General features: G+C 36.1%; 108 protein-coding genes (2 of these 108 cut by a window edge). 42 read left to right on the top strand and 66 right to left on the bottom strand.

All coding sequences use genetic code 11. The features are described 5' to 3' along the window. A protein-coding gene (locus tag XM47_RS10070) for a DUF3025 domain-containing protein (protein ID WP_053084538.1) crosses the window boundary here: on the top strand, positions 1 to 650 show its 3' portion. 160 nt of this gene lie to the left of the window's left edge; the window shows 650 of its 810 coding nt (coding positions 161–810); its start codon lies off the left edge, out of view; its stop codon occupies positions 648 to 650. 637 nt (positions 651 to 1287) lie between these two features. Here the strand turns inward: XM47_RS10070 and XM47_RS10065 are convergent. The 3 genes from XM47_RS10065 to XM47_RS10055 all read right to left on the bottom strand — a co-directional run bounded on the left by XM47_RS10065 (position 1288) and on the right by XM47_RS10055 (position 4111). Further along, complete coding sequence (locus XM47_RS10065) at positions 1288 to 1749, bottom strand: YchJ family protein (protein ID WP_048692180.1); 462 nt, start codon at positions 1747 to 1749, stop codon at positions 1288 to 1290. A 257-nt stretch (positions 1750 to 2006) separates the two neighbouring features. Next, positions 2007 to 3422, bottom strand: a complete 1416-nt coding sequence (locus tag XM47_RS10060; RefSeq protein ID WP_048692178.1) for an ATP-binding protein — start codon at positions 3420 to 3422, stop codon at positions 2007 to 2009. After that, positions 3422 to 4111, bottom strand: a complete 690-nt coding sequence (locus XM47_RS10055; RefSeq protein WP_048692177.1) for a response regulator transcription factor — start codon at positions 4109 to 4111, stop codon at positions 3422 to 3424. The genes XM47_RS10060 and XM47_RS10055 overlap by 1 nt, the downstream gene beginning before the upstream one ends. A 299-nt stretch (positions 4112 to 4410) precedes the next feature. Between XM47_RS10055 and XM47_RS10050 the strand changes: the two genes are divergently transcribed. From XM47_RS10050 to XM47_RS10040, 3 genes are all read left to right on the top strand, one after another. After that, positions 4411 to 5334: a hydrogen peroxide-inducible genes activator gene (locus tag XM47_RS10050; RefSeq protein ID WP_048692175.1), complete on the top strand. Its 924-nt coding sequence runs from the start codon at positions 4411 to 4413 to the stop codon at positions 5332 to 5334. 39 nt (positions 5335 to 5373) lie between these two features. Then, positions 5374 to 6525 carry a hypothetical protein gene (locus XM47_RS10045; RefSeq protein ID WP_048692173.1) on the top strand — a complete coding sequence of 384 codons (1152 nt, stop codon included), beginning with the start codon at positions 5374 to 5376 and terminating at the stop codon, positions 6523 to 6525. Between the two features lie 70 nt (positions 6526 to 6595). After that, the gene (locus XM47_RS10040; RefSeq protein WP_048692171.1) at positions 6596 to 7237 is read left to right on the top strand and encodes a GNAT family N-acetyltransferase; all 642 of its coding nucleotides are present in this window, start codon (positions 6596 to 6598) and stop codon (positions 7235 to 7237) included. Between the two features lie 20 nt (positions 7238 to 7257). Here the strand turns inward: XM47_RS10040 and queC are convergent, their stop codons facing one another. After that, entirely contained in the window at positions 7258 to 7914 is a 657-nt protein-coding gene (queC, locus tag XM47_RS10035; RefSeq protein WP_048692169.1) for a 7-cyano-7-deazaguanine synthase QueC, read from the bottom strand. A gap of 69 nt (positions 7915 to 7983) precedes the next feature. Between queC and queE the strand changes: the two genes are divergently transcribed. Further along, positions 7984 to 8649, top strand: coding sequence for a 7-carboxy-7-deazaguanine synthase QueE (gene queE / locus XM47_RS10030; protein WP_048692168.1), 666 nt, complete (start codon positions 7984 to 7986; stop codon positions 8647 to 8649). 272 nt (positions 8650 to 8921) lie between these two features. Further along, a complete protein-coding gene (locus tag XM47_RS10025; protein ID WP_048692167.1) occupies positions 8922 to 9827 on the top strand; it encodes a PhzF family phenazine biosynthesis protein in 906 nt (301 codons plus the stop codon). An 80-nt stretch (positions 9828 to 9907) separates the two neighbouring features. Here XM47_RS10025 and XM47_RS10020 read toward each other — a convergent pair whose 3' ends face one another. The 3 genes from XM47_RS10020 to XM47_RS10010 form a co-directional block, all read right to left on the bottom strand. Then, positions 9908 to 12163, bottom strand: a complete 2256-nt coding sequence (locus XM47_RS10020; RefSeq protein WP_048692165.1) for a multiheme c-type cytochrome — start codon at positions 12161 to 12163, stop codon at positions 9908 to 9910. A gap of 137 nt (positions 12164 to 12300) precedes the next feature. Next, positions 12301 to 13581, bottom strand: a complete 1281-nt coding sequence (locus tag XM47_RS10015) for an HlyC/CorC family transporter (protein ID WP_048692164.1) — start codon at positions 13579 to 13581, stop codon at positions 12301 to 12303. A gap of 65 nt (positions 13582 to 13646) precedes the next feature. Next, positions 13647 to 14435: a cytochrome C assembly family protein gene (locus tag XM47_RS10010; protein WP_048692163.1), complete on the bottom strand. Its 789-nt coding sequence runs from the start codon at positions 14433 to 14435 to the stop codon at positions 13647 to 13649. 276 nt (positions 14436 to 14711) lie between these two features. Here XM47_RS10010 and ffh point away from each other — a divergent pair, with 276 nt between their 5' ends. The 7 genes from ffh to fadD all read left to right on the top strand — a co-directional run bounded on the left by ffh (position 14712) and on the right by fadD (position 20721). Next, a complete protein-coding gene (gene ffh, locus XM47_RS10005; RefSeq protein WP_048692161.1) occupies positions 14712 to 16121 on the top strand; it encodes a signal recognition particle protein in 1410 nt (469 codons plus the stop codon). A 219-nt stretch (positions 16122 to 16340) separates the two neighbouring features. Then, positions 16341 to 16589 carry a 30S ribosomal protein S16 gene (gene rpsP, locus XM47_RS10000; RefSeq protein WP_048692159.1) on the top strand — a complete coding sequence of 83 codons (249 nt, stop codon included), beginning with the start codon at positions 16341 to 16343 and terminating at the stop codon, positions 16587 to 16589. 28 nt (positions 16590 to 16617) lie between these two features. Continuing rightward, on the top strand, positions 16618 to 17148 hold the full coding sequence (rimM, locus tag XM47_RS09995; RefSeq protein ID WP_048692157.1) for a ribosome maturation factor RimM: 531 nt from the start codon (positions 16618 to 16620) through the stop codon (positions 17146 to 17148). Positions 17149 to 17151: 3 nt separating this feature from the next. Further along, on the top strand, positions 17152 to 17919 hold the full coding sequence (gene trmD, locus XM47_RS09990; protein WP_048692155.1) for a tRNA (guanosine(37)-N1)-methyltransferase TrmD: 768 nt from the start codon (positions 17152 to 17154) through the stop codon (positions 17917 to 17919). Positions 17920 to 17932: 13 nt separating this feature from the next. Then, positions 17933 to 18289 (top strand): 50S ribosomal protein L19, encoded by a 357-nt coding sequence (gene rplS / locus XM47_RS09985; protein ID WP_048692153.1) that lies wholly within the window; start codon positions 17933 to 17935, stop codon positions 18287 to 18289. Between the two features lie 45 nt (positions 18290 to 18334). Next, positions 18335 to 18934 (top strand): DNA-J related domain-containing protein, encoded by a 600-nt coding sequence (locus XM47_RS09980; protein ID WP_048692151.1) that lies wholly within the window; start codon positions 18335 to 18337, stop codon positions 18932 to 18934. A 131-nt stretch (positions 18935 to 19065) separates the two neighbouring features. Beyond that, the gene (gene fadD / locus XM47_RS09975; protein ID WP_048692149.1) at positions 19066 to 20721 is read left to right on the top strand and encodes a long-chain-fatty-acid--CoA ligase FadD; all 1656 of its coding nucleotides are present in this window, start codon (positions 19066 to 19068) and stop codon (positions 20719 to 20721) included. Positions 20722 to 20787: 66 nt separating this feature from the next. Here fadD and XM47_RS09970 read toward each other — a convergent pair whose 3' ends face one another. The 10 genes from XM47_RS09970 to XM47_RS09925 form a co-directional block, all read right to left on the bottom strand. Next, positions 20788 to 21072, bottom strand: a complete 285-nt coding sequence (locus XM47_RS09970; RefSeq protein ID WP_048692147.1) for a hypothetical protein — start codon at positions 21070 to 21072, stop codon at positions 20788 to 20790. Between the two features lie 551 nt (positions 21073 to 21623). Then, the gene (locus tag XM47_RS09965; RefSeq protein WP_245623449.1) at positions 21624 to 22463 is read right to left on the bottom strand and encodes a cobalamin-binding protein; all 840 of its coding nucleotides are present in this window, start codon (positions 22461 to 22463) and stop codon (positions 21624 to 21626) included. Continuing rightward, complete coding sequence (gene cobO, locus XM47_RS09960) at positions 22460 to 23065, bottom strand: cob(I)yrinic acid a,c-diamide adenosyltransferase (protein ID WP_048692143.1); 606 nt, start codon at positions 23063 to 23065, stop codon at positions 22460 to 22462. Before cobO ends, XM47_RS09965 begins: the two co-directional genes overlap by 4 nt. 6 nt (positions 23066 to 23071) lie before the next feature. Continuing rightward, the gene (locus XM47_RS09955) at positions 23072 to 24547 is read right to left on the bottom strand and encodes a cobyric acid synthase (protein WP_048692142.1); all 1476 of its coding nucleotides are present in this window, start codon (positions 24545 to 24547) and stop codon (positions 23072 to 23074) included. After that, positions 24547 to 25200 (bottom strand): alpha-ribazole phosphatase family protein, encoded by a 654-nt coding sequence (gene cobC / locus XM47_RS09950; protein ID WP_048692141.1) that lies wholly within the window; start codon positions 25198 to 25200, stop codon positions 24547 to 24549. The genes XM47_RS09955 and cobC overlap by 1 nt, the downstream gene beginning before the upstream one ends. Then, on the bottom strand, positions 25193 to 25747 hold the full coding sequence (cobU, locus tag XM47_RS09945; protein WP_048692140.1) for a bifunctional adenosylcobinamide kinase/adenosylcobinamide-phosphate guanylyltransferase: 555 nt from the start codon (positions 25745 to 25747) through the stop codon (positions 25193 to 25195). The genes cobC and cobU overlap by 8 nt, the downstream gene beginning before the upstream one ends. Continuing rightward, the gene (locus XM47_RS09940) at positions 25744 to 26514 is read right to left on the bottom strand and encodes an adenosylcobinamide-GDP ribazoletransferase (RefSeq protein ID WP_048692211.1); all 771 of its coding nucleotides are present in this window, start codon (positions 26512 to 26514) and stop codon (positions 25744 to 25746) included. Before XM47_RS09940 ends, cobU begins: the two co-directional genes overlap by 4 nt. 4 nt (positions 26515 to 26518) lie before the next feature. Next, positions 26519 to 27592 carry a nicotinate-nucleotide--dimethylbenzimidazole phosphoribosyltransferase gene (gene cobT / locus XM47_RS09935; protein ID WP_048692210.1) on the bottom strand — a complete coding sequence of 358 codons (1074 nt, stop codon included), beginning with the start codon at positions 27590 to 27592 and terminating at the stop codon, positions 26519 to 26521. Positions 27593 to 27600: 8 nt separating this feature from the next. Next, positions 27601 to 28587: a FecCD family ABC transporter permease gene (locus XM47_RS09930; RefSeq protein WP_048692139.1), complete on the bottom strand. Its 987-nt coding sequence runs from the start codon at positions 28585 to 28587 to the stop codon at positions 27601 to 27603. Continuing rightward, the gene (locus XM47_RS09925; RefSeq protein ID WP_048692138.1) at positions 28580 to 29353 is read right to left on the bottom strand and encodes an ABC transporter ATP-binding protein; all 774 of its coding nucleotides are present in this window, start codon (positions 29351 to 29353) and stop codon (positions 28580 to 28582) included. Before XM47_RS09925 ends, XM47_RS09930 begins: the two co-directional genes overlap by 8 nt. Positions 29354 to 29672: 319 nt before the next feature. Between XM47_RS09925 and XM47_RS09920 the strand changes: the two genes are divergently transcribed. Together XM47_RS09920 and XM47_RS09915 are read left to right on the top strand one after the other, a co-directional pair. After that, positions 29673 to 31430 (top strand): sensor histidine kinase, encoded by a 1758-nt coding sequence (locus XM47_RS09920; RefSeq protein WP_048692137.1) that lies wholly within the window; start codon positions 29673 to 29675, stop codon positions 31428 to 31430. A gap of 15 nt (positions 31431 to 31445) precedes the next feature. Then, positions 31446 to 33119: a glycerol-3-phosphate dehydrogenase/oxidase gene (locus XM47_RS09915; RefSeq protein ID WP_048692136.1), complete on the top strand. Its 1674-nt coding sequence runs from the start codon at positions 31446 to 31448 to the stop codon at positions 33117 to 33119. A 41-nt stretch (positions 33120 to 33160) separates the two neighbouring features. On the opposite strand, the gene XM47_RS09910 is transcribed toward XM47_RS09915, so the two are convergent. Continuing rightward, on the bottom strand, positions 33161 to 33613 hold the full coding sequence (locus XM47_RS09910) for a hypothetical protein (protein WP_149865490.1): 453 nt from the start codon (positions 33611 to 33613) through the stop codon (positions 33161 to 33163). A gap of 149 nt (positions 33614 to 33762) precedes the next feature. On the opposite strand from XM47_RS09910, the gene XM47_RS09905 reads away from it, so the two are divergent. Continuing rightward, positions 33763 to 34434: a hypothetical protein gene (locus XM47_RS09905; RefSeq protein ID WP_048692133.1), complete on the top strand. Its 672-nt coding sequence runs from the start codon at positions 33763 to 33765 to the stop codon at positions 34432 to 34434. A gap of 12 nt (positions 34435 to 34446) precedes the next feature. Here the strand turns inward: XM47_RS09905 and XM47_RS09900 are convergent, their stop codons facing one another. Further along, positions 34447 to 35328, bottom strand: coding sequence for a LysR family transcriptional regulator (locus tag XM47_RS09900; protein ID WP_048692132.1), 882 nt, complete (start codon positions 35326 to 35328; stop codon positions 34447 to 34449). A 353-nt stretch (positions 35329 to 35681) separates the two neighbouring features. Between XM47_RS09900 and XM47_RS09895 the strand changes: the two genes are divergently transcribed. Both XM47_RS09895 and fghA read left to right on the top strand, forming a co-directional pair. After that, positions 35682 to 36806 (top strand): S-(hydroxymethyl)glutathione dehydrogenase/class III alcohol dehydrogenase, encoded by a 1125-nt coding sequence (locus XM47_RS09895; RefSeq protein ID WP_048692131.1) that lies wholly within the window; start codon positions 35682 to 35684, stop codon positions 36804 to 36806. Between the two features lie 55 nt (positions 36807 to 36861). Then, positions 36862 to 37719 (top strand): S-formylglutathione hydrolase, encoded by an 858-nt coding sequence (fghA, locus tag XM47_RS09890; RefSeq protein ID WP_048692130.1) that lies wholly within the window; start codon positions 36862 to 36864, stop codon positions 37717 to 37719. Between the two features lie 88 nt (positions 37720 to 37807). Here the strand turns inward: fghA and XM47_RS09885 are convergent, their stop codons facing one another. Together XM47_RS09885 and XM47_RS09880 are read right to left on the bottom strand one after the other, a co-directional pair. Beyond that, the gene (locus XM47_RS09885; protein ID WP_172656518.1) at positions 37808 to 40138 is read right to left on the bottom strand and encodes a glycosyl hydrolase 53 family protein; all 2331 of its coding nucleotides are present in this window, start codon (positions 40136 to 40138) and stop codon (positions 37808 to 37810) included. A 505-nt stretch (positions 40139 to 40643) separates the two neighbouring features. Next, positions 40644 to 41831 (bottom strand): BaiN/RdsA family NAD(P)/FAD-dependent oxidoreductase, encoded by a 1188-nt coding sequence (locus XM47_RS09880; RefSeq protein ID WP_281175809.1) that lies wholly within the window; start codon positions 41829 to 41831, stop codon positions 40644 to 40646. Positions 41832 to 41981: 150 nt separating this feature from the next. On the opposite strand from XM47_RS09880, the gene panB reads away from it, so the two are divergent. Further along, positions 41982 to 42737 carry a 3-methyl-2-oxobutanoate hydroxymethyltransferase gene (gene panB, locus XM47_RS09875; RefSeq protein WP_048692128.1) on the top strand — a complete coding sequence of 252 codons (756 nt, stop codon included), beginning with the start codon at positions 41982 to 41984 and terminating at the stop codon, positions 42735 to 42737. Positions 42738 to 42786: 49 nt separating this feature from the next. Here panB and sucD read toward each other — a convergent pair whose 3' ends face one another. The 8 genes from sucD to sdhC form a co-directional block, all read right to left on the bottom strand. Beyond that, complete coding sequence (gene sucD / locus XM47_RS09870) at positions 42787 to 43659, bottom strand: succinate--CoA ligase subunit alpha (protein WP_048692127.1); 873 nt, start codon at positions 43657 to 43659, stop codon at positions 42787 to 42789. Positions 43660 to 43661: 2 nt separating this feature from the next. Then, a complete protein-coding gene (sucC, locus tag XM47_RS09865) occupies positions 43662 to 44828 on the bottom strand; it encodes an ADP-forming succinate--CoA ligase subunit beta (RefSeq protein ID WP_048692126.1) in 1167 nt (388 codons plus the stop codon). Between the two features lie 339 nt (positions 44829 to 45167). Beyond that, positions 45168 to 46673, bottom strand: a complete 1506-nt coding sequence (gene odhB / locus XM47_RS09860) for a 2-oxoglutarate dehydrogenase complex dihydrolipoyllysine-residue succinyltransferase (RefSeq protein ID WP_048692125.1) — start codon at positions 46671 to 46673, stop codon at positions 45168 to 45170. A 4-nt stretch (positions 46674 to 46677) separates the two neighbouring features. After that, on the bottom strand, positions 46678 to 49503 hold the full coding sequence (locus XM47_RS09855; RefSeq protein ID WP_048692124.1) for a 2-oxoglutarate dehydrogenase E1 component: 2826 nt from the start codon (positions 49501 to 49503) through the stop codon (positions 46678 to 46680). A gap of 94 nt (positions 49504 to 49597) precedes the next feature. Beyond that, positions 49598 to 50308 (bottom strand): succinate dehydrogenase iron-sulfur subunit, encoded by a 711-nt coding sequence (locus tag XM47_RS09850; RefSeq protein WP_048692123.1) that lies wholly within the window; start codon positions 50306 to 50308, stop codon positions 49598 to 49600. 14 nt (positions 50309 to 50322) lie between these two features. After that, the gene (gene sdhA, locus XM47_RS09845; RefSeq protein ID WP_048692122.1) at positions 50323 to 52086 is read right to left on the bottom strand and encodes a succinate dehydrogenase flavoprotein subunit; all 1764 of its coding nucleotides are present in this window, start codon (positions 52084 to 52086) and stop codon (positions 50323 to 50325) included. Beyond that, the gene (gene sdhD / locus XM47_RS09840; protein ID WP_048692121.1) at positions 52087 to 52434 is read right to left on the bottom strand and encodes a succinate dehydrogenase, hydrophobic membrane anchor protein; all 348 of its coding nucleotides are present in this window, start codon (positions 52432 to 52434) and stop codon (positions 52087 to 52089) included. It lies immediately after the preceding gene. Next, the gene (gene sdhC, locus XM47_RS09835; protein WP_342669143.1) at positions 52428 to 52802 is read right to left on the bottom strand and encodes a succinate dehydrogenase, cytochrome b556 subunit; all 375 of its coding nucleotides are present in this window, start codon (positions 52800 to 52802) and stop codon (positions 52428 to 52430) included. Before sdhC ends, sdhD begins: the two co-directional genes overlap by 7 nt. 423 nt (positions 52803 to 53225) lie before the next feature. Here sdhC and gltA point away from each other — a divergent pair, with 423 nt between their 5' ends. The 3 genes from gltA (at position 53226) to XM47_RS09820 (ending at position 57325) form a co-directional block, all read left to right on the top strand. Continuing rightward, positions 53226 to 54506 (top strand): citrate synthase, encoded by a 1281-nt coding sequence (gltA, locus tag XM47_RS09830; RefSeq protein ID WP_048692119.1) that lies wholly within the window; start codon positions 53226 to 53228, stop codon positions 54504 to 54506. Positions 54507 to 54587: 81 nt separating this feature from the next. Then, positions 54588 to 55925 carry an MATE family efflux transporter gene (locus XM47_RS09825; RefSeq protein WP_048692117.1) on the top strand — a complete coding sequence of 446 codons (1338 nt, stop codon included), beginning with the start codon at positions 54588 to 54590 and terminating at the stop codon, positions 55923 to 55925. Between the two features lie 269 nt (positions 55926 to 56194). Then, entirely contained in the window at positions 56195 to 57325 is a 1131-nt protein-coding gene (locus XM47_RS09820; RefSeq protein WP_048692116.1) for a HupE/UreJ family protein, read from the top strand. A 2-nt stretch (positions 57326 to 57327) separates the two neighbouring features. On the opposite strand, the gene gpt is transcribed toward XM47_RS09820, so the two are convergent. Both gpt and grpE read right to left on the bottom strand, forming a co-directional pair. Then, positions 57328 to 57759 carry a xanthine phosphoribosyltransferase gene (gpt, locus tag XM47_RS09815; protein WP_048692114.1) on the bottom strand — a complete coding sequence of 144 codons (432 nt, stop codon included), beginning with the start codon at positions 57757 to 57759 and terminating at the stop codon, positions 57328 to 57330. A gap of 80 nt (positions 57760 to 57839) precedes the next feature. After that, positions 57840 to 58451: a nucleotide exchange factor GrpE gene (grpE, locus tag XM47_RS09810; RefSeq protein WP_048692113.1), complete on the bottom strand. Its 612-nt coding sequence runs from the start codon at positions 58449 to 58451 to the stop codon at positions 57840 to 57842. A 181-nt stretch (positions 58452 to 58632) separates the two neighbouring features. On the opposite strand from grpE, the gene nadK reads away from it, so the two are divergent. Beyond that, a complete protein-coding gene (gene nadK / locus XM47_RS09805) occupies positions 58633 to 59511 on the top strand; it encodes an NAD(+) kinase (protein WP_048692111.1) in 879 nt (292 codons plus the stop codon). Here the strand turns inward: nadK and XM47_RS09800 are convergent. The 4 genes from XM47_RS09800 to XM47_RS09785 all read right to left on the bottom strand — a co-directional run bounded on the left by XM47_RS09800 (position 59508) and on the right by XM47_RS09785 (position 66380). Beyond that, positions 59508 to 60332 carry a DUF2797 domain-containing protein gene (locus XM47_RS09800; RefSeq protein WP_048692110.1) on the bottom strand — a complete coding sequence of 275 codons (825 nt, stop codon included), beginning with the start codon at positions 60330 to 60332 and terminating at the stop codon, positions 59508 to 59510. The genes nadK and XM47_RS09800 overlap by 4 nt on opposite strands. A gap of 264 nt (positions 60333 to 60596) precedes the next feature. Further along, a complete protein-coding gene (locus XM47_RS09795) occupies positions 60597 to 63722 on the bottom strand; it encodes an efflux RND transporter permease subunit (protein ID WP_048692108.1) in 3126 nt (1041 codons plus the stop codon). Then, positions 63712 to 65034 (bottom strand): efflux RND transporter periplasmic adaptor subunit, encoded by a 1323-nt coding sequence (locus tag XM47_RS09790; RefSeq protein ID WP_077066528.1) that lies wholly within the window; start codon positions 65032 to 65034, stop codon positions 63712 to 63714. The genes XM47_RS09795 and XM47_RS09790 overlap by 11 nt, the downstream gene beginning before the upstream one ends. 2 nt (positions 65035 to 65036) lie before the next feature. Beyond that, positions 65037 to 66380, bottom strand: a complete 1344-nt coding sequence (locus XM47_RS09785; RefSeq protein WP_172656517.1) for a TolC family protein — start codon at positions 66378 to 66380, stop codon at positions 65037 to 65039. Positions 66381 to 66673: 293 nt separating this feature from the next. Here XM47_RS09785 and XM47_RS09780 point away from each other — a divergent pair, with 293 nt between their 5' ends. The 3 genes from XM47_RS09780 (at position 66674) to XM47_RS09770 (ending at position 68735) form a co-directional block, all read left to right on the top strand. Continuing rightward, on the top strand, positions 66674 to 67411 hold the full coding sequence (locus XM47_RS09780; RefSeq protein WP_048692105.1) for a YciK family oxidoreductase: 738 nt from the start codon (positions 66674 to 66676) through the stop codon (positions 67409 to 67411). Positions 67412 to 67530: 119 nt separating this feature from the next. Continuing rightward, the gene (locus tag XM47_RS09775) at positions 67531 to 68025 is read left to right on the top strand and encodes a DinB family protein (RefSeq protein WP_048692103.1); all 495 of its coding nucleotides are present in this window, start codon (positions 67531 to 67533) and stop codon (positions 68023 to 68025) included. Continuing rightward, positions 68025 to 68735, top strand: coding sequence for an NRDE family protein (locus XM47_RS09770; protein WP_048692101.1), 711 nt, complete (start codon positions 68025 to 68027; stop codon positions 68733 to 68735). The genes XM47_RS09775 and XM47_RS09770 overlap by 1 nt, the downstream gene beginning before the upstream one ends. A 2-nt stretch (positions 68736 to 68737) precedes the next feature. Here the strand turns inward: XM47_RS09770 and XM47_RS09765 are convergent, their stop codons facing one another. Continuing rightward, positions 68738 to 70498, bottom strand: coding sequence for a lysophospholipid acyltransferase family protein (locus XM47_RS09765; RefSeq protein ID WP_048692100.1), 1761 nt, complete (start codon positions 70496 to 70498; stop codon positions 68738 to 68740). 28 nt (positions 70499 to 70526) lie between these two features. Here XM47_RS09765 and nrtS point away from each other — a divergent pair, with 28 nt between their 5' ends. The 4 genes from nrtS to XM47_RS09745 all read left to right on the top strand — a co-directional run bounded on the left by nrtS (position 70527) and on the right by XM47_RS09745 (position 74547). Further along, complete coding sequence (gene nrtS, locus XM47_RS09760; protein WP_048692099.1) at positions 70527 to 70754, top strand: nitrate/nitrite transporter NrtS; 228 nt, start codon at positions 70527 to 70529, stop codon at positions 70752 to 70754. A gap of 142 nt (positions 70755 to 70896) precedes the next feature. Next, a complete protein-coding gene (locus XM47_RS09755) occupies positions 70897 to 72018 on the top strand; it encodes a glycoside hydrolase family protein (RefSeq protein ID WP_048692098.1) in 1122 nt (373 codons plus the stop codon). Between the two features lie 168 nt (positions 72019 to 72186). Continuing rightward, complete coding sequence (locus XM47_RS09750) at positions 72187 to 72759, top strand: MiaE family protein (RefSeq protein WP_048692097.1); 573 nt, start codon at positions 72187 to 72189, stop codon at positions 72757 to 72759. 6 nt (positions 72760 to 72765) lie between these two features. After that, positions 72766 to 74547: a DNA repair helicase RadD gene (locus XM47_RS09745; protein ID WP_048692095.1), complete on the top strand. Its 1782-nt coding sequence runs from the start codon at positions 72766 to 72768 to the stop codon at positions 74545 to 74547. A 43-nt stretch (positions 74548 to 74590) separates the two neighbouring features. On the opposite strand, the gene XM47_RS09740 is transcribed toward XM47_RS09745, so the two are convergent. Then, positions 74591 to 75688, bottom strand: coding sequence for a lactonase family protein (locus XM47_RS09740; RefSeq protein ID WP_048692093.1), 1098 nt, complete (start codon positions 75686 to 75688; stop codon positions 74591 to 74593). 149 nt (positions 75689 to 75837) lie between these two features. On the opposite strand from XM47_RS09740, the gene XM47_RS09735 reads away from it, so the two are divergent. The 3 genes from XM47_RS09735 to xylA all read left to right on the top strand — a co-directional run bounded on the left by XM47_RS09735 (position 75838) and on the right by xylA (position 80085). After that, complete coding sequence (locus XM47_RS09735; RefSeq protein WP_048692091.1) at positions 75838 to 77034, top strand: EAL domain-containing response regulator; 1197 nt, start codon at positions 75838 to 75840, stop codon at positions 77032 to 77034. A gap of 145 nt (positions 77035 to 77179) precedes the next feature. Next, a complete protein-coding gene (locus tag XM47_RS09730; RefSeq protein WP_048692089.1) occupies positions 77180 to 78664 on the top strand; it encodes a xylulokinase in 1485 nt (494 codons plus the stop codon). A gap of 89 nt (positions 78665 to 78753) precedes the next feature. Then, entirely contained in the window at positions 78754 to 80085 is a 1332-nt protein-coding gene (gene xylA, locus XM47_RS09725; protein ID WP_048692088.1) for a xylose isomerase, read from the top strand. An 81-nt stretch (positions 80086 to 80166) separates the two neighbouring features. Here the strand turns inward: xylA and XM47_RS09720 are convergent, their stop codons facing one another. The 7 genes from XM47_RS09720 to XM47_RS09690 all read right to left on the bottom strand — a co-directional run bounded on the left by XM47_RS09720 (position 80167) and on the right by XM47_RS09690 (position 87512). Beyond that, complete coding sequence (locus tag XM47_RS09720) at positions 80167 to 81042, bottom strand: hypothetical protein (RefSeq protein ID WP_048692086.1); 876 nt, start codon at positions 81040 to 81042, stop codon at positions 80167 to 80169. Between the two features lie 20 nt (positions 81043 to 81062). Next, positions 81063 to 81362 (bottom strand): PilZ domain-containing protein, encoded by a 300-nt coding sequence (locus XM47_RS09715; protein WP_048692084.1) that lies wholly within the window; start codon positions 81360 to 81362, stop codon positions 81063 to 81065. A gap of 104 nt (positions 81363 to 81466) precedes the next feature. Continuing rightward, entirely contained in the window at positions 81467 to 85360 is a 3894-nt protein-coding gene (gene hrpA, locus XM47_RS09710) for an ATP-dependent RNA helicase HrpA (RefSeq protein WP_048692081.1), read from the bottom strand. 63 nt (positions 85361 to 85423) lie between these two features. Beyond that, on the bottom strand, positions 85424 to 85843 hold the full coding sequence (locus XM47_RS09705) for a CBS domain-containing protein (RefSeq protein WP_048692080.1): 420 nt from the start codon (positions 85841 to 85843) through the stop codon (positions 85424 to 85426). A gap of 118 nt (positions 85844 to 85961) precedes the next feature. Further along, positions 85962 to 86423 (bottom strand): flavodoxin, encoded by a 462-nt coding sequence (locus tag XM47_RS09700; protein ID WP_048692079.1) that lies wholly within the window; start codon positions 86421 to 86423, stop codon positions 85962 to 85964. Positions 86424 to 86472: 49 nt separating this feature from the next. Further along, positions 86473 to 87195 carry a pseudouridine synthase gene (locus tag XM47_RS09695; protein WP_048692078.1) on the bottom strand — a complete coding sequence of 241 codons (723 nt, stop codon included), beginning with the start codon at positions 87193 to 87195 and terminating at the stop codon, positions 86473 to 86475. Further along, positions 87189 to 87512, bottom strand: a complete 324-nt coding sequence (locus XM47_RS09690) for a YqcC family protein (protein WP_048692076.1) — start codon at positions 87510 to 87512, stop codon at positions 87189 to 87191. The genes XM47_RS09695 and XM47_RS09690 overlap by 7 nt, the downstream gene beginning before the upstream one ends. A 144-nt stretch (positions 87513 to 87656) precedes the next feature. Between XM47_RS09690 and XM47_RS09685 the strand changes: the two genes are divergently transcribed. The 3 genes from XM47_RS09685 to XM47_RS09675 are packed head-to-tail and all read left to right on the top strand — an operon-like array spanning position 87657 to position 89544. Further along, a complete protein-coding gene (locus XM47_RS09685; protein ID WP_048692074.1) occupies positions 87657 to 88697 on the top strand; it encodes a DUF3549 family protein in 1041 nt (346 codons plus the stop codon). Continuing rightward, positions 88681 to 88992 (top strand): DUF3301 domain-containing protein, encoded by a 312-nt coding sequence (locus XM47_RS09680; RefSeq protein ID WP_048692072.1) that lies wholly within the window; start codon positions 88681 to 88683, stop codon positions 88990 to 88992. The genes XM47_RS09685 and XM47_RS09680 overlap by 17 nt, the downstream gene beginning before the upstream one ends. Positions 88993 to 89007: 15 nt before the next feature. After that, a complete protein-coding gene (locus XM47_RS09675; protein ID WP_048692070.1) occupies positions 89008 to 89544 on the top strand; it encodes an NUDIX hydrolase in 537 nt (178 codons plus the stop codon). 14 nt (positions 89545 to 89558) lie between these two features. On the opposite strand, the gene XM47_RS09670 is transcribed toward XM47_RS09675, so the two are convergent. Further along, a complete protein-coding gene (locus XM47_RS09670) occupies positions 89559 to 92270 on the bottom strand; it encodes an ATP-binding protein (RefSeq protein ID WP_077066533.1) in 2712 nt (903 codons plus the stop codon). A gap of 5 nt (positions 92271 to 92275) precedes the next feature. Next, positions 92276 to 93544 (bottom strand): ABC transporter substrate-binding protein, encoded by a 1269-nt coding sequence (locus XM47_RS09665; protein ID WP_048692066.1) that lies wholly within the window; start codon positions 93542 to 93544, stop codon positions 92276 to 92278. A 418-nt stretch (positions 93545 to 93962) separates the two neighbouring features. On the opposite strand from XM47_RS09665, the gene XM47_RS09660 reads away from it, so the two are divergent. The 3 genes from XM47_RS09660 to XM47_RS18845 all read left to right on the top strand — a co-directional run bounded on the left by XM47_RS09660 (position 93963) and on the right by XM47_RS18845 (position 94988). Continuing rightward, complete coding sequence (locus XM47_RS09660; protein WP_048692064.1) at positions 93963 to 94310, top strand: hypothetical protein; 348 nt, start codon at positions 93963 to 93965, stop codon at positions 94308 to 94310. 91 nt (positions 94311 to 94401) lie between these two features. Then, the gene (gene fliS / locus XM47_RS09655) at positions 94402 to 94710 is read left to right on the top strand and encodes a flagellar export chaperone FliS (protein ID WP_048692062.1); all 309 of its coding nucleotides are present in this window, start codon (positions 94402 to 94404) and stop codon (positions 94708 to 94710) included. 134 nt (positions 94711 to 94844) lie between these two features. Then, a complete protein-coding gene (locus tag XM47_RS18845; protein WP_077066527.1) occupies positions 94845 to 94988 on the top strand; it encodes a DUF3149 domain-containing protein in 144 nt (47 codons plus the stop codon). 161 nt (positions 94989 to 95149) lie between these two features. Here XM47_RS18845 and purB read toward each other — a convergent pair whose 3' ends face one another. From purB to XM47_RS09625, 6 genes are all read right to left on the bottom strand, one after another. Next, positions 95150 to 96517, bottom strand: coding sequence for an adenylosuccinate lyase (gene purB, locus XM47_RS09650; RefSeq protein ID WP_048692059.1), 1368 nt, complete (start codon positions 96515 to 96517; stop codon positions 95150 to 95152). 13 nt (positions 96518 to 96530) lie between these two features. After that, the gene (hflD, locus tag XM47_RS09645; RefSeq protein WP_048692057.1) at positions 96531 to 97163 is read right to left on the bottom strand and encodes a high frequency lysogenization protein HflD; all 633 of its coding nucleotides are present in this window, start codon (positions 97161 to 97163) and stop codon (positions 96531 to 96533) included. Positions 97164 to 97169: 6 nt separating this feature from the next. Beyond that, positions 97170 to 98285: a tRNA 2-thiouridine(34) synthase MnmA gene (gene mnmA, locus XM47_RS09640; protein WP_048692054.1), complete on the bottom strand. Its 1116-nt coding sequence runs from the start codon at positions 98283 to 98285 to the stop codon at positions 97170 to 97172. A 94-nt stretch (positions 98286 to 98379) separates the two neighbouring features. Continuing rightward, on the bottom strand, positions 98380 to 98826 hold the full coding sequence (locus XM47_RS09635; protein ID WP_048692052.1) for an NUDIX hydrolase: 447 nt from the start codon (positions 98824 to 98826) through the stop codon (positions 98380 to 98382). 11 nt (positions 98827 to 98837) lie between these two features. Then, positions 98838 to 99551, bottom strand: a complete 714-nt coding sequence (locus XM47_RS09630) for a pseudouridine synthase (RefSeq protein WP_048692050.1) — start codon at positions 99549 to 99551, stop codon at positions 98838 to 98840. A gap of 5 nt (positions 99552 to 99556) precedes the next feature. Further along, a complete protein-coding gene (locus tag XM47_RS09625; protein WP_048692048.1) occupies positions 99557 to 100651 on the bottom strand; it encodes an aldose epimerase family protein in 1095 nt (364 codons plus the stop codon). A gap of 111 nt (positions 100652 to 100762) precedes the next feature. Here XM47_RS09625 and XM47_RS09620 point away from each other — a divergent pair, with 111 nt between their 5' ends. Together XM47_RS09620 and XM47_RS09615 are read left to right on the top strand one after the other, a co-directional pair. Then, on the top strand, positions 100763 to 102550 hold the full coding sequence (locus tag XM47_RS09620) for a M61 family metallopeptidase (protein WP_048692045.1): 1788 nt from the start codon (positions 100763 to 100765) through the stop codon (positions 102548 to 102550). A gap of 514 nt (positions 102551 to 103064) precedes the next feature. Beyond that, positions 103065 to 104216, top strand: coding sequence for a family 43 glycosylhydrolase (locus XM47_RS09615; protein WP_048692042.1), 1152 nt, complete (start codon positions 103065 to 103067; stop codon positions 104214 to 104216). Positions 104217 to 104283: 67 nt separating this feature from the next. On the opposite strand, the gene XM47_RS09610 is transcribed toward XM47_RS09615, so the two are convergent. The 7 genes from XM47_RS09610 to XM47_RS09580 form a co-directional block, all read right to left on the bottom strand. Beyond that, positions 104284 to 104982 (bottom strand): SDR family NAD(P)-dependent oxidoreductase, encoded by a 699-nt coding sequence (locus tag XM47_RS09610; protein WP_048692040.1) that lies wholly within the window; start codon positions 104980 to 104982, stop codon positions 104284 to 104286. 313 nt (positions 104983 to 105295) lie between these two features. Beyond that, complete coding sequence (locus XM47_RS09605; RefSeq protein WP_048692037.1) at positions 105296 to 105715, bottom strand: cysteine-rich CWC family protein; 420 nt, start codon at positions 105713 to 105715, stop codon at positions 105296 to 105298. Next, complete coding sequence (gene dbpA, locus XM47_RS09600) at positions 105716 to 107104, bottom strand: ATP-dependent RNA helicase DbpA (protein ID WP_048692033.1); 1389 nt, start codon at positions 107102 to 107104, stop codon at positions 105716 to 105718. An 11-nt stretch (positions 107105 to 107115) separates the two neighbouring features. Continuing rightward, on the bottom strand, positions 107116 to 107358 hold the full coding sequence (locus XM47_RS09595; RefSeq protein ID WP_048692030.1) for a VF530 family protein: 243 nt from the start codon (positions 107356 to 107358) through the stop codon (positions 107116 to 107118). 66 nt (positions 107359 to 107424) lie between these two features. After that, a complete protein-coding gene (locus tag XM47_RS09590) occupies positions 107425 to 107709 on the bottom strand; it encodes a hypothetical protein (RefSeq protein ID WP_048692029.1) in 285 nt (94 codons plus the stop codon). A 14-nt stretch (positions 107710 to 107723) separates the two neighbouring features. Next, positions 107724 to 108116, bottom strand: a complete 393-nt coding sequence (locus XM47_RS09585; RefSeq protein WP_048692023.1) for an MAPEG family protein — start codon at positions 108114 to 108116, stop codon at positions 107724 to 107726. Between the two features lies 1 nt (position 108117). Continuing rightward, a complete protein-coding gene (locus XM47_RS09580; protein WP_053084537.1) occupies positions 108118 to 108642 on the bottom strand; it encodes a thioredoxin-like domain-containing protein in 525 nt (174 codons plus the stop codon). A 49-nt stretch (positions 108643 to 108691) separates the two neighbouring features. Between XM47_RS09580 and XM47_RS09575 the strand changes: the two genes are divergently transcribed. After that, the gene (locus tag XM47_RS09575) at positions 108692 to 109504 is read left to right on the top strand and encodes a DUF2989 domain-containing protein (RefSeq protein ID WP_245623447.1); all 813 of its coding nucleotides are present in this window, start codon (positions 108692 to 108694) and stop codon (positions 109502 to 109504) included. Between the two features lie 51 nt (positions 109505 to 109555). Here XM47_RS09575 and XM47_RS09570 read toward each other — a convergent pair whose 3' ends face one another. From XM47_RS09570 to XM47_RS09540, 7 genes are all read right to left on the bottom strand, one after another. Further along, on the bottom strand, positions 109556 to 110443 hold the full coding sequence (locus XM47_RS09570) for an alpha/beta fold hydrolase (RefSeq protein WP_048692017.1): 888 nt from the start codon (positions 110441 to 110443) through the stop codon (positions 109556 to 109558). After that, entirely contained in the window at positions 110443 to 111033 is a 591-nt protein-coding gene (locus tag XM47_RS09565; protein WP_048692016.1) for a Slp family lipoprotein, read from the bottom strand. Before XM47_RS09565 ends, XM47_RS09570 begins: the two co-directional genes overlap by 1 nt. Continuing rightward, a complete protein-coding gene (locus tag XM47_RS09560) occupies positions 111020 to 111673 on the bottom strand; it encodes a M50 family metallopeptidase (protein ID WP_077066526.1) in 654 nt (217 codons plus the stop codon). Before XM47_RS09560 ends, XM47_RS09565 begins: the two co-directional genes overlap by 14 nt. A 14-nt stretch (positions 111674 to 111687) precedes the next feature. Further along, the gene (ligA, locus tag XM47_RS09555; protein ID WP_048692013.1) at positions 111688 to 113721 is read right to left on the bottom strand and encodes an NAD-dependent DNA ligase LigA; all 2034 of its coding nucleotides are present in this window, start codon (positions 113719 to 113721) and stop codon (positions 111688 to 111690) included. Between the two features lie 9 nt (positions 113722 to 113730). After that, the gene (locus XM47_RS09550; protein ID WP_048692011.1) at positions 113731 to 114192 is read right to left on the bottom strand and encodes an EVE domain-containing protein; all 462 of its coding nucleotides are present in this window, start codon (positions 114190 to 114192) and stop codon (positions 113731 to 113733) included. Positions 114193 to 114349: 157 nt separating this feature from the next. Further along, positions 114350 to 115054, bottom strand: coding sequence for a DUF3334 family protein (locus tag XM47_RS09545; protein ID WP_048692008.1), 705 nt, complete (start codon positions 115052 to 115054; stop codon positions 114350 to 114352). Positions 115055 to 115221: 167 nt separating this feature from the next. Further along, a protein-coding gene (locus XM47_RS09540) for a diguanylate cyclase (RefSeq protein ID WP_048692007.1) crosses the window boundary here: on the bottom strand, positions 115222 to 115343 show its 3' end. Its footprint extends 823 nt past the window's final position; only the last 122 of its 945 coding nucleotides appear in the window; its start codon lies beyond the right edge, outside the window — the gene reads right to left on this strand; its stop codon occupies positions 115222 to 115224.

Below are 115343 nucleotides of genomic sequence, written 5' to 3'. Positions count from 1 at the left end.
TCAACCAAAATGAAAATTTTGATTGGGAAGGGCAATACTATGAAGAAATTATTTATACCAAGTCTCTAATCCCAACTCGTGAAGAAAATTGGCATGACTTTTTTAATGCTATGATCTGGGGACTATTCCCGAATACTAAAAAGTTGTTAAATAAACTTCATGCTGAGGATATTGAAGCCTTCGGTCAAAAGCAGAGAACAAAACAAAGAGATGCCATCACATTGTTCGATGAATGCGGCATTGTTTTAGCTTATGAATCAGAACAAGATAAAATCGCATTACAACAACATTTATGGCTGGATAGTTTTTGGCGACATAGAGATAGGTGGTTTAATCAAATTAGACCTTTTATTTTTGGCCATGCTTTATACGAGATGTCGTTATCACCATTTATTGGCCTGACTGCTAAAGCTTACTTTATTAAAGTATCCGATAAATTCTGGAATTTCTCTTTAGACAAAAAGTATCAAATTTTAGATGCTTTACTCGTAAAACAAATTTCGGAACAACAAAGCTTACAAGATAATTCGAATTTGTCGCCACTTCCATTATTAGGTGTTCCAGATTGGTATCCTGACAATAATCAGCAACACTTTTACGAAAATACGGATTATTTTAGGCCGAAACGTAAATCTACTAAGGCGGCTTAATAATAAATCTAATTGAGATGTTTTTATAAATTTAAAATCTTTTTGAGATATTTTATAAAATCAGCTGCACTCGATCAGATTAAGTTTAATGTTGCTCTGGTATATGTGTAAAATTATCTTTGCAAAACACAATAAAATATAACGGATAATGAATCTCTTGAGCTCATATTTTTAAGCTAACTACCAACCTAAGCCGATATAAATTTAAAGCAAACAAATGCGGAGTTACCGTTATGTTATCTGAAAATTATTATCGTTCTTTGGAAAAATCTCTTCATGATAAATCACATTTGATTAGCAGACTTAAAAGCAAAACTTTTTATTTAGAATTAATTGCACTAATGGGCTGGGGATTATTTTTGATTAGTCAGCTACAAAAAGTTTTATAGTTAAAGCGATAGAGTTACATAGGGCTAAATCAATAAAATTGCGAGTGTCAAAGCTATCATTGAAAGTTCAATTCAAGGTGTATCATCTTACGAATGTAGTAGGCACCTTTAAGATGATTCGACACAGAAATGTTCTGTCTGTGAAACGCCTAAAATCTGAGGGGATAATACAGCTAATAGTCATTTTAGCTGTATTAAATTTACTTGATTTAGAGCGAATATGCCTGCGTTAACTTATATTGATTTAGCTACACAATACAACAGCGTTTGTACTTCTTGCCTTTTCCACATGGACACACTGCATTTTTACTTAGTTTGGTTTCTTTACTGTTAAGTTGACCATCTAGGTAATACCAAAGGTTGTTTTCCATTGTAAAGTTAGATATTTCGCGCATAGTAAACAGAGTGTTTTCTATTATATAGCGTGCCTCAAACTCAACCCTTTGCTGCGCTAAAGATATGACTTCGTGTTTTATTACAGTTAATTTTATAAACTTAGCTTGGTCTGCAAAAGCTTGGATTTCTTCTGCTATATGTTCTGAATGAGTCGATTTATGTTGGGTATCGACTAAATAGCTTATATGTTTTTGATGGTATGCTGTGTATCTAGAACGCATTAAAACTTCCGCATTTTCTGCTTTAAGTTTATTGGTTAAATAGGGTTCACAGCAAACACTAAAAGGTTTTTCGGAGTTACAAGGGCATTTCATAATATATATTCAGTCACCTGTGTTGTTAGTTACATCATAACAGCGAAGGTGAATTAGTTAATTCTATTGGAAAATTTTGCCAGTAAAATGAATTATAACCTTCAAGTTATTTTAAATAGTACTAATTTTTACTTGAATCTAAATAATCTTAAGTTGGGATAAGCTTTTCAATCTCAACTTAGGATAACAACTTGCTTTCTTAAGAGTCTTTTTCCTGATGACTGCGTTGAATTTGCTAATTTCTTATCCCGTAAAGGTTATTCAGCTAAAGTATTTTCAGATTTCGGTAGTGTAATCATGACTTTTAAACCTGAACCTTGTTGGTTAGTCGCGGTAATAAAGCCTTGGTGTTTTTGGATCGCTTTCTGAGCTATTGCGAGCCCTAATCCAGTACCATCACTTCCCGTCGCTCTAGAGGTTTCTGTGCGATAAAAAGGCAGGAAAATTCGCTCTAGTTCTTCTTCATTTAGACCATTACCAGAATCGAGTATAGTAACCTTAAAAAACTCGTTACTTTGGCTTAACTCAACATCAATTTTGCTGTGAGGCGGAGTATATTTAATCGCATTTCTTAAAATATTTTCTATCGCACTATTTATTAAAATAACGTCCGCATAGCAGATGATTTCAGTTTCTATTTGTTGTTGTATCTTAATGGATTTGTCTTGCGCTTCTATCGAGGCACTGTAGCAAATATCTAATATCAGATTCGATAAATTAAATTCACTACGATCTAGCGACATGGCATCACTCTCTAATCTGGCCAGTTTTAACACATTACTCAACATATTATCTAATTTATGCAGTTCTACCTCAATTCTTTGCAGTTGCAGTGAGCAATCGGTTGGTTTTTTTAATGCGATAGCAAGGGATAACTCCAATCGCGTTAGAGGTGTTCTTAACTCATGTGATACATTGGCTAATAAACGTTTATGCAATTCTATTAAAGATTCTAACTTCTCTGCCATTATATTGAAATCATTGGCTAAATAACCTAATTCATCATTTCGATATTGATCAACTTCTAATCTATGGCTTAAATTACCAAGGGCAAATATTTGTGTTGATTTCCTGAGCTTTAAAATAGGTCTAGTGATCGTTCGTGCGATAAACCAGCAAGAAATACTTGTTAAAAATAAACAGATAGATATTTGTAACCAAACAGGCACTTGGGCGAGAGCATAGAAGAAACCAGCTCTTGGGCTGAGTTTAGTAACAAAAACCAGTTGATAAGCCTGATTGTTTCTTATCACTAGTTTAGGACCAACGATCAGATAGTTATTAACTCTAATTTTTAATGGTGAAGGCTCTAGCATTAAGAGGTTTAGATCATTTAAATCTAAACCTTCGGGAAGTTTTCTGTCATGGATAAACTCTCCCGTATTTAAGTCTTTTAAAATAATTTTATAAGCTTTAGTGGTTCTTTGTAATTGTTTGATTTGCCAAACTAAATTACTTTTTTTCATCCTTTCAAATTCAGAATGTAATGTTTCAAGTACAGTTAAGTTATTTTTATCTGGATTTTGTACTTTATTTAATTTGTTAAATTGGTAAGTAAATAAAATCGTAATGCCAATCAAGATTAAAACTGTCGCCCAAAAACCTAAAAATATTCGGCCAAATAAACTATTTAATGGGTTCACATTGATCAAAAATTGGCGATCTATTTTCATTAATTATCACCTACGATTAAACGATATCCGGCACCTCTGACTGTTTTTATCTGGATTTCAGGATCAACACGTAATTTTTTTCTTAAATTACTGATATGCATATCAATACTTCGATCAAATTGCATTAGTTTACGGCCCAAAATTTCTTCACTTATGGTTTCTTTACTTATTAAACTCCCTAGGTGTTTAACAAGATACACAAGGAATTGATATTCGGTTCCGGTCAATTCAATCTTTTCATTATCGAAAACCATACAATGGTTATTATGGTCTATCGTAATATTACCTACGTGGTTTGTTTGCGTTTCAGGTTTTTCTTGCGCGTATTCAAAACGTCTTAAAATCGCTTTGATTCTTGCGAGTAGCTCCCTGTGGTTAAAGGGTTTAGGTAAGTAATCATCAGCACCCAGCTCTAATCCGAGTATTCGGTCAAAATCGTCCCCTTTAGCAGTAAGCATAAGAACAGGTGTTTTGGTAAACTGCCTTAATCTTTTTAAAGTTTCAAACCCATCAATACCAGGCATCATCACATCGAGTAAAACCAGATCAAATTGTTTGGTTTTTAATAAATCAATACCAACTAATCCATTTTTAGCTCTTGTACAGTGCAATTGCTCACTTTCTAAATATTCAGATAATAGTTCAGATAAACTTTCATCATCATCAATTATTAGTACATGATATGACATATTTAACTCACTTAAATTGATACTTACCTCTTGTTTTATCGAGGTAATTTGTTTGAATTTTGGATGTTTTTTTTGCTATATATTAACAAGCAAAGTACATTTGGATATTGGAAATATTCAATTAATGTTTTTAAACAATTTTGTATATATCATTATATTAACCCCGAAGGTTTAATTCTGGTTTATTTTACATAACTTTTACATGTTTAAGCTGACTAAGTTGAATCCGATTCTAATTATTATTCGCAATTTATGCATAAAACATCTTACAATAAATCAAAGCCAATAATTCTAACTATATGAATAAATTACCTAGTTTAAGAAACCTGCAATATTTAATAAAATTGCATGAAATAAATAATTTCAATCGTGCAGCAGAAGCATGTTTTGTTAGCCAATCTACTTTAAGTAATGGTATTCAAAATTTAGAAGAGCAATTTAATGGCCAGTTGATTGAAAGAGATCACAAAGCTTTCGTGTTTACTGATTTAGGATTAGCAGTCGTAGATCAAGCCAAAAAAATATTACAACAAACGCACGAACTAACTGATATGACAGTTAATTTTAACCAACCTATGGTAGGTAAAATAAAAATTGGCTGTATACCCACTATTGCACCGTATATTCTAAAGCAATTCTATTCAACCGCGTTAGCCAAGTATCCCGAACTTAATATCTTATTTATTGAAGAAACGACAGAAAAGTTATTGAAAAAACTTGAAGCAGCAGAATTAGATTGCGTTATTTTAGCTTTACCGACAGAAATAAAAGCTTGTCATAGTAAAATACTAGGTCGAGATAAATTTTGGCTAGCAGTTCATGCAGAATTTGAAGTACAAGAAGCGTTCTCATATCAACAACTACCAGATGAGAGCGTATTTTTACTACCTCAGGAGCATTGTTTAACCGACCACGCTATCTCTGCTTGTAAGTTAGTAGATAAAACTAAAATTAGTCCACTGTCAGCGGCTAGTCTGAATACTTTAATCGAAATGGTTGACTGTTTTAAGGGGGCTACATTTTTGCCCCAACTGGCCGTTAAATCTGGTCTAATTAACAACCGTGATATTAAATTAATCGAGCCTATTTCAGGTAAAGATACAAGTCGTGATATTGCTTTAGTTTGGCGCCAAACCACACAAAAATCAGCTACATTCCAACAATTAGCTGACTTAATTAGCATGGTTTTAACCGATTTAAATTGTGATAAAGTAGGCGTTTAACCCTATAACAGCCCGAAATGTTAATCTACAGGTTTAGGTATGCAGCAAACTGATTTGAATTTAAAAGTAACGACCGAAGACTCTATTAAAATAGTTAAAGAAAAAAGAAGAGTAATTGCTTTTTTAATTCCTATTATTTGCTTAATCATTAGCTGCCAAATTGCGATTTGGGACCTTATTAAACCTAGTCATACCGGTTTGAGTTATAACCAATTTTATCAACTGAGCATAGTGTTAGATGAAAAGCTTAACTTGCTTGATAACCAAATTAAACATTATCAAGATTCTAACCCTGTAAAATTGCCCCAACATTTTGAACAAGTAGATCAGGTGTTAGTTGATATTTTACAGCAAGCGATTGGTCAATCTAATTTTACTGATAGCTATTTAGTTTTTACTGAGAATAAAGCTGAACTAGACAACTTAGTCAATCTTCTTGTCCTATACAGTGAAAATAGTGATAAACATGACAAATACATAGCCAATTTTAACCATTTAAAATCTGAGTATTTACTGAGTTTAAAACCAACAATATTAAGGTTAGAAAATTTCAAGCAAGGGAATAATTTCGAGAAGTTAACCGCAAATGCCAATAGTAGTGATTTGTTTAACGCCCTAAATCAAAGACAGGGCGAAGATAAATTCGAGCAGTTACAGAACGCTGGAGAATTATTATTAACGAGTTTGGAAAATATTTTATACAATAAAAAACTTAAAGTTAATGATCAGTTAATAGAGGCGTTTAAGTTAGCAAGAGACGACTTTGAAATACAAATCTTGAGTTTTGCTGATATACCAACCAAATTAGCACTCAAAAAATGGCTTAAAACCGCTAAACAAAATGATGTATTTGATCCTAATCTCTTAGCTAAATTTCAATTTACAAGATTAACCAATATTAATAATCTTGGTTTAAATCTAGATGTAATCACAAAAAACCTGAATCAACTGAGCTTGATTAATCTTAAATTAAGGGACTACATAATCACCAATGCTTTGACCGCAGAAAAGAGCTGGGGAATTGCTTTAATCCTAGTTGTAGTTAACTTTATCAGTTTATGTTTTGCGATGCTGTTATTTTTATGTTTTTTTCATAACAGTATCATTTTATGCAAGGTTAAATTACTCGTTAATTTGTCAGAGCTACTCAAAATAAAAAAAATTAATGCTTTGTTAGGATTTAAAGTCTAATGATTTGATCTTTAGTTTTTTTCAACCATTATTATCTTTAATACTTATCTTATTTTAAGAATAATAAATTATGGAAGATCTAACCTTAGATACCGAATTATCAGCAGCCTATCTTTCCGGAGACGAAATTAAACTAGCTTGTTCTTTGTTATATCAAGCTTATCATGACGACCCATTTTTCATGAGTTGCTTTAATGCGACTGCAGCGGATTATGAGCAAAAATTAAGGGCTGCAATTCGTGAAGAATTAATGATTTTTTGGGAACAACAACAGCCAATAATAGGTGTCTATCAGGCAGATACTTTAGTGGCGGTTGCCTGCATCACATTACCAGATAATAAATTAGAGCCTCAACGCTTTTGGCACTGGCGATTAAAGATGATGCTAACCGCGGGTTATGTATCAACGAAACAGATGATAGAAAAAGAGCAAAAAGTTAAAGATGTTCTTCAATATAATGCTTATCATTTATTGTCTTTTATTGCGGTACACCCCAATCATCAACACCACGGAATAGGGCACTATATCTTAGCCGCTATTGATTCGTTAGTGGCTGAAAATTCGCAAAGTAGTGGATTAGCAGTTTTAGTAACGCTTGATAAATACACAAGATTTTTTGAGAGTTTCGCATTTAACTTGGTCGATAAAATACAGGTTGGAAAAATAGAAGCTAACTTAATGTTTAAAGCAAAAAAGGAAACATCAAGTTAGCTAATTTGTATCAAGGCAATTTATTCGTAATCTAATGGGTCTGTTTGATTATTCAATTTGAAAGCTTCAAGCCTTTCTTGGCAGGCCCCACATTTCCCACAAGCTTTTTCACGGCCGTTATAACAGGTCCATGTTTTGCTGTAGTCTAAGCCCAACTCAAGCCCTTTTGCTAAAATTTCAATTTTACTTTGATGCAAAAAAGGCGTCACTATATCGGTAGCTTGATAATCAGCAATCGCACAAACCGCTTTCATCTTTTCGACAAATTCTGGGCGACAATCAGGGTAAATAGCGTGGTCACCAGAGTGAGCACCGTAAAACACTTTTGTCGCTTCAGATGAAATTGCATAGGCGACAGCCATAGACAATAAAATCATATTCCGGTTTGGCACAACCGTCGATTTCATTGAATCTTCTTCATAATGGCCTTCAGGAATTTCAATATCATCTGTTAATGATGAGCCTGCTAAAAGGCTATTTATTGCCGATATATCGACAATCTTATGCGGGATATTGAGTTCAGCACAGACAAATTTTGCATAATCTAATTCTTTAACATGCCTCTGACCATAATTAAAAGATAAGGCCAACACTTCATATCCTTGATTTATTGCTAAATTTAAGACTGTGAATGAATCCATTCCACCTGAATATATAACTACTGCTTTTTCAGACATGCTTTCCTCGTTAAATAGCTTATAATGCGGCAAGTTTACAGATTAGAATCAAGGTTACAAGCTTACTATATGAATTACCCAGTTAATGAAATATTTGAAACAATTCAAGGTGAGGGCTGCTATACAGGCGTTCCAGCCATATTCATTCGCTTGCAAGCTTGTCCTGTAGGTTGTGCTTGGTGCGATACTAAACATACATGGGAAAAAAGCGAATCAACACAAGTTAAACAAAGTTTAGTAATCGACATCTCAAATGAATCAGATTGTTGGGCCGACTTTACAGAAAACGATATATTAAATTTGCTGGCTAAGTACACTGCAAAGCATGTTGTGATTACAGGTGGTGAACCTTGTATCTATGATTTAATTCCACTTACTGAGCTACTTAATAACGCAGGTTATTCAACACAAATAGAAACAAGTGGCACATTTGAAATTAAAACGCACGCTAATACTTATGTAACTGTTTCACCAAAAGTAAATATGAAAGGTGGATATGAAGTTTTAAATTCAGCGTTAAATCGAGCCAATGAAATTAAACACCCGGTTGCGACCCAACAACACATAGATGATCTAGATGAATTGTTAGCTAAAATTGATGATTTAACTGATAAAACAGTTTGTTTACAGCCAATCAGCCAAAAGAAGCGTGCAACCGAATTAGTAATACAAACATGTATTAAACGAAACTGGCGTTTATCCGCACAAATGCATAAATATCTATTTATAGATTAATCTGTCGCTAATTTCACAAAGCGCGTCGGGTTATTAGCGACGCGCTTATATTAATTTATATAAACTCACGTTAACTAGAATCGGTTTTTGTTCAAACAATCTATGTGCCTGCCTTGTTTAAAACTCTAAAACTTATTTAATCACTTAATCATATCCATAAAATAATTAGTTTTCTGTTCGATAAATTTACTATTTCTTATCAGCAACTTGCAATTCAAAAACTATGTGCTGTTATTAATACTTAATCAGCAAATATTTTAAAAGGTAAGTTTATGGCGATTAAATATTACACGGTTGATGTATTTACCAAAAATCGATTTGAAGGTGCTCAAATCGCAGTTGTACCTGAAGCTGAGGGCCTGACTGAAGCGCAAATGCTACAAATTGCTGGCGAATTTAATTTATGGCGTACTGTCTTTGTTACTCAAGCAAATTTTGGGGTGCCTAAATTAAGGATTTTTAACCAAAGTAGAGAGTTTGAATTTGGTGGACATCCAACAATTGCAGCAATTTATTGTTTAGCTAAAACAGGCGTCATTAAACTTTCTGAAGGTCAAAATGATTTCTTACTAGAAGAAGCTCACGGTAAGGTACCTTGTAGCGTATTAGTAAAAGATGGCGAAGCTATATTTAATCAATTTGAAACATCAGCTCGTCCTGAATATGACAAATTTACCCCTAGCGCAGATGAGTTAGGTGAGATGTTGTCGATAGATAGCTACCATTTCAACGTGAATGGCTTTACGCCTATGCTAGTTGCGACTCAAATACCATATCTAATCGTGCCCGTAGACAGTTTCGAGTCATTGAAAGCAGCTCGTTTTAATTATGATGCTTGGGCTAGATCTACAGCACCAGCAACCTGTGCTAATGCAATTTTACTTTTTAGTGGAAAAAATGCGCTTTCTAATTCAGATTTTCATTGTCGATTAGTCGGGCCTGTTTTCGGCATACATGAAGATCCACCTGTTGGTGCAGCTATGCCTGCTTTCGCTGGTTATTTAAATCAATTCCCAGTCTATTCAGAACTCCCTGTTGGTTTTGTTGCAGAGCGTGGCGCGCATCAAGGCCGTAAAAGTTTTCTTCATATAGAAATGTTAGAAAGTTTAGATGGTGAAATAAAAGTTAAAATGGGTGGCCATGCGGTATTGGCAACAGAAGGTAAGTTGCTCACTTAGATTTATAAAATTGAATATAAAATGAAAAACCCTGTTTCTAATCAAACAGGGCTTTTTAAACCTTCAGTTAGCTAAAGCGCTTACTGCCTTGCGTACTTTTGCACCCATTGTTGCACTTGAGGAGAGCTAGGCGCTATCATAGATAATTTAGATAGTGGCCTTAATATGTCATTTGTTCGGCCCAATTTCTCTAAAAATAAGACTTGAGTGGCAAGTAATTCATATTGATTAGGCCACCTTTTATCTGCATTTTGTAACGCCTGAATAGCTCTGTGAGTTTGTTTAACGCTATCTAAGGCAACAGCATAAACATATGCGTATCTTGGCTGAGCGTCGGCTAATTCAGCTGCTTCTTTTAAGTAGGAAACCGCTTCATTATACTTTTGTTGTCTAATTAAATATAAACCATAGGTATGTTGAACCGCACTACTGTCAGGCATGACTTTTAATGCGTGTTGAATGTGTTTTAACTCTAGGTCGGTTTTATTTTGGCTTCTATAGTAATCCGCTAAATTTAAAATCGCTGGAATATAGTTTGGCGAAATTTTTAATGCAATTTTGTAATGCTGCTCTGCTTGTTTCCAGTCACCTTGACGACTCGCTAAATTAGCTAAAGCAACTTGAGATGATGGCGATTCTGCCGATAGTTCTAAGCCTTTTTTATAGATACCGATTAAAGGCTTAATTTGTTGTTGCGCTTGCGCTGGTAACTGAGTCATGACATCAGATAGCGCAGAAGCGACTTCAAACCTGACACTTGCATTTGTGTCTTTAAGCATAGGTTCTAATATTTGCCAGCGCATGTCTGCTGGTAAACTCGTTAATGAAGCAACAGCTGCGCGTCTAATCATAGGGCTCTTGTCTAACAACCCAAATTGTGCGCCTTGAACAGAAATACGAGAAGGGTAGTTAGATAATTGCTGATAAAGTGTCGCACGGATAATTGGTGGTAAAGTTTCATCACTCGCTGTTGCCGCAACTTTTGCATTTGCTAAAGCATCTAATGAGCGTGCTTTTTTATTTGCGGTTATCCATTTAGCTTCTGTCTGTTTAGGTTTGTTATGCGAGGTTAGCCAGTTATTTATATTCTTACTAGCCCAGCCATTATCTTTATCTTGATGGCAATTAGTACAAGCATTTGGTGTTTCTTTATCGCTTACATCTGGGTGAGGTACTTTAAAGCCATGGTCGCGTCTATCATCAACCCCCATATATGTTCTAGTTGGCATGTGGCAACTTACACATTGCGCTGCTTCTGATTCTTTCGCATGATTGTAATGTTTAGGTGTATCAAATTCAGTTGGTAAGTGGCATTGATTACATAAAGCATTACCTTCAGCGATTAATTTACTCGAGTGAGGTTCGTGACAATTTTGACAAGTTACACCGGCTTGATGCATCTTACTTTGTAAGAATGAGCCTAACACAAATACTTCATCTTGAATTTGACCATCTGGAAAATATAAATTCTCACCAAGTAGCTCTAATCGATATTGTTCATGATAAGGTTTACCCGTTTTTATATCGGATATAGGTAAGCGTCTTGAGTGGCAACCGCCACACATATCTATATGGGTTTCAGACTTTTCACCAATCGGATTAGCAATCGGATCATTTTCAACAAACTCCCAGCTTAGTTTAGGCTGTTTAACAAAAGCTAATGCAAGCTCACTTTTAGACGTTTTCCCGTCTTTCATATTAGTGATATGTTGCTTTCCTGGGCCATGACAGGCTTCACAACCGACATTGATTTCTGAAAACGTAGTGTGGTAGCTTAAGTCTTCGACCTTAAAATTCTTTTCAACATTGGTGCTGTGGCATTCAGCGCATCGAGTATTCCAGTTTTGGAAATAACCATCCCAGAAGAATGCATGATCAGGCGTGATATTTTCATCCGGTTGCAAGTGAAACCAACGCTGACCACCTTCTGATTTTTTTCTTGAATCCCATGCAATATTAAATGCCTGTATATTACCTTTCTCTGTTTTGAGTAAGTATTGCTGCAACGGATAATGACCAAATGTGTAATCGACTTTGTAGGTTTTTCTAATCCCTTTTTTACCTATGGTATCAATATAATAATCATTGTTTTTTATGAAAAATCGGGTTTTGATATTGTGAAATTCAACAGTGACATCAGTAAAATCACCTAGTACAGTGTCAGCATTCGGTTCTGCCATTGCTTTAAAATGATCTGATTGCTGCCAATTTTCAAATTCAGCTTGGTGGCATTGTTGGCACTCTTGCGATCCGACATAGGTTTCTGAGGCGGTTAAATTAGCTTGAGCTGAGTGGCTTGCAAACAAAAAAAGGCAAGCGGAAATAATTTTTTTCATTTAGATCACTTTTTTATTTTAATATCAACCAGAGTTTAACAAACCCACTTGGAACAAACGAGATAATAAATGTAAATCTGTTGCAAATTTTAATGAGAGGCAAGCAGTAACAACAAATTGCTATTACTGCTTTGAATTTATTTCTTCTTTTTAAATAGAAGAGGGTAGATTTTGACTTGCTTAATCATGTTTTCTTGTAATTCTAAAATTTCGATAGGATAACCAAATAGCCTCATCCCGATATTAGATTCAGGTATATCTTCAAAATACTCTAAAATTAAGCCATTTAAGGTTCTTGGGCCATCTTCAGGAAACTTCCACTTATACTTTTTATTTAAGTCGCGGATACTACTGGCAGCATCGACTAAATAACTACCATCTTTTTGTCTAGTATTTTGATCGCCAGGCAACATCATAGTCGTTGTGAAGTCACCAACTATCTCTTCTAATATGTCTTCTAAAGTAATCAAACCTTGAATATCGCCGTATTCGTCAACAACAATACCAATTCGCTCTTTATTACGTTGAAACTTTAATAATTGAACATTAAGTGGCGTTCCTTCAGGAATAAAATAAATATCCCTTACTGCGCGTAATAAAGCTTCTTTACTAAATTTAGTTTTTGAAAGTAAACGTAAAATATCTCTAGCATGCACAAAGCCAACGGCTTCATCAAGAGAATCCCGATAGAGTAAAATTCGAGTATGTGTACCATGGGTTAATTGTTTTAAGATATCTTTCCATTCGTCATTAATATCTATACCAACAATGTCACTTCTTGGCACCATAATATCTTCAACCGTTACTTTTTCTAAATCAAGCACACTGAGTAACATATCTTGGTGTTTTCGAGGAATAAGTGCACCGGCTTCGTCTACAACCGTTCTTAATTCTTCATGGGTGAGGGCATCTTGCCTATTATCTAAGTTGATTCTGAATAACCTCAAAACGCCTTGGGTGATTTTATTTAAACACCAAACAAAAGGATAAAAAGGAACTAATAATGCACTTAAAATAATTGATGCAGGGTAGGCAATTTTTTCAGGAAAATAAGCCGCTAAGGTCTTAGGTGTGACTTCTGCGAAAATTAAAATAACAACTGTTAAGGCTAAGCCAGCTATAAAAGTAGCAAATGCTTCGCCATAGTCGCCTAATAAACGAATGCCGATGAAAGTTGCAATTGAAGCGGCAAAAATATTGACTAGGTTATTACCAATTAAGATTAATCCAATTAATTTTTCTGGATTATCTAGTAACTTTTGAACGCGCTTTGCTGATTTATTACCGCTTTGAGATAAATGTCTTAACTTATATTTATTTAAAGACATCATCCCAGTTTCAGAACTTGAGAAGAAAGCAGATATGCAAATTAAAATAACAAGAATAATAAACAAAGTGCTTGTTGATAATTCGTTCAACAGGTATTTCCTATATGTTTTAGTTGGAAGTATAAATATGTTTGATAAAGAAAAGAATCAAGTGTTTAACTTAAAATAAATTCTTTTACGAATCGAGAACCAAAATAACCCATAGTTAAAAATAGGCTCCCAGTAAAATTTAATAATAATACATATTTGCCGCGCCACCCTAATGTTTGGTGACCAAATAAAGCAGCAAAAAAACAAATACAAGCTAAAGAAGACAGCAATGCTTTATGCGCTTGACCTGAGCCTAAAAAGTTATCAAGAAAAATAAACCCCGTCACAATAGACAATAACAGCACTGAACTGCCTAGCTTTAACAACATAATGACTTGGTTCTCTATCGTTGTTAGAGAGGGCATAGGTAAACTTAAAATGGATAAATCATGATGTTTTAAGCGACTTGATACCAAGTTGTATTGAAAAGAGAGTAAAGTCGAAATCAATAAAATCGCATAAGAAGCTACAGACAAGAAAATATGTCCAATTAACTCACCTGACCATCCTGAAAAATTGGCATCTGCATTAGGGATAAATTGACTCGCAAGTAATACAAAACCGGAAAACAGAAAATTTACCGGCAAGGTAAAATAATTTTTGCTTAATAAGGCAAATAAAATTGCAATAACACTGACAAATATAGTGATTAAATTAGTAACTATTAATAATGAGAAGGTTTCGTATACATCTAATTGGAAATGTTGAAACACATAAATAGTGTGTAGAGCTAAACCTAAGCAACCGACTAATGAAATATTGAGTGCATTAACTTTTGTTTTATTGGTAAAAATGAGCAATAAGCCAGAGGCACTTATTGTATAAAAGATGATTCCTAGAATCGCTAGGCTCATTTTTTAATCCTTTATATTATTATTTAAAAACTGAGCTTGCTATTTTCCATGCTATTTTGTTAAACGCAAGTAATATAGCGCCTGAATATTATATAGAGTTGTGATTTATCAAAATTATATCACTTGAGTTGGCTTTTGAATGTTTCCTAGCTCGCATTTTGTTTGTCTTTCAGTTTATAATCCCACTATTTACCAAGCATTGAGTTTTATTTACTAAATAATAATTAAAATTCTATCAGCCAGTTAAGTAACTCAGTGAGTTAGCCAGGAATAATTATGTTTGAGAGTTTATCCGATCGTTTAAGTCAAACCCTAAAAAATATTACAGGTAAAGGCCGTTTAAGCGAAGACAATATAAAAGAGACCCTGCGTGAAGTACGTATGGCTTTATTAGAAGCAGATGTCGCTTTACCAGTTATTAAATCTTTCATCGCTAATGTAAAAGAAAAATCGCTCGGCTTAGAAGTGAGCAAAAGCTTAAACCCAGGCCAAGCATTTTTAAAAATCGTTAATGAAGAAATGGTCTCGGCAATGGGTGAGGCCAATGAATCATTAAATTTAGCAACACAAAAACCAGCTATATTAATGATGGCTGGTTTACAAGGTGCGGGTAAAACAACCTCAGTCGCTAAATTATCTAAATATTTAAAAGAAAGAGAAAAGAAAAAAGTACTTGTTGTGAGTGCCGATGTTTATCGTCCTGCTGCGATAAAACAATTAGAAACACTTGCGACAGAAGTCGGGGTCGAATTTTTCCCGAGTAATATAGAGCAAAAACCAATTGATATCGCAAATGCTGCGATTGAGCATGCAAAGCTACAATTTTTCGATGTTGTTATTCTAGATACTGCAGGTCGTTTACATGTCGATAATGACATGATGGACGAAATTAAAGACCTACATAAAGCAATCAATCCAATCGAGACCTTATTTGTCGTTGATGCTATGACTGGTCAAGATGCTGCGAATACAGCAAAAGCATTCAATGAAGCTTTACCGCTTTCAGGTGTGATACTAACCAAAGCCGATGGTGATGCTAGAGGTGGTGCAGCGTTATCAATTCGTCACATCACAGGTAAACCAATTAAATTTATTGGTGTTGGTGAAAAAACGGATGCGCTAGAACCTTTCCACCCAGATAGAATTGCATCTAGAATTTTAGGCATGGGTGACATGCTATCTTTAATCGAAGAAGTAGAACGTAAAGTCGATAAAGATAAAGCGATTAAACTTGCCAAAAAAGTACAAAAAGGAAAAGGCTTTGATTTAGAAGATTTCCGTGACCAACTTGCTCAAATGAGAAATATGGGCGGCATGGCAAGCTTGATGGATAAATTACCTGGAATGGGTAACTTACCAGATAATGTTAAAGATAAAGTTGATAATAAACAATTTGTACAAATGGAAGCTATCATCAACTCTATGACACCTAAAGAGCGTGCATTTCCTGATTTAATCAAAGGCTCGCGTAAAAAACGTATCGCTGCAGGCTCAGGTACGCAAGTTCAAGACATCAATCGTTTATTAAAGCAATTTATGCAAATGCAAAAAATGATGAAAAAAATGTCTGGTAAAGGCGGCATGATGAAAATGATGCGCGGTATGAAAGGTATGATGCCACCAGGTGGTGGAATGGGCGGTATGGGAGGAATGGGTGGTCCAGGCGGCATGTTTGGTCGTAAATAACCTAACCCAGCTAATATACTAAAAAGCATTTAAAAACCTGACTTTAACGATAAAATCAGGTTTTTTTGTTTTAGCCTACTTATTTCCATCTAAATATCACTCTAAACAGCTATTTACTTGCATTTAAACCCTATCTATGTATAATTCGCGAGCTTTTTGGCTCCGAGTCAAAAAGCGCCAATTTCTTTTAACTTTAATATAAATAACTATGGGTACGATATGGTAACTATTCGTTTATCTCGTGGTGGCTCTAAAAAGCGTCCTTTCTACCAAGTGGTAGTAGCAGACAGCAGAAGCCCTCGCGATGGTCGTTTCATCGAGCGTATTGGCTTTTTTAATCCAATCGCACGTGGTCAAGAAGAGCGTTTACGCTTAGATTTAGACCGTGTTGATCACTGGATCAATACTGGTGCACAAACTTCTGACCGTGTAAAAAGTTTAATTAAAGACGCTCGTAAAGCGGCTTAATTGACTAAGAATTTAAGTAGATTAAGTTATGAATAAACCAGAAAATGAAATTGTTGTAGGTCGCTTAGGTGCGGTGTATGGCATTAAAGGCTGGTTGAAAGTATCTTCTTTTACTGACTATGCTGAAAACATTTTTGACTACAATCCTTGGACTATTGGCCGGGATAATATGTGGCAAAAAGTTAACATTGTTGAGTGGCGTAGACATAACAAAGGACTCATCGTCAAATTAGAAGACGTTGATGTTCGCGAGAAAGCCCAGTTGTTAACCGGTATGGATATACTTATCTCTGCTGAACAACTACCTGATTTAGCTGATGGCGAATATTACTGGCGAGATCTTGTCGGATTAAAAGTTGTTAACTCAACTGGATATGACATGGGGATTGTAAAATCTCTTATGGAGACAGGCTCTAACGATGTAATGGTAGTTAAAGCTAATAGCAATGATGCTTTTGGTACAAGTGAGCGTTTAATACCTATGATAGATGACCAAGTCATCAAATCTGTCGATATGGACGCAAAACTGATTACTGTTGACTGGGACGCGGATTTTTAATTGATGTCGACATTAAATTGGGTAGGGGTGATAAGCCTTTTTCCAGAAATGTTTGATGCAATTACAAATCATGGTGTAACGGGTCGAGCAATCAAAAAAGGCATGATTGAGTTCCATCGTTGGAATCCGAGGGATTTTACCTACGATAAACATCGTACTGTCGACGACAGGCCTTATGGTGGTGGTCCGGGAATGTTAATGATGGTACAACCGTTAAAAGATGCAATTGCAGCTGCAAAAGAACAAGCAGGAGACGGTGTAAAGACAATTTATTTGTCGCCACAAGGTCGAAAACTTGATCAAGCAGGTGCAGCAGAGTTGGTTAATAATCCAAAACTTTTGCTAATTGCGGGTCGCTATGAAGGCATTGATGAAAGGCTTATTGAGTCCGAAGTCGATGAAGAGTGGTCGATTGGTGATTATGTTTTAAGTGGTGGTGAATTACCTGCGATGACATTGATTGATTCAGTGTCGCGTTTAATTCCTGGTGTTTTAGGTCATGAATTATCGGCAGAGCAAGATTCATTTAATAATGGATTATTGGATTGCCCGCATTATACAAGGCCAGAAACATTAGATGATCAACAAGTCCCTTCAGTTTTACTGAGTGGCGATCATAAAAAAATTGAGCGTTGGCGGTTAAAACAGGCATTGGGGCGGACTTGGTTAAGACGTCCAGACTTATTAAATAACCTAGCTCTGACTGATGAGCAAGTTGAGTTATTAAACGAGTTTAAGACTCAATTTAGCAATAATGACAGTGCATTCTAGGAAAGGTAAAATTATGAGCAACATCATTAAAATGCTCGAAGACGAGCAATTAAAAGCAGACGTTCCAGCGTTTGCACCGGGTGACACAGTTGTTATCCAAGTAAGAGTTAAAGAAGGTGAGCGCGAGCGTTTACAGGCTTTTGAAGGCGTTGTAATTGCTAAGAAAAATCGTGGCTTACATTCATCATTCACTGTTCGCAAGATTTCTGGCGGTGAAGGTGTAGAACGTGTTTTCCAAACACACAGCCCACTAGTTGCGGGTATTGAAGTTAAACGTCGCGGTGACGTTCGTCAAGCTAAGTTATACTACTTACGTGGCTTGACTGGTAAAGCTGCACGTATCAAAGAAAAATTGGCTAAGAAAAAGTAATTTTAAAAGGCTCGCATTTGCGGGCCTTTTTTATATCCCCTACAAATGAATATACACCAAGAGTTAGATCGATTTAATCAAAGCTACATTGATGCGCTTGATGAGATACTAACAGACGAAACAAATATTTTAGAATCTGAAATTTTCTCTAAGTTAAAACAACCGCCATACCAATTAATCAAACCTTTTGCTCAAGACAATCAATTTTTATTATTTCAGCAACACTTTATCTTATATAACGCCTTGTATAAATTAAGAGACATTTGGTTTAATCAGAATAAAGCACATATAGAAATTGGTTTAGCTAGAGTCAGCATCAGTAAACAAATTACGAATAGTGAAGCACTGACAAAATTAGATACTTTAAGAAGCTACTACCTTAATTGGGACAATCTATTAAATACAGATGAAGCCCAAGTCGAAACGCTGTTAGACAACTTCTGGCAACAAATCAGTATAAAGCCATTAGTAGATAAGTCCGATGTAGAAAAGGCTTTTGTGATACTTGAAATAAATTCAGACGCTAATGCAAATGAAATAAAACAAGCTTATAAAGGCTTATGTTTGAAGCATCATCCTGATCGCGGAGGTGATCAAACTAAAATAACTGAAATAAATTGGGCGTGGAGCATTTTAAAACCTTAGAACTCAGCTTAAAATTAAACAATACAAGAACCAATAAATAATTAAGCAAGAGTAAGTCATTGTTTGCTTAATCATTTATCAGCTGCAATACTGACTACAAATAATTTATAAAAATAAAATGGAGTTTCTTCATGGAAAAGCCTTGGTTAAAAAGTTATGAATCTGGTGTACCAGAATTTATCGAACCTGAACAATACCCATCTTTAATTGAAGTAATACAAGAGTCCTGCCAAAAGTTTGCCAATAAAACTGCCTTTATTAACATGGATAAAGGCATTACATACGAAGAGTTAGATAAACAAAGCACCGCCTTTGCCGCATATCTTCAAAATAGCTTAAAGTTGAATAAAGGCGATGCTGTCGCCTTGATGATGCCGAATCTACTCCAGTATCCAGTGGCTTTATTTGGTGTACTAAAAGCTGGCTGTGTTGTAGCAAATGTAAATCCACTTTATACACCTAGAGAATTAAAGCACCAATTAAATGACTCAAAAGCTAAAGCTATCGTAATAGTTGCCAATTTTGCTCATACCTTAGAGACAGTGTTACCTGAAACTAATCTAGAACATATCATATTAACAGAACTGGGTGACCGACTAGGTTTTGTTAAGAAATGCTTAGTTAATACAGTCGTTAAACATGTCAAAAAAATGGTAAAACCATTTAATTTACCTAACGCGATAAAATTCAATCAGGTTATTAGCCAAGGCGCTAAACTTAATTATAAAAAACCTGAGTTAATGCCTGATGATTTAGCATTTCTACAATATACAGGTGGCACGACTGGGGTCGCTAAAGGTGCAATGTTAACGCACAGAAACATGGTCGCCAATTTATTGCAGGCAGGCGCTTGGTTAGATAGTACGATGAAATATGGTGAAGAAGTCGTTATAACCGCATTACCGCTTTACCATATATTCGCATTACTAGCTAATTGCTTAAATTTCATGAAATATGGTGCGACCAACGTATTAATTACAAATCCGAGAGACATGCCTGGTTTTGTAAAAGAACTAAACAAGTATCAATTTACAGCCTTAACTGGCGTGAATACTTTGTTTAACGGTTTATTAAACACTGAAGGTTTCGCCGAGTTAGATTTTAGTCAATTTAAACTAGCGTTAGGCGGAGGAATGGCGGTACAAAGACCTGTCGCAGAGAAATGGCAACAAGTCACAGGCTGCAAATTGTTAGAAGCTTACGGTTTAACTGAGTGTTCGCCTGCAGTATCTATCAATCCATTAAATCTAACCGCTTATAATGGCAGTATTGGTTTGCCTGTCTCATCTACTGATTGCCGAGTTGTAGACGATTCAGGTAAGGTTTTAGGCGTCGGTGAAGCAGGGGAGTTACAAGTTAAAGGGCCTCAGGTTATGAAAGGTTACTTTAACCGCCCAGAAGCGACTGAGGAAGTGATTAAAGATGGATGGTTCTGTACCGGTGACATTGCCGAAATGGATGAAGATGGATACTTTAGAATTGTCGATCGCAAAAAGGATATGATATTAACTTCAGGCTTCAATGTTTATCCCAACGAAATAGAAGAAGTTGCTGTAATGAATAAAAAAGTGCTTGAAGCTGCGGCTGTAGGCATTCCACATGAAAAATGCGGTGAAGTCGTAAAATTATTTGTCGTTAAAAAAGATGAATCTTTAACCGAGCAAGAGCTAATCGCACATTGTAAAACGAATCTTACTGGCTACAAAGTACCAAAGTCTGTTGAGTTTAGAGCAGAGTTACCAAAAACCAATGTTGGTAAAATTCTAAGAAGAGAATTAAGAAACTAGTTTTTCGATGAGGAATTGCGTTAATTTTTTAACCTACATTAAAATTTTAATGTAGGTTGAATAAAATTAATGGGCATTGGAAGGAATTGTAATATATCGATTTACATTATTTTCGAACATTTCACAAATTTTTGCTGAAGCGTTAATTTTATCTCTTACAACGGACGCTTGTTCATAGTCACTGAATGTACAAGCTAATAAAGGCGCGTTACCCCAAGCTCTTTGTATCGTACCTAGCTCAGCGTCAAAACTTAGTAAATACTCATCATTATCTACAATACCATAACCTACAAATTCACAATCTTGTGGAAAGCCTTTTAATGCAAGGACTTGTTTTATATCTGTATTCATTTTCTAATCCTCATTATTTAAGTCATTAATTATTGTTTAATCTTCAGTCTTAATTTGAGCGACTACAGTAATTTCTCCTATGTTGAAAATATGTTATTTATTTAAAATAGCGCTTATTTGTGCTTTTGGCTAATTTTAGTGACATTTAGCATAAATTCATCGGACGGAATTTTATGCTAAATGTTAGGAAGGCTAGACATAATCAAGTTCAACCACATAAAAAACTACTAAAAGTAAGTTACTTAACTCGTGATAAAAATTAGCGAACCTCATTAAACTATTGTTATTATTTAATTTTGTCTCATAAGAGGTACTTTCTTTTAGACAAGACGAATTGGCATACGTAAAGCCGGCTATTAGTAGCGCATTCAGCCGAGCTATCATAAACTCATCAAGCGATTTTAAAGAGCGTAGTAACTAATCAAATAATGAATGTAATATCAATGCCAGCTTATTATATAAATAGTCAATTTAACATAATATACATTATGGGTTTGTTTTGGTATGCATAAACCAGTTATTAAACTGGTTTATCTTGCGCCGCCTTTATACTATTGAGTACTGATGCGATACTTTTCAATTAACTCACATGTAACTGCGAGTTCGTCTATAGCTCTTGGCGTCATTCTGTGCAGTTTATCCGAGTTAACGGTCAAAACTTGTTTGTTTTGAACTGCCGGAATACTGGTATATCGATTCCAATCTGTTACTGAGCCATTAGGTTCAGAATTAGATGTTGGGATAATAATTATTTCAGGTTTACCGACAATAATTTGTTCTTTGCTGATATGTGGATAATCACCAATTAAGTTATCAAACAAATTATCTATCTGACAGGTTCTGATTAATTGTAATGGCCACGCATTGTTTGAAACTGTGGTTAATGGCGATGTCCACAATTGATAAAAAATCTTAACCGGTTTTTTATTCTTGTATTTGTTTACTAACTGTTTGTATTGAGCTAAATATTTATCGGCAACGATTCTGGCTTGTGTTTGATGACCAGACAATCCGCCAAAATAAAGGATCTCTTGTGCAACACTTTCAATGCTATTCGGATTAGAATATTTCAAATTAATACCTAATCTTGCTAAGCGTTTTAAATCTTCATCTGGATTACCTGATTTCCAAGCAATAATATGATCAGGCTTTAATTGCAGGATTCTTTCTATCTGTAGATTCGCATAATTACCGATTCGAGGAATCGCTTTAGCTGATTCAGGATAATCAGAATGCTCTGTGGTGCCAATTATTTGCTCACCAGCACCAATTTCATAAAACATTTCGACTATGTGCGGCGCTAAAACAATGAACTTAGGCTTTGATTCTGCCCAAGCCAATTGAATAAAATTAAGACTTACAATCAGTAAAACAAGCGCCCTTAAAATCACCAATCAACTCCTTTCTGCGCTTTAATACCGGCTTCAAAAGCATGTTTAATAGATTGAACTTCACTGACTGTATCCGCAATTTCAATCAGTGCTTTATGTGCACCGCGGCCAGTTACCACCACATGTTGGTTTTCAGGACGATTAACGATAGCATCTAAAACTTCGTCTATATCTAAATATTTATAGCTAAGCATGTAAGTTAATTCATCAAACAAAATCAGATCAACGTTAGGATCTGCTAAAAGCTTTTTACCTTCAGCCCAGACTTTTTCAGCAGCAGCAATGTCAGCATCTTTATTTTGAGTTTCCCACGTAAATCCAGTGGCCATTACGTGAAATTGACAGCCAGATTTTTCAAGTAAATCTCTTTCACCACATGCCCAAGTGCCTTTAATAAACTGAACAACAGCAGTAGTCAGCCCATGTCCAACCGCTCTGGCTACAGTACCAAAACCAGATGTGGATTTGCCTTTACCATTACCCGTAATAACAATAACTATACCGCGCTCTTCTTGTGCAGCTTGTATCTTTGCATCGACTTTTGCTTTTAATCTTTGCATTCTTGCTTGGTGTCTTTCTTGTTGCATTACTTCATCTACCATAGTTATCTACTTAATATTTAGGTGTTTGTATATTGGGTTAAAATCAATGTGCGCTTCACATGCATCAGCTAATTTATCCAATGCGGATAACTGCTGCTTTACATAATCTTCAGTTTTACATAAATCAGCATTCAGCCAATTGGCTAAAATATTAACGGCTTCCGGATTATCAAATATGCCATGTAAATAACATCCAGCGACCTGATTATCTAAAGAGACAAAGCCATCTGACTTGTTTAATCCATTGGCATTATCTAACAAAGTCTGTTTAACTAAGCTTTCATCTGTTATCTGGCTAACGCCGCAATGTATTTCGTAGCCTTTAACTTGAGTTGAGCGCCCTGCCAAATTGAGTCTGTACTCTGTATTTATTAATACTTTATCTTGTTTTAATTCCGTTTCGATTGGTAAATAACCTAAGCCATGACTTTGTCCTGGGGTATATTCATAACCATTTGGATCTTTTATTAAATGACCCAACATTTGATACCCACCGCAGATGGCAAATAATTTACCACCATAGCGTAAGTGCTTGTCTATTTGCTTATCCCATTGCATTTTTCGCAAGTGTTCAAGATCTGCTCGAACATTTTTACTGCCAGGTAAAATGATAAGATCAGCGCTAGGTAAAGCTTTATTTGGGTTAGCATAAATAAGATTGATTTGAGGATGTAACCTAAGAGAATCAAAATCGGTATGGTTACTGATACGTGGAAAAACCGGAATTACAATAGTAACTTTTTCATCTGTGATAACTTGTTGCGTTTCAATTGCATCTTCAGCAGCAATCTCTAATCCTTTAATAAAAGGAAGAACACCTAAAACAGGCTTATTGGTTTTATTTTCGAGCCAAGTTAAACCTGATTCTAATAATTTAATGTCACCACGAAATTTATTAATAACAAAGCCAACAATACGATTTCTTTCACTCTCAGATAATAACTCTAGAGTACCAACAATTTGGGCGAATACTCCACCGCGGTCGATATCTGCAACTAAGACAACTGGACAATCTACTTTTTCAGCAAAGCCCATGTTTGCAATATCACCTTCGCGTAAATTGATTTCAGCTGGACTGCCTGCGCCTTCGACAATTATGCAATCAAAACTATCATTTAACCGTTCAAATGATTCAATAACAGCATTCATTGCTACTTTTTTGTAATCGTGATATTTAGTCGCTTGCATATCAGAGACGGCTTTGCCATGTATAATGACCTGTGCACCTGTATCAGAACTTGGCTTTAGTAGAATAGGATTAAAATCGACTTGAGTCTTTACACCTGCAGCTAATGCTTGTATGGCTTGTGCTCTACCTATCTCGCCTCCATCTTGAGTAACCGCACTATTTAATGCCATATTTTGCGGTTTGAAAGGTGCTATTTTAAAGCCTTTTCTGGCTAAGACACGACAGATACCGGCAACTAATAAACTTTTACCGGCATCAGAACTAGTGCCCTGAACCATAAGTGTTTTATTCATTAATCAGACTCTTTTATAAAACCACTAGCATGGCTGCCTATCGTTTTTATAACCGGTTTTGCCTGTTCATGGACACCAATCTCAATTTTACTTAACGAAGCATAATCTATTTTTAAATTGCTAAACCAGTTGGCATTTCGCCAATCAATATCAAGAATATTGGCTAATATAATTCTAATAACACCGCCATGTGTCACGATTAAATAATGTTCACCTTGATTAGCTTCCATTGTTTCTCGCCAAAACGAAATAACGCGTTTACCAAACTGCTTTAATCTTTCGCCTTCTGGTGGCGTTACTTTGTATGGATTTGCCCAAAATGCTTCAAGCTTAGACCAGTGATGCTTTAATCTGTCATATGGCAATCCATCCCAGCGGCCAAAATCCATCTCGGTAATTCTTGGATCAAGTTGATTTTTAATGTTGTACATTTCGCTGTATCTTTCAGCAAAAGTAGCGCACCTTAACATTGGTGAAGAAATAATTTTGTCGATGTTATCATCTAAATCAACGAGTTCGGCTGCCTTATGCATGTCTGATAAGCCTTTGTCGCTTAAAACTACATTAGTATGGCCATATAAGGCAGGTCGACCGGCTACACTGCCATGTCTCATTAAAGTAAATCGAGATGTTCTATTACTACTATTAGACATAAACTGCCCCTTTTAAACATTGTTCGATTCCAGCTAGCATAAAAATGACATTGTCTGAATTTTTTGCAATAGCTTGGTTTAAACGCCCTGCTTCATCTACAAATCGACGACTGATTTCATTATGTGGGATTATGCCTAATCCAACTTCATTTGAGACAAAAATAACATCTGCTTGTAAATTATTTATTAAATTAGATGTCGATTCACATAGATCTGCAAAGTCTTGTTCTGGTGAATAGTATAATTGATTGTTTAACCACAAAGTTAAGCAATCAACTAGTATTATATTATTTGGCTGATTTAATTGCTTGAGTTTATCGCCTAATTCGAGAGGTACTTCATGTAATTCAACTGTATTTTGTTTAAACCTTGCCAGTCTATTTAAGCGGTGCTGATTTATTCTTTGTTCCATTTCTTGATCAATACACTCAGCTGTCGCAATATAATGGATCATTTTCGATGTATTGTTATCGAATAAAGCTTTCGCCAAACGTTCGGCGTAATTTGACTTACCAGAACGAGCACCACCAATAATCAAATTAATCATAAAATTAACATTCCAGAATTTTGATAAATAAGCAGTAATGTGAAATAAATTAATATTTCAGCTGCTTGTTGCGCAGCGCCCAAACAGTCACCTGTATACCCTTGTATATGACGGTATAAGAAGGCTTTGAATATAGTTCTAAATGCTAATAATACTGCCAATAAGATCAGGCTGGCTTCCATGCCTACCAGCCAAACAGTTGGAATAGCCGTTAGGATAAGAATAATAAAATCAGACTTATTTTGATTATTAGCTAAAGGTTTAGATTTAGATTCTTCTATATCTGTGACGTAATCCATATCATAAATAAAGCTAGCTGCAATACCTCGAGATAATCCATAGGCGACGATTAGAGCAATCACAATATGCTGGCTTTCACTTAATAATAGAAATTTGCCTAACAGTAACAAAATCAAACTTGTGACGCCGTATGTTCCTAAACGACTGTCTTTCATGATAGTGAGTTTTCTTTCTACGGTTAAGCCACCACCAAAACCATCCGCCATATCTGCAAACCCGTCTTCGTGGAAACAACCAGTCAAAAACAAACTAAAAACCATTGCCAGCCAAATACTAATATGTTCGGAAAAGAAATGGTTGGCAATATAGTAGACAGATGCAACTAAGGCACCAAGCAACCAACCGACTAACATAAAATATCGGCTGGATTGATTTAGCTTTAATTCACTATAAGTAACTGATTTAGGAATAGGCAGTCGAGAGAAAAATCCAAGCGCTAAAAAGAATAAATTAAGCTGGTATTTCATTTTATTAAACAACTTTTTCAACAGCCGCTGAATCAAAAGTCGCCATATTATTAAAAAATTCAGCTGCGCATTTTATCAGTGGCATAGCTAAAGCTGCGCCTGTCCCCTCACCCAGTCTTAATCCAAGTTTAAGTAAAGGTTTTGCATTTAGTTCACCTAGTACTGTTTGATGTGCTTTCTCATCTCCTGAGTGGCTAAAAATCATATAATCGAGTGCATTGGCTTGTATTCTTGTTGCAATTAAAGCCGCAACTGTAACAATAAAACCATCGATAACTATCGTTTTTTGCCTTTGCGCCGCGGCTAGAATTGCGCCAACTATTTGAGCAATTTCAAAACCACCTAGCTCAGCTAAAATTTCATCAGGTTTCATTTCAGTCACAGAAAGTCTAGCCAGAGCCTTCTCAATACAAGTTAACTTAGTTGTAAGTTGCTGATTGGAAATACCAGTACCTAAACCAACAGTTTCTTTAACTTCAATTCCAGTAAAAGCAGAAAGGAGTGCACTAGCCGAACTGGTATTTGCAATTCCCATTTCGCCAAATCCAATCAAGTTACAACCTTGATCGATAATAGATTGAGTTAATACAAAACCTAATTGTATTGCTTGGTTGGCTTGCTCGACTGACATTGCAGATGTAATAGAGAAATCCTGTGTTCCAGCTTGTATGCGTTGAACTATCAAATTTTCAGGTGTTGGGGTAATTTCAGTTTTAATCCCTGCGTCAATAATTTTAAAATCGATATCATTTGCTAGGCAAAAACAGTTGATTGCCGCGCCCCCTGCTAAAAAGTTCAGCACCATTTGTTGTGTAACTTCACTTGGTGCTATGCTCACACCTTGGGCTGCAATGCCATGATCGCCAGCAAAAACTAAAATACTAGGTTTAGATAATTTAATCTCAATACCTTGGTTATTCTGATTATGTTCTTCATTTTGTTGAATAAGGGCCAACTGACTAGCGATTTTTTCTAAATCCCCTAAGGCGCCTAAGGGTTTAGTTTTATTATTAATTTGATGAATAATTTCATTTAAGCGCGATTTGTCTAAAGCCGGTACTACTATATCTAAAATCATAATTTCATTCATTTTTTCAACATCAAACTAATAAAGAATAAACTGCCAATTACCGAAGTAATGACACCTATCGGAATTTCTTGCCCTTTCACTGCAACCCTTGCGATGACATCAACCCATATTAGAAAAATTGACCCAATGATAATGCAACCAGTAATTAACTTAGCTGAAGTAACACCGAATATTTGCCTTGCTATATGCGGTATCATCAAACCAACAAAGCCAATTCCACCACAAAAAGAAACTAAAATTGCCGTTAAAGCAGCACATAACGCTAATAATACATACCTTAAAGATTTAACGTTAATTCCCATGGTTAAGGCGTTTTCTTCCCCTAACATCAGGGCATCTAATTGACGATGTAAATAATAAACTAGACTAATACAGGCAATCACCACGGGGGCAATAATCACTAAATGTTGGTTTTCAACTCGACTCAACGAGCCCATTAACCAAAAAATGACTCGGTTGGCGGCAAAAGGATCGCCAACAAATAAAATAAACTGGCTGATAGCACTGAACATAAAAGATACAGCGACACCAGATAGTAACAAAGAAGCAATTTGCTGTTTTTTAGAAATTGAATGTATGGTAACTACAATCAAGATTGCCGCTAATGCGCCAAAAAAAGCGACAAGCGGTAAGACAAAACTTGGGCTATGGCTAAACCACAAACTGACGATGGAAGCACCTAACCCAGCGCCAGACACAACTCCAAATAAGTAAGGTTCAGCTAAAGGGTTACGGGTTGTATTTTGCAATATCGCGCCCGCAACAGCTAAACCCATTCCACACAAAACGGCAACTAAAACCCTTGGCATTCTAATTTGCCAAATTAAGGTTTCTATCATTTGACTATCACAGTCATTAATTAAACAAGCTGAAACCTGTTGAATACTTAACTCTGCTGAGCCAAAAAACAAAGAGACAAAAAAACTCACCAACAAGCCAATCAGACCAAAAATAATTTTAACCTGTGTAGAAGCGTTAAACATGGCACATCTCATTTCTAAAAAACACATGCAGCTTATTGGTCATCGGATTGACACCAACATGGTTATCAAGATTAAATACCTTCTTGATGCTGTTTTCTGTTAACACTTCTTCGGGTGAGCCACTTGACTCGATTTGACCTTTATTCAGCATAATAATTTGATCACTATACTGAGCAGCCAAATTCAAATCATGAATCGTCATTAAAACGCTAATTTCTAATTCCTGTAAAAAACTTAAGATTTGATGTTGAAAATGAATATCTAAATGGTTTGTAGGCTCATCTAAAATGAGTAATTTAGGTTTTTGGGCGAGTGCCCTTGCGATGAGTACTCTTTGTTGCTCTCCACCCGATAAACTCGAAAAAACCTTATGTTTAAGAGGTTCAATTTCCAAATTAATCAGTATTTCATTTAAATCTTGTTTTAGAGACTCAGAGCTAGCTTTAAATGCTGATTGGTATGGGTATTGTCCCATACGAACTATATCTATTACTTTTAACGCAAAGTTATGGCTAATTTGCTGAGTGACTACTGAAACCTGCTTAGCAAAATCCAATTGACCTAATTGCTTTTGATTTTGCTGATTAACCAATACGTCGCCACTAAAATCATCAATTTGGCGGTAAATGCAGCGCAGTAAACTGGTTTTACCTGAGCCATTAGGGCCTACAATTGAGGTCACAGAATTTTGCGTAACTTCAACATTAATAGACTTTAATATATCAACTTGATTAATTTTCCAACCAAGGTTTAAAACTTTGAGCATTAAATAAAACGGCCGATTTGCAGCACAGGACAAAAGATTGCGATTAAATATAGGTCATTTTTAAAAGCACCTTTTTGTGTCTTCCCGCACAAAATTGAGTGTACACCTAATAACTAGGTAGATGGCTTGAAATCTTGGTAATCTGACTTATTAGATAAACTAAAACACAGTTGCGGGTACAGTTACGGCTTCAATCCGTATTCCCAAAACTTCAAATAAGAATTTTAACAGAAATAACTTTAAATAATATAGATTTAAATAGAGCAAGTTGCTTTAAATAAACTATATTGATAATTATAAATACCTATTACTAAGTCATATGAAAAAAATAAGTCTGTCGAGAAAACTCCTAACCAAAGTATTGACTATATACATAGGCTTAACTGTTGTTATAACAGCAGTGCAAATTGTTAGTGAGTATTACTTAGCTAAAAATCATATCGAAAATGAGCTAAAAACATTACAAAAAACCTTCAGTGGTAGCTTAACTCGTGCCATTTGGGAACTAAATGTTCAGCAATCATCGACGATAGCAACTGGGTTGCTTGCTATGCCATCGATAGAAGGCGTCATATTAAGAGACGAAAGTAATGAAATTATCACTAAGCTAGGTCAAATAATTGATGGGGTCGAAATACCAATTGAACCGGGTGATGAACAAATTCTGATAAATAAAGGAAATGTGGAAATTTTTGGCTATGTTTATCCACTGATTTTTGAATTTTCGGGTAGACCCATCCAAGTGGGCGATGTCACTCTGTTCTCTTCTAGTAATATTGTTATAGAGCGCATCGAAGTTGCTTTGTATTTACTCGTATTTAAAGCTTTACTCATAACGACGATTCTCTTCATCATTATTTTAGTCACCTTTAAAAGGCTACTTAGCCAACCTCTATATGAATTAACCGAGCAAATTGAAAATTTCGACATCGAAAGATTAGAACAATCTAAAATTGAACTGGGTTTAGTTGATCAAAATGAATTAGTGGTGCTGCAAGATGCGTATAACTCATTATTAGATAGGATCGCAGGCTATAGTAAACAACTCGAAAATGCACATAAAGATCTAATCGAAGCCAATAATAAGCTTGATGATCAAAACTTAATGCTCGAACAAGAAGTAGCGAAAAAGACCGCCAATTTAAGTCGAGTTATGCTCGATTTAGAATCGCAGAAAAAAGAACTAGAGAAAAGCCAAAAAGAACTCAAAGCGGGTATGAATGTCAAAAACAAAGCGGAAGAAGCTTTGATGGGCAAACACAAAGAATTAGAGCAATCTATGGAAGAGCTCAAATCAGCACAAGTTCAGCTGGTAGAATCTGAAAAAATGGCATCTTTAGGCGGTTTAGTTGCGGGTATAGCGCATGATGTAAATACCCCTATTGGCATCAGTGTAACTGCAAGTAGTTATTTAACAGAGCAAATTAAAGTAATAAATGAAAAATACCAAGATAAGACATTATCTCCAAAATCACTTGAGCGCTTTATTAATGAAGCAAATGAAAGTATTAAACTAATAACCACAAACCTCAAAAGAGCTTCTGATTTAGTTGCAAGCTTTAAACAAATCGCAGTTGACCAAGCGAGTGAAGCAATTAGAAACATTGAGTTACACAATTACACACATGATATTGTTAACTCTCTCAAGCCTCATTTGAAGAAAACACAACATACTATCGAAATTAGCTGCCCTAAAGATCTTAATATGCGTTGCCCTGCTGGCGCAATTTCACAAATTTTCACTAACTTAATTATGAATTCACTGATTCATGGTTTTGAAAAAATGAGGCAAGGGCAGATAAAAATAGCCATTACCGAAGAAGCAGATGAAACGGTTAAAATTGTTTACCGAGATAATGGTAAAGGTGTTAGTCGCGACGTACTGTCAAAATTATTTGACCCGTTTTTTACTACCAAGCGAGAAAAAGGTGGGAGTGGTTTAGGTACGCATATTACTTATAACTTAGTAAAACAAACGTTACATGGTCAATTAGTCGCGGAGAGTGAGTTAGGACATGGATTAACTTATATCATCACGATCCCTAAAGTGACCCCTGTCGAGCAAGATGTCTTATAACAAGTAGGGCTAATAATGTGGACACAAGCGGCTAGTTGGCATGAATTAGAACAAAGCAAAGAGGTTGATGTTTTAATTATAGGTGCTGGAATTAATGGCTGCGCCGTTTTTAACAAGCTATCACGACTTGGTTATCATTGTATCTTAATTGACAACAAAGATTTTTCTTCCGGTGCGAGTGGTGCATGTTCACGTATGGTCCATGGTGGATTAAGGTACTTAGAACATGGTGATATAAAATTAGTAAAACAAGCACTAAGTGCTAGAAATGACCTGCTGCAAGATTACCCTAATCTAGTTAAACCTATAAATACTATAGTACCCTGCCGCAGTTTATTATCAGGATTGATTTATTCACCGTTAAAGGTGCTAGGTTTAAAGCACCCTAATTATTCAAGAGGGGCGCTATTAATATATTTAGGCCTATTCTTTTATAAACTACTGAGTTTAAAATCAGATTCTAACTTAATCAAAAAGCCTGAATTTAAGACAAATCAACAGCTTAAATCCCGATTGCCACAATTAAATTCAGAGTTCAACTTTGCGGGTATCTATACTGATGCATTTATTGCCTCTCCAGAAAGAATGGCTATTGAACAAATTAAACTAGGATTAGCAGCATCTAATTCTAAAAATAATTTAGCGCTCAATTATGTTCAAATATGCCAAAGAAACAATAAAGAATTCGAACTTAAAAATTTACTAACAAATCAAACTCATTCCATAACGACAACGACACTTATCAATGCAACGGGGGCTTGGTGTGATCAAACCAACCTAAGCTTGGGAAGTCAAAGTAAGTTTATTAGCGGCACCAAAGGCTCACATATTATTGTCAGAGCACCGCAGATATACCAAGCTCTCCAACAAGAAATGATTTATTTTGAAACTTCAGATAAAAGAGTATGTATTATCATTCCTTGGTATAAAAACTTGTTATTAGTCGGTACCACAGACCTTAAAATATCGAGTCCAGATAAAGCCCAAATTACAGAAGATGAAATAGATTATTTACTCGCGGAATTTAATTATTTATTTCCGACTAACATGATTTCAAAAGCAGACTTAGTTTGCTGTTTCACTGGTGTCCGCCCTCTTGCTGCTAGTCAATCGACTGATACAGCAAGTATGACTAGAGAATTCAAAGTCACGACAAAGGTAGATAAAGGTGTTACTACGATTAATATGTTTGGCGGTAAATGGACAACGTTTCAAGCTCACTCAGATTTAGCTATCTCTGAAGCCCTAGCCGCTTTAAATAAAAAGCCAACACAAGTTAGCTCACCAGCCAAGGTTACAAATCAAGTCAATAAAAATGCGGTGATTGAATCTACTAGTCAATTAAGTCCAGAGTACCTAAATCTGCTTAGCAGCCGCTACAGCATAGATTATCAAAAAATTGTCGCTTTCATTACGAATTCGACTATTAGTAAACAATCAAAATTTATTGCGGACTATTCAATCGCTGAAATTGAGTATTTAATCAATTTTGAAGCTGTGGCTTGCTTAGAAGATCTGGTTTTAAGGAGAACTAGAATTGCATTAAATGGCTTATTAACGAAACATATTCTTGCTGAATTAACTCAAGTCCTCGCTGAATGTTTAGCTTGGACACCTGCACAAGCAGAAAATGCTTTAGAAAAGTGTGAGCTTATATTATCAAGTAAATATCGAATAAATCTAAGCTAACTCATTTTATCTATATATACCCAAACCACTTGGGCATAAAACTACCAATATAACCTTTTGGCTTGTGCGAACATATCCTTAATTTCAGCTGAATTTTCAATATTATGAAAGCTCAGTAAGCTTTGTTGAAGCTTTTCGTATGCAGCTTGAAAATCATCTTTAATTATAATTTCTGTAGATTTGTGGGTTTTAGGTGCAATTGTAACCTGAACCGCAAAACACTCATAAGGTTTACGATTTGGGCGTTCTCTTTTAATTCTTTTGACACCTTTTATACTGCCATCTTCTCGAAACAACTTATTGATACCAAGATCTCGTTTTAATTGTCTATAACGTTTTTTCTTATCTATGGTTTGCTGAAACTCTTCAGCTAACTTTTTGGCTTTAGCTAAGCCATGCTGCTTAATAGAAAAGTATTTTTGAATTTTTAGTTCCTTGTCTAATACTCGAAAGCGTTCTGGATTCGTTTTATTAGGGTGAAACATAATAGTCATAGGATTAATTCTTTAAATTAGCAACATTCCTTGTAAATCAATTGCTGGACAACATTTAAATATACGATGTATATTTAAATTATACTCCAGCAGTTGAATTTATCACTATTTAAAACGCATCTTTTTCCATTTAGTTATCCGGAGCATATTTGAATTACAAGCTACCCTCTGCGATTTGTGTTGTATTCGCCCACTTTAGCTGTCAATCAGCTGAGTCTGAGTTGTTATTAGCCTATCATTCCCAGTATATTAGCGAAGCTAGGCTTGTATCAAATGAAGCATTTCGATGGCTTAATCTCACTAGCCAAATCGATAAAAACTATAGCCTTGAAATAAGTTACGGTAATTCCAAAGAGACTGACGAATTTTCAGCATCCGCTTATTATCAAACCGAATTAAACCAATTCAATCTTTACGCGGGTTTAAGTCATTTTCAATTTTTTAAAGATAATGAAAATGATAACGAGCTAATCATTGGCGTAGAGTATCAAGCCACGGATCTTTTCGTACCATTCATTGAAGCAGTATACAGTCTAGAAGCTAATGCTTGGTTTATTGAGTCTGGTTTTAATAACCAGTTACTCAACCTAGAGTTATTAAGTTTAAATACATATGTTATTGCGAGTTATGACAATGGATACGCTGATGAGAACTATCAAGGTTATAATTCAAGTCGAATTGGTGCCGTAATGACTTATCAAATGATGGATTCTTTATCTGTCATATTTCAATATGAAAAGAATTGGATTGGCACTCACTTAAAACAAGCAGACTTAACAAATCAAGACTGGTTTGGCTTATCACTTGGTTATCAATTTTAACTCTGTATCGTTTTAATTTGGTGGAGAGAGAAATTGCTGTTTTAAATAACTAATCAGTAACTTCACCCGTTTTGACACTTGTTTATTATATGGGTAGACGGCCCAAATTGGATCTTGTGTGATTTCGTAATCTGTTAGGTGCCTAATTAATTCACCTGATTGAATTTTATCTTTGACAAAGTAATCCGGCAGCTGAATTAAACCAATCCCTTTCAATGCTGCATCTAATAAACCATAACCACTGTTATATCTTAAATTACCTGAAACTCTGACGCGCTTTAACTTTCCCGCTTGGGTAAATTGCCAGTGATCCGCTGTGCCCAATAAACAGTTATGTTTATCTAAGTCATTTAACGCATTCACCATACCGTAAGATTTCACATAATCTGTAGATGAACATAAATGAATTTTGCGACTCGTCAATTTAGTTGCCATCAAAGTGGAGTTTTCTAACTCGCCCAGTCGAATTGCTAGGTCTATGCCGTCTTCGACTAAATCTAGTCTTTGGTTAGTTAATTTTAGATCTAATTTAATCTCTGGATATTGCAGGATAAAATCATTTAACATGGGAATTATTGTAAGCTCGCCATAATTAGTCGGCGCTGTAATGCTTATCTTACCTGTAATTGAAGATTCGGATTCAGTTATAGAGTTAACGGCGTTATCGAGTGCATCTAGCGACAAGCGACATTCTTGGTAAAAATGACTGCCAACATCAGTTAAGCTTACTTTTCTAGTTGTTCTATATAGTAATTTCACCTTTAACCTATGCTCTAAACTATTAAGTTGCCGGCTTACATGGGCGGTCGATACATTTAGCTTTTGCGCGGCTTTGGTAAAACTTTGAGTTTCAGCCACAGCAACAAATTCGGATATACCCTGCCATTTCAACATTATTACCTCTGAGTAAAAATAATTTACAGATTAGCTAGATTACAAACCATACGGAGATAATTATAATAACTGAAAAATTGATTAAATTTAAATTAGACCTGAAGAATACTAACCTTAACTCGGGGTAAGAAATTAGCTAACCCCATGAAGCTAGAGATATTATTAAATTTTTATTTCTTGATAGGTATTTTTTCTTAAAACAAGGCGAATTTGCGTAGGTAATAGCTGGCTATTACCTACGCAAATTCAACTCAGTTATTAGAAAAAATGCCCTCAAGAAAGCAAGTTGTTATCCAGAGTTGAGGTTTACTATACTTAGGGACTTATACTTACGACACAGACTAGGAAGCTTTATGACAGACCAATTTATGAAAACTCGTGCAGCAGTTGCATGGCAAGCTAATGAACCGCTTAAAATTGAAGAAGTTGACTTAATGTTGCCTAAAAAAGGCGAAGTATTAATTCGTATTATCGCAACAGGAGTTTGCCATACAGATGCTTTTACTTTATCTGGCGCTGATCCTGAAGGCATATTCCCAACCATATTAGGTCATGAAGGCGGTGGTATTGTTGAGCAAGTTGGTGAAGGCGTTACCAGTGTTAAAGTGGGCGATCATGTTATTCCTTTATACACACCAGAATGTCGTGAATGTAAATTTTGCTTATCAGGCAAAACCAATCTATGTCAAAAAATTAGAGAAACTCAAGGTAAAGGCTTAATGCCAGACGGCACTACCCGCTTTTATAAAGATGGCCAACCAATTTTCCATTACATGGGCTGCTCAACATTTGCAGAGCACACAGTTTTACCTGAAATATCTTTAGCTGTCGTTAACAAGAGCGCACCGTTAGAAGAAGTTTGCTTACTCGGTTGCGGTGTCACGACAGGTATGGGGGCTGTTATGAATACAGCAAAAGTAAAACAAGGTGACACAGTCGCAATTTTTGGTTTAGGTGGTATAGGCTTGTCAGCTGTAATTGGCGCGACTATGGCTAAAGCCAGTCGCATTATTGCAATTGATATTAACGAAAGAAAATTTGATCTTGCTAAAGAATTAGGCGCGACAGATTGTATTAACCCAAATGACTACGACAAACCAATTCAAGAAGTGATAGTAGAGCTAACCGATGGCGGTGTAGATTTTTCATTTGAATGTATTGGCAATGTGAATGTAATGCGAAGCGCGTTAGAGTGCTGCCATAAAGGTTGGGGAGAGTCGGTTATTATTGGTGTAGCTGGATCTGGGCAAGAAATTTCAACCAGACCATTTCAACTTGTAACCGGTCGAGTTTGGCGCGGTACTGCATTTGGCGGCGTTAAAGGCAGAACTGAATTACCAGATTACGTAGAAAGATATTTAGCGGGTGAGTTTAAACTAGACGATTTTATAACCCACACCATGCCACTTGAAGATATTAATAAAGCATTCGAGTTAATGGAAAATGGTGAAAGTATTCGTTCCGTTATCCACTTTTAATCACGGCCTTTAATATGGAGCTAGGCTAGGATAATCCCCTCGCCTAGTTATTAAAATGACACTAACACAAGTTTCTTCAAGCAAAGTTTTTGCTGGATTACATCAACAATTCACTCATGTTTCAGCAGTTAATAACTGCACAATGAAATTTGCTATTTATCTACCGCCACAAGTGCAGCAAGGTCAAACCGTACCTGTTTTATACTGGTTATCAGGTTTAACCTGTACAGATGAAAACTTTATGCAAAAAGCTGGGGCATTTAAACTTGCTGCTGAGCTCGGCATTGCCATTGTTGCGCCAGATACTAGCCCAAGAGGGGAAAATGTACCTGACGATACTGAGCAGAGTTACGACTTAGGTTTAGGTGCTGGTTTTTATTTAAATGCGACTGAATCACCTTGGCAGACTTATTACAATATGTACGATTATATTGTGAATGAACTGCCTGAGATTATCCAAAACAACTTCCCTGTTAATAAACAACAAGGCATAAGTGGTCATTCTATGGGAGGCCATGGCGCTTTAACAATTGGCTTAAAAAATCCAGAAAAATACTCTAGTATTTCGGCGTTTAGTCCAATTTGTAATCCAACTAAATGTCCTTGGGGAATTAAGGCTTTCACCGCATACCTAGGTGACAATCCAACTCTCTGGCTGGAATATGATGCGACTGAGTTAATTAAACGTAATATTGCAGATTCAAACAAGTTACCTATTTTAATCTCACAAGGTGATAGTGATAATTTTTTAGCCGAGCAACTCATGCCGGATAATTTAATTGCTGCCGCCGAGCAAAACAACTATCCACTTACCTATTGTTTAGAAGTTGGCTATGACCATAGTTATTTCTTTATCTCTAGTTTTATAGAACAACATTTAAGGTTTTTTAATTCAAATTTAACCTCAAAATAGTACAAATTAGATGTTTTCATTCAGAAGGCTATTCAATTTGATTAGCCTTTTAAGGTTTTAGCCAATTTAATCAAAATATTTTAATTCGTTAATTTACTTTTTTGATGAGAATATCATCAAAATTCCCCCAAGTATTGGCTGCTTCATCTAGAATAATTTCAACTGTAAGTGAATTGTCTATTACATCAATTATCAACTCAGATTTATTCCATATTGCCCAACCGTTAAACACTATCTGTGACCAACTAGCGTTATCACCACTGGTTGCCTTTAATAAAGATTGATTATTGGTTGCATCCCCCCCCATAAAAAAACCTGAAACACTATATTGCCCATTGTCCAAAGTCAGTGTCTGGCTAATATTGGTCGAAATTGAGTTATCATTCCAAAAATGCATAGCTTGCTGCCCAGAATAAACTTCGTCTGCAATACTCGTTAGAGCTAAACCAAAGCTTTGGTCACTGATAATCCAAGGTGATATATCTGGACTTTCAAATCCAGCATTCACTAACAAGTTAGCACTAATAGGCTCAGCTTTTATATGATCTATATTACCGTAAGTATTTTCAGCTTCGTTTAATGCTAAACTGACAGTTAAGTTTTCATCAGTAACCTCTATCTCAACGCTGGATTCATGCCACACGCCCCAGCTTGAAAATTGAATGGCTGCCGTTTGGCTCTCGTCTGCACTAGTTGCAATTAACTTAGACAAATTGTTTACAGCATCCCCTCCCATGGACATTAAACTGACTTTATAACGTCCATTACTCACTTTTTGAGTTTGAGTAAGGCTTTGCAAAATATCCTTATCTAGCCAAAAATGGATAGCATATTCCCCCTTGTATACGTCATCTGGGTTACTTGTCACGATCAAACCTGCATCACCATCCCCTAACTTCCATGGCAAGAATGAGCCAGTTTCAAAGCTATCATTTAATAATGCGCTTTGGTTATCAGCTTGTACTTTTTCAATAACTCTAATCTGTAAACTTACTTCTATTAGTCCAACTAATCCTTTAATTTCATACGTGCCAACAAGATCAGATGATGCAGTGTTTTGCCATGTGACATCCACTAATCTCCAAGCATCATCAGTATATAAAGCTTTAACTTGTTGAGGTAAGTTAACCGGTTCGGCTTGTTCTACTTCGATACGAATAGGTTCGATATTTACAATGTTAGGCGGTGTTACTATTTCCTTGGTTGACACTTTCCAAAAAACATCCATAGAATCAAGTACCTTGCCTTCATAATCAAATAAAGCTTGGTTCTCCCAACCATTTGTTTTGCCTGTAGCCCAGCCAGCACCAGAGACACCTAACCAACTAGGCTCCCAGTAAAAAACACCGACACCTTGTTGATTCGGTACATTTGCAATTACATTGATAACTTCTCTTATCGCAGTTGCCTGACCTTGAGCACTTGCTTTAAAGCCAGCATTTTCTTCATCCGTGCTGCCGAAAATATTTGAGCCGCCATCAGGCCCCGTTTCCAAGGTAAATGCCGAAGCTGTTTCAACTACAATCACAGGCTTATTATACCTTTGGCTTACTGTATCTAACGTGTTTTGTAAATCAGCTAAGCTGCCATGCCAATATGGATAGTAAGAAGCACCAATAATGTCGTAATCAAGACCAGCAGTAGTAAAAGCATCGAAAGCTCGGGTGAAAACGTGCGATTTACCGCCTTCGGCTAAATGAAGCATAATTTGAGCTGTATTATTGGTTTCAGTTTCTGCATCTCTAACCGCCTTAATACCATTTTGTAATAGAGCGATCGCTGCAGCTGAAGTAACATCATCTCCGATTGGTGATACTAGCCCAGTGTTAATTTCGTTACCTATTTGCACCATATCAGGAAACACACCTGAATTATTCATAGCGATTAAAGTGTCATAAGTAAAATCATAAAGGGCTTGTTGAACTTGTTGCTCGGTTAAGTCTACCCAAGCATCAGGTATATACTGTTGGCCAGGATGTGTCCAAAAATCACTGTAATGGAAATCTAACAAAACTTGCATGCCCAACGATTTTGCTCGTTTAGCTAAATTAATGGTTTTAGTCAGATCATTAGTCCCCCCTCCGACAGCACCAGGTACATCATAGCCAAGAATATTTGTTACCCATGAAACATTATAAGGGTCATTCCATAATCTTATTCTTGCCCAATTAATACCATGTTCAGCCAAAACTTCTAATGCATCTTGTTGTTGGCCATTTTCATCATAAAACTGTCCCCCATTTGCTTCAACTTCAATTAAAGTCGAAATATCCGCCCCTTTTATAAAGTTAGTATGCAAGCTCTGAATTGGCTGTACATAAATCCCAGAGTCATGTGGTAAAGTTTGTTCATGGGTATCGGGTTCAGAACTAAGTTTTATATCTGTCGAACAGCTAGCTAAACAAATTAACAAAGACATACTTTTTAATATAGAAGCGTAATTAATCATAATAATGTAAATATTTTGTTATCGATAAATTAAAGTAAACGATTACCTTTATTTTATCAACAATTAAAGTGGATATTATTTGAGTAAACTACAAAATTCGTTATATATGGTTATAAATTAAAACAATTAAAGTAAACGATTAACTTTATATGGAATTTGATCGGCAGCAAAGATAATAGGAACAGGCGCTTAATTTAAGTACAAAAAGTCGATGCCGCCATTTTGTAGAGTTTAGGTTATTATAGAAACTTTAACCGATAATTAAGTTGATGATGTAATAAAATATTGAGAATCATTTCGTGCTTGTTATTTAAAATCAGCGCTTATTATAATGACGATTCCAGATAACCTAATATTCGTTTTCAGCAATATGGAATAACAACACTTGGATTCGATTTAATTAGTGACTAATAACCAGTGGCAAATAACAATTGTGCAGACTCTCTCTGCACAATTTAATTTTAATCCGTTTTGCTTACACCGCCTGTCCACATGCAACACCACTACTCCAAGCATATTGGAAGTTATAACCTCCTAGCCATCCGGTAACGTCTGTTACCTCACCGATAAAGTATAAACCCTTGGATTTTTTCGCTTCGAAAGTTTTGGAGCTGAGCTCATCTGTATCAACGCCACCGAGAGTAACCTCGGCTGTGCGATAGCCCTCTGTGCCATTTGGTTTAATTGTCCAGTTATGTAAATAATCAGCAATATGATTAATTTCACTATGAGTTAATTGGTTAACTGCTTTATCGGGAATTGCTTCTTCTTTAATTAAAATCTCGATAAATCGACTTGGGAGTACTTGGGTGAGACAATTTTTGAGTGATTTTTTAGCACTGGTTTGACGCCAATTTTCAATCACTTGAGTTAAGTTTGTGTCCGGTAACAAGTTAATACTAACAGCCTGCCCTGCCTTCCAATAAGATGATATTTGTAAAATAGCTGGGCCGGATAAGCCTCTGTGAGTAAATAAGATATTTTCTCTAAAACTGGTTTTATCTTCTGAGGTAACTAAACAATCTATGCTGATGCCTGATAAACCATCAAATCTTTGCTTATCATGATCATGTAAAGTAAAGGGCACTAAGGCTGCGGTTGTTGGTAACACCTTAATACCAAATTGCTCGGCAATTTTATAGCCAATCGGCGTTGCGCCTAACTTAGGCATAGTTAAACCGCCTGATGCAACCACTAGCGATTCACACACATAATCGCCACTTGTCGTATTTAATTGGTATGCTTCATCGATTTTTGTAACCGATAAAACTTCACTTCTGAGTTGTAATTGCACCCCTGCCCAATCACACTCAGTTAATAATATATCGACAATATCTTGTGCTGAGTTATCGCAAAAAAGCTGGCCAAGTGTTTTATGGTGGTAGGCTAATCCATGTCTATCAACCAGTTCTATAAAATCGTTTTGAGTGTAACGGCTCAAACAAGATTTAACAAAATGCGGGTTACCGCATAAGTAATTAGCAGGTGATGCATTTTCGTTGGTGAAATTACAGCGCCCACCGCCACTGATTAATATTTTACGGCCTGGCTTTTTACCCATATCTAATACGAGTACACTTTTACCCTGATAACCTGCAGTTGCAGCGCACATTAAACCAGCAGCACCAGCGCCTAAAATAATGACATCAAATTTATTTTGCAAACCAGACTCTTAAATAGTGAAAAATTGCATTTTAGCATAAAGTGTTTTTATTGGTCGCCAGATTATTTACGACATATATAAAGCCATTAATTGCCGATTTGAGTTTAAATAGGTATCCTTTAGCAATTAATCATTTGCATTAAGAAAAACATGACACAAACTCTTAATCAATTACAAAAATTAAAGGGCGTGCAACGTATTAGCATGCTTACCGCGTATAATTGTCCTGTTGCTCGTAGTTTAGAGCAAGCTGGTATTCCTATCATATTAGTCGGCGATTCTGTTGGTATGGTCGAAATGGGCTTCTCAAGTACACGTGACGTGACTATGGAACACATGATTTATCATATTAGCGCGGTTAAACGTGGCGCTCCTAATACTCATATAATCGGTGATTTACCCCATTTAAGTTATGAAGATCCAGCGCAAGCATTGGAAAATGCTCAAAAGTTAATTCAAGCTGGTGCCGACAGTGTTAAATTGGAAGGTCGTTATTTAGATGCTGTCAATTTAATAACCCAAAATGATATTGAGGTTGTAGCACATACTGGTTTAACCCCTCAAAAAGCGCAAAGCTTTAAAAAAGCGGGTAAAACAGATGAAGAAGCTGAGCAAATTCTAAATGATTCATTAGCGCTGCAAAATGCAGGTGCTGGTATGATAGTGCTAGAGCATATTCCGGCTGAGTTAGGCGCAAAAATAACGAATTTATTATCAATTCCGACTATCGGGATTGGCGCAGGTTCGGATACTGATGGACAAGTTTTGGTGATTAATGATGTACTTGGAATTGGTGATTACTGGCCACCATTTTCAAAACAGTATGCGCATGTTAGCCAAACAATTAATCAAGTTGTTACTGAATTTAAACAAGAAGTTGAAAGTAAAAGCTTTCCTGAAAAGTAAATCTAAATTAGAGGCTCACTTGAGCCTCTAATTTATTCAAAAGCCAATTTTACCAGCCTGTTTTTTCTGCTAATGCTCGGCCTATATCCGCTAAAGAATCAACCGTTGTTACCCCTGCTTCTCGTAGAGCTGCGAATTTTTCTTCTGCAGTTCCTTTACCACCTGAGATAATCGCACCTGCATGGCCCATGCGTTTTCCCGCTGGTGCTGTGACACCGGCAATATATGAAACGACAGGTTTAGTCACATTATGCTTAATGTATTCGGCTGCTTCTTCTTCTGCCGTACCACCAATTTCACCAATCATGACAATTGCTTCAGTTGCTGGATCTGCTTCAAATAAAGCTAAAATATCAATGAAGTTTGAACCAGGAATTGGATCACCACCGATTCCGACGCAAGTAGATTGACCAAAGCCTGTGTCTGTTGTTTGTTTTACGGCTTCATATGTTAGCGTCCCTGAGCGAGAAACAATACCCACTTTACCTGGTAAGTGAATATGACCTGGCATAATACCAATTTTACATTCGCCTGGTGTAATGACACCTGGACAGTTAGGACCGATTAAACGAACACCTAATTCATCACATTTAACCTTACATTCAAGCATATCTAGGGTAGGAATACCTTCGGTAATACAAACAATAAATTTAATGCCTGAATTAGCAGCTTCTAAAATTGAATCTTTACAAAAAGGTGCAGGGACATAAATAACCGAAGCTTCAGCACCTGTTACTTCTACCGCTTCTTTTACGGTATTAAAAACGGGTAAGCCTAAATGGGTTTGGCCACCTTTGCCTGGCGTTACACCGCCAACCATTTTTGTGCCGTACTCAATTGCTTGCTGTGAGTGGAAAGTACCTTGAGAACCAGTAAAACCTTGGCAGATAACTTTGGTGTCTTTGTTGATTAAAATACTCATTATTATTTGCTCCCCGCTGCTTTTACTACCTGTTCGGCTGCATCAGTTAAACTGGTCGCCGCAATAATATTTAATCCACTTTCTGCTAACACTTTAGTGCCTAATTCTGCATTATTACCTTCTAATCGAACGACTACTGGTACATTAACGCCCACTTCTTCAACCGCGCCAATAACGCCTTCCGCAATCAAATCGCATCGCACAATACCGCCAAAAATGTTAATTAAAACCGCATTTACTTTTTCATCCGATAAAATGATCTTGAATGCTTCTACCACTCGCTCTTTTGTTGCACCGCCGCCAACATCTAAGAAATTAGCTGGGTTGCCGCCATGGAGTTTAACAATATCCATAGTACCCATAGCTAAACCAGCGCCATTGACCATACAGCCTATGTTACCGTCTAATGCAACATAATTAAGTTCCCATTTAGCAGCGTGAGCTTCTCTTTCATCTTCTTGGGTTGGATCGTGCATTTCACGAAGGTCTGGATGACGATATAAAGCATTACTGTCTATTGCAACTTTAGCATCTAAACATAATAAATCGTCATCTTCTGTAATAACTAACGGGTTGATTTCAACTAAGGCAAGGTCTTTTTCAATAAAGAGTTTGCTTAAGCCAAGAAAGATATTGGTAAATTGTTTTATTTGTTTACCTTCTAAACCTAATTTAAATGCGAGTTCTCTAGCTTGGTAAGGCTGTGCACCTGTTAATGGATCGATTGTCGCTTTTAATATTTTTTCAGGCGTTTCATGCGCCACTTTTTCAATCTCTACTCCCCCTTCTGTCGATGCCATAAATACAACACGACGAGTAGAACGATCAACAACCGCACCTAAATATAATTCTAGCTTAAACGGACAAGCTGGCTCGACTAGGATTCTGCTAACTGGTTGACCTTTTTCGTCTGTTTGGTAAGTAACTAAATTATTACCTAGCCATTGCTTAGCAAAAGCTTCAACTTCGTCTTTTGTCGTAACTAGTTTTACACCGCCTGCTTTCCCCCGTCCGCCGGCATGTACTTGAGCTTTAACGACTAGCTTGTCGCCTTCAACTTGACTAAACGCGGCAACTGCCTCTGCTGGTGTTTGTGCAGCAACACCTTTAGCAACAGGTAAACCATATTGGGCAAATAACTGCTTACCTTGATATTCGTGGAGATTCATACCTGACTTCCTTTATTGTTGTTTACATGAGTGCTTTTTAACCAACTAAAAATATAATAAATTAGCTTGTTAAATACTAGTAAAAAAGAAGCGTTTATCGAATTAATTTAATGATATTTATCAACATTTAGTGATAAATATTATCAAGTGAGATTAAAATTCGTACAAAAAGTAAAAGAATCCATTTATAAAACCTATATATATGATTTTACGGACATAAATTGAAGCAATTAATATTTTATAGATAAAAAACTTAAAGTTTGAACTAAGGGTATTTTTGGGGAGTAAAAACAAAAAAGGCGATACCAAGTATCGCCTTTAAACTAATTTATTCTTTAATTAGATATCTAAAATTAGTCTTGTTGGATCTTCTAGTAATTCTTTAACTGTTACTAAGAAACCAACTGACTCTTTACCATCAACTAATCTGTGATCGTAAGATAGAGCTAAATACATCATAGGTAAAATTTCAACTTTACCATGTACAGCCATTGGGCGATCTTGAATTTTATGCATACCAAGAATCGCTGACTGAGGTAAATTAATGATAGGTGTTGAGATTAAAGAACCAAATACACCACCATTTGTGATTGTGAAGTTACCACCAGTCATATCATCGATAGTTAATTTACCATCGCGACCTTTAAGTGCTAATTCACGAATACCTTTTTCAATTTCGCCTAGACCTAATTGATCTGTATCTCTTAAAACAGGTGTTACTAAACCACGTGGTGTAGAAACAGCCATGCTGATGTCGAAATAATCATGATAAACAATGTCATCACCATCAATTGATGCATTAATTGCTGGGTAACGTTTTAAAGCTTCTGTAACTGCTTTAGTGAAGAAAGACATAAAACCAAGTCTAACACCATGTTTTTCTTCAAAGATATCTTTATATTTCTTACGAAGATCCATGATAGGTTTCATGTTAACTTCATTGAATGTTGTTAACATAGCAGTAGAGTTTTTAGCTTCTAACAATCTGTTCGCAATCGTTTTACGTAAACGAGTCATAGGAACACGTTTTTGCGTACGCTCACCAGTTAATGCTTGTACTGGCGCTGCTGCTGAAGCTGATTGAGCTGCTTGGCTTGATTTAGACTTAACATAAGCATCAACATCTTCTTTAGTTAAGCGACCTTTTTCACCTGAAGCATTGATTTTAGAAGCTTCTTCGCTGCTAATCCCATTTTCTGCAAGTGCACGTCTAACAGATGGTGATAACACATCACTTGGCTCTGCAGCAGCTTCTGCTGGTGCGCTTTCCGCAGGTGCAGCTTTTGCTGGTGCTTCACCTTTGATTAATGAACCAATGACTTGTTCTGCAACTACAGTAGTGCCTTCAGGAAATAAAATCTCCCCTAATACACCATCTTCTGGAGCAACAACTTCCAAAACTACCTTATCGGTTTCGATATCAACTAAATTTTGATCTCTTGTTACAGCTTCGCCTGGTTGAACATGCCAAGTTGCAATGCTTGCGTCAGCGACTGACTCTGGTAATACAGGTACTTTAATCTCCACAGCTTCACCCTTAATATCTACTGTTTGCGGTTGTTCCGATTCGTTATTTTTTAATGGCGCACTCTCGATAATAGCTGTTTCAGCATTACCTAGGTGAGCAATAAGTTGCTCACCTAAAACAGTGTCACCTTCTTGATTTAATATTTCAGTAATTACACCATCATTAGGTGCAACTACTTCTAATACAACTTTATCAGTTTCTATATCAACTAAATTTTGGTCTCTAGATACTTTATCACCAACTTTAACATGCCAAGTAGCAATAGAAGCATCTGCAACTGATTCAGGTAATACAGGTACTTTAATTTCTGTTGTCATCTATTTAATTACCTTGCTCAAGGCCAAGTGCTTGATTAACTAGCTCTTTTTGTTGTTGGTTATGAATTGCTAAATAACCGACTGCTGGTGATGCAGACGCTGTACGGCCTACATACTGTAATTTTGCACCTGCTGGAATGACATCCCAGAAATGATGTTGACTACAATACCATGCACCTTGGTTTTGTGGTTCTTCTTGACACCAAACAAACTCTTTAACGTGTGCATATTGCTCCATTATCGCTTCAATTTCTTTCTGCGGGAATGGGTATAATTGTTCAATACGAATAATTGCAACATTATCTTGTTCAGCTTTACGACGAGCTTCAAGTAAATCGTAATAAACTTTACCACTACAAAATACAACTCTATCAACTTTAGCTGAATCAATTTCATCAATTTCATCAATTACATTGTGGAATACACCTTCAGCTAAATCTTCTAATGTAGAAGTTGCTAATGGGTGACGTAATAATGACTTAGGTGACATAACCACAAGCGGTCTACGCATAGGTCTAATCGATTGTCTTCTAATCATATTAAACACTTGTGCTGGCGTTGAAGGTACACAAACCTGCATATTATGGTCAGCACATAATTGTAAGAATCTTTCTAAACGAGCTGAAGAATGCTCTGGACCTTGACCTTCATAACCATGTGGTAGTAACAAAGTTAATCCACATAAACGGCCCCATTTTTGTTCACCAGAACTTAAGAACTGATCAATAACAACTTGAGCACCATTCGCGAAGTCACCAAATTGGGCTTCCCAAATAGTTAATGTTTTAGGCTCTGCTGTTGCATAACCATATTCAAACGCCAATACAGCTTCTTCAGATAAAACTGAATCATAGATTTCAACTGGTGGTTGCTCTTCAGCTAAATTCTGCAGCGGCATATAGGTAGATGCGTCTTTTTGGTTATGAATAACCGCATGACGGTGGAAGAAAGTACCACGTCCGCAATCTTGACCTGTAATTCTTAAACGCACACCTGAAGTTGATAAATCAGCATATGCTAAAGTTTCAGCAAAACCCCAATCTAACGCTTTCTCACCTGACGCCATCAGTTTACGATCTTGATAAATCTTTTTAACACGTGATTGAGGCACTACATCTGCAGGGTATTCACTAGCTTTTACAGCTAATGCTTTTAACTTATCAATTTGAATTGAGGCATCATAAGCAATATCCCAATCATGGTTTAAATAAGGACGCCAATCTACTGAATGCTCCATCATAGGACGCCATTCTTCTACTACGCAGGCACCATGATCAAGAGCAGCTCGGTATTCTTCAATCACACGATTTGCATCTTGCTCGGATATAACCCCTTCCGAAATTAATTGCTGAGCATATAGTGCTCTAGGAACTGGGTGTTTTTTAATTTTTTGATACATAAGAGGCTGTGTTGCATTTGGCTCATCAGCTTCATTATGTCCGTGTCTGCGGTAACAAACTAAATCGATAACCACGTCGCGTTTAAATTTATTTCTGTACTCTAATGCAACTTTAGTTGCGAATAAAACAGCTTCTGGGTCATCCGAATTCACATGGAATATTGGTGCCTGAACCATTTTCGCAATATCAGTACAATATTGAGTTGAACGAGTATCTTGCGGGTTAGATGTTGTAAAACCAACTTGGTTGTTAACTACAACTCGTACCGTACCACCAACAGAGTATGCTCTTGTTTGTGATAAGTTAAATGTTTCTTGTACAACACCTTGACCAGCGATTGCAGAATCACCATGGATAGTAATCGGTAAAGCAAGTGAACCATCAGCACAACCACGGCGATCCATACGTGCTCTTACAGAGCCCATAACAACAGGATTTACGATTTCTAAGTGAGAAGGGTTAAAGGCTAATGCTAAATGGACATTACCACCTTCGGTCGCGAAATCTGATGAATAACCCATGTGGTATTTAACATCACCTGAACCTAAATTGGTGTCATGATCATGTTTACCAGAAAACTCATCGAATAAGATTGAAGGGTTTTTACCTAGTACGTTAACCAGAACGTTTAGACGTCCACGGTGAGCCATACCAATAACAACTTCTTTTTGACCTTGTTCACCGGCTTGACTGATCAAACCTTTTAACAAAGGAACTAAAGCGTCACCGCCTTCTAAAGAAAAGCGTTTAGCACCAGGGAATTTACTGGCTAAGTACTTTTCAAGGCCATCTGCAGCAACAAGCTCTTTATATAGTTTTAATTTTTGTTCAGTAGAAATATCAGGCTTACATTGAACAGATTCTAATCTCTGCTGTAACCAACGTTTCTCTTCAGTAGACGTAATATACATATATTCCGCACCGACAGAACCACAATAGGTTTTAACGAGTGCACTATGGATATCTTTAAGTTGCATTTTCTCTTCGCCAACGGCAAAAGAACCAACATTAAAGGTTTTGTCTAAATCGTCATTATCCAATTCATGGTGACTTAATTCTAAATCACGAACTCTTTCTTGTTTCCATAAACCTAGCGGATCAAGATTAGCATGCTGATGACCTCTGAAACGATAAGCATTAATAAGCTGTAAAACTTTAACTTGCTTAGTATCTGAAATATCAGTTGGAACAACAACTTGATTTCTATGTATGTTCTTAGCGGATTCTCTAAATGTATCTCGAACTAAAGAGTGTTTGGTTTCAACCGTCACACCTTCAACTTTAGGTAAACTTTCAAACAATCCACGCCACTCATCACTGACGCTTAATGGATTATCGAGATACTGTTCGTATAATTCTTCAATGTATGTTGCATTGCCACCGGCAAGCTGAGATGACTCAAGCCAAGCCTTCATGGAGCCTTGTTGCATCGTTTTACCCTTTTACCACTAAAACAAAAATTGATTTATTAAAAATAGCTATCTTAAAATCAAAATAGCTATTCAAAATAATTAAATAAACTATCTAAACTGCTTGTTTTAAGAGCATAGATTTAATTTTACCTATCGCTCTTGTTGGATTTAACCCTTTTGGACATACATTGACACAGTTCATGATTCCGTGACAACGGAACACACTAAATGCATCATCTAATTCAGATAAACGTTGCTCTTGAGCACCGTCACGAGAATCAGCTAAAAATCTGTATGCGTGAAGTAAACCAGCCGGTCCAACAAACTTATCAGGGTTCCACCAGAAAGATGGGCAAGATGTTGAACAACAAGCACAAAGAATACATTCATATAAACCATCAAGCTTTTCACGCTCTTCAGGAGATTGTAAATGCTCTCTCGCTGGTCTTGCTTTTTCATCAGGAATTAAATACGGTTTAACTTTTTCGTACTGGGTGTAGAACTGAGTCATGTCTACAACTAAATCACGAATTACAGGTAAACCTGGTAAAGGTCTAACCGTAATTTTTGAACCTGATAGTGCCGATAATGGTGTTATACATGCTAAGCCGTTTTTACCATTCATATTTAAGCCATCAGATCCACATACACCTTCACGACATGAGCGTCTAAATGCCAATGTTGGATCTTGTTCTTTTAACATTAATAATGCATCTAGCACCATAATGTCACTGCCATCTTGCAACTCTAATTCATAAGTTTGCATTTTAGGCTTTGTATCTGTATCCGGGTTGTACCTATATATCGAGAAAATTTGTTTCATTCGACAATACCTACTTAATAAGTTCTAACTTTAGGTGGAAATGCTTCACGCTTATTTGGCGCCATGTTTACTTCACGTTTACTCATAGACTCTGTTTTAGGGTCATAAACACTGTGACATAACCAATTTGCATCATCACGGTCAGGGAAGTCGAAACGACTGTGCGCGCCACGGCTTTCTGTACGGTAGTTTGCAGCAACAGCTGTTGCAAAAGCAGTTTCCATTAAGTTATCTAACTCTAAACATTCGATACGTTGAGTATTAAATTCAGAGCTATTATCAGCTAGTTTAGCTGATTTAAGTCTTTCTCTAATTTCTTTAAGCTCGCTAAGACCTTGAGCCATAGAGTCGCCTTCACGGAAAACAGAGAAATTAAGTTGCATACATTGCTGTAAGTCTTTCTTAATTTGTACAGGGTCTTCACCTGTTTTAGTGCTTTCCCAACGATTAAATCTAGACATAGCATTATCTATATCTGAATCTTGCGCTTCTCGCGCCGAGTAATCATTTAAAGCTTCACCAAGGTATAAACCAGTTGCTCTACCAAATACAACTAAATCGAGTAGTGAGTTACCACCCAATCGATTTGCTCCATGTACAGATACACATGCAATCTCACCGCAAGCATATAAACCTTTAACGACCTCAGCTTCACCTGCACTATTCATAGTTAAAGCTTGACCGTTAACATTAGTCGGAATACCACCCATCATATAGTGACATGTTGGTATTACTGGAATTGGCTCTTTGACTGGGTCAACGTGAGCAAAAGTTCTTGATAACTCACAAATACCAGGTAAACGGCTTTCTAGAACTTCAGCACCTAAATGATCTAATTTAAGTTTAATGTGTGGACCCCAAGGACCGTCACAACCGCGACCTTCGCGAATTTCTGTCATCATTGAACGTGCAACAACATCACGACCCGCTAAATCTTTAGCATTTGGTGCGTAACGTTCCATAAAACGTTCACCATCTTTATTTAAAAGATAACCACCTTCACCACGACAACCTTCAGTTACTAATGTTCCTGCACCGGCGATACCTGTTGGGTGAAATTGCCACATTTCCATATCTTGGACAGGTACACCAGCACGTAGCGCCATACCAACGCCGTCACCAGTATTAATGTGAGCATTTGTAGTTGAAGCAAATATACGACCAGCACCACCAGTTGCTAGAACTGTCGCTTTAGATTTGAAGTAAACAACTTCGCCAGTTTCTATATCAATCGCGGTACAACCAACAACAGTACCATCTTGATTTTTAACTAAATCAAGTGCATACCATTCACTAAAAACAGTCGTTTTATTCTTAACATTTTGCTGATATAAAAGATGTAATAAAGCATGACCTGTTCTATCTGCAGCAGCGGCAGTACGTGCAGCTTGTTCGCCACCGAATTCTTTAGACTGTCCACCGAAAGGTCTTTGGTAAATTCGTCCATTTTCAAATCTTGAAAATGGTAAACCCATATTTTCAAGCTCAATAATAGCTTCAGGACCTGTTTCACACATATATTCTATGGCGTCTTGGTCACCAATATAATCAGAACCTTTAACCGTGTCATACATATGCCACTGCCAATTATCATCGTGAGCATTTCCTAAAGCTACGGTAATACCACCTTGAGCAGAAACTGTGTGTGAACGCGTCGGAAAAACTTTTGATAAAAGCGCACATGTTTTGCCTGATTCTGCAATTTGGAGAGCAGCTCGCATACCTGCTCCACCTGCACCGATTACAACGGCATCGAATTCTCTAACAGTAATACCCACTTAAACACCCCACAAAATAACAGCGCCAGTTGCTAAATAACTAATCGCAGCTAAATTCAAAACAAATTGTAAGAATAACCTTAATCCTACACACTTAACATAATCAGTTAATACCTGCCATAAACCAATCCAAGCATGAATTAATAAGGCAAACAAGCTGATTAAGGTAAAAGCCTTAACCCAAATTTGAGAAAATAAAGATTTCCAAATATCGTATGTAAGCTCAGGTGTGCAAGCTAAAAAACAAACAATAAAGAAAGTGTAAGCGGTTAATATCAAAGCCGTAGCTCTGATTAAGATGAAATCATGAATTCCACTTCGACCAATTGTTGCAGCATTTGCTACCATAACCAAACTCCTGCAGCGATTGAGCATACGCCTGTAATAATTAATGTAATAACAGCACTTTGTTTACCTGATTCAAGTTCTTCCCAAAAACCAAGGTCCATCACTAAATGACGCAAGCCACCTAGTAGATGATATGCAAGTGCAGTTAAGGTGCCCCAAAAAACAAATTTTAAGATAAAAGAGTTTGTCCAATCCGACACCATATTAAAATTATCTTCAGAAGATAAAGTTAATGCTAATAACCACATTAATATGCCCATGGCAAAAAACATAATAACGCCAGTTATACGATGAAGGATAGAAGCAATGGCGGTAGCCGGAAAGCTAATAGTGTTTAGCTCTAGGTTGACTGGTCTTTGCTTTTTCACAGATGTTCCCACTTGTATTAAAATATTATAATTAAGAATAAACAGATTTAAATTTAACGCAGCTACAACAATAGCTTAAATTGTAAATCTTTGCGATTTTATACCTTAATTTTTTTTCGAAAGTTCATTTTTTTAATGAATTAAACGCATTTTTGACATGAATGCTATATAGTTTGAGGCTTAGTAGTGAATTCGGCTATGATATATCACGATAAAATAATCGATTTATTTATTCAGATTTAATTTGTAACAATTTTAAATTTGTTTAATGAGTGAACAGTTAAATATGATTAATACCGCTATTGGGTAATTAAATAGTGTTTGCAGCTCTTTATAAGAGTTTCTGATTGACTTTTTTATACAATATCAAGTATTAATATAAGACTAACCCTGTCAAATGACTTGCTCGAAAGGAGAATATTTATGGCTGACAATAAAGCCATCCTCACTATCAACGGACAACAAATAGAGCTTCCAGTTCTATCCGGCACAAAAGGCCAAGATGTAATTGATGTCCGAACTTTAGGTCAACACGGTTATTTCACATATGACCCAGGCTTTTTAGCTACAGGTTCTTGTGAATCAGAAATCACTTTTATAGATGGTGGCAATGGTGTTTTATTACACCGAGGTTATCCTATCGCCGAATTAGCAACACAAGCTGACTATTTAGAAGTTTGTTATTTGTTAATGCATGGTGAAGCTCCAACTAGTGAGCAATATAAAGAATATGTGAATACTATTAAACGTCACACTATGGTTCATGAAGGTATCGAATTCTTCTTCCGTGGCTTTAAACGTGATGCACATCCAATGGCTATGTTATGTGGTACTGTTGGCGCGCTTTCTTCTTTCTATCACAGAGATTTAGATATTACAGATCCTGAGCAAAGAATTAGAAGTGCTAACCGTTTAGTTGCAAAATTACCTACGATTGCAGCTATGTGTTATAAATACACTATTGGCCAACCTTTCGTTAGCCCGAAAAACAATTTATCTTATTCTGAAAACTTCTTAAACATGATGTTTTCTGTACCAGCTGAAGATTATGAAATTAATCCTGCAGTTGCTAGAGCAATGGATAAGATCTTCACTTTACATGCTGATCATGAACAAAATGCTTCTACGTCAACAGTACGTTTAGCTGGTTCATCAGGTGCTAATCCTTATGCATGTATTGCTGCAGGTATTGCTTCTTTATGGGGCCCTGCTCACGGTGGTGCTAACGAAGCTTGCTTAAATATGCTTGAAGAAATTGGTTCAGTTGACAGAATCGATGAATACGTAGCAAAAGCAAAAGATAAAGCTGATCCATTCCGCTTAATGGGCTTTGGACACAGAGTTTATAAAAACTTTGATCCAAGAGCTAAAGTAATGCGTGAAACATGTCATGAAGTATTAGAATCTTTAGGCATCCAAGATCCTTTATTAGATGTTGCTATGCGCCTTGAGCAAATTGCACTTGAAGATGAATATTTCATTAGCAAGAAGCTTTACCCGAATGTAGATTTCTATTCAGGTATCATCTTAAAAGCAATTGGTATCCCAACTAATATGTTTACAGTTATTTTTGCATTATCAAGAACTGTAGGTTGGATCTCACATTGGAATGAAATGTTAAGTCAGCCTGGTGCAAAAATTGGTCGTCCAAGACAATTGTACAAAGGTGAAGAGCAAAGAACCTTCAACCCTATTGAAAAGTAAAAATTTCTAGCTTTTTAATAAACCCAGCTATATGCTGGGTTTTTTTATGCATTTAAAAATGATGTAGCTTCCGAGACAGTTTTGATTTCTTACATTAAAAGCATCTACCAATTAGCCTGGCCTATTTTCGTAACCCAATTAATTCAAACCTTACTAGTAACAATAGACTTGTTAATGTCTGCCAGAGTATCTGACACAGATATGGCTGCTGTTGGTACAGCTTTAGGTATCTGGCATCCCGCTTATTTTTTTAGTATAGGCGTGATTATGGTGTTAAGCCCCGTACTTGCGCGTAGTTATGGAGAAGCAAATCATAAAAAATTGGCTGAGCAATTTAACAATGGCCTTTGGTTAGCTTTAATTGTCTGTATTATCACTTCATTAGGATTAAACTTTTCTGATCAGTTATTTAATCTGTTAAAACTAGAAACTGACTTAGCGACAATAGGCCTAGAATACTTATTCTATTTAAATATGGGTTTGCCGTTTATTTGTATTACGGCTTGTTACCGATTCTTGAACGAAGCTGTCGGCCAAACCAAACCCTTAATGATAATTAGTATTGTCTCAATTATTTTAAATATCCCTTTAAATGCTATTTTCATCTATGGCTGGTTAAGTATTCCTGCGTTTGGCGGTGCGGGTTGTGGAATTGCAACAAGCATAGTTAACTTACTAATTTTATTGTCTTTAATTTGGTTTACTTATTTATTCCCTAAAACTAAAGCAGCAATAAAAGAATTTAAATTAAAACGACCATGTTTCCATGAGTTAAAAAGACTCGCGTTATTGGGTTTTCCAATAGGCATTACAGTTTTTATGGAGCTGGCACTTTTCGGAGCAGTTGCTTTAGCAATTGCAACCCATGGGACTGCAGCAGCTGCTGCACACCAAATCGCTTTAAATGTGACTACCAATTTTTACATGGTTCCACTCAGCATAGGCTTTGCAACTACCGCTATAGTGGGTCGTAAAATTGGTGAAAATCAATTAGACCAAGCTAAACAATACGCCAGAGCTAGTCTATTAATGTCGATTAGCTTTTCAATAATCTCATGTTCGATCATTATCATTTTTAGAGATGTGTTTATTTCTTGGTTTACCACAGATCCAGAAATCACTTTAATCGCATTTGGTTTATTAATCTGGGCTGGTATTTTCCAGCTACCAGATGTAATTCAAACACTTGTTTCTGCAATTTTAAGAGGATATGCCGATACTCAAAAACCTATGATTATCGTTCTAATATCCTACTGGTTCATTGGATTTCCACTTGGTTATATATTGGCAGAAACTGATTTTCTTATTCCTGCAATTGGAGTTCAAGCATACTGGATAGGATTATTGATTAGTTTATCTACATCTGCAATTTTGTTAAGCTTAAGATTGACTTACAAAAACAAGAAGGCACAGGTGTAATCACTAGGGAATCATCTTACCAAAAATTTAAACCTCTTATTTCCTAACAATTGGATTCAATCAAAGTAAAAAACCATAACTAAAAGCAAATAAAATTGATATACAAAACCAAAAAAACTGTATTACATTTTTATTTATTTCAAGTTTTTTATCGGATTTGCACTTTTTTTGCTTTTTTTAAGTTTATCTTAACGTCACATCTATTTTTACAAAAGAAAATAAAAGGCTTAACTTTCTAGATTTAAGCCTTTTTATCATTAAGAGTTGTTATGAAAAGAATATTACCCTATTTAATGTACCTCACATTACTCATTTTTACATCTCAGGTATCTGCGCATGAGGCAGGCGTGACAGATACTCAAGTTGAATTAGGTAAAACTCAAGTAAAGCTCACTTTAACCCTGCCAAATAAGTTATTAGTTGGAGATATAAGCCAAGACAACGCAATTAAAAATAATTTAATCCAGTCGTTTTTTAAAGTAAACAACCAAAGTCAAACTTGCATAGTCAATAGAATAGTCCAAAAAGCATTGGATAATATTAATTCAACTCAATATCACCTGCTCTTCCAATGCCCAACTGCTTTGGATCAGGTTAAGCTGACTTATCATTTATCCGAAAGCCTAACAAATGACCATAAAAACTACTTAACAATTAAAATAGCAGGCAGAACCCAAGTAATTACATTAGACAGACTTAATAACCAACACCAAATACCAGTAAAAAAACTGATAGATTTGTGGCAGATTGAGTTAATTGATAATAATTTTGAGCCGAATAATCAAAATCTTGCTGAACAAAATAGCTTCTGGTCAGAAATAAGCCGAGTCTGGTCAGCAACTAGCCATTACTTTTTCATCGGTATAGAGCACATAATCTTTGGTTATGACCATTTATTGTTTTTATTAGCACTAATACTGTTACCAAGTTCAATAAGACACCTAGTTTTAACCATTACTTTCTTTACCATTGCACATTCTTTAACCCTAGCGCTATCTCTATTTGAATTAGTTTCAGTTCCAATCTGGCTTGTCGAAAGCTTTATCGCGGCCAGCATTATCTTTGTTGCATTAGAAAACATTAAACGATTGAACAAATACAGTGATATACAGCAGCCAAGTTATTACAACAACCGATTAAGAATTAGTTTCGTATTCGGTTTAATTCATGGTTTAGGTTTTTCATTTATATTAAAAGAGATGGGGTTAACTCAAGATTTAGTACCAAGTTTAATCTTTTTTAACCTAGGTGTAGAAACAGGACAAGTAGCCTTAGTGATTTTATTTATTCCGCTGCTATATGCTTTACACAAAAGCAAGAAGTGCTCAGTATTACTTCAAATATCGTCTTTGATACTGGTCTTTATTGGTAGCTTTTGGTTAATTCAAAGGATTAATTAAGTTTAAATTTCCCAAGGCAATTGGATCCAACTGTCTTGCTTAACTTTTTCAACAAAATAGTCTGTCTGACAAACCCCGTTTGGTTTGGCATACACACAGGCAAAAATAGCTTTAGGAAAATGTTGTTTTAAAAACCTTATTGTATTACCACTATCAACTAAATCTTCAATAAATAACCAACCATCTCCGTCATGGTTTGGATATTTCAATAGGTTAATTTCTGCTTGTTGATTGTTTTTATCGTAGCTACTAACACAAACTGTGTCGATTAAACGAATATTCAGCTCACTGGTAATAATTCCAGTTGGAATTATGCCACCACGAGTTACCGCAACAATTCCAGTTATGTTTTCAATAGATTTCAACTGACTCGCTAGTTGCCTTGTGTGAAGATGAAATTCATCCCAGCTAATAACCAATTTGCTTGAAGACATAGTTAGCCTGCCGTTATCTATAGAAATAAAGATGTTCTAAATGGCCAAACTCGTTAGCCATTTAGAATTATGAAAGCGAATTAAGCGTTAGTATCAACACTCGCTGCTGCAGAAACCATCACCATAGCAGGTCTTAATAAACGACCATTTAAAGTATAACCTTTTTGCATACAAGCAATAACTGAGTTTGGTGCAACATCTGGACTTGGTACCATAGACATAGCTTGATGAACTTCCGGATTAAAAGCATCACCTACTTCAGGAGAAACAGCATCAATATTAAATTTAGCTAGCACTGAATCGAAACTCTTTAACGTTAATTCAACGCCTTCAATCATAGGTGCTAAATCTTCGTTATCACGATCTGCCGCTTCTAACGCACGTTGCAAATTATCTGCAACGGGTAGTAACTCACCTGAAAATTTTTCTAATGCAAATTTATGCGCTTTTTCTAAATCTTGAGAAGTTCTTCTTCTCATATTATCAACTTCAGCTTTTGCTCGAATAACAGAATCTTGTTGGTCTAATACTTTTTGCTCTGCTGCAGCTAATTTAGCGGTTAACTCAGCAATTTGAGCTTCTGAATCAGAAACTTCAACATTTTGCTCTGTTTCAGACGTATCGACTGTTTGTTCATTTTCATTGATGTCTTGAGCGACTTCTTGTTGAACGTTCTCTTGTTCATTACTCATTATAGAAACTCCAAATTAAGGTACTTAAATTCGTATTATGCCAATATGGGGCTTTAGATTTCTTATTCAAGTAAATATTTGCTCATAGGGTGAAAAATAAATGGTTTTGAATATCTAAAGGCATGATAGTATTCATTTTCGATTAACATTGTCTTAAGTTGTCTTGCGGAATTTTTCTTTTATGAATTTAGTTTTTAAAAAAGTGGGTATTGTTGGTAAATTAAATCATAGTGATACCCAACAAACCTTAATGGGTTTGTCTGACTTTTTATTAAAACGAGGCTGTGAAGTCTATATAGAAGAAAGAATCGCATATAATTTTGATCAGCCAATTAATAGATTAAGCTTGCTAGAGCTTGGGCAAGAATGTGATTTAGTCATAGTGATTGGCGGCGATGGTAATATGTTAGGAGCAGCTCGCGTGTTATCTCGATTTGATACTGCTGTAATTGGTATTAATAGGGGTAACCTTGGTTTTTTAACCGACATTCATCCAGAAGCTTATGAAAGTATCCTCACCAAAGTGCTCAAAGGTGAGCATTCTATAGAAGAAAGATTTTTACTAGAAGTCGAAGTTAAACGTCAAGGTGAAGTAAAATGTAATCACACCGCCGTTAACGAAGCCGTACTCCATTCAGATAAAGTCGCTCATATGATGGAGTTTGAAGTCTACATCAATGATAAATTCGTTTTTAGCCAAAGAGCGGATGGTTTAATCATGAGTACACCAACAGGCTCAACTGCTTATTCATTATCTGGTGGTGGTCCTATTTTAACGCCAAACTTAAATGCGATTTGCTTACTGCCAATGTTTCCACATTCGTTAGCGAATAGACCTATAGTTGTAGATGCAAATTCTAGTTTAAGGCTTGTTGTTTCAAACAAAACAGGTTCACAGGTTGCCGTCACTTGTGATGGTCATACCACCCTACCCGTTATCGCCGGTGATGAGATTCATGTTAATAAAAACCCCAATCATTTAAAGCTAATACATCCGAAAGATTATAATTATTTCGGTGTATTAAGACGAAAATTGAATTGGGGCAGTAAACTATATTAAGCTATATCTAGTGCTTCAAATTCTACTTCATAAGAAGTGAATTTTCGGATATTGATAACACCCGATTCAAAGATTAAATACTGGCCTTTTATGCCAACTAGCGTATCTTGTATTTCTGCTTGCTTATCAAAATTATAAGATGTGATTTTAGTCGGAAATTGGGTGACTGGATATTCTATTGTAACTATCTCGTCATCAAGGCTTTCGACTGCATCCGCTCCATATTGCAAAACGATTTCAGCTAGTTTTTGCTCTATTAAAGGTTTTAACTCTACAGCCTTTTGATTCAAATCTATATCTTCAGGATTGCCTTTTAATAAATTACGCCAGTTAGTTTTATCAGCGATAAACTCAGCTAAAGCAATTTCGACTAAACCTGATTGCAATCGAGTTTGTACTTTAAAAATAGGTAAGGCCTGTGTCGCACCTTGATCTATCCAGCGTGTTGGAACTTGACTATGTCGAGTGATACCGACTTTTAAACCCGACGTATTAGCAAGGTAAACGTAATGTGGGATCATACAATTTTGTTCACCCCACTCTGGTTCGCGACAAGTACCAGCACTATGATGGCAGGTTTCAGGCTTCATAATACACATATCACATGAAGCCAGTTTTCTCATGCAATTAAAGCAATGCCCTTGAGAGTAACTCTTATTGGTTTTTTTTTGACAATTTAAACAACGGATATTGCCCGTATGCTTTAACCGAATTTTTTGACCTATATATTGGTTTAAGTTAATCAACTCATCATTAAGCGGTAAGTTATAACTAACGGGAGATGTCAGCTCTGTTTGTAATTTTTTAAGAAATCCGATCATTAAACTAGTCTATTGTGGCAAAAACACTATTGTAACTAAGCAGAGCTTAATTACATTAATTTTCTCCATTTAATGTTTTGAATTTAGAGCTAAATCTATAAGGTCTGTTGGCGTTTGATTGGCATATTTCTTCTACGTTACCCCAAATCGATTTGGGGTAAGCTGACTTTGCAGTGCATTTGTGTAGTGTAGTGCATGCACTACACTACAATCGCTATGCCTTGTATAAATACCAAAAAATAGCTGAAATTTTACTCAAAAAAATCAACATGTCCTTGGTTTATCTAAATTTTTCCAGAATAAAAACAACTTAGTCGAAACTGTTTTGACATCATGACCAAATAAATATAAACAAGGCGTAAAAATGAGTGTCGTCAGTGTCGCAAAAACAACGCCATAAGCGAGTGAGACTACCATAGGTACCAAAAATTTAGCTTGCTCTGTATCCCCAGATAGCATAGGAACTAAACCAACAAAGGTTGTAAGCGAGGTTAATATAATTGCTCTAAATCTTAACCTACCCGCTTCTTTCGCGGCCTCAAAAGCAGATAAACCTTTTGCTCTGAGTTGATTTAAACAATCAACCAGCACCAAGTTATCATTCACCACAACACCAGCAGCGGCTAAAATACCGAGCATAGAAAAAGCGCCAAAATAGACTTCGTGTCCTAAGTGCCCAAATATTGATCCTGTATAGGCAAATGGAATTGCAGACATAATTAATAGCGGTTTCAAATACGATTTAAAAGCAATTGCCATTAATACATACGAAATTAATAAAGCCAATCCTTCATAATGGTAAACCGTATTCATAAAATCATCTTTATTACGATTACGACCATTTCTATCCATGCTCACTTCAGGATTTCGTTTTAACCAATCAGGTAAATATTCTTGACGAATTTTATTCTTAAGCACATCTACATTATTGCCTGAATATTCGGCCCAAATCCAAACGACTTTTTTTCCATCTCGTCGCTGAATTCGGCTAACGCCTGGAATTAAGTCTATATCGACTACATTAATAAGTGGGATTTCCCTTTTATCACGTGTTCGTATTTTTAGCTGATATAGTGACGCGATATCTTCTCTTTCAAGCCGAGAGTATCTAACTTTAACGCGTGAATCACCGCCTTCTCTTGGTAAACGCTGTACTTCTTGACCAAAAAACGCTTGGCGGATTTGATTGCTGACATCCTTTAAGTTGATACCTAAAGCTTCTGCGCCGGGTTTTAAACTTAAAACGATTTCTTTACTGCCCTTGTCTAAGCTGTCCCTAACCATATAAATATCATCATATTCATTCATATGTAATTTGAGCTCGTTAGCAGCCTTAGTCATGGCATCTAAATTATCTCCCATCACCATAAAAGCAATTTTAGGATCTCTTTCATTTAAGGTTGCTTTAAATTCAACTTCTTCAGCATCTGGAATATCACCAATCATTTCAGTCAATAAATTAGTCGCAGTTTCAGTATCAATAATTCTATCTTGATAAGGTACTAATTTTAAAAAGCTTGAAATTCGGCTACCGTTGATTCGACTGTAATGGTGAGCAATAAAACCGCCGTCCCCCGTTTCGGATAAATCAGCGACATGCTTAGCGAGTTTTGCTTGGCCTTGGTTCATTTGAATTAGAACTTGTTGAAGTCGAGCAAAAGAGGCGTTTTCTGGTAAGGTTACATTCAAACGAATAGTGTCAGCTTCTATTTTAGGTTCAAACGATTGCAGTACAAAATTGTCATTTAATAACTTTACGGACAAACTAAACAATACAATAAAGATGCCTAACACTATGTAGCGATAACCTAATATAAAATCCATAGCTGGCGCATAGATTTTATTCGCCAAGTATTTGAGGGCATTAGCAAAACCTTGCTGAATTTTATCTAATCTGCTGAGCTCTCTATTTGCATCGTCGTCTGGCAAATGTCTTAAATGAGATGGCAAAATAAATAAAGCTTCAAATAAAGAAAAGCTAAGCGCTAATACCACAACAATAGAAATTGCCCGGGTAAACTCAGCGGTACTACCAGGCAAGAAAGCCATAGGTGCAAACACTATCATAGTGGTTAATACGCCAAAAATTACAGGTTTAGCAACCGCTTTTACACCATTATATGCAGCTTGCTCACCATGAAAGCCATTTTCATGTTGGCTGTGAATACTTTCACCTATGACAATTGCATCATCTACCACAATACCAATAACCATCATAAAAGCGAATAAAGACAACATGTTAAGTGATACATCAAAAGTTGGTAGTAACCAAAATGCAGCCGCAAACGCCGTTGCTATGCCGGCTGAAACCCAAAGTGCGATCCTTGGCTGTAAAAAAAGCAATAACAAAGTGAAAACTAAAATTAGACCACTGATTGCACTATCAAATATAGTCGTTAATCTACTTTGATAAGCATCATTCCAATCTTCCCAAACCGTCAATTTGTAACCCTGAGGTAAAGTCTTTATTTTGCGTTCTATATATTCATTTACGTTTTTAGACATCTCTGGGATGTTCATATAATCGCCGTTATATACATCAATGAGTACTGCGACTTCACCATCAAACGATGAATATCTACGACTAGCTTGTAAGCCATCGACTATTGTAGCTACATCACCTAATCTCAATATGGCGCCATCAGCTTGATGCCTAATAATAATATTTTCAAAATCAACCTGATTTTCAGCTCTATTTCTAACACTTAAACGAAACGACTCTGTTTCTCCAACAACTGAACCAGCTGATAAATTAATCGAGTTAGCCTTAACCGCATTTGAAATTTCGTCAAACGATAATTGATACTCTCTTAGTTTTTGTTCTGAAACCTCTATCGATATTTCTTCTGCGATATCACCAGAAATATCAACGTTAGCAATTAGTGGTAAGGAAGATACTTCTCTGCGAATTTCTCGGGCGACTTTATTTAGCATGAGTTCATCCATATCCCCATGAAGTGCAATACGGATCATCTGATCTCGATTGACTCTTTCAGTCACTATAGGCTTATCTGCATCACTTGGTAATCCATTGACTGAGTTAATTTTTTCTCTAATATCATCAGAAAATTTGCGTCTATCTACCCTTTCCTCACCTGTGATAGATATTTTCGCACCACCTTCCCATGCATTTGAAACAATATATTTTATGCCTTCTACATTCTTAACAGACTCTTCAAATCTAACAATAATTTGGTCTTCGACATCTCGTGGACTAGCGCCACGCCAATTCATTCGAATATCCATAATTGGCAATTTAACTGTTGGAAATGGTTCTTTTTCTACCGAAAATAAATAACTCATTATCCCAGCCACCACTAACGAGAACATGGCTAGATTTGCAGCAATTGGATTTTTAATCCACCAAGCTAAAATAGAATTAGATGGCATTAGGTTTCCCCTTTTCACCAGTCATGCTTTGCTTTAACCCTTTGTCACTTTTCTTTCTATCTTTTTGCATGGCAGATATGTTTGCTTCTGGACGTTTTTTATTGCCTCGGATTACTTCAGATGTGCCCATCTTAATAGGCAAAACCGGCATGCCTGGCGTCGGTATAGCTAAGGCAGATGTAATAACTAAGCTCCCCTTAGGTAAATCCTTCACAATTATGCTATCTGGTGTACGCTGAATGATATTAGCAGTGATGATGTTAAGCCGATTGTCTTTATCAACTGTCCAAATCAACTGATTACTTCGTAAAGACTCTTTAGGTAAAATAGATATATCATTTGCCATATTGCCGATAATTTCAGCATTAACAAATAATCCTTTTAATAAAGGTCGAGACTGATTTAAGTAACTGTTTCTGACTTGTGCGACGGCATAAACACTCCGTGTTTTATCATCAATCACAGATTCGGTTCTAACTATTTTAGCTGGCCACACAATAGTATCATTGCCAATTTGAGCCGAAAGATTAACGCTAAAAACTGACTCATCAAAGTTTGAATAATAAGCGAGTGGAATACCAATTTGGCTAATTTCTTGGGTACTTAAAGCTAAACGGACTTCCATTACTTCAGTTGAGAAAAGTTTGACTAATAAACCTGCTCGATTGATGTATTGCCCTACTGTTAGGTTTTCAGATTCGATACGAGCGTTAAAAGGGGCTGTAATTGTCGTTCTAGTCAAGTCAAGTTCAGCTTGCGCTAGTTCTGCTTGAGCTGATTCTAAAGCTGCTTCAGCTTGTTTTAATTGCGGTATCCCTAACGCTAATTCTGAAGCATTTTCTCTTCCTAGCTGTTTTAGCTCTCTTTGTGCGGCATTGGTTTCGGCTTTCGCTTTAGCCAATAACTGCTCGTTTTGTGCCACTTTTGCACGGCGCTGAATAACCGTTAATTTATAGTCTTGGTCTTCTAATTGAACCAACACTTCACCTTTAGTGATGACACCACCATTAACAAAATTAGGTGATAAATAACTAATTTTACCGGCGACTTCACTTTTTAATTCTAAATAATCTTTAGGTAAAACCTGGCCTTGGCTATAACCAATTAAAGGCTGAGAAATTTGTTTTGATTCATGAACAAATACCTTAATTTTTTTAACTTTATAGGGTCTTTCTTTAGGTTGTGGCTTATTGTCATCAAGCCAATTAAATCCTAACATCGTTAAACTAATTAATATAAGTGGAAATACCAACCATTTTTTAATAAAGCCAAGCCAGTTCGTGTTTGGGAAATGCTGATGAAGAAAAGACATGATTAAAGTATTTCCATTGTTTCGTTAATATTAAAAGATTCACCTAGAGCTAAAATTAACCTGACCCTATTAGCTAATATACTATAGCGGGTACGAGTTAATTCTGATTGAGCGTTAATACGGCGAGACTGTAGATTCAGTAACTCAAAACTTGTTGCGACACCGTCTTGATATTTTTCAATAATTCTAGCTTCTGCTGCTTTAATATGTGTATATCCATCTTGGGTCGTTTTTAACTTATCTCTGAGCATTTTTTCTAGATACAAACTTCTCTCAATTTCTTGCCACGCCACTAACAACGCTTTTTGGTATTGAACTAATGCCAATTCTTGTCTTGCTGTGCGTGATTCTTGTTCTGCTTTAATTGCGCCAGCATTAAAAATAGGCTGAGTAATATCCGCAGTTAATGACGACAACCAATACTGCCAATCAAACAGTTGAGAGAATTCAACTCGATTATTAACTTGTAAATTACCCGTTAATTTAATATCCGGTAAGTAGCCTTTATCCGCTTCTTTTTTTCGATAAAAGGCACTAGTTAATCTGTATTCCGCTGCAACTAAATCTGGCCTTTTACTTAAAACTTGTTTAGGTGAAATAACTTGGATTTGTTCTGGTATGTCAATATTAAGATCGGGATTTATCGTTAAAGAGTCTGAATTCTGTCCTAGTAAAAGATTAAATTTTTGAATGGATTGATGAAGATTAAGTTGTTGTTGAATTAAATTAGATTCTATATTTTTTAAACTATTCATGGCTAATCTATAGTCTTGGCTATCAACTAAGCCTGAATCTAATCTTTGTTCGGTAATTTCTACTCGCTTGGTTTGACTTTCTAAATTTGATTTCGCGATTTCTATCAATTCACTAGCTTGTTGGATATCGAAATAAGTCAGGATGATTTGGCTTGTCACTAATTTACTGGCAGCTTCTAAATCAAATTTCACCGCATCAAGATCGCTGATTGCGGCTTTTTCTAAGTTATCTAATTTATCCCAAATATCTAACTCCCAGCTTACCCTAAATCCTGAACTGTAACTTGTTGTCCAATTTTTCTCTACGACTTGGGACTGACCTCGACGGCCAGAAAGAGAAGCGTTTACTTGTGGCCAGAATTTACTTTCGCTGGTTGATAATGCAGCCTCACTAATTTTTAGCCGCTGATAAGCCATTTTAATATCTAAATTATTTAATCCAGCTAATTTTATATTTTCAACTAAGCTATGAGGTAAATTTATCAACACGGATGATTCTTCAGTCGCATCTTGAGTATGCCAATTTTCAGGTATAATTAAACCATCATGCAAATCCTCATTTACATCTGGCGCACTAGAGCAACTAGCCATAACAACTGAGAGCAAGACTAAATACAATTTTTTACTGTGTGTGAACATTCAATTTAGTATTAATTATCATAATTAAAAATATTATATCTAATTAAACGAAAAACAGCTTCAGTGTGGTGTAAAGATTTGGTAAGAAAATTAAGCAAATTTGAAGCTTTTGCGCACTTCGTGATTAAAGTTAATAAACTATAAAATTTAATAGTTTGATCTAGCTATAAATAAACAACAGCTAAAGATGTCAATTGTGATTGGATACGATAAAATAACTTATCTTAATTGAATTATGCTCACATATGATAGAAATCAACAATACTGAAAATTGCTTAAAAGGAAAAACCATCCTAGTAACTGGCGCTGGCGCTGGCATAGGAAAATCAGCAGCAATCCATTTTTCAAAATTTGGTGCCGAAGTTATTTTACTAGGTAAAACCACAGCTAAATTAGAAGCAACTTATGATGAAATCGTTAAACTAGGTTATCCTGAGCCTGCTATTATTCCACTCGACTTAAATGGCGCTACAAAGCAAAATTATTTGGATATGGCCAATACGATTAAAGACACGTTCGGTAAATTAGATGGTGTTTTACATAATGCCAGTTCACTCGGTACTATAATGCCATTTGAACAAATGTCAGAAGAAATGGTCGACGAAATATTTAAAGTTAATCTAACTTCACAGTTTAAAATGACACAAGCCCTATTACCTATTTTAAAGCTAGCAAAAACAGCCTCTGTTTTATTTACAAGTTCAGGTGTAGGACGCAAAGGAAAAGCTTTTTGGGGAGCTTATTCAATTTCAAAATTTGCAACTGAAGGCATGATGCAGGTTTTAGCTGATGAATATGATAATACTCAAATTCGTTTTAACAGTATTAATCCTGGTGCGACTGCGACTAAAATGAGACGAATAGCTTTCCCAGCAGAAGAACAAGCTAAATTAACTCAGCCAGATGATATAATGCCAATTTATATTCATTTAATGTCAGATAATAGTCTAAATATAAATGGTCAAGCTTTAAATGCTCAGTAATTAGCAGTTGGATTGGTTAATTTTTTGCTGCAATAAATTTTAATTTCGCTATATTGAAATTGTTAGCGAGTTGATTCGGTCAAAATAATTAACCAATTATCGCAGGAAGCTAGTTTTTAATGATCAAACATTATCAAGCCACAATTGAGCAAGCAATCGAATTTATATCCTCCATCAGCGACGAAGCTTACCTAGGTCAAAACCAAAGCAGTTCAATTGGTGCCCATACCAGACACATAATTGATCATTTTAGAGTGATTAAATCTGCGCTAGATTCCGACAGTCTAATCGTCGATTATGAAGATAGAGATAGAGGAAATTCAATCGAAACAGATAAAGATTCTGCACTTAAAGCTTTAGAGTTTTTATCGAGTTGGCTGAATGAATTAAAAATTGAAAAACTTAACCAAGAATGTGTCGTACGAGCGGAAGTCAGTAATGCTGATTCATGTATCACTAACTGCCGATCTACCATAGCAAGAGAAATTATGTTTGCTGCGAGTCATGCTGTTCATCATTATGCTTTAATGAAAAATTTGATTGCAGACATTCAACTGATTTCAGCACCAAATAACTTTGGTGTTGCACCTTCAACTGTTCAATTTCAACGTTAATGTGCACTCTAACTTGGCGTAAATTAGCCGATGGATACCAAGTATGCTTTAACCGAGATGAACAAGTTACAAGAGCGAAAGCCCAACCGCCCAAGATAGATTCAACACTGGAAGCGATTTACCCAACTGATCCGCAAGCTGGTGGTACTTGGATAGGAGTAACAAAAACTGGAATATGTTTTTGCTTGCTGAATAATTATCAAGCGACTGAAAATTCCAGTAAAACTAAACCACTTACTTCTCGAGGCATGATTATTTTAAATTGCTTAAGACAATTACAAAAAAGTAAACCAAACTTTAAAGATTTAGCTCAGTATATGAAAATTGAGGATTTTGCGCCTTTCACACTCTGTATTTTCACTAACTCGAATAAAAAGGATCGAATAGACAATTTACAAGTTGATTGGGATGGCAACAAGCTGTCGTACCAATCAGTCGATCAAATTGTAACTTCATCTGGTTATAAATTCGAGCAAGTCAAAGCATCCAGAATTTCCACTTTTGAAAAATTTACAGCTTCAGATCAAACTCTAGTTGATTTTCATAAAAGCCATCTTCCAGCAAAGGGGCCCTACTCGACTTGTATGCATAGACAAGATGCCAAGACACAAAGCTTAAGTGTCATCAATGTCACTCGCTCTAGTATAAAATTCGATTACTTTGACGGCTCTCCTTGTACTTCCATTTCTCCATCAACCCTTTATATATAATCTTACTCTGCTAATATTTTGTTAACCTTTGTCAAATAGTTTGGTAACTCGCTCCCTAAATACAGTTTCAGTAACCTTTCAGGGGCAGATGGAAGATGTACACTGAGTAACAAGCCTGGCGTTTGTGCAAAATTAGGGTCTATCCCTAAACAATGAAATTTAGCGCCAAGCTGATAGTACTGCTTCAGTAAAACGGGTAAGCCTTTACCATCAGGTTCAATTTGTTTTATTAACCACTCCAGACTGGCGATATCTTTAGGATATTGATTAAGGTAAGAATCTAATTCAGGTACTGGTGGGTAGTTAAAGGCTTGTTTAGGGGTAACGTCTTTACTATCAGTTACTAAAAACCGTTCAATTAAATAAACACTTAGTTTTTCATATTCAGTAGACAGTGAAACAGTACCATACAAGGTTTGATATTCGGGCTTTTGGTTAACGAAATGAGCAATGCCTTTAAATAATAATAATAATGAATAATAACTCTTTTGATATTTGGGTAAAATAAAAGAGCGTCCCATTTCTAGGCAAGCCTGAGTTTGGTTAATGAATTTCTGACCAAAATCAAACATTTGACTCAAATATAAACCAGAGCAGGCTTTATTTTGCTGTATCAGATCAGTCTGTCCCATTCGATATGCCCCAACGACAGCATTTTCATCATGGTCAAAAACAAATAAGTGGGTATACACTTTATCCAGTTCATCACCATCTTGTGGTTGACCACTTCCTTCTTTATATAAACGAAATGTCTCTTCTCGTCTTATTCTGATTTCTTCAACTAAATTAGGGATCTGATCATAATTAGCATAATAAACACTGAAGTGCTTATGACTCGCGAGCTTTTGATTCGAGTTTAAATTTTTTATTTCAGCATCTAATAAATTCGGACAAATATAAGGGGCAAGCGCTAATTCTATTTTATCAGTCAAACTAGCAGTCCAAGCTTGTTGATATTCGGGGTTTAACAAATAAGTAGATAGTCGGACTAAATCGGTAGCAGCTTGGCTGGAAGTAGCTTCTGGTAATTTGAATGTTTTGTTGGCAAATGTCATAGGCACAGCTTTCCCTTTCGCGGCTAACATTTCTCTAATTAACATTAGCAATCTAAATCTAAAATATATTTTACCCAAGTGATAAAAGCGACTTCTATTTTTACCTGTTATATAAAGCGGTAAAATATCGGCTCCCGTATTTTTAGCCAAATAAGCTAAACTTCTGTGCCAATTATGATCTGTAATGTAACCTAAATCCTTTCTAAAATAACTCACTCGACCAGCCGGAAATAAAACCAGTGCGCCATTACTGTCTAAATGTTTCTTGCATGATTTTATCGACTCTAAATTACCACTAGCACCAACTTTTAATGGGTTTGTAAAAATAAAATAAGGCGATAACTCTTTAAATATAGATAGTCCTCTATTTGCGAGTACTTTTAAATCGGGTCTGTATTGGCTGATAACATGCGTTAGTATAACCCCTTCAATACCGCCGAATGGATGATTGGCGACAATAATAATCGCCTTGTCTTTAGGTATTTGTGTCAAGTCATAACCTAATACTTTTATATCTAAATCGAAAACCTGAATAAATTTTTGGGTAAATTCATTTGGAGATAAGCCATTAAAGTCATGGCATTGATATAAATAATTTAACTTATCGATTCCGAGCAACTTATCAGCGATCTTTATCAGCGTTTTATAAAAGAAGCTGGATGTTTGCTGGGCAAAAAAATGGCTTAGTGATAGATTATTATCTTTCATTATTGATTAATTATTTAAAGTTTAAATTATGAGTATTAAAACTTGGTTGGCCGTAGCGTCAGATAAACAAATAGTAACACGTTCATTAAAAATATCTCTGATTGTTGGTAGCTTACTCACTTTAATCAATCAATATGAAATTTTCATCGGCGAAACACAGATTACAACTGCCCAATTTTTGAAAATTGTTTTGACCTATATGGTGCCATATGCAGTTTCAACCTATGCAGCTGTTTCAACTAAACTAAACAAATAAAACGTTAAGCTAACTTACCAAAAGTGAAGTTAAGTAGACTTATGTAAAATTTAATTATTAAAGCGGCTATTTTAGCGTTTTTTCTTTACTGCAGTTACCCCAAGATTAGTATATATCTACCATTACATTTTCTAGTTGTTTTATGAAAAATTTTACGCTTTACCTAGGTTGTATTTTTACTGTATCTCTTAGCTTTAATGTCTTCTCAGTTCAACTACATCCCAAACTTAACCCGCAAAATTCGTCTTGGGATGACACAAGTAAAACCATCACGATTAATAAGAGTGTCGTGTTTGGTAATGATAAAGACAAGGAAGCTTTTTATTGGAATATTCCAAAGGCAGTTAAAAAGGTTATCCTTGGCAAGGATGTCACAATCACTGGTGGTTTTAGGTTTACCGACCAAGCAGAAATAACAGGTCTTGATAGAGATTCAAGTATTATTTACGGCACGGAAACATATGCTTGGGCCAGAGGGAAAAATAAAAAACAAGATCCAGGTACTTCATGTAAAAATGGTCCTAAGGGTGACGATATAGTTCATGATTGTGAAAAATGGTCTTATGGTGCCATCAGCGTTATTGGAAAAGCCCCTAAACACTTAAGATATAAAGTATCCAACTTGACTATCATTAACCCTAGAACTTATGCCATTACATCACAAAACCATGCATTTGATATTGATAGAGTCACAATTTTAAATACTCGTATAGATGATACCCAGAGTAATTCTGATGGCATAGGTGGCGGTCCAAATACTCGTATTACCAATACCAAAATTGATACTTGGGATGATGCGATAAAGCTCTACAAAGATGGCATGCATGTCGAAAATGTAACCATAATACATAATGGTAATGGTGCTCCTTTTCAATTTGGTTGGAGCAACAAAAAGCCTGCTAATTTCTACCTAAAAAATATCTTAGTCAAACAAGGCATACCAAAACAAAGAGATAAACGTTATAACTTAGCTTTATTCACCAATTCGGGCGGTACAGTTTCGCCAAGCGTTACAATTGACGGCTTAGCTGTAGAATATACAGATCAAACAAAAATGAATATAAGAGGCTCTAAACCTACCGCTATGCCTTTGGTTTATATTCGAGGTACAGAAAAAACAAAAGTCGAGTTAAAACACGTTGAAAATAGTCCACTACACCTAAAAGTCGACCAACTTCACATTGGTAAAGGTGAAGTAAAAACCAACTTTAAATTACCAACGCTAAACAATCGCCAAGCTGAAATTACCGGCTGCCGATGCTAACTGGGTTTTGTGGCAGTTAATTTAGCTGCCACCTAATTAAGTTTTCTCCTTATAAACAGTTTTCAAAGCTAAATTTAAATTGTACTTTTTAGATAAATTTACCCTATACCCTTTTTTTTAATTCATTAGCCTTTAAAATACCTAAAATTTATTTTTAGAATCTTTTTAATGTTTGAACTTAAATACCACACCCCATTTGAATGGACTAAAGCCGTTTTAGCTGACTTTGATGCGTTTTTACAAGACCATGCTGCGGCTGAAAAAAAAGCATCGGGTATGGCAATGTCTATGCTTTCTCACTACCCAGATCGAAAAAAGCTTGTCCGTGCTATGACAGACTTAGCACTAGAAGAATTAATACATTTCAAGCAGGTATTAAAATTACTTGAAGCAAGAGATGTTACCCTTGGCGACGATAAACAAGACAGCTACATTAAACAAATTCGAAGCGTTTTCAGAAATGGTAAAGACGTATTTTTGATGGATAGATTGCTCGTCGCTGGTGTTATTGAAGCTAGAGGTCATGAAAGATTTTCACTAGTCGCTCAAGCTTTAGATGAAGGTAAAGATAAAGATTTTTATGTGGCGATTGCAAAATCAGAAGAAAAACATAAAAATTTATTCGTTGAGCTTGCTTATGAATACTTTGATAAAACAGAAGTTGATCAAAGGTTAGAAGAAATTTTAGTCGCAGAAGCCAAAATTTGTGAAGGTTTACCTTTCCGAGCGGCACTGCATTAAACTTAAATGTATAAACTTAGACCCTACCAGCAAGAAGCAGTCGACGCGACATTAGCGCACTTTAGAAAAACCAATGATTCAGCTGTAATTGTATTACCAACTGGTGCGGGGAAAAGTTTAGTTATTGCGGAGCTAGCTAAGCTAGCCCGCCGTCCCATTCTCGTTATAACTCATGTTAAAGAGTTAGTTGAACAAAACCACCAAAAATATGAAAGTTATGGGCTTAAAGCTGGGATATTTTCAGCGGGCTTAAATGCCAAACAAACTGATTTTTCTGTTACTTTCGCAAGTATTCAATCTATCTCAAAAAGCTTGGACTTATTCGATAAAAGCTATAGTTTAATCATTATCGACGAATGTCATAGGGTTGGGTTAATAAACCCAAAACAAAAACCTGATGAAAGTCAATCGGACACAAATGAATATCAAAAGGTTATCCGATATTTTACCAATCAAAATGCTAATTTAAAGATACTAGGCCTAACCGCAACCCCCTATAGACTAGACTCAGGTTGGATTTATCAAAAACATTATTTTGGCTTTTATCGAAGTGAAAAACCGGTTCAGTTTGTTAAATGCATCTATGAGCTGCCACTTAGGTATATGATAAAAAATGAATATTTAACACCACCTAAGTTAATAAATGCCGCGATTGAACATTATGATTTTTCCAGTTTAAAACCAGGTCAAACCGGTGAATATAAAACCAATGATGTGAATGAGTTATTACTAAAATATCCTAGAGTGACACAAGCGATTTGTGAGCAAATCGCGAATATAGCGACTAATAAATCCGGCGTGATGATTTTCGCTGCCAGCGTAAAACATGCAGAAGAAATAGCCCAATATATCTCAAGTTTTGATACCACTAGTTCTTATGCCTTAGTGACAGCAAAAACATCTAGCGAAGACCGAGCACAATTGATCAAGGCTTTTAAAGCGAAACAAATCCGTTACCTAATTAACGTTTCTGTTTTAACAACAGGTTTTGATGCCCCACACGTAGACTTTATCGCTATCTTACGGCCAACTCAATCTGTTAGTCTATATCAACAAATAGTCGGGCGAGGTTTACGCTTAGATCAAGGAAAAAAAGAATGTCTAATTATAGATTATGCTGGCAATGATTTTGATTTACACCATCCAGAAGTCGGTAGCTTAAAGCCAGATAGTAAAAGTATTCCGGTATCAGTTCCCTGCCCTCAATGCCAATTTAATAATATTTTCTGGGGCAAAGTTGATCAAGATGGCGATTTAATCGAGCACTATGGTAGAAGGTGTCAGGGCATGCTTGAGCTAACCAACAATCAAGAGTCACAATGCCAATTTAGATTTGTATTTAAACAATGTCCAAATTGTAATCATGAAAATGACATAGCAGCTAGAGTTTGTAACCATTGTCAGCACCAATTAATTGATGCCGATGAACTCATAAAAGATGCACTTAAACTCAAAAACTACCTAATTATTAGATGCGCTGATATGAAATTGTCTGAGCATAATCATAAGCTAAAGATAACTTATTATGATGAGGATGGTTTAGAGCTAATTGAATTTTATGATTTTAAACATAACAAAAGTCTAAAATCATTTAACCAAGATTATGGCCTGAGATTCAAACTTGGCGCTTGCCCTACTGAATTTAAAAGTATAACTGATGTTCTTAACAATAGTTCAGATTTCACTTGTCCTGATTTTGTAATAGCAAAAAAAGAAAAACATTTTACTAATGTGAAAAACAAGATATTTGATTACTCAGGCAAGTTTAGAAAAGCGAACCAATTATAGCTCGCTTTTCTTAAAACCAGAACGAATACAAATTGGACACTTGTTAAAAAGGCCAAAACTCGACAAATTTAGGTGTCATAATTGGGACACTAATATTTGTGGCCGCCAATAGACCAGTTTTAACATCGCGTGTGAATAGATTTAATTTATGATCTTTTTTATTTCCGACTAAAATATAATCTTGATTTTCAGAAAAATTAAAATCTCTAGGCCAGTTACCACCAGTGGAAATAGATTGAATATGTTTCGCTTCACCGAGCTGATCAATTTTAAATACAGCAATTGAGTTTTCTCCGCGATTGGCGACATAAATGTATTGACCGTCATCAGACAACCTAATAGCAGCCGCTTGGCTATGCTTAGTCCAATTTGGATCAAGCGTATTTAACCTTTGTTTTACTATTAGCTGACCTGTTAGTAAATCTTGCTCTAAAACCACTAAAGTATTTGAAATCTCATTGATTAAGTACGCAAAATTACGGTATGGATGAAAAGCTAAATGCCTAGGCCCATCACCAGCATCAAGTTTAACGGCCGTTTTACTTGCCCAAGCCTGAGAATTCTCATCGAAATAATAATGCTTTATTTCATCTATGCCCAAATCTACTGAGTATAAGAACTTTCCTTCTGGAGACCAGCCAGACCAATGTGGATGTGGCGAATCTTGCCTTGGCAGTTTTCCTTTGCCTTGGTGTTTAAAAGTCTTAACTAAATTCAATCTGTTTTCTTTATATTCCAACAAACTCACATGAGGTGAAACATAAGTCGCAACCGAAACCATGTTTGTCACTGAGTTAAAACTTATATGACATGGGTAATCGCCTAATCCCGTCAATTGCGTTTCTAATTGCCATTTATCCTTGTTAAGCCGATAAACAAAAGCACCTGAATTAGGCTCTTCATTAACAGCAAAGATTCTTTGTGAAGCTGAATCTATATCTATATATGACGGATCGGTTGTTTTAATTATTTGGTCGACTTTGTAGGCTTGATTAGTAGTATCTATTTGGACTTTATAAACACCAGACTTATCACCTTTATCATCACTAGAAACAGCAAATTCTAAAATTTCTGCATTTGCACTTTGTATAAAACTAGAGGCCAAAGCTAAGGTGAATAATCTTGTCGTAATTCTGTTCATTTATCATGTTTCTATTATTAAAATTATAATGATAGAAACTTAACCTAACTCAAATATTATGCAACTAATTTTAGGTTTGAGTTAGGCACAAAAATAATTTTCCTCTATAATTTTAGTTGGATTTATATTTAATAAAATCAGGAATGGATATGGATTATTCAGATTTAAATTGCTTAGTATTAGATGACAGCCGTGCGATTACAGATTTAATGCAAGTAATACTCACCAAAGCTTCGGTCAAAAGTATCAGTAGTTTTAATATGGCAATGGATGCCCTCGGCTATATAGAAAGCCAAGCAGTCCAACCTAACCTTATATTTTGTGATCTAAACATACCTGGTATTGATGGCGTTGAGTTTATTCGTTTGTTAAACCAAACTGAATTCAAAGGCCAGCTTATTATTATGAGTTCTATGTCTGCACGTGTCATTAATTCGGTTGAGAAGTTAGCTAAAAATTACAAACTCAATTTAATTGGCAGCATTATCAAACCAGTTACTGAAGCAAGTGTTTTAAATGCACTTAAATTAGCTAAAGAAGATACTGGTCATAGACAATACGACAAGCCCAATCAGCTTAGAATATACGAGTTAATTAGAGCATTAGACGAACAACATTTCGAAATTTTTTATCAACCCATCATTAGCGCATCTACCCGAGAAGTCATTGGTATTGAGGCGTTGGCACGAATGAATCATCCTTCAAAAGGCATGTTAATGCCCGATTGTTTTATTGAAGAATTAGAAAAAAATTCACTGATAAAACACCTAACTATGCAACAGCTCACTAATTTATTATCGAATTGGGGGGCTTTTAGACACCAAGATAAAACCTTATCCGTTGCAGTAAATATATCAGCCTTGTTATTAGCAGATTTAGATTTGCCTAATTTTATTTTTGAACAGCTTGATAAGTATGGTGTGCCTGCCAATTATTTAACACTTGAGATCACTGAAAGCTGCCTGAGTAGCAACCAAATTAACATGCTAGAAGTATTAAGCCGTCTGTCTATGCATGGAATCAACTTAGCAATTGATGACTTTGGTACAGGTTATTCTTCGATTGAAAGATTGTTAGAGTTCCCTTTTAACGAAATTAAGATAGATAGAAAATTTATCAAAAATGCTATTAACAACGAAAGCGAAAGAAGTACTTTAGAATCCATGATCGCCATGAGTAAAAGGCTTGGTATGAAAGTTACTTTAGAAGGGATAGAAACCTTAAAAGAATGGCAAATGGTTTGCCATTTGGGCTGTGATCTAATCCAAGGTTTTTATATCGCTAAACCCATGCCGTATAGAAAATTGAACAACTGGTTACACCATTGGCACTCAATGAATGGCTAACTCACAGAAATAGTAAATATTATACATAAACTACAACATTTAACACTTGTGGCAAGTGTAAAACATACCTAAACTAATCATTAACAATTTGGCAACTATTAGCTGCCTCTACTTTAATTTAGTCGCTTAAAGGTGATATTTAGTTATGTATTTTCTCGGTCTTGATATTGGCAGCTCTTCAACTAAAGTTTCAGTTTTAGATGCAAAAACAGGTAAAAGTGTCGCTGCGACCAATTTTCCTAAAACTGAACTAGCAATACAAGCACCACAAGCTGGTTTCGCTGAGCAATCACCTGAAACTTGGTGGGAATGTATTAAATCTGCTTGCCAAGAATTATTCACAAATGCGGACTTTGATCCGCAACAAATTGAAGCTATTGGTATTTCGTACCAAATGCATGGTTTGGTTTGTGTCGACAAAAATCAACAAGTCCTTCGCCCTGCAATTATTTGGTGTGATAGCCGAGCGGTTGAAATTGGTGAACAAGCTTTTAATCGCATTGGTCAAGACAAGTGTTTAACTCATTTACTTAATTCGCCGGGTAACTTCACGGCTTCTAAATTAAAATGGGTTAAAGATAATCAAGCTGAAATTTACAGCCAAATAGATAAGATAATGCTTCCTGGAGATTTCATTGCAATGAAATTAACGGGTGAAATCAATACCACCAGCTCAGGTTTAAGCGAAGGTATGCTGTGGGATTTTGAAACGGGTGACATCGCGGAATTACTAACCGAAGATTATGGTTTTGCCAAATCACTGATTCCAAACCTAGTACCGAGTTTTGGAGATCAAGGTCAAGTATCTGAAACAGCAGCTAAAGCGTTAGGGTTACGCTCAGGTATAAAAGTAACTTATAGAGGTGGCGATCAACCAAACAATGCCCTTTCTCTTAACGTTATGGAACCTGGAGAAGTTGCCGCGACTGCTGGTACTTCTGGTGTTATCTATGCAGTAACAGATAAGAATGCATTTGACCCTAAATCGCGAGTGAATACATTCCAACACGTTTCACATACTGAAGAAAACCCAAGAAATGGCGTTTTACTCTGTGTAAATGGCACAGGCCGTCTATATAGCTGGGTCAGAAGTTTATTAAATGTCGGTAATGGCGAAATTTCATATCCAGCCTTAAATGCATTTGCTGATGATGTCGAAATAGGCGCAGATGGCCTAGTACTTCACCCATTCGGTAACGGTGCTGAGCGCGTACTTCAAAATAAAAATATTGGTGGTCACATACGTGGTGTTGATTTTAATCGTCACCACTTAGGTCATATCGTTCGCGGTGCACAAGAAGGCATAGTATTCGCCCTCAAATATGGTTTTGATGTCCTAAAAGAAATGGGCGTGAGTAGCGATCTCGTTAGAGCTGGTAAAGGCAATATGTTCTTAAGCCCTATCTTTGTCGATGCTTTTGTCAACAGTTGTGAAACCAGTGTTGAATTATACGATACAGATGGCGCTGATGGCGCAGCTCGAGGCGCAGGGTTCGGTTTAGGTTATTACACCAACCGCCAAGAAATGTTTAACGGATTATCTATTTTAGAAAGTTATCAGCCTGATAACCAAAAAGTAGATCAATATGCAAACGCATATCAAAACTGGAAAAAATATTTAGAGTTGTAAAACATCTCTATTTAAAACATAGAGATGTTTGCATCTCATTTTTAAAATTCTAAGCATAGCTTAATTAGTAAAATAACTAGAGGTTCAATATGAGCGTAGTTTTAGGTGATAAAGAGTATTTTCCATCGGTTGGTCAAATCCAATTTGAAGGCCGTGATTCAGACAACCCATTTGCATTCAAATGGTATGATGCTGAGCGTATCGTAGCAGGCAAACCAATGAAAGATTGGTTACGTTTTGCAGGTTGTTATTGGCATACTTTCTGTGGCCAAGGTCACGACCCATTTGGTCCTGGTCCACAACGTTTTGAGTGGAACAATCCAAAAGATGCTAAAGGCCGTGCAACCGCTAAAATGGATGCTGCTTTTGAGTTCTTCACAAAAATGAATTTGCCTTACTACTGTTTCCACGACACAGATTTAATCGACGAAGAAGATTCATCTGTAACTGAATTCGGTCAAAAGTTAGATTTCATCACAGACTACGCAAAAGAAAAACAAGATGCTTCTGGCGTTAAATTGTTATGGGGTACTGCTAACTTATTCTCAAACCCTAGATACATGAATGGTGCTGGTACTAACCCACATTTCCCAACTCTAGCTCGTGCAGGTGCTCAGCTTAAGTTAGCAATTGATGCAACTATCAAGCTAAATGGCGAAAACTATGTATTTTGGGGAGGCCGTGAAGGTTACATCTCATTATTAAATACCAATATGAAGCAAGAGCTAGACAATTTTGCACAGTGGTTACATATGGCAAAAGACTATGCTCGTAAAAATGGTTTTGAAGGTTACTTCTTCATCGAGCCGAAGCCAATGGAACCAACTAAGCACCAGTATGACTTTGATACAGCGACTGTTTCTGGTTTCTTAAACAAATACGGTTTAGCTGACGATTTCAAAGTAAACATTGAAGTTAACCATGCGACACTTGCTAGCCATACATTCCAACATGAGTTACAAGTTGCTGCTGATAATAACATTTTAGGCTCAATTGACGCTAACCGTGGTGATTATCAAAATAGCTGGGATACAGACCAATTCCCTAACAATATCAATGAAACAACCGAAGCTATGCTTGTCTTCCTAGAAGCAGGTGGTTTACAAGGCGGTGGTGTTAACTTTGATGCGAAAACTCGTCGTGAATCAACTGATATGGAAGATATTTTCCTAGGTCATATCGGCGGTATGGATACATTCGCTCGCTCATTAATCGTAGCTGACGAAATCTTAACTAAATCTAAGTATAAAGAATTACGTGCTCAACGTTATTCAACTTGGGAAGAAGGTAAAGGTAAAGAGTTTACTGAAGGTAAGTTAACCCTAGAAGAGTTAGCAGAAATCGGTACAGCGGTTGGCGAACCAGAGCAAATCTCAGGTAAGCAAGAATTATTCGAAAACATCATCAACCAATACATCTAAGTGATTGTTTGATTGACGTCCTAATCATCAAAAGCCGTTCAATTGAACGGCTTTTTTATATACCGATTTTAAGCTGTAAAATTATAAAATTGAAATTGTTCTAAAAGCGAGTCTATATTCTTCCCCACCGATAGTTAAAGGTAATTCAAGCTTGCTGATCTCACGCGTATTGACTTCAACATTATTGAAATTCAATTTAATTTCAGTATCAATATTAGCAATTAGTTTTGCTTCAATATGAGACGAACTATAACGTCTCTTACTTTTTACATTACCAACAGCATAATCATCGACTGTATATTTATTACCAATGCCACTATAAAAAACTGTTTTTGATAATTTTGTATACAACTCAGAATCAACATTTTGAGACTTTATATTTAGACTGCAGCTAACGACCTTTTCTAGTTGCCGACAAGATTTAATATTGACTAGAGTATGACCCGCAACTTGGCTTTCAGTTTGATTCTGGGTACTGGGAGTTGGGGTTTGTATTTTGGCCGCACTTACTGATGTAGATTTATCCCGATTAGCCAGCGCCGACAATAATATTTTATTTTGAGCCTGCAAACGTTCTAGTTCCGCATTAGCAATGACTAGTTCACCTGTTAAATGAGAGTTCTCTTTTTTTAGCGAAGTTAATTCAGATGAATCGTTTTTTGTGTAAGTAGCAGATGAATTAAATTGGTTAATTTTAGCATCTTTAACCGCAAGTAACTTTTGATAAGCTTTTACTTTTATATTTAATTTATCCCTTTCATTCGATAGATTTTGATAGTCCTTAACTTCCAATGTTAAACTTGAAATAGTTTGTTTAGCTTGTTCAAGTTGCGCACTACAACCACCCATTTCAAAATCTAGCTCTTTAAATAAATCATCTGGACTATTAGCAAAAACAATAGTCGAGTTTAAACACAAGAGACCTAATAAAGTATAACTTTTGTAATCTTTCAGCATTCAAAAAACTCCTTTTAATTTTAAGCTAAATCGATTATTTCAATTCCTACTACAAATAAATTGTCTGCTTCTTTACGACTACGCAACACTTTTCCTTTTGCGGTTAATGAAGGTATTTGAATATTAGTCGAATTAATTTTAACACTGACATCTTCACCAGCTTCAATTTCTTGATTAATTTCGACAGCCATTCCGTTTGCACTTAAATCGCGACAAATTGCATTGAATTGCTGTGGTGCTTCAACACTATTAACAACCAAAATACATTCTGCATTTATCATCATGCGGTAATAAGAACGCTGATCATCATGCCCTATCATATACATCTCCTATGTTTTACATATTCACAAATCTAATTCAGTGGATGAACTATGTATAATTCAAACATTTTGTTAACGTCAGATAAAGTAGCATAAATTTATGGCTAAATAACACCCATTTTTTTACATTCTTCTATAAACTGGTTCACTCTTTTGGTTGAAACCGGAAAAGCAGTCCCCAATTGTTGCGCAAAAAACGAAACTCTAAGCTCCTCGACCATCCACCTAAACTGACTCACTTCAGCTGTGTTAGATTTATCCTTTTGATATAAACCAGCCAATTTGCCAGCGTTTTGAATTACCTTTTCAATTTGGTCTCGATTTAACCTATCTCGAACAGGATCAACAGGCAGCTTTTCTAATCTGCGCTCAATCGCAGTTAAATAGCGTTCAACATCTTTTAATTTATTTACCCCATGACTAGATACAAACCCTTTAAAAACTAAGTTTTCTAACTGTTGTTTGATATCCGATTGGGCTTGAATTAAATCGAAGCTAGTTTTGCCTTTAAGCTTTTTATTAATTGCATTGTATAGGCTAAGTAATTTTTCTACTTGCACAGCAACGGATAAAACTAAATCGGCAATTTCACCTCTTAAATATTCGCGGCATTGCTGATACTCATATTGGCTTCTCGGTAAAGAAGGCAGACTAGCTAGATAATCCTTAATACAAGCTAGAATACAGTCTTCAATTAACACTTTTATATTGCCGAAAGGATTAAAATAAAGTCCTAATTTGGCCTTGTTTGGCAGCTTATCCTGTAAGTAACTTCTGACTGATGGCAAATTTAGATAAAGTAGTCTCGCAACACCATCCAGCATGGCATAATTTGCTTGTAACTGAGTATCGAACAATTCAATCGCGACATCATTCTTTTTATCGACTAGCGCTGGGTAAGCCTTAATTTCATACCCTGCTTGTTTACGTGAATATTCCTCAGGTATTTTGAGACTTGGCCACTCAGTCAGACCTTGTTGCTCTATCCCCTTATCCGCCACTTTAGTCAGTGTTTCAGCAACTTTACCTTGTAGTTTATCTTTAAGTTGAGATAAATCTTTGCCTATTAATATGACCTTAGATTTCTCATCTACGACTTTAAAATTAAATCTCAAATGAGAAGGGATTTGAGTTAAGTCCCAGTCGTCTTCTTCAACTCTAACCCCTGTCATACGCAATAATTGTTTAGCAACAGCAGCGACAAAACTGCCTTCTTGATTCACTAAATTTTGCAAACATGCATCTGCATAATTGGGTGCCGGCACGAAATTTTTACGTAATGATTTAGGCAGTGATTTAATAAGTGCGACAATTAGAGCGTGTCGGTAGCCGGGTATACCCCAGTCAAAACCTGTATCTTCAATTTGATTGATTAACGCTAGTGGAATAATTAAATTAATCCCATCCGCTTGCTGGCTTGGTTCAAACACATATTCAAGTGGCAGTCTTAAATTACCTTGTTGCCATACATCTGGAAAAGCATCTTTAGTGATATGTTCAGCTTCATGTTTCATCAAGTCAGCTTCTGTCATATGCAATAACTTAGGTGTTGATGCCTTTTGCTGTTTCCACCAATGTTTAAAACTGGCTGTATCACAAATATTATCTGGAATTTTACTGGCGTAAAAATCAAATAGATCTGACTCGTCAGCGAGTATATCCCGCCTTCTGGTTTTGGCTTCGAGCAACTCAACATCATCCACCAGCTGAGTGTTGTGCTGAATAAAATCTTCTTTTAGATTAATTTCACCATTAACTAGGGCTTCACGAATAAAAATTTCGCGACTCACAACAGGATCAATTTTACTATATTGAACACGTCTTTTATGAACAATCGTTAGGCCGTACAACACTTGGCTTTCAAATGCGACAACTGAGCCGCGCTTTTTCTCCCAGTGTGCTTCGTCATACTTTTTATTCACTAAGTGTTGGGCATAAGTCTCTACCCATTCAGGTTCTATTTTTGCGACAACGCGTGCAAACAATCGACTTGTTTCAACGAGTTCTGCTGCCATTACCCACTTAGCTTTAGTTTTCGCTAGTGCTGAGCCTGGAAAAACTAAGAACTGGCTATTTCTAGCGCCTAAATAACCTTGATCTGGTTTCTTATTCCCCAAGTGACTGAGTAAACCTGAAATTAGCGCTTGGTGAATTGGCTGATAGCCCGCATCATTAGTGTTTATCCGCCAGCCTAAATCTTTTATTGATTCAGACAACTGATAAACTATGTCTTGCCACTCTTTAATTCTTAAGTAATTTAAAAACTCGGCTTTACATAGTTTTCTAAATTGATTTTGTGATAACTCGTCTTGTTGAGTCTCGATGTAATTCCATAATTTGATAAAACTGAAAAAGTCAGACTCTTTATCTTCAAAACGCTTGTGCTTCTCATCCGAAGCTTGCTTTTTATCACTCGGTCTTTCGCGCGGATCTTGAATTGATAAGCCAGAAACAATAATGCAAATCTCTCTTAAACAATTTAGCTGCTCCGCCGTAATAACCATTTTACCCAATCTAGGATCAACGGGTAATGAGGCCACTTGTTTACCGACTTTGGTCAGTTTAATTTCTTGCTTATGCTGGTTTAATGCACCTATTTCTTTAAGTAAATTAACCCCGTCTTTAATATTTCGACTATCTGGCGCTTGTATAAAAGGGAAGGCTTCAATATCACCTAAACCTAAAGCGTGCATTTGTAAAATAACCGAAGCTAAATTAGTTCTGAGAATTTCAGGATCAGTAAATTCAGGACGATTGTTAAAATCATCCTCAGCATATAGACGAATACAAATACCAGCAGCAACACGACCACAACGTCCTGCTCTTTGATTCGCACTGGCTTGTGATATCGCTTCAATTGGTAGTCTTTGTACTTTAGTTCGAGCGCTATAACGAGAGATTCTGGCGGTACCAGGATCAATAACATAGCGAATCCCAGGTACTGTTAATGAAGTTTCGGCGACATTGGTCGATAATACAATTCGTCGGCCTGCATGAGATTGAAAAATACGATTTTGTTCACTTGCTGATAAACGTGCATATAAAGGTAAAACTTCACAGTGTTTTAGTTTTAATTTATTTAATGCATCAGCCGTATCTCGTATTTCCCGCTCACCATTCATGAAAATCAATATGTCACCAGGGCCTGCATCACAAAGTTCATCTACCGCATCTGAAATAGCCTGAATAATATCTTTGTCATCTTTTTCTCTATCTTCATCAACTAAAGGACGGTAACGTATTTCAACTGGGAAGCTTCGACCTGAAACTTCAATAATTGGCGCTTGGTCAAAGTGTTTAGAAAACTTTTCAACATCTATGGTTGCTGAAGTGATAATTACTTTAAGATCTGGTCTTCTTTGTAGTAGCTGTCTTAAATAGCCCATGATGAAATCAATATTAAGGCTACGCTCATGCGCCTCATCTATTATGATAGTGTCATATTGATTTAAAAATTTATCTTGTTGAATTTCAGCAAGCAAAATACCGTCTGTCATCAACTTAATGTAAGATTCAGCTTTAGTTTGGTCGCTAAATCTAACTTTAAAACCAACCGCTTGGCCGATTTCTGTTTTTAGTTCTTCTGCAATTCGAGCTGCAACACTTCTCGCTGCAAGTCGTCTAGGCTGGGTATGTCCAATAAAGCCATTTAAGCCACAACCGGCCTCTAAACACATTTTTGGTAATTGAGTTGTTTTCCCCGAACCGGTTTCGCCTGCAATAATAACAACTTGGTTGTTTCGTATAGTTTCTACTATTTCATCACGCTTGTCTGAAACGGGTAAATCCGGATATTCAATCTTTGGTAAGTTTTGAGCTCGAGTCTGTTTAAATAAAATAGACGATTCTACTGCCGCCAACCATTGCGTAAATTTAGCTTGTTGTTGCGCTTGATTAGTAATTTTTTTTATATTGAAAAAGCGTTTCTTTAACTGGTAATAGTTAGCTGGATATACGGCTTTAAGAAGTGCTAATGATTGATTATTTAACTGAGACAAAAAACAAAAACCCCCGAATTGAAAACGGGGGTCATACTATCAAAACAAAGCAATATTTTCGAGTTAATCCGGCATATTGTATGCTTCGTGTAAGTGTTTATCGATTGCTTTCATCACTTGATGTCGAGTAATTGTACCTTCCAAAATGCCATCATCGTCTATAACAGGATAAATCCTTGGTCGGGTTAGTGCCATTTTCTGAGCTAGTTCAAATAATGCATCATAGGGTTTAACTGACATAACTTCAGAATTCATGATATCCCCTACTCGAGCCACTTGCTCACGGTAATAAGTTGATTCCAACATTTGAGTTATACAATCTTGCTCAGATAAAAAACCTATAACTTTTTTATTCTCGTCTAAAACTGGCCCACCAGACTGATCGGTAAGCAGAATTTTCTCAACGGCTTCGGCGATAGTCATTTCAACAGAAAAGGTAACCGCACGTTTAGTCATATAGTCTGATACTTTTAATGATTTCATAGTCCACCTTCCTTAAATCACTGACTCTTAAATTTAATATTAGTCTAAACGATTCATTACACTAATTTTTTTTAACAATTAAATAAAAAAAATTAGTTTTTAAGGATAGTCGAAATAATTAAGCTGTTTCCGCTATTTTTTCACTTAAACTGACTAACCAAGGTTCAGCAACTTCAAACGGGTCTGCAGTCTCACAAGCGTCTATTTCAAGTCGATTAACAATTCGCTTAGCCATAGTATCAAACATGATTTCATCAAATTGTTTACCCGCTTCACAGAACGTATTGAAATAAGAAGAATCCCCCATGCAGATAACTGCATAGAACTTACCCTTTAGATTAGGGGTCGAATCTTTCAATTCACAAAACACTTCCGCAATATTATCAGGTATGTCTCCTTGGCCAGTAGTTGAGGTAATAACGATCCAAATATCGCTATCACTTTTTAAAACCTCATCCAAGCTAGTATCAGTAAATATATTTGCTTCATGACCCGCTTTAGTTAGCAGTGTTTTGGCATTATCGGCTACGTCTTCCGCGCCACCGTAAACAGAACCCACTAATAATGCTATTCGGCTCATTTGATTTTCTCCATTGATTCGTTTGAATGTTTAATATAAAAATTGTTCGTTAAAGATCAATATGATCTAATTGGGTTAACGTCAGCATAGTTTTAAAACTTGTATCTATAGGTGCGTCAATCAGTAAATCTTCGCCCGTATAAGGGTGTTTGAACGCTATGGATTTTGCATGTAATGCTAACCTAAATTCAGGATCTAACTGCTTAAAATATCGATTATACTTGTTATCACCATAATTAACGTCGTAAATAATTGGATGCCGAAGATGGGCTAAATGGCGTCTTATTTGATGTTTTCTGCCATGCTTTGGCATTAATTCAACTAAACTAAACCTAGATTCAGGATATCGGTTAATTTCTACATTTAAAGTGGAATGACCTAAACATTTAAACTCAGTTTGAGCTTCTTTGGGCTCAGGTAATTTAGCTTTTTTATCTGCAATCTTATCTAATTTTTCAGTTAATTCATGATCGATTAAACCAGCAGATTCGATATGACCTCGCGTAATGGCTATGTAGTGTTTATGAACTTGTCTAGCCTGAAAAGCTTCGCCTATTTTTCTAGCCGATTCAGATGACAAGGCCATAATTAACACACCCGAAGTGGGTCTATCTAATCTGTGCACTGTAAAAACATGTTGCCCAATTTGATCTCTAACTAATTGCATTGCAAATTGAGTTTCATGTTTATCCAACATAGAGCGGTGAACTAATAAACCAGAAGGTTTATTAACTGCAACTAAATACTCATCTTGATATAAAATATCTAACACGCGAATAACTCATCTATCTGTTTAATGGTACTCAGCAAATCAATATGTTCAGTTTGAGTAGATGAATAGACCTGCTCTGCAATCGGCAATAAACAGAGTGATTTGGGCAGCTCTAATTTTTGAGCAACTAAATATTGCATCTTTGGTAAAAATATAAATTGTAGCCATTGCTCAAACTTTAAAGTATCAATACAAAATGGTTGTTGGCTGGCTAAAGCTTCAGTACTAGGTGCTTGACTAGCCCACAAATTAGCTTGTTTAAGCTTGGATTCTAGCTCAGTGAATAAAGCAGTTAAAGTATCTATGGTCGTTTTCAAAATATATATCTGAAAAAATAAAAACCTTATTATAAACCAGCTTTAGTCTAAAAAGGACACAAACAACGAAATTCGGCTTGGTTAACTTCGCATCTGAGTTAGCTTTGAGTATAATGGCTTAATTTGAACGATTAAGAATTTAATATGCAACAAATCAGTACATTATTTCAATTGGTACAAAGCGCAGGTTGTGATTATTGTGTTTTTGACTTTGGTAGACGAATTAGTGAAATATCTAAAACTGAGTTTGAGCAATTTGAAAATGGCACCATACCATATCCATTTCCTATCCAAAAAACAGCAAAATTTGCACTCGTTTACTGGCCCATTGGTGGCGTGAAAAACCCTTATATATGGTTTATGAATCTTCCTTTAGATGAAGAAAGTAATATAGTTGCAGCCTCTAGAAACCACTTTGCCGCTATTATTGAAGAAGCTTTAGGGGATCAAATATCATCAGGTTCAGAGCAACAAGCCTTACCAGATAACCCATATATAAAAGCACCCGATCAGAAAAAATTAGCTATCATAAATGCAAAACTAAAGCATAAATTAGGCTTGCCTGCAGCTTCTAGTTTAGCTCAAGTTGAAGCTATGTTTTCATCTGCTAATTTTGACGATTGGCAATCTCTTCAAATGCAAGGTTTAGCTGATTTCATAGCCAAGTTAGATGATACTAAGTATCAAAGTTACTTCGATAAATGCTTTTTCGAAATTCCCGAAGATTTATTAACTGAACTTGCTAGTTTTATTGAGCACCAATCAATTAGCCGAGCCTTATTTAACAAGATAGTCCGTCAGCTAGAAACAGATTTTACCGACTCTAATCGTAATCTTGCGCTTGTTCGCTGCATTGCTGCCCATGCTAACGAGCAAAAATTTAAAGCCTTATTAACTGAACAATTTAACCAGAAAAATTCGGCCTGTGATTCTGTCAATTTACTTTCGATCTTAAGTGCAAGATGTTGGCCTGCGCTTACCGATCCTTTATTGCTCACCCTATTTTTAGAACACCTAGCCCAGAGTGAAAAAGCTGGGTTATTTTCTGCTTTATTTACTGATTTAGTTGCCTTGCCGTCTTTGAGGCGACTTATCTTCATCTTGCTGCAAGACCCTAATTCATTAACACAAACTAGAGCAGCGGTGCAATTAATGGTTAAGGAAACCTATGGTACAACTCATTGATTTAATAGTTCTGATATTTATAGGTCTATTTATTTACCAGTTTTGGCAATTAAGAAAACAGAGTGAATCTGCTCTTGCTTATTCACTAGATTATTGTGAAAGAAACAATATTCAATTTGTTTCGGTTGCCAGAAAAAAAACCAAAATAAGAATATTTCAAAAGAAAATGTTTGAATGGCATAGCGAATTTGAATTCGAATTTAGTGGTAATGGTGAAGACAGTAATAAAGGTTGCCTAAGTTTAATCGATCAAAGATTAGTCGATATATCAACAGAAGCCTACCGAGTACATTAGTTAAAGAAAATTATTATGCGCCTTTTAAGAAAAGCTACACATCCAGATGTTTTAAAACTTCAAAGTTCTGACATTAAGCAGTTTACACGTAAAGCCACAAGAGCAATTGTTTTAAAACAAGAAAAAATCCTAATGCTGTATACCAAAAGGTATGATGACTACACACTTCCAGGTGGTGGTATTGACGAAGGTGAAACTATTGTTCAAGGCTTTAAACGTGAACTTAAAGAAGAAACTGGCGCGCAAAATATTAAAGATATTCAAGAATTTGGTATCTACGAAGAATTCAGACCTTGGTATAAAGGCGAACATAATGTCATGCACATGATTTCTTATTGTTATCTATGTTCAATTGATGAAGAGTTTACTGCAACACAATACGAAGATTACGAGACAAGAAACGGCATGGAACCCGTTTGGATTAATTTATATGATGCAATTAAACACAATCAAGAAACTATAGCCAGAAGTAACAAAAAAGGTTTATCGATTGAACGAGAAACTTTTTTGCTTGAAAAAATAGCACAAGAATTAGTCTGCCAACCTGCTTAAAATCACGCTTACCTTTAAGCAGGTTCAGTATTTTTTATTAAATACTTCTTAAGTACATTTTCTATGTCCTTCACTTGCAACGGCTTGCTAATATAATCAGACATTCCCAAAGAGAAGGCTTTATCTAAGTCTTCTTTCATCGCATTAGCGGATAAACCACAGATTTTAGTTTCGTTACAACCTATCTTGATAATTTCTTGGGTTGCTTGATAACCATCTAATACGGGCATTTGAATATCCATAAAAATGATATCGTAGTTACGGTACTCTTTGTATTTATCTATCGCCTGTTGACCGTCTTCTGCCATATCGATCTCAACCCCAAAGCTATTCATAATCTCATAAGCAACCAACAAGTTAATTTCATTATCGTCGACTAATAAAACCTTCCCCTTATATTTAGGCTTAGCTGAGTCAGCTGTAGTGTGTTTTGTTCCGCTATCTAATTTTTTCTCTCTATTTTGCGATAGTGAATTCAGCTTGTTAATAAAATTAGCTGGCGTGGAAGGTAAGCTTAATTTTGCAAGCCCTTTTAAATCAGTTGAAAAATATTTTCCAACTTGATTATCTTCATATAAAAATAAACAGGTTAGTCCCAGTTTATTTAGCTTAACCACAAAGTCTGCTAAAAATTTAATATCCGAATCTAAACTTAATTCAATTAAGACTAAATTAGCTGATAAACCATTATCCGTCGCTAAAGATATGGCTGATTTACTAAAGTCTGCAATCTCGGCTGAAGCCATAATGTCACAACCAAAACCATAATCTGTTAATAGCGATTTTTGAATAAAAGTCTGATTGTTATCCGCAAAATAGTAAATTTGATTAGGTGCAAAGTTAAACAAATCGGTTTGAGTTGTGTTTGATTTAGCCAATAGTTTAAAATCTGCACAAAATTCAGTTCCTTCATTTTCTACACTTTTAGCAGTTATGTGCCCGCCCATTAATTTTACTAACTGTTTAACGATACTGAGCCCTAAACCTGTTCCACCATATTTACGACTTGTCGAGCCATCAGCTTGGGTAAAAGATTCAAAAATCCGACTTAACTGTTCTGGCGACATGCCTATCCCAGTATCAATCACTTTAACGACTAAGAAATCTTCACCATTTTCATGCGATGTATTGATGACAATTTTGACCAAGCCAGAATCTGTAAACTTAATCGCATTGTTAGCTAAGTTTAAAATCACTTGGCTAATTCGTGTTGGATCACCAGTCATTTTTAATGGAACATGGGGAGAAACTTCTAAAATTAAACGATTGTTCTTTTCATTTGCTCTAATTTGAATATTTGAAATTAGGCTTTCAAGCATTAAGTTAAAATCAAATTCTATCGCTTCGATATCAAGCTTTCCTGCTTCTATTTTAGAAAAATCTAAAATATCATTAATCACATTCATTAAAATTTGGCTAGAGTAGAAAGCTTTAGATAAATACTCTTGCTGTTTTTCATTTAATTTAGACTTTAAACATAAATCTATTAAACCTACGACCCCATTAAGAGGCGTTCTTATTTCATGGCTCATGTTAGCCAAAAACATACTTTTGGCCGCTGTTGCTTGCTCTGCTTTAACTTTCGCATCTGCTAAATCGTCATTCATTTTGGCATGAAGCTTATTTTGATGTTGTGCACTTTCCAACAACTCTTTAGTTTGCAGGTTAGTTTGTTGGAATACACTCGCAGCTTGGGCTAACTCACCAATTTCATCTTGTCTTTCTTTAGAAGGTATCGCTAAGCCCGTTTCACCTTTAGCTAACTTCCTGAAAACATGGCTGATAGAGTTTATCGGGATGAGTAATCTCAAACTCAAAATTAAAACAATAAATATGGTAATAACAATTGAAAGAACCGAAAGTAGCATGTTTTTATTTCTAATACTGGAAATCTGAGTTTGGATTTGTTGGTTAATCTCAGCTTGCCGCTGTGATACTAACTCATTAAGTTCATTAGTCAGATATAAAAACTCATTAGCTGAGCCTGTCATTACGACATTAATCAAAAATACATAACCCCGCGTAATCTGTGTAAGTCGGTTAAAATCAATCTTAATATTTTTAATTGCACTGACAACATAATCAGTGTTATCCAACTGAGCCGAATTAACTAAGGTAAGGCATTCATTTAGCGACAGATTAAATTCATTTACTTTGGCAAAGTCAGCTTCTAAGACATAGTGAAACACTTGATTTTCAGCAGATAATAATTTCAGTTTAATTAGATTAATCTGAGTTAGTTTCTCATCATTTGTCACAGTAGGTAGTTCATTAATTAAAGCATTAAATTGATTGAGGATCTTAACTTTAAACAGTGTATCCCTTTGCTCTCTGCCTGAAACAACCTGTTCGAAATTCTCTTGGTAATCTTTTAAATGCCCCTGCATACTAGAAACATAATCTAAGTGTTCTTGTGGTAGTTTATACTCAGATTCGACATTCGCTAATTGGCTTAATTTAGTAGAAATAGATTCCACTATCTGCTTAAATCGAGATTGTGCAGATTCACTCCCATTATCCTTGTATATGAGAACATTGCGTTGTAGATCGACTACTTCTCGCTGTAAATCTTTAACGAGATCAATTTTGCTAATGGTTGATTGAGTATTTTCTATCCCAGAGGTGTAAGACTGCTCAGACTGATAGGAAAAATATATTTGCACTATCGTTAAACTAGTTAACACACACACAACTAGCATAATTTGTGCTTTAATTGAATTAAACATAAGCATTAAGCGCTAATAAACTCATACCATTTTTGTAAACTATATTCATACGTCGGCATTACTGTATTCCAAACAGCAACATTACTAAACCGCTCAACATAACTGCCACCAGTTCTAATATCTCCAGCTTTCACAGAAATATTTCCATCAGTCCCTTTTAAGTTGTTTTGTGCCGCTTTTCCTAAATACCAATAATTCCATTCATCTTCGGTTAAGAATGATTTTGAACGTTCAGGGTTAGAAATATAATAGCCTTGACGAGCAATAAATGCCCCTGCCCAACCATCTAACCACCAATTCATATAGTCATAAGCTGCGTCTTTTGCTTTTCCTTGGGTCATAGATGATAAGCACATCACGCCATGCCAACCTCGATAACCTTCTTTGGGCGCTGCATAAGTAACAGGAACATTTTGTCCATTTAATGCAGAAACCGCAGGAGAAAACATACTTTCAATGACAACTCGATTGCTACTCATAAATTGCACAGATTCAGGCACTGATGTCCAAAAACCACTGAAATGTTTGTTCTGTTTAAACTCAGTTAAGATCGAAAATAATTGATCCAGTTCTTGTTTAGAAATTGCACCAATATTATTAAAAGACATCAAACCTTTAGCTTGCGCAGCTAATGCTAAATCAAACAAGCCAATTGTCGGCGCATTTACTATTCCGACTTTACCTTTATATTTATCATCCAATAACCAGCCCCAACTCTCCGTTTGATAAGGAATACCTTTAGGGATGACATTTGTGTTATACCCAAATGAATCAACATTATGAACATAGGGTAAAAAGCTAATTTGATCCGTCTCTTGGGGTGATAAGTGTCCATCTGCTTGTACATTGAGTATTTTGTATGGCGCATCACCAGCACCAATTTTTGCCGATTGAGATACTTTACCAGTTTTAACTAAATTATTGATTTCACCCCAATTCTTAATTCGATTTTTATCAATTGCTTGAATCGATCCGGAACGCCATAAAACGTTAATGCTGTTGGACCACTGTTCATATAAATCAAAGGTTTGTGGTGACATTGAAGCTTTTTGTAATACCGAAGCACTTCCCTTAGCTTCAAACTCTAATTCAATCCCAAGATCAGCCATAGCTTGCTGACGTATCTCTTCTTGTAACGTAACATGTGTGCCAAGTATCCTAAGCTTTTGCTTATTTTTAGCGTAAACATAAGGCGCTTTACTGTAGACACCAATGGCTAAAGAACCGAGTAAAATTTGCTTTATATGGTTTCGTTTATTTTTATTAAATTCCATTAGCGTCACTATAATAACTTTGGCAGACAAATTGTTATAAATATTAGTTTAAGAAAAGCATAAAATCTAATAATAAACTCATTAAATCTCATGTATTTACTTACATAACTAGGAAGCTAACTCGCTAGCCGCTAAAATCTAAAAAGCTCAAACTAAGGGGTAATCATGCTAAGCTTTAGAGCAATTTTTGAGATAGATGGCACTATTTTTGATTCACTATTTTTGATAATAAGAAAATCTATTGTCGGGCTTGGGTTGAATAATCTATAATTTCACAAAGGGATAGAATTAATCCCAACTGGCAATTAATTTGAACATGCCAACCAGACTTTACTACTTTATTTGCATTTAAGCCTTTATTTTAACCCTAGTTAAGGACTAAAATTTAACCATATAAACTTTAATTAAGGAGTGCATCATGCCTGAAGGTATAGGTTACTCAAATGAAAGCATTGGTAGCAGCTTACAAGAGATACAACAACTTGAAAGCCAAGAGCAGCAATTACAAGCCACTCAAGAATCGAATGCACAAGAAACAGAACAAGCAGAGTCAACCCAAGCAAGTGAAGAAGCTCAAGTAAATACTCAATCAGCTGAAGCAAATACCCAAGTTTCAACTTCACCTGAGTTACAAGCTCAATCATTTGAAAGTGACTCTGAAGCAGACAGAGCGGTTGAACAAGCCGCGGAACAAATTGCCAGTCAGCCTTCTTTAGCACAAGAAGTTCAAGCAAATCAATCAGCACAAGAAGTACTTGGCTTATAAAAAACAATAATAGTTAAACGCAGTTAATCTGCGTTTAACTTATTAAATAACCTGAACTCGGGTTAAATAGAAAGCTTAAAAGGATACATTTTTGCGCCAATCCGATCCCATTCAACTCTATACATCAAATCAACTACAAGCCTCAGCCCCTGTATTAAGGCTAATAAAACTTTACCAAATTGGTGTGTTAGCTTGTAAAAATCAGGATCAAATCAGAGTTATTAAAGTTTTATGGTTACTAAATAAATCGCTTAATCAAGACAAGTGGCCAGAACTTGCAACTAATTTGTCGCGAATTTACTCTCACTTACATGCATGCGTGAATGAAGGTAAATATGATTATGTAGAAAAGACACTCACTAAACTTTTAGACCAATGGCAAAACCTGAATAAAGTATAATCAGTCCCAAAGTTTGCGCCAGATCAATCTTCTTCCTAATCCATTCACTACACAATTCAGATCTTGATCTAAATCATATCCGATTTTTCAGCTTGTCCTAAAGTTAATTTAACAGATAAAGCAGGAGAAAAAAGATGAGCAGCTTAGAAATGTTATTAGCCGATCCAGTCGTATGGGGTTCTTTATTTGGTTTAACAATTGTCGTTGGCTTATGTAGTTACTATGTATGGTTATTCATGACAAAAATTGCCAATGATATACCTGCCGACCAAAAGTAATCTATGAATAACAATCCATATAAAGTTAAATCAATAAAAAAAGGATTAATGAACATAGCTCATTAATCCTTTTTTATTATATAACCCAAAATAAAGCTAGGAAGTTAGCTAAGGCTTTAAACTAAACAGCCGCGACACACTCCCTGCCATTCAGGTTTAAATTATAGCGCGTCAACTAACTCTTTAGCTTGGCCAATATAATTAGCTGGAGAAAGTTCTTTTAAGCGTACTTTCTCTGCTGCTGGAATATCCAATTTATCAATAAATTCAGCCATAATTTCTTTATTTACACGCTTACCACGAGTTAACTCTTTAAGTTTCTCATACGGCTTTTCAATTGCGTAACGACGCATAACAGTTTGAATAGGTTCAGCCAGTAATTCCCAGTTTTGATCAAGTTCGTTTAATAAACTTTGTTCGTTAACTTCTAATTTACTGATACCTTTAAGTGTCGCTTGGTAAGCAATAATTGCATGTGCAACACCCACACCTAGGTTACGTAATACAGTTGAATCTGTTAAATCACGTTGCCATCTAGACACTGGTAATTTTTGAGCTAAATGGCCAAAAATAGCATTCGCTAAACCTAAGTTACCTTCTGAATTTTCAAAATCAATTGGGTTAACTTTATGCGGCATAGTTGAAGAACCAATTTCGCCAGCAATAGTTTTTTGCTTAAAGTGACCTAAAGCAATATAACCCCAAACATCACGGTCAAAATCAAGAATGATAGTGTTAGCACGTGCAACAGCATCAAATAATTCAGCAATGTAATCATGTGGCTCAATTTGAGTTGTGTATGGGTTCCAAGTTAAACCTAAGCTAGTCACAAACTCTTCACTAAATGTGTGCCAATCTAATTCTGGGTATGCTGATAAATGGGCGTTGTAGTTACCTGTCGCACCATTAATTTTACCTAAAATTTCAACTTTGGCGATTTGATCACGCTGACGTTTTAAACGTGCGTAAACATTAGCCATTTCTTTACCCATAGTTGAAGGAGAAGCTGGCTGGCCGTGTGTTCTGGCCATCATTACAACATCACGGTATTCTTTAGCCATAGACTTCAAGCTATCTAGAATTTGATCTATGTAAGGTAAAATAACCGTTTCACGAGCTTCAGTTAACATTAAACCATGAGAAGTATTGTTGATATCTTCAGAAGTACAAGCAAAATGTAAAAATTCAGTAACCGCATTTAATTCTGGATTTACTGCTACTTTTTCTTTTAAGAAGTATTCAACCGCTTTAACGTCGTGGTTAGTCGTTCTTTCTATTTCTTTACAACGAGCAGCATCAGCTTCTGAGAAATTATCAACTATGCTATTTAATACTGCATTAGCTTCTGCTGAAAACGCAGGTACTTCTACAATCCCAGCTGTCTCAGCTAGTTTTTGTAACCAACGAACTTCTACTGTGACACGATATTTAGTTAAACCAAATTCACTAAAAATTGAGCGAAGTTCAGTTGTTTTGCTACCATAACGGCCATCTACTGGTGATACCGCGGTTAAGCTAGATAATTCCATCGAATTCTCCTGATTAAATTCTAGATATTTGTTGCAAAGCTGTGGCTGAGTATTTAACCCATTTTTGTCGACGGAATAAGATATTTCGACGATTACCACCTAATTGACGCCACAATACAGCTGAGCGTATTGCTGCTAGTAATAATGCTCTCACTTTGTTTTGAACCATTCTTTGCTGTAACAAGTTTGAATTACCCATTACTTTAATACTCGGTCCCAAACGACTAATCACATCTTTGTAAATGCTGGCAAACCCCTCAATTACAACATCATGTGTCATGTCATAGTGTGAAATTTTAATTTCCATGCCCTCTATCTGACTTGCTAATTGTTGCAAGCTAGAAGCGCTTTTCATTAATTTTCTTTCTAAAGTTAAAATACTAAGCACATATCTTGTTAACTCAGCATCTTTAACTTGAGCTTTATGACCTAATTGGTCATGAATAATTTTTAATCCGTTCGAAATATTATTGATTCCAGAATACACAGCTTCTGTACTATCTGGATTCATATTTAAAATACTTTGCATTGATATTTCGAGCAGATCATTGTCTAGTTCGCCACGTCTAGCTAACTTTTGAACTAGGTAACATGCTTGGCATACCCCCGCTAAAGCTAAAGTTTGTTCATATGTGACATCAGCCATTCAATACTACCTAATTAATGAATCTATAATTGCGCCGCCTAAACAAACTTCATCAAGATAAAATACAGCTGACTGACCCGGTGTTACGGCAGACACAGGCTCGGCAAACACTACTTTGAAAGTATCGCCATCAATTTTTTCTAACTGACATTTAATATCAGCTTGCCTATATCGAGTTTTAACTGTGCATTTAAAACCATTGCTTGGGCCGACTCGATCAACCCAATCACACTGATTAACTATCATACCAACAGAGAATAATTTAGGGTGCTTTTTGCCCTGAGCAACAATTAAAACATTACGTTCAAGATCTTTATCAACCGTGTACCAAGGTTCTTCACTCGCATCTTTTAATCCGCCGATACCTAAACCTTTGCGTTGGCCTAATGTGTGATACATTAAACCTTCGTGTTTACCGATAACCTCGCCTTCTGGCGTTTCAATGTCACCTGGTTGAGCTGGTAAATACTGTTGTAAAAAGTCTTTAAATTTACGTTCACCGATAAAACAAATGCCAGTTGAATCTTTTTTAGCTGCAGTCACTAAACCTTGCTCTTCTGCAATTTTTCGAACTTCTGGTTTTTCTAAACCACCAACAGGAAATAAAGTTTGCGCAACATGCTCTTCTGCTAAAGTGTACAAAAAGTAGCTTTGGTCTTTATTGTTATCTAAGCCACGTAACATTTGCCAATGAGTTTGACCGTTTTCGTCAGTAATCATACGGCGTTGGACATAATGGCCTGTCGCTATGTAATCTGCACCTAAAGCTTCTGCAGCAAATTCAAGGAAGGCTTTAAATTTGATTTCTTTGTTGCACATGATATCTGGGTTTGGTGTGCGGCCAGCTTTATATTCGGCAAGAAAATATTCAAATACATTGTCCCAGTATTCCGATGCGAAATTAACTGTGTGTAATTCTACTCCAAGTTTATCTGCAACGGCTTGAGCATCTTTGAGATCTTCTGCGGCTGCACAGTATTCGTCCGTGTCGTCTTCTTCCCAGTTCTTCATGAACAAACCTTCAACTTGATAACCTTGTTGTTGAAGTAAGTACGCAGAAACTGAGGAATCAACCCCACCTGACATACCAACAATGACTTTTTTATCACTGTTATTTGACATTATATAAACCTGTAATTTGCAACTAGATAAAATGGAGCAGCATTTTATCATTGTTTAACTTAGGTATACAGGCTAATCAAACGGAAAATAAAGATTAAAAATAAGTTTTAACGCTTTCCAACGGTAATTCATAACCTTGACGATAATCATCAATACAAATTTTAACCATAGGGCTGCGCAATTGATCTTGCTTAGCTTCAATTTCTTTATAAGTCAGCCAATGCGCTGCAGTAATATCGCTATCTTGTGGGTTTGTCTCTGGATAATCGCCGTCTAACTCAATCACATAGCAAAACCTCAGATACTGAATACCTTTGTCTTTTACTTGGCTTTGATAGACACCCAATAAATACTCTGGATCTAAGGATAAACCCGTTTCTTCATACAATTCCCTTTTCGCTGCATCCAATAAAGATTCATCGGCTTCTAGATGCCCTGCAGGCTGATTGTAGACCTGCTTGCCGTCTTCTGTTTCTTCAACCAATAAAAATTTATCTTGGCAAACGACGACACAAGCGACTGTGGTATTTGGTTTAAACATATTTATCTCAGCTATTTATTTAATTCTTCTACTTCATCATTAGATAAGGCTTTGTACTCACCCGGCTTTAAATCACCTAAGTTTAATTGACTGACTTTTACTCGAATCAATCTTAAAGTGGGAAAACCAACATGGGCTGTCATGCGTCTAACTTGACGGTTTTTACCTTCAAAAATTGTTAACGCAATCCAAGTTGTTGGTATATTTTTACGCTCTCTAATAGGGGGAACTCTAGCCCAGATAGATTCAACTTGATCTGGCTGTAATATTTCAACTTTTGCCGGTTTAGTTAAACCATCTTTTAACTTAACACCTTTAGTTAACTCATACTTTGCGTCTTGACTAAACTCGCCTTCTACTTGTACCCAATAAGTCTTGCCTTGTTTTTTGTCAGGATTAGCTAATTTGTGTTGTAACTGGCCATCATTGGTCAGAACAAGTAAACCTTCGGAATCTTTATCAAGTCTACCTGCCGCATATACATTCGGCACATCAACAAAATCTTTTAGGGTTTTCCGATTTTGATCATCGGTAAACTGAGTTAACACATCATAGGGTTTATTGAATAAAATTACTTTAGTTTCCTCATTCAATTTTTTCGTCTCAGAATGAGTTTTGGCCGTTTTATTCAACTGGCTAGAACGCCTACCAAACACACTTTTACTCGTGCGTTTGGCTGGTTTAAATGAACTTGATTTTTTTCGTGGGTTAGGTTGAGTTGGCATTTTAATTAGTCAATTAAGCCAACTGAAAAAACAATTTTGGATTCGAAAGTTTCACCCGGATTTAATAAGGTTGTCGGAAATTGAGGTAAACTTGGACCATTGGCAATATGCTGCGCTTCAACACAAAAGCCTGAACGACGTGAAATCATTCTGCCCTTGGCTTTAACTGTCCCATCTAAAAAGTTGCCTGTATATAGCTGAAATCCAGGTTCAGTCGTTAACACATCTAATTTTCGACCCGTTTTAGGATCACTTGCCGTTGCAGCTAAATTTAATTTTTTACCATCATAGCCATCAATTAGGAAATAATGATCGTAACCTGCTCCTATCTTAATTTGCGCATCATCGGCGTCTATATCTTGGCCTATCGTTTTAGCTTGAGTAAAGTCAAACGGTGAACCCGCTACTGCCTGAGTTTCACCAGTTGGTATTTGAAATTCATTTAACGGCGTCATGTACTCAGATGGTGAATAGAAATATTGCTCTAAAACATCTTGTTCACCATTCAAATTAAAATACGAATGGTTGGTTAAATTAACCACTGTGGTTTTATCTGTCGTTGCTTTAAACGAAATAACTAGCTGATTTTGGTTGTTAAGTGTGTACTTAGTTTCGACAGTTAGATTACCTGGAAACCCTTGATCGCCATCTGGACTCACATAGGTAAAAGCCACACCTACAGCGTCATCCGTTTGAAAGGTTTCAGCATCCCAGTACTGTTTTTCAAAACCTCTTGGACCTGCATGATTATTATTTGGACCATTATTTTTTTCAAACTGATATAACACACCATCAATCACGCACTCGCCATTTGCAAGTCGGTTCGCATATCTACCTATAGTCGCACCTAAATATGGCGGGTTTTCAATATATTCAGCTAAATCATCAAAACCTAAAACTATATCGCCTAAATTTCCATCTTTATCAAAACACTTATATTCAACCAAAGTTGCGCCCCAATTAATGACACTGGCTTCAACGCCATTTTGGTTGGTTAACCTAAATTTTGTAATTTCTTGCCCATCTGGGGTTTGCCCAAAAGAATCAGATGTTATATTTAATTGTGAGTTTAGGTTTAAGCTATTAGAATCATTAAGCATGCTTTACTCTTTTTATTTTGTAATTATGACAATTTAATAATCACAATATTAGCATGATGATTTATTAAATAAATTCATTTTATCCTTCAATACAACAAGCTACTTATAAATATGACTATTAAATATACAGTTTCTATCGAGCAAGCCAAATCACACTTATTCAATATTAAATTATCAATCCCTAAGCACAAAAAGCAGCAGCTGACTATTTCTTTACCAGCTTGGATACCTGGCTCATATATGATTAGAGATTTTGCTAAAAATATTATCCAAATTTCAGCCAAATCAGTTAGTAAGCAGCAAGAATTAATTTTAAACAAAATTGATAAACAAACATGGCAACTCGATACTCAAGGTGAAAACTGCGAAATAAATTATCAAGTCTATGCATTTGACACATCAGTCAGAACCGCATTTTTAGACGATAATAGAGCCTTTTTTAATGGCACTAGTGTCTTTTTACAAGTCAGTGGCTTTGAACAAACTAAGCAAGTTGTTGAATTTATCTCACCAAATAAAGCAGAATTTAAAATCGCTACTGGTTTACAACGTGCTGAACAAACCAAAATTTTTGGTTTTGGTGAATACATGGCGAATGATTATGCCGAACTCATCGACTGCCCTGTAGAAATTGCCGATTTTGATTGTATTGAATTTGAAATAAACCAAATACCGCATTATCTGATATTAACCGGTAAACATTATGCCGATAAAGAAAGAGTTAAGCGTGATTTAACCAAACTGTGCCAACACCATGTTGATTTATTCGAAAAAGAAACAGGTGGTGTGCCGCCATTTAAAGAGTACTGGTTTTTAACCAATATTTTGCCAAATAGTTTTGGAGGTTTAGAGCATAAAAACTCAACTGCCCTACTTTGCTCTAATTTTGATTTTGCCAATAAAAATCGACCAAATGAATTAACCGAAGGCTATCGCACATTCTTAAGTCTAGCTTCGCATGAATACTTCCACACATGGAACGTGTGCCGTATTAAGCCAGTTGAGTTTATTCCGTATCAAACACAAACCGAATCTTACACAACACAATTATGGGCTTATGAAGGTATAACCTCATACTACGATGATTTAAGCTTATATCGCACTGGGATTATTTCATTTACTGAATACCTAAGCATAATCAGTAAAACTTATACTCGAGTTTACCGCGGTAGTGGCGAATTAAAACAGACCTTAAATGAATCCAGCTTTTATACTTGGACTAAATTTTACAAGCAAGCTGAAGATGCAGTTAACAATATTACCAGTTATTACACTAAAGGCAGTTTAGTCGCACTCTGGATGGATTTAACCATTCGAAAAACAAGCCAAGGGGAAAAATCACTCGATGATTTGATGCGTCATTTATGGCAAAACTTTGGCATGCAGAACAAAGGCACTCAAGAAACAGACTTTATTGAAATATTTAACCAGTTAACCGGACAAGACAATACTGCGGAATTTAAACATATACTCAATACGCCTGAACATTTGCTACTAACAGAACTGCTCGATAAATTTGGCATTAAGTTGCAAATTACCAGTGCGAAAATTTCAGATACTCTGGCTAAAGAAACCGACAATTACCAACCTTATCTAGGTGCTATTTATAAAAAGCACAATTTAGGTCTGCAAGTGATGGCTGTGATTGAAAACTCACCGGCAGAAAAAGCAGGTATAAATCCAAAGGATATTTTAATCGCGATAGACAATTTACAACTTGATGCTCAGGCCGAAAATATCTTGCAGAACATTCAAGCGAATACAGAAGTAAAATGCCATTTATTTAGAGATTCTCAACTTATAGAAACTCAATTAGTATTAAGCTTAAATGAGTGCCAGTTAATTGAGTTAACTGAATCGGACAAAGCATTATCAGCTAAATGGCAGCAAATAATTTAACAACTAAATCAATTTAGCTAGGGTGTGTTGACGTTTTCTGTACATATTTCGTTCTAATTAAACGCTTTTTGCTCGCGACGCGAGATATACAGCATAGTTATTCTATGTAAATATCGAGCAACAAAGAGCAAAAAGTGTTTACGACGAATCCGAAGGACAGCGTTTGTTTGAAATTTATACTGCTGCAAAATCGTACTCAAAAGATCAACACACCCTCGGGTCTATTTAGCAACTTGCTTTGCTTATTATTAAGCTAAGTTAGCTTAGGTTGATTTTTATCAAAAATTGAAAAGAATAGTTACAAGCCGCAAAAAACAAGATGATAAACAATTGATTTATAACAAATAAAAGTCAAAAGCCTTTCGCCCTAGCTAAACCAGTCAAAAAATCTGATTCATTTCTGTGATATAAAAATCCTCATAATAATATTTATCTTTGTTTATCTATGAGAAAACTTCTTACTTCACTTGCAACTATCCTGATTGTATCGGCCTGCAGTCACACAAGTATCAATTTGAATAACACCTCAAATCACAAACAATCAAGTCCGTTAACCGATGAGTTTATCCAACAAATCAAAAGCAAAAACTACATAGCATTAACACCAGATGAAAAACGTAAACTCGTCTTGGCACATCAAGTAGCATTTCAAGCACTTGATGAAAAAATTAGAGATCCCTTTATAACCAAAGGGCCAGATAATTTTTATTATTTAACTGGCACCACGGCAGGCAGTCATTGGGGAGACACGGTTGGCGTTCGACTTTGGCGCAGTAAAGATTTAGCCAACTGGCAAGACTTAGGCTTTGTTTGGCAGCTAAATAAAGAGGGAAAAGCACAAAACTCTTGGCATCATACCAAACCCGTTAAACGTCCTGATTTTATCAACCCTGTGGCAATTTGGGCACCTGAAATTCACTACATGAAAGGCACTTGGTGGATCCCACATTGTATAAATGGCGGCGGACACGGTTTACTAAAAAGTAAAACAGGTTTGGTTCAAGGCCCTTATGAAGCCCTCCCAGCTATGATGGATAAATTAATTGATGCTCACTTATTTAAGGAAGGCGAAGACATATATTATGCATGGCAAGCCGACTATATCGCCAAGATGAATTCAGATATGACAGCTTTGGCTGAACCTGCGACTAAACTACAACATAATGGCAAACATGAAATGGCCTATGAAGGTATTTTAATCATTAAGTTTGGAGATAAATATCTGCATATAGGCTCAGGTCGATATGGTTATGAACCTAGCGACAGCTACGACTTATTTTATGCAGTATCTAATAACCTAAAAGGTCCGTATGGCAAACGTAGAATGATGATTAAAAATGCGGGCCATGGCAATATCTTCAAGGGCCCTAATGGCAAATGGTGGAGTACAGCTTTCGACCATGAATACACAACTAAATTTGACCAGAAAAACAAATGGAGTTTATGGCTAGTCCCTATTGATATCAAAGAAACAGAGAAAGACATAATTGTAGATGTTAAAGACGCCAGGTTTACTCCCACTCCAATAGACCAATACTTTATAGACAGACTCTCAGTGACAGGTAAACCCAAAGCCTGGCATGGTATAGCCCCTTGGACTAAACCGAATGAACTAGAAGCCGCAAAAACCCAAAAAGCAAAACATAAAAAATTACAAATGCATTGATACTGATGATTAACCTTAACTCTTAATGAGAACGCAGGAAGTTAAATAAGTTGTTGATAAAAATAAATTACCAAGGAATTAGAGAGCCGTCGGCTTCAATAAATTGTCCAGATTGCGCTTGCGTGAGCTTTTCTATAGATTTAGTCATTAGTTGAACCGCTTGCTCAATAGACATAGGCGCTTCATCGCCTCCCATATCGGTTTGAACCCAGCCTGGATTTATCAATGTCACAATAATATTTTGCTTAGCGACTTTGGTTGCAAGTCTGCGTGAAATTGTATTCAGCGCAGCTTTACTTGCAGCGTATGCATCTAAACCAGCATCCGCTGCAATATTTAACTCGAGTGAAGCGACACCGGAAGATATTTGCACGAGTTTACTACCAGAGGACATTAGCGGAATAACAGCTTGGGAGACTAATGCTGGTGCAATACTGTTCACTATGAAATGCTGTATAAAAGTACCCGTGTCCCATTGTCCTATGTTTTGTAGTTGTGAAATTCCAGCATTATTAATGACTAAATCAAGCTTAATTTGGCGAGCTGTTAGCTTGTCTGTGAATTGCTTTATGCTGTTTTCATCGGCCAAATCGACTAGATGAACGATTAGCTGATCGCGATATTTCAGTTTTAGCTCACCAAGCGAACGACCAAAAGGTTCTCGTCGACTTGTTGCAATAACTTGATTCCCCAAAGATAAATAATGTTCGACAAAGGCTAATCCCATGCCGCGGTCTGCCCCAGTAATCAAAACCCATTTTTGCATTATTATTCCTAACCTTTACATTAAAAAAAATTGAAGATAGTTAACAATATCACAGGCAATATAATACTAAAAAAATTAATTAAAGAGTAAAGAGCTAATCTGCTGGTTACACGATTTTTAGGCACTAAAACTCCATAGGTTCTTGGTGAAGCTAACGAGAAGTAGTTTAAATAAAAAGAGATGTCAAAGCCTAGGCCCTAACACTAGAAATAGGAGATTAGAAATAAAAGACTAATAGTTAACAAGATTTAATCATGCATATAAGGTTTATTTTGTTTATAAAAGAGCAAAACGCGTTGAACAAACCACTGACTTAAATCACATTCAATGTACCCGAATAAGGGCAATTTTTACAGCCATTGCTACAGCAGCTACCTCGCTTTAAGTGGAACCAAGACGTGAATACATGAAAGCCATTTTCTAGATTAAAATCTATTCCTTCGACCATACTAGGTGGTTTAGCAAAAGGTGCAGCTATCACTAGCATTTCATCTAAAGTTTTTTGCACCATCAAAGTGTTAATTTGTGCCGTTATTTTGAGTTTTAAACACTCAGGGCACAAACATTGGCTCTTGCTTGGGTCGTTATTGGCTGTATTTTCACCTTCAGTATTCACCTCAGATAAACTAGCAATATTTGGAAGTTTAATACACCAGCAAGCTGAATCTAGATTCGACTCGACTCCGCAACCGAAAGCTTGCTGGCAATGATGACAAGTAGATTGAGTGCTCATTTAAACGTGCAGTAATCTCGCTCTAAATGAACGGCCTTTTAATTTACCTTGGCTAATTTTTTGAAACGCTTTTTTCGCAATTTTTTCATTTACCGCAACATAAGCCCAGTTATCAAATAAGTTAATTTTACCGATTAACTTACCATCAATTTCTTTACCTGCAGTGAGTGCTCCTAAAATGTCACCTGCACGTACTTTTTGTTTTTTACCACCATCAATTTGGATAGTTTTAAAACTCGCGTATCTAGGTTTCACATTTAAGATGTCTTTATCTGGTAATGTATCGTAATTAACCACAGGATCAGATGGTAAATCCAGCAATTCGACTTTATGGCTTTCTCTATCACTAAATAAAGAACAAGCGATCCCTTGATTACCGGCTCTGCCCGTACGACCAACTCTATGAGTATGAGTATCTGTATCGTGTGCCATATCGTAGTTAACAACTAACTCAACAGAATCTATATCTAAGCCCCTCGCTGCGACATCTGTCGCAACTAAAATGTTCGCGCTTTTATTGCTAAACATTATGATAGCTCGGTCTCGATCTCTTTGTTCTAAATCGCCGTGTAAAGATAATACGGTGAAGCCAAAATGCGATAAGCTATCAGCAACAGCTTGGGTATCTTTTTTGGTATTACAGAAAACGATGGCACTTTCTGGTTGATGTTCTAGTAAGATATATTTAAGCGCGCTGGCTCTGTGATTTGCACCATCTACCTTATAAAATCTTTGTTGTATGCTATTTTCGTCGTGGGTAGATTCTGCTTCTACCATAGCAGGTTTAACCATGTAGCGTTGAGCAATTGATTCTATTTGAGGCGAAAAAGTCGCACTAAACATAAGGGTTTGCTTTTGTTTCGGAATTTCAGCCAGAACTTCTTCTAAAGAATCTTGAAAGCCCATTTCAAGCATACGATCTGCTTCATCTAAAACTAGAGTGTCCACATTAGATAAATCGAGCGTACCACGTGAGATATGATCTACAATTCGTCCTGGTGTGCCCACAATAATATGCGCGCCATGCTCTAAAGAACCAACTTGCGGGCCAAATGGCATACCACCACATAAAGTTAGTACTTTAATATTGTGTATGCTTCGCGCTAATTTTCGAATTTCGTTACTAACTTGATCAGCTAATTCCCGAGTTGGGCATAGTACGAGTGTTTGGATTCTAAATTTCTTAACTTGCAGTTTATTCAATAAGCCTAAAGCAAAAGCGGCCGTTTTACCTGAGCCAGTTTGACCTTGGGCAATGACATCTACACCCTTTAATATGTGAGGGATACTTTTCGCCTGAATTGGCGTCATAGAGTGATAACCTAGCGTTTGTAAGTTTTCTAATAAATCGGTTTTTAACGCTAAGGTGTCAAATTTGGCTTGGCTCACTGGTTTTCCTATTATGTTTTGTACGGACTATTTTGTTTTGCATGTAGCATATCTAAATATAAAGCTTCAACTTTATCCCTAGCCCATTGAGTTTTACGTAAAAACTTTAAACTCGATTTAACGGATGGATCACTTTTAAAGCAGTTAATATTAATTTGTCTCGCTAATGACGGCCACCCATAGTATTCAACAAGTTCTGTGACTATGGTTTCTAATTTTACACCATGTAGAGGGTTATTAGGCTGGTTGTTCATGTATCTTCTAGCTAGGGATTAATTATGTGTTAAGGATACAGATAAAAAACTTAAATGTCGCGAAAATCAGTCTTTCGACTGATTACAATTGTTAAACTTACGATTATTTTCTAATTTTTTAATAAATTGACGCTCGGCATATTTTCGCCACAAACGACTTGCACCAGATACCAAACCAGCAATGATAATTGCGCCCCATAAGAATGGGTTGGTAAATGGATTTTGGCTATTTTCAATTAAACCTGCGCCGCCATTCAATAACCAATAGACAAATAAAGCAAAGCTAATCATTAAAGCCGCGGCGATTAAAGCAACCAGTGTTTGATTGAAAATATTTTTTAACCACTTCAAATTAATTTGTACCTTTATAAACCAAATATTTTATACCAGGGTAAGTAAACTAGGTTTGCTATACTGGTTGCCATAATTGCAGTAAAGGTTAACCCCATACCAATTACTCGGCAATTCAGTTTATCTTTTAATATGCCAAATGCATGAACCGAGCGACCTAATAACATGATAATAGCGATAATATGTAATAAAATTATCGGCGCTAAATTAAGCTCTAAAATCATCATTAATACTAGAAAGAAAGGAATATTCTCATAGGCATTTAATTGCGCAGTTCTGACTCTAGCCAATTCTTCACTATCGCCATTGGCGTATTTAATCTGCTCTTTTCGACGAACTTTTATCACTTTAAAAGCAAGATAAAACATCAGAGCTGTAAGCAATACTGCATAAAATCCTGTAACCATGTTATAACCTCAGTAAAATCCCTAGTTCAGTCGTATAACCCGCTACTTTAGAGCGGACTTCAGCCTGATTTGTCACCACATAATAGCTTGGATAAGCTGATATCTTAAATTTTTGTTTAACTTCTTCATTACCTAAGTAAACCGGAAAAGATAACTCGTGCTGTGCAATAAAATCTCTCACTTCTGTTTCGCTTTGATAATCTAACGCAATAGCGATAATCTGAGTCGTATTTTGATCATTATGCACAGCTTCTAAATTATCTATGCTTAGATGGCATACACTGCACCAAGGCGCAAAAAAATAGACCAGAGTATCTGTTTCTCGCTGCTTAAAATCAAAAACTTGTTTTTTTAGCCCTGTTATTTCGATTAATTCAATTTGGCTGTCTTCAATATTTTTCCCCGTTTCTAACATATTTAGAGTTTGGATCCAGCTGACAACAGCCACTACAAGTATAATTAAGGCCGAATTGATAATAAATGGCTTAAGATTTCGTTTTATCCAAGCAGTTAACTTGTAATTCATAACTAAGTTTCCATATAATTTGGTATAACTAATGTGAACTGGGAATACCTTGTTGAATTTCAATAATTTTTATAAATTTTTTACCTTATCACTCGTATTCCCGCTTATTTCAGCCTGTGATAATGGTCCATCGTTAAGATCCATCTGCGAAACTCACAGTGAAATTTGTCAAGATTTAAACACAGATGCTTGGTGTCGTAACGAGAGAAGACTGGTTATCTTTGGTCGATACGAAGAAATGTCGACCCCCACAGATGAAGTAAGATACCAACTTATTCAAAATTTTGAAGCTTATTCAAAATGTGTCCACAAAGCGTCTTTGATTGAACATATTAAATTAAAAGAAAAAACCACTTCTAGAGTCAATGGCTATGTAACGTCAATTAAAGAATTAAAACGCCTGTCTGAGGCGACTAAAGATAGTAATCACCCTCACCTACTTTATTGGCACTGGTCGCGTAATGGTGATGAAGCAGCACTTAGCCGTTTCTTAAAATTAAGAGACACAGGCGTGTTACAAACACCTGAGCTGCAATTTAAATTAGCGACTCACTATGTAAAATATAATCAAGATCTCACAATAGACACACTGTACCACGCGCTTGAACTATATGATGGTTCTGAGCCACTCAACACTGAAATTTTGACAACTTTAAGTACTCTGTATTTAAAACAAGAAAAATTTAAACATGCTTATGTGTGGGGAAAAATAGCCAAAGAAAATGGCGCGACAGACATAGATTTAGCACCTTTACGCGCTATGTTGGAAAACGACAACATACGCGTAAGTGATCTAGACGGTCTAGCCAATGATTATTTTAGTGACATAAACTCAGGTAAGTTTGTGCCACCGAAAAGGTAGCTAAACCAGCCCTTCGCGCTTACTGAAAATAATCATATGGTAAAGCCTGAACTAGACTGACAAATATTCGATAATTTTTTGTGCTGCTAATTCAGGATGCTCTAAATGAAAATGATGACCGCCGGGAACTTGAGTGTGCTGCATATTGTTAAAGTAAGCTTGGCGGCGCTCTAAGTCTTCACTAATCGATTTAAAACCAGTTTCACCCAATATAATTAAACACGGCACATGAATGTGTGACACCAGTTCAACCGCTTGCTCTTCAGATAAACGAATTGGTGATAATGTTTTTAACCTAGCATCACTTCGCCAAATAAAAAACGCATCTTTACGTTCAATATTCCTTTCAATCAAGATGCTAGCAATTTCTTGATTGAAATCACCGGCTTTACATCGTGAATCAATTAAACTCGCTAATAAAGATATAGGCCGTAATTTATTTTTTTCCGAGTGAGATGTTTTTATCGCCAGTTGGTCACGGCTGGTAAATGCCGCTTTTAAATTTTCCACTAGATCTTGGTTGGGTTGCACAAATGCGCCTGCGGATTCAAGCAAGATAAGTTTGTTAATTTTGTCTTGCTCTAAAGTTGAATAGATAGAAGCTAAAATACCGCCAAGTGAATGGCCAATTAAGTTAAATTTGTCTAGTTCTAGTTGCTTGACCACAAGTTTAAATTCATAAACCCAATCCACTAAGTGATAGTGAGCATCCGCACCTATATGATCAGATTTACCATGGCCTGAAAGCTCAACTAGATAAATTTCGTATTCATCTAAAAAAGACGTTATTAATTCAAAACTGGCCGCATTATCTAGCCAACCATGAACAAAAACTAATGGTAACTTGTCGTTTTCTCCAAGCTTATGCAGCACAGAAACCTGACGACCTAATACCTCAACATATTTTTGCTGCCAATTGGGCTTTTCACTAAGACTCATTAATCTTTTCTTTTTTTGCTTTTTTTATTAATCGATTTAGTCTGAATATAGTACGGGTGGAGCCTGTGATACCTAGCCCAATACCAGTTACTTGAATATGGCCAAAATGGATCGCGCCAATGGTCATGTTCTTGCCTTTCTTTAACAATGGGCCATAGATAAATTTTGGCGTCTTTAATCACAGGATACAAAATATCTTGCTCACCGATTTTATCTTGCTCTGACACTGCAATTGTACCTAACGCTGAAATTAATCTACCTTCTTTATAGATACTCGGTTCAAGAAAATGCTTTACATAAACTCTAAATCGACCAATAGAGTTATCAGTCACCTTAGGCTTAGTGCTTGAATGCGCTTCAAAGTGAACTATCTCTAACATAGTTTCACCAGACAAATTATCAATTTTAGCAATCACGCCACCCCAGCGTGCAAGCTGGTTTAAGTTTTGGTTAGGATTAAGTGAAACCTCTTTATAGCTAACTAATTTACTATCATCAGCTACTTGTAGATCTTTTGGCACTATTGCGCAGCTCGTTAGCCATAAGCTAACTAAGACAATGGCAATCTGTTTAAAATTATTGTTCTGCATAAGTACTCCGCCATGTTTTATATAGGCCTAAGCAACCAAGAATAAACCAAACTGCAACCCAAAATATTTCAGGTATATAAGTTAGTTTAGCTAATGTAGCGCCATCCCCCAAAGAACGGCCGTCAATTAAATACAAAGGGCTGTAAATTGCATTTAACATAGTTATGATACCTAAAAACATCATAAATGGTTTAACCCACTGAGTCGCAAGCTTAGTTAAAGGTAAAGCTAAGGTAAGAGTGACAGCTATTATGACTAGCATACTCAAGATATCGCGAATCCAAAGTAGTAAACTTAAAACACAAATTAACACTAAACTTAAAGAGATAAACTTAACCACTTTGGCTTTTAAGGTGGCCGAATAAACCATCAGCATACCCCAACCAACTGCCCCAGCATAACCAATAAACGAAGTTAATAATTGTATTCCGCCTTGACTAACACAAAGACCGCCACCATTAACATAAAGTTCGATATATTGGATTTTCCCACCTGTTAATATTGCCATTAAGCCATGGCTTAACTCATGAAAATAAGTCGCAAGCCATTTAAAAGGGAGATTAATAAACGGTAGCCATTTCACGATTAGAGCCAAGAGCAATAAAGACAAAAAGTACCACTTTGAATTCGTTCTAGTCATAGTTTTGAATATCTTTATATTGCACCAAGATTTTTAAGCAATGCGAGCATTTCATCTTCAGTTAAAACATTCACACCTAGATCTTGTGCTTTAGTTAATTTAGACCCAGCGCTTTCACCAGCAACAAGATAATTTGTCTTAGCTGAAACACTACCAGATACTTTAGCACCTAAACTCTGTAAATGCGCTTTAGCATCATTTCGTCCCATACTGGTTAAGGTACCCGTTAAAACATAGGTTAAGCCAAGTAGAGGTTGTTCGCTTTCATCTTTAACTTCTATCTCTGGCCAATGTATGCCTTGTTCAATCAAATCTTGAACAACTGCTTTATTATGGGGTTCAGCAAAAAATGCTTGGATATGCTTGGCAACAATAGTCCCAACATCTTGCACTTCAATTAACTGTTCATAACTCGCAGCTTGTATGGCCGCTAAGGTTTTAAAATGGTTAGCTAAATTACTCGCAGTTGCCTCACCGACTTCGCGAATACCGAGAGAGTATATAAATTTAGCTAAGGTAGTCTTTTTAGACTTCTCTAATGAATTAAGTAATTTTTTAGCTGATTTTTGCCCCATTCTATCTAACATAGCGACATCAATTTCGACTAATTTAAACAAATCTGCCGGGGTTTTGACCATTTGTTTATCAACAAAAACTTCAACTAATTTATCACCCAGACCATCTACGTCTAAAGCTTTACGTGAAGCAAAATGAATAATAGCTTGAGTTAACTGAGCCTGACAAATAAGGCCACCAGTACAACGTGTCACAGCTTCATTTTCGATTCGTTCGACATGAGAATCACAGACTGGGCAAGTCGTTGGAAATTCAATCTCTCGCGTGGTTTGCTCTTCTCGTTTCGCTAAAACCACAGATACAACTTGAGGAATAACATCACCAGCACGACGGATAATCACACTGTCGCCTACTCTAATACCTAAACGCTCTATTTCATCAGCGTTGTGCAAAGTTGCATTTGAAACCGTTACGCCGCCAACAAAAACAGGCTCTAACCTAGCAACAGGGGTGATAGCACCGGTTCGTCCAACTTGAAATTCTACATCTAAGACTTTCGTCATTTCTTCCTGTGCAGGGAATTTATGAGAAGTTGCCCAGCGAGGTGCTCTTGCGACAAAACCTAGCTGTTGCTGCAGTTCAATACTATTAACTTTGTAAACGACACCATCAATCTCATAAGGTAGCGCATTTCGTTTGGTTCCGATTTGGCTGTAAAATTCAGCAAGCTCTTTGCTGCCTTTTGCCAATTTAACTTCTTCGCTGACTGGCATGCCCCAGTGTTTTAATTGCTCAAGTCGACCAAGGTGAGTTTCAGCCAATATAGCTTCATCATCAACCACATGACCAACAGAGTAAGCATAAAAAGATAGTGGGCGCTGCGCTGTAATTTTTGAATCAAGCTGACGTAAACTGCCAGCAGCTGCATTTCTAGGATTGGCAAAGGTTTTTTCATAGCGTTTAATTTGGGTTTGATTAAGTTTTTCAAACCCGGCTTTCGGCATAAACACTTCTCCTCGAACTTCGAGTTCAGCAGGGATATCATTACCTCTCAGTTTTAGTGGAATACAACGAATCGTTTTGATATTTTCGGTGATGTTTTCACCAACTTTGCCATCACCACGCGTTGCGGCTTGGACGAGTTTTCCATTTTTATACAGGATAGCAACGGCTAAGCCATCCAACTTAGGCTCACAGCTAAACTCTAGCTGGGTAGTATCTTTCAAGCGGTCAAATATACGCTTCTCAAAAGCGATTAAATCTTCATCTGTAAAAGCGTTGTCTAATGAAAGCATAGGTAAAATATGCGTCACTTGCTCAAATGCAGATAAGGCTTTACCGCCTACTTTATTGCTTGGTGAATCCGCTGAATTATATTCTGGAAAGGCCGTTTCTAATTCTCGTAATTGCTTAATTAATCTATCATATTCAGCATCTGGCACACTTGGCTGATCGAGCACATAATATTGATAGTTATAGTTTTCTAATTCTTGTCTTAATTGCTGAATTTGCTCTAATGCGGTTTCTGACATAATAATTTTTTATACGTTATTGATTGAATGGATAAATTGCCAATGTTCGGCAGTAACAGGTTGAACAGATAATCTAGCTTGTTTGATTAAAGCCATATCTGATAGCACATCTATTGATTTAATCTGCTTTAAACTAACTATACGATTAAATTTTGTTTTAAATTTAATGTCAATGTTAAACCAACGTGGATTTTCAGGGGAGCTTTTTAAATCATAAAGTGTTGATGAAGTATTAAACTGCTCAGGATCTGGATAAGACGCTTTCACAACTTCAACAACACCAACTATTCCCACCGCCTGACAACTACTATGGTAGATAAAAGCTAAATCACCGAGTTGGATGTGATCTCGAATATTGTTACGGGCTTGATAATTTCTAACGCCATCCCAAACCATAGTTTGCTCTGGTGAGTTTTTAATATCATCAATAGAACACTCGTCTGGCTCTGTTTTTAATAACCAATATTTCATCTATTCAAATGTGTTAATTAAAAACGTAATTGTACTTGAGTTGATTTTAAAATGCAGAATTAACCGTTAAATTTGCTAGCTTAATTCTTTTAAGCAAGAAAGGTATACAGGATTAACTTAGCTTAACTAATCCTGTATAAGTAGTGAGGTTAAATGCTTAAATGCCTAATTCATCCAACAAATCTTGGCCTGCGTCGTCATCTGGCTTGTCCGCTTTTTTCTCTTTATTTTGCTTGTCCATGTGTGCACCTCGAATAATATCGTCTGGATCAAACTCTTCAGGTACAAAATCATGTAATTTAATAAATTCGGTTCTATCCATAGCTAATTCTAGATAGAATATATTGCCTTTTTCTGTCGTAAAAGTAACACGTCTAGCTTGCGGTCTATCTAAATTAGTATCAATCGAAATCATTAACTGCTTATTCACAGTTAACATTTTTGGCTGACTTTGAGTAATTGACGTTTGTAATTCTTTACCGACTAACCCCGTAAAATCACCTAAAATTTGATTTAGCAGTTCCCCCATGACATTTCCAACATCATCCGAAGTATGTTGGGTTGATAATTCACTTAGAGGGATCCCCATGTTCGTCATATATTTTTGATAAATTTCGATTGCGGTTGCAGCGCTAAAATTAATAACAACTAACCCTGAAAATCCACCATCGAATAATACAAATGAACCTATGTCTGGTTTAAGACTGGTTTTAGTGATCTTTTGCACCAGAGCTGAATAAGTGACCATATTAGCATTCGCATTCGCTAACACATCCGTTACTGATTTACACAACATGACTAAAATATCGTCGGTGGTAATGACTGTTGTTTTATTTGCCGACTTAACTGCTGGTTTATTCATTAAATTAAGATCCTATTTAAAACTGAAACGCGCTGATAAATATATTAGTTTTATTTTAGTATTACCTAAAGGTAGGCTCAGCAATGAAAGTTATCAAGCTTTATTAGATTAAAAAGCTGATTTTTAATTTAAATTTATCAACTTACGAGAATATTTAAAGTAGAAAATTAAATCGCTACCATTTCTGGCATACTTATCCGATTACGCCCTGCTATTTTTGATTGGTATAAAAAGCTGTCAGCATGTTTGATAATATTCATTTCTGCCTTATTGCTTTGAGCTATGGTTG

This window comes from Catenovulum maritimum (genome assembly GCF_001050375.1).
Lineage (GTDB): Bacteria > Pseudomonadota > Gammaproteobacteria > Enterobacterales > Alteromonadaceae > Catenovulum > Catenovulum maritimum.
The sequence above is the reverse complement of the archived record's forward strand: the minus strand, read 5'-3'. Positions and strand labels throughout refer to the sequence as shown.

Coding starts and splice junctions, on each gene's coding strand:
- XM47_RS10065 (WP_048692180.1), bottom strand. CDS start 1,749: ATGAAATGCCCTTGTAACTCCGAAAAACCTTTTAGTGTTTGCTGTGAA.
- XM47_RS10060 (WP_048692178.1), bottom strand. CDS start 3,422: ATGAAAATAGATCGCCAATTTTTGATCAATGTGAACCCATTAAATAGT.
- XM47_RS10055 (WP_048692177.1), bottom strand. CDS start 4,111: ATGTCATATCATGTACTAATAATTGATGATGATGAAAGTTTATCTGAA.
- XM47_RS10050 (WP_048692175.1), top strand. CDS start 4,411: ATGAATAAATTACCTAGTTTAAGAAACCTGCAATATTTAATAAAATTG.
- XM47_RS10045 (WP_048692173.1), top strand. CDS start 5,374: ATGCAGCAAACTGATTTGAATTTAAAAGTAACGACCGAAGACTCTATT.
- XM47_RS10040 (WP_048692171.1), top strand. CDS start 6,596: ATGGAAGATCTAACCTTAGATACCGAATTATCAGCAGCCTATCTTTCC.
- queC (WP_048692169.1), bottom strand. CDS start 7,914: ATGTCTGAAAAAGCAGTAGTTATATATTCAGGTGGAATGGATTCATTC.
- queE (WP_048692168.1), top strand. CDS start 7,984: ATGAATTACCCAGTTAATGAAATATTTGAAACAATTCAAGGTGAGGGC.
- XM47_RS10025 (WP_048692167.1), top strand. CDS start 8,922: ATGGCGATTAAATATTACACGGTTGATGTATTTACCAAAAATCGATTT.
- XM47_RS10020 (WP_048692165.1), bottom strand. CDS start 12,163: ATGAAAAAAATTATTTCCGCTTGCCTTTTTTTGTTTGCAAGCCACTCA.
- XM47_RS10010 (WP_048692163.1), bottom strand. CDS start 14,435: ATGAGCCTAGCGATTCTAGGAATCATCTTTTATACAATAAGTGCCTCT.
- ffh (WP_048692161.1), top strand. CDS start 14,712: ATGTTTGAGAGTTTATCCGATCGTTTAAGTCAAACCCTAAAAAATATT.
- rpsP (WP_048692159.1), top strand. CDS start 16,341: ATGGTAACTATTCGTTTATCTCGTGGTGGCTCTAAAAAGCGTCCTTTC.
- rimM (WP_048692157.1), top strand. CDS start 16,618: ATGAATAAACCAGAAAATGAAATTGTTGTAGGTCGCTTAGGTGCGGTG.
- trmD (WP_048692155.1), top strand. CDS start 17,152: ATGTCGACATTAAATTGGGTAGGGGTGATAAGCCTTTTTCCAGAAATG.
- rplS (WP_048692153.1), top strand. CDS start 17,933: ATGAGCAACATCATTAAAATGCTCGAAGACGAGCAATTAAAAGCAGAC.
- XM47_RS09980 (WP_048692151.1), top strand. CDS start 18,335: ATGAATATACACCAAGAGTTAGATCGATTTAATCAAAGCTACATTGAT.
- fadD (WP_048692149.1), top strand. CDS start 19,066: ATGGAAAAGCCTTGGTTAAAAAGTTATGAATCTGGTGTACCAGAATTT.
- XM47_RS09970 (WP_048692147.1), bottom strand. CDS start 21,072: ATGAATACAGATATAAAACAAGTCCTTGCATTAAAAGGCTTTCCACAA.
- cobO (WP_048692143.1), bottom strand. CDS start 23,065: ATGGTAGATGAAGTAATGCAACAAGAAAGACACCAAGCAAGAATGCAA.
- XM47_RS09955 (WP_048692142.1), bottom strand. CDS start 24,547: ATGAATAAAACACTTATGGTTCAGGGCACTAGTTCTGATGCCGGTAAA.
- cobC (WP_048692141.1), bottom strand. CDS start 25,200: ATGTCTAATAGTAGTAATAGAACATCTCGATTTACTTTAATGAGACAT.
- cobU (WP_048692140.1), bottom strand. CDS start 25,747: ATGATTAATTTGATTATTGGTGGTGCTCGTTCTGGTAAGTCAAATTAC.
- XM47_RS09940 (WP_048692211.1), bottom strand. CDS start 26,514: ATGAAATACCAGCTTAATTTATTCTTTTTAGCGCTTGGATTTTTCTCT.
- cobT (WP_048692210.1), bottom strand. CDS start 27,592: ATGATTTTAGATATAGTAGTACCGGCTTTAGACAAATCGCGCTTAAAT.
- XM47_RS09930 (WP_048692139.1), bottom strand. CDS start 28,587: ATGTTTAACGCTTCTACACAGGTTAAAATTATTTTTGGTCTGATTGGC.
- XM47_RS09925 (WP_048692138.1), bottom strand. CDS start 29,353: ATGCTCAAAGTTTTAAACCTTGGTTGGAAAATTAATCAAGTTGATATA.
- XM47_RS09920 (WP_048692137.1), top strand. CDS start 29,673: ATGAAAAAAATAAGTCTGTCGAGAAAACTCCTAACCAAAGTATTGACT.
- XM47_RS09915 (WP_048692136.1), top strand. CDS start 31,446: ATGTGGACACAAGCGGCTAGTTGGCATGAATTAGAACAAAGCAAAGAG.
- XM47_RS09910 (WP_149865490.1), bottom strand. CDS start 33,613: ATGACTATTATGTTTCACCCTAATAAAACGAATCCAGAACGCTTTCGA.
- XM47_RS09900 (WP_048692132.1), bottom strand. CDS start 35,328: ATGTTGAAATGGCAGGGTATATCCGAATTTGTTGCTGTGGCTGAAACT.
- XM47_RS09895 (WP_048692131.1), top strand. CDS start 35,682: ATGACAGACCAATTTATGAAAACTCGTGCAGCAGTTGCATGGCAAGCT.
- fghA (WP_048692130.1), top strand. CDS start 36,862: ATGACACTAACACAAGTTTCTTCAAGCAAAGTTTTTGCTGGATTACAT.
- XM47_RS09885 (WP_172656518.1), bottom strand. CDS start 40,138: ATGTCTTTGTTAATTTGTTTAGCTAGCTGTTCGACAGATATAAAACTT.
- panB (WP_048692128.1), top strand. CDS start 41,982: ATGACACAAACTCTTAATCAATTACAAAAATTAAAGGGCGTGCAACGT.
- sucD (WP_048692127.1), bottom strand. CDS start 43,659: ATGAGTATTTTAATCAACAAAGACACCAAAGTTATCTGCCAAGGTTTT.
- sucC (WP_048692126.1), bottom strand. CDS start 44,828: ATGAATCTCCACGAATATCAAGGTAAGCAGTTATTTGCCCAATATGGT.
- odhB (WP_048692125.1), bottom strand. CDS start 46,673: ATGACAACAGAAATTAAAGTACCTGTATTACCTGAATCAGTTGCAGAT.
- XM47_RS09855 (WP_048692124.1), bottom strand. CDS start 49,503: ATGCAACAAGGCTCCATGAAGGCTTGGCTTGAGTCATCTCAGCTTGCC.
- XM47_RS09850 (WP_048692123.1), bottom strand. CDS start 50,308: ATGAAACAAATTTTCTCGATATATAGGTACAACCCGGATACAGATACA.
- sdhD (WP_048692121.1), bottom strand. CDS start 52,434: ATGGTAGCAAATGCTGCAACAATTGGTCGAAGTGGAATTCATGATTTC.
- gltA (WP_048692119.1), top strand. CDS start 53,226: ATGGCTGACAATAAAGCCATCCTCACTATCAACGGACAACAAATAGAG.
- XM47_RS09820 (WP_048692116.1), top strand. CDS start 56,195: ATGAAAAGAATATTACCCTATTTAATGTACCTCACATTACTCATTTTT.
- gpt (WP_048692114.1), bottom strand. CDS start 57,759: ATGTCTTCAAGCAAATTGGTTATTAGCTGGGATGAATTTCATCTTCAC.
- grpE (WP_048692113.1), bottom strand. CDS start 58,451: ATGAGTAATGAACAAGAGAACGTTCAACAAGAAGTCGCTCAAGACATC.
- nadK (WP_048692111.1), top strand. CDS start 58,633: ATGAATTTAGTTTTTAAAAAAGTGGGTATTGTTGGTAAATTAAATCAT.
- XM47_RS09800 (WP_048692110.1), bottom strand. CDS start 60,332: ATGATCGGATTTCTTAAAAAATTACAAACAGAGCTGACATCTCCCGTT.
- XM47_RS09795 (WP_048692108.1), bottom strand. CDS start 63,722: ATGCCATCTAATTCTATTTTAGCTTGGTGGATTAAAAATCCAATTGCT.
- XM47_RS09790 (WP_077066528.1), bottom strand. CDS start 65,034: ATGTCTTTTCTTCATCAGCATTTCCCAAACACGAACTGGCTTGGCTTT.
- XM47_RS09785 (WP_172656517.1), bottom strand. CDS start 66,380: ATGGCTAGTTGCTCTAGTGCGCCAGATGTAAATGAGGATTTGCATGAT.
- XM47_RS09780 (WP_048692105.1), top strand. CDS start 66,674: ATGATAGAAATCAACAATACTGAAAATTGCTTAAAAGGAAAAACCATC.
- XM47_RS09775 (WP_048692103.1), top strand. CDS start 67,531: ATGATCAAACATTATCAAGCCACAATTGAGCAAGCAATCGAATTTATA.
- XM47_RS09770 (WP_048692101.1), top strand. CDS start 68,025: ATGTGCACTCTAACTTGGCGTAAATTAGCCGATGGATACCAAGTATGC.
- XM47_RS09765 (WP_048692100.1), bottom strand. CDS start 70,498: ATGAAAGATAATAATCTATCACTAAGCCATTTTTTTGCCCAGCAAACA.
- nrtS (WP_048692099.1), top strand. CDS start 70,527: ATGAGTATTAAAACTTGGTTGGCCGTAGCGTCAGATAAACAAATAGTA.
- XM47_RS09755 (WP_048692098.1), top strand. CDS start 70,897: ATGAAAAATTTTACGCTTTACCTAGGTTGTATTTTTACTGTATCTCTT.
- XM47_RS09750 (WP_048692097.1), top strand. CDS start 72,187: ATGTTTGAACTTAAATACCACACCCCATTTGAATGGACTAAAGCCGTT.
- XM47_RS09745 (WP_048692095.1), top strand. CDS start 72,766: ATGTATAAACTTAGACCCTACCAGCAAGAAGCAGTCGACGCGACATTA.
- XM47_RS09740 (WP_048692093.1), bottom strand. CDS start 75,688: ATGAACAGAATTACGACAAGATTATTCACCTTAGCTTTGGCCTCTAGT.
- XM47_RS09735 (WP_048692091.1), top strand. CDS start 75,838: ATGGATTATTCAGATTTAAATTGCTTAGTATTAGATGACAGCCGTGCG.
- XM47_RS09730 (WP_048692089.1), top strand. CDS start 77,180: ATGTATTTTCTCGGTCTTGATATTGGCAGCTCTTCAACTAAAGTTTCA.
- xylA (WP_048692088.1), top strand. CDS start 78,754: ATGAGCGTAGTTTTAGGTGATAAAGAGTATTTTCCATCGGTTGGTCAA.
- XM47_RS09720 (WP_048692086.1), bottom strand. CDS start 81,042: ATGCTGAAAGATTACAAAAGTTATACTTTATTAGGTCTCTTGTGTTTA.
- XM47_RS09715 (WP_048692084.1), bottom strand. CDS start 81,362: ATGATAGGGCATGATGATCAGCGTTCTTATTACCGCATGATGATAAAT.
- XM47_RS09705 (WP_048692080.1), bottom strand. CDS start 85,843: ATGAAATCATTAAAAGTATCAGACTATATGACTAAACGTGCGGTTACC.
- XM47_RS09700 (WP_048692079.1), bottom strand. CDS start 86,423: ATGAGCCGAATAGCATTATTAGTGGGTTCTGTTTACGGTGGCGCGGAA.
- XM47_RS09685 (WP_048692074.1), top strand. CDS start 87,657: ATGCAACAAATCAGTACATTATTTCAATTGGTACAAAGCGCAGGTTGT.
- XM47_RS09680 (WP_048692072.1), top strand. CDS start 88,681: ATGGTACAACTCATTGATTTAATAGTTCTGATATTTATAGGTCTATTT.
- XM47_RS09675 (WP_048692070.1), top strand. CDS start 89,008: ATGCGCCTTTTAAGAAAAGCTACACATCCAGATGTTTTAAAACTTCAA.
- XM47_RS09670 (WP_077066533.1), bottom strand. CDS start 92,270: ATGTTTAATTCAATTAAAGCACAAATTATGCTAGTTGTGTGTGTGTTA.
- XM47_RS09665 (WP_048692066.1), bottom strand. CDS start 93,544: ATGGAATTTAATAAAAATAAACGAAACCATATAAAGCAAATTTTACTC.
- XM47_RS09660 (WP_048692064.1), top strand. CDS start 93,963: ATGCCTGAAGGTATAGGTTACTCAAATGAAAGCATTGGTAGCAGCTTA.
- XM47_RS18845 (WP_077066527.1), top strand. CDS start 94,845: ATGAGCAGCTTAGAAATGTTATTAGCCGATCCAGTCGTATGGGGTTCT.
- purB (WP_048692059.1), bottom strand. CDS start 96,517: ATGGAATTATCTAGCTTAACCGCGGTATCACCAGTAGATGGCCGTTAT.
- hflD (WP_048692057.1), bottom strand. CDS start 97,163: ATGGCTGATGTCACATATGAACAAACTTTAGCTTTAGCGGGGGTATGC.
- mnmA (WP_048692054.1), bottom strand. CDS start 98,285: ATGTCAAATAACAGTGATAAAAAAGTCATTGTTGGTATGTCAGGTGGG.
- XM47_RS09635 (WP_048692052.1), bottom strand. CDS start 98,826: ATGTTTAAACCAAATACCACAGTCGCTTGTGTCGTCGTTTGCCAAGAT.
- XM47_RS09630 (WP_048692050.1), bottom strand. CDS start 99,551: ATGCCAACTCAACCTAACCCACGAAAAAAATCAAGTTCATTTAAACCA.
- XM47_RS09625 (WP_048692048.1), bottom strand. CDS start 100,651: ATGCTTAATGATTCTAATAGCTTAAACCTAAACTCACAATTAAATATA.
- XM47_RS09620 (WP_048692045.1), top strand. CDS start 100,763: ATGACTATTAAATATACAGTTTCTATCGAGCAAGCCAAATCACACTTA.
- XM47_RS09610 (WP_048692040.1), bottom strand. CDS start 104,982: ATGCAAAAATGGGTTTTGATTACTGGGGCAGACCGCGGCATGGGATTA.
- XM47_RS09605 (WP_048692037.1), bottom strand. CDS start 105,715: ATGAGCACTCAATCTACTTGTCATCATTGCCAGCAAGCTTTCGGTTGC.
- XM47_RS09595 (WP_048692030.1), bottom strand. CDS start 107,358: ATGAACAACCAGCCTAATAACCCTCTACATGGTGTAAAATTAGAAACC.
- XM47_RS09585 (WP_048692023.1), bottom strand. CDS start 108,116: ATGGTTACAGGATTTTATGCAGTATTGCTTACAGCTCTGATGTTTTAT.
- XM47_RS09580 (WP_053084537.1), bottom strand. CDS start 108,642: ATGAATTACAAGTTAACTGCTTGGATAAAACGAAATCTTAAGCCATTT.
- XM47_RS09570 (WP_048692017.1), bottom strand. CDS start 110,443: ATGAGTCTTAGTGAAAAGCCCAATTGGCAGCAAAAATATGTTGAGGTA.
- XM47_RS09565 (WP_048692016.1), bottom strand. CDS start 111,033: ATGCAGAACAATAATTTTAAACAGATTGCCATTGTCTTAGTTAGCTTA.
- XM47_RS09560 (WP_077066526.1), bottom strand. CDS start 111,673: ATGACTAGAACGAATTCAAAGTGGTACTTTTTGTCTTTATTGCTCTTG.
- ligA (WP_048692013.1), bottom strand. CDS start 113,721: ATGTCAGAAACCGCATTAGAGCAAATTCAGCAATTAAGACAAGAATTA.
- XM47_RS09550 (WP_048692011.1), bottom strand. CDS start 114,192: ATGAAATATTGGTTATTAAAAACAGAGCCAGACGAGTGTTCTATTGAT.
- XM47_RS09545 (WP_048692008.1), bottom strand. CDS start 115,054: ATGAATAAACCAGCAGTTAAGTCGGCAAATAAAACAACAGTCATTACC.